The organism is Bacteroides sp. BFG-606 (assembly GCF_024788145.1).
Lineage (GTDB): Bacteria > Bacteroidota > Bacteroidia > Bacteroidales > Bacteroidaceae > Bacteroides > Bacteroides vicugnae.
The window spans coordinates 3,749,602-3,864,944 of record NZ_JANUIL010000001.1 but is presented as its reverse complement, the minus strand read 5'-3'; the positions used below and the strand labels follow the sequence as shown (position 1 = coordinate 3,864,944).

At 41.8% G+C, this 115,343-nt stretch carries 81 protein-coding genes and 7 pseudogenes (1 of these 88 running past the window's edge); 27 read left to right on the top strand and 61 right to left on the bottom strand.

Annotated features, from left to right (window positions below):
• Positions 1-5: 5 nt before the first annotated feature.
• The gene (locus NXV01_RS14375) at positions 6-1,760 is read right to left on the bottom strand and encodes a hypothetical protein (RefSeq protein WP_259022737.1); all 1,755 of its coding nucleotides are present in this window, start codon (positions 1,758-1,760) and stop codon (positions 6-8) included.
• 42 nt (positions 1,761-1,802) lie between these two features.
• Positions 1,803-2,537 carry a DUF4369 domain-containing protein gene (locus NXV01_RS14370; protein ID WP_074637391.1) on the bottom strand — a complete coding sequence of 245 codons (735 nt, stop codon included), beginning with the start codon at positions 2,535-2,537 and terminating at the stop codon, positions 1,803-1,805.
• Between the two features lie 157 nt (positions 2,538-2,694).
• Here NXV01_RS14370 and NXV01_RS14365 point away from each other — a divergent pair, with 157 nt between their 5' ends.
• From NXV01_RS14365 to NXV01_RS14355, 3 genes and pseudogenes are all read left to right on the top strand, one after another.
• Positions 2,695-3,939: an anaerobic sulfatase-maturation protein gene (locus NXV01_RS14365; protein WP_074637393.1), complete on the top strand. Its 1,245-nt coding sequence runs from the start codon at positions 2,695-2,697 to the stop codon at positions 3,937-3,939.
• Positions 3,940-3,971: 32 nt separating this feature from the next.
• Positions 3,972-6,130: pseudogene (locus tag NXV01_RS14360) on the top strand (S46 family peptidase).
• A complete protein-coding gene (locus NXV01_RS14355) occupies positions 6,131-8,290 on the top strand; it encodes a S46 family peptidase (RefSeq protein ID WP_259022736.1) in 2,160 nt (719 codons plus the stop codon).
• 86 nt (positions 8,291-8,376) lie between these two features.
• On the opposite strand, the gene NXV01_RS14350 is transcribed toward NXV01_RS14355, so the two are convergent.
• Complete coding sequence (locus NXV01_RS14350; protein WP_004297339.1) at positions 8,377-8,559, bottom strand: type II toxin-antitoxin system HicB family antitoxin; 183 nt, start codon at positions 8,557-8,559, stop codon at positions 8,377-8,379.
• Positions 8,556-9,683: a glycosyltransferase family protein gene (locus NXV01_RS14345; RefSeq protein ID WP_217721525.1), complete on the bottom strand. Its 1,128-nt coding sequence runs from the start codon at positions 9,681-9,683 to the stop codon at positions 8,556-8,558. Before NXV01_RS14345 ends, NXV01_RS14350 begins: the two co-directional genes overlap by 4 nt.
• 169 nt (positions 9,684-9,852) lie before the next feature.
• On the opposite strand from NXV01_RS14345, the gene trxA reads away from it, so the two are divergent.
• Together trxA and NXV01_RS14335 are read left to right on the top strand one after the other, a co-directional pair.
• Positions 9,853-10,152, top strand: coding sequence for a thioredoxin (trxA, locus tag NXV01_RS14340; RefSeq protein ID WP_004306008.1), 300 nt, complete (start codon positions 9,853-9,855; stop codon positions 10,150-10,152).
• Positions 10,153-10,169: 17 nt separating this feature from the next.
• Positions 10,170-10,634, top strand: a complete 465-nt coding sequence (locus tag NXV01_RS14335; RefSeq protein WP_259022735.1) for a thioredoxin domain-containing protein — start codon at positions 10,170-10,172, stop codon at positions 10,632-10,634.
• Between the two features lie 109 nt (positions 10,635-10,743).
• Here NXV01_RS14335 and NXV01_RS14330 read toward each other — a convergent pair whose 3' ends face one another.
• From NXV01_RS14330 to NXV01_RS14275, 12 genes and pseudogenes are all read right to left on the bottom strand, one after another.
• The gene (locus NXV01_RS14330; protein WP_004312035.1) at positions 10,744-11,379 is read right to left on the bottom strand and encodes a SagB/ThcOx family dehydrogenase; all 636 of its coding nucleotides are present in this window, start codon (positions 11,377-11,379) and stop codon (positions 10,744-10,746) included.
• Positions 11,380-11,473: 94 nt separating this feature from the next.
• A complete protein-coding gene (locus NXV01_RS14325; protein ID WP_004297333.1) occupies positions 11,474-12,034 on the bottom strand; it encodes an NADH peroxidase in 561 nt (186 codons plus the stop codon).
• A gap of 22 nt (positions 12,035-12,056) precedes the next feature.
• Positions 12,057-12,485, bottom strand: a complete 429-nt coding sequence (locus NXV01_RS14320; RefSeq protein WP_148366155.1) for a Fur family transcriptional regulator — start codon at positions 12,483-12,485, stop codon at positions 12,057-12,059.
• Positions 12,486-12,774: 289 nt separating this feature from the next.
• Positions 12,775-13,248, bottom strand: coding sequence for a lipocalin family protein (locus NXV01_RS14315; protein ID WP_259022734.1), 474 nt, complete (start codon positions 13,246-13,248; stop codon positions 12,775-12,777).
• A gap of 20 nt (positions 13,249-13,268) precedes the next feature.
• Positions 13,269-14,042, bottom strand: coding sequence for a DUF1573 domain-containing protein (locus NXV01_RS14310; RefSeq protein ID WP_259022733.1), 774 nt, complete (start codon positions 14,040-14,042; stop codon positions 13,269-13,271).
• Between the two features lie 12 nt (positions 14,043-14,054).
• Positions 14,055-16,148 (bottom strand): subtilase family N-terminal domain-containing protein, encoded by a 2,094-nt coding sequence (locus tag NXV01_RS14305; RefSeq protein ID WP_259022732.1) that lies wholly within the window; start codon positions 16,146-16,148, stop codon positions 14,055-14,057.
• Between the two features lie 33 nt (positions 16,149-16,181).
• Positions 16,182-18,167 carry a BACON domain-containing protein gene (locus NXV01_RS14300; RefSeq protein ID WP_148366148.1) on the bottom strand — a complete coding sequence of 662 codons (1,986 nt, stop codon included), beginning with the start codon at positions 18,165-18,167 and terminating at the stop codon, positions 16,182-16,184.
• Between the two features lie 17 nt (positions 18,168-18,184).
• The gene (locus tag NXV01_RS14295) at positions 18,185-20,902 is read right to left on the bottom strand and encodes a DUF4458 domain-containing protein (RefSeq protein ID WP_195649050.1); all 2,718 of its coding nucleotides are present in this window, start codon (positions 20,900-20,902) and stop codon (positions 18,185-18,187) included.
• A gap of 21 nt (positions 20,903-20,923) precedes the next feature.
• Complete coding sequence (locus NXV01_RS14290; protein WP_195649049.1) at positions 20,924-22,528, bottom strand: DUF5003 domain-containing protein; 1,605 nt, start codon at positions 22,526-22,528, stop codon at positions 20,924-20,926.
• A gap of 24 nt (positions 22,529-22,552) precedes the next feature.
• On the bottom strand, positions 22,553-23,458 hold the full coding sequence (locus NXV01_RS14285) for a DUF4984 domain-containing protein (protein ID WP_195649048.1): 906 nt from the start codon (positions 23,456-23,458) through the stop codon (positions 22,553-22,555).
• Between the two features lie 18 nt (positions 23,459-23,476).
• Positions 23,477-25,012, bottom strand: coding sequence for a RagB/SusD family nutrient uptake outer membrane protein (locus tag NXV01_RS14280; RefSeq protein ID WP_195649047.1), 1,536 nt, complete (start codon positions 25,010-25,012; stop codon positions 23,477-23,479).
• A gap of 18 nt (positions 25,013-25,030) precedes the next feature.
• A pseudogene (locus NXV01_RS14275) lies at positions 25,031-27,974 on the bottom strand (SusC/RagA family TonB-linked outer membrane protein).
• Positions 27,975-28,622: 648 nt separating this feature from the next.
• Here NXV01_RS14275 and NXV01_RS14270 point away from each other — a divergent pair.
• Positions 28,623-30,550: pseudogene (locus NXV01_RS14270) on the top strand (NAD(+) synthase).
• Between the two features lie 115 nt (positions 30,551-30,665).
• Here the strand turns inward: NXV01_RS14270 and NXV01_RS14265 are convergent.
• The 8 genes and pseudogenes from NXV01_RS14265 to NXV01_RS14230 form a co-directional block, all read right to left on the bottom strand.
• Entirely contained in the window at positions 30,666-31,229 is a 564-nt protein-coding gene (locus tag NXV01_RS14265; RefSeq protein WP_259022730.1) for a tyrosine-protein phosphatase, read from the bottom strand.
• A gap of 25 nt (positions 31,230-31,254) precedes the next feature.
• Entirely contained in the window at positions 31,255-32,379 is a 1,125-nt protein-coding gene (hisB, locus tag NXV01_RS14260; protein ID WP_195649043.1) for a bifunctional histidinol-phosphatase/imidazoleglycerol-phosphate dehydratase HisB, read from the bottom strand.
• Between the two features lie 3 nt (positions 32,380-32,382).
• Entirely contained in the window at positions 32,383-33,423 is a 1,041-nt protein-coding gene (gene hisC / locus NXV01_RS14255) for a histidinol-phosphate transaminase (RefSeq protein WP_148366130.1), read from the bottom strand.
• Between the two features lie 103 nt (positions 33,424-33,526).
• The gene (hisD, locus tag NXV01_RS14250; protein ID WP_259022729.1) at positions 33,527-34,810 is read right to left on the bottom strand and encodes a histidinol dehydrogenase; all 1,284 of its coding nucleotides are present in this window, start codon (positions 34,808-34,810) and stop codon (positions 33,527-33,529) included.
• 91 nt (positions 34,811-34,901) lie between these two features.
• A pseudogene (gene hisG / locus NXV01_RS14245) lies at positions 34,902-35,752 on the bottom strand (ATP phosphoribosyltransferase).
• A 259-nt stretch (positions 35,753-36,011) separates the two neighbouring features.
• Positions 36,012-36,503 (bottom strand): PaaI family thioesterase, encoded by a 492-nt coding sequence (locus NXV01_RS14240; protein ID WP_004296910.1) that lies wholly within the window; start codon positions 36,501-36,503, stop codon positions 36,012-36,014.
• A gap of 74 nt (positions 36,504-36,577) precedes the next feature.
• A complete protein-coding gene (locus NXV01_RS14235; RefSeq protein ID WP_259022728.1) occupies positions 36,578-38,482 on the bottom strand; it encodes a fimbrillin family protein in 1,905 nt (634 codons plus the stop codon).
• A gap of 306 nt (positions 38,483-38,788) precedes the next feature.
• Positions 38,789-39,445 carry a DUF2490 domain-containing protein gene (locus NXV01_RS14230; protein WP_148366123.1) on the bottom strand — a complete coding sequence of 219 codons (657 nt, stop codon included), beginning with the start codon at positions 39,443-39,445 and terminating at the stop codon, positions 38,789-38,791.
• Positions 39,446-39,599: 154 nt separating this feature from the next.
• On the opposite strand from NXV01_RS14230, the gene NXV01_RS14225 reads away from it, so the two are divergent.
• Entirely contained in the window at positions 39,600-41,165 is a 1,566-nt protein-coding gene (locus NXV01_RS14225; RefSeq protein WP_234132011.1) for an ATP-binding protein, read from the top strand.
• A 150-nt stretch (positions 41,166-41,315) separates the two neighbouring features.
• Here NXV01_RS14225 and NXV01_RS14220 read toward each other — a convergent pair whose 3' ends face one another.
• From NXV01_RS14220 to NXV01_RS14170, 11 genes are all read right to left on the bottom strand, one after another.
• Entirely contained in the window at positions 41,316-42,692 is a 1,377-nt protein-coding gene (locus NXV01_RS14220) for an MFS transporter (protein ID WP_259022727.1), read from the bottom strand.
• A 12-nt stretch (positions 42,693-42,704) separates the two neighbouring features.
• A complete protein-coding gene (locus NXV01_RS14215) occupies positions 42,705-43,604 on the bottom strand; it encodes a glycerophosphodiester phosphodiesterase family protein (RefSeq protein WP_217721512.1) in 900 nt (299 codons plus the stop codon).
• A 20-nt stretch (positions 43,605-43,624) separates the two neighbouring features.
• Positions 43,625-44,683 carry an MBL fold metallo-hydrolase gene (locus NXV01_RS14210; protein WP_258980106.1) on the bottom strand — a complete coding sequence of 353 codons (1,059 nt, stop codon included), beginning with the start codon at positions 44,681-44,683 and terminating at the stop codon, positions 43,625-43,627.
• A 1-nt stretch (position 44,684) separates the two neighbouring features.
• Positions 44,685-45,566, bottom strand: a complete 882-nt coding sequence (locus tag NXV01_RS14205) for a sugar phosphate isomerase/epimerase (protein ID WP_259011423.1) — start codon at positions 45,564-45,566, stop codon at positions 44,685-44,687.
• A gap of 6 nt (positions 45,567-45,572) precedes the next feature.
• Complete coding sequence (locus NXV01_RS14200; RefSeq protein WP_259022726.1) at positions 45,573-47,537, bottom strand: PQQ-binding-like beta-propeller repeat protein; 1,965 nt, start codon at positions 47,535-47,537, stop codon at positions 45,573-45,575.
• Between the two features lie 27 nt (positions 47,538-47,564).
• Positions 47,565-48,956 carry a RagB/SusD family nutrient uptake outer membrane protein gene (locus NXV01_RS14195; protein ID WP_258980102.1) on the bottom strand — a complete coding sequence of 464 codons (1,392 nt, stop codon included), beginning with the start codon at positions 48,954-48,956 and terminating at the stop codon, positions 47,565-47,567.
• Between the two features lie 22 nt (positions 48,957-48,978).
• Entirely contained in the window at positions 48,979-52,422 is a 3,444-nt protein-coding gene (locus tag NXV01_RS14190; RefSeq protein ID WP_259022725.1) for a TonB-dependent receptor, read from the bottom strand.
• 208 nt (positions 52,423-52,630) lie between these two features.
• On the bottom strand, positions 52,631-53,620 hold the full coding sequence (locus NXV01_RS14185; RefSeq protein WP_195649034.1) for a FecR family protein: 990 nt from the start codon (positions 53,618-53,620) through the stop codon (positions 52,631-52,633).
• Positions 53,621-53,706: 86 nt separating this feature from the next.
• Positions 53,707-54,309 carry an RNA polymerase sigma-70 factor gene (locus NXV01_RS14180; protein WP_099146403.1) on the bottom strand — a complete coding sequence of 201 codons (603 nt, stop codon included), beginning with the start codon at positions 54,307-54,309 and terminating at the stop codon, positions 53,707-53,709.
• Between the two features lie 150 nt (positions 54,310-54,459).
• Positions 54,460-56,517, bottom strand: coding sequence for a cytochrome c biogenesis protein CcdA (locus NXV01_RS14175; protein WP_259022724.1), 2,058 nt, complete (start codon positions 56,515-56,517; stop codon positions 54,460-54,462).
• Positions 56,518-56,531: 14 nt separating this feature from the next.
• Entirely contained in the window at positions 56,532-56,831 is a 300-nt protein-coding gene (locus NXV01_RS14170) for a Dabb family protein (protein ID WP_004296927.1), read from the bottom strand.
• 108 nt (positions 56,832-56,939) lie between these two features.
• Here NXV01_RS14170 and udk point away from each other — a divergent pair, with 108 nt between their 5' ends.
• Both udk and NXV01_RS14160 read left to right on the top strand, forming a co-directional pair.
• Positions 56,940-57,551 (top strand): uridine kinase, encoded by a 612-nt coding sequence (gene udk, locus NXV01_RS14165; RefSeq protein ID WP_148366109.1) that lies wholly within the window; start codon positions 56,940-56,942, stop codon positions 57,549-57,551.
• A gap of 17 nt (positions 57,552-57,568) precedes the next feature.
• Positions 57,569-58,960 (top strand): transglycosylase SLT domain-containing protein, encoded by a 1,392-nt coding sequence (locus tag NXV01_RS14160; protein ID WP_217721506.1) that lies wholly within the window; start codon positions 57,569-57,571, stop codon positions 58,958-58,960.
• Between the two features lie 64 nt (positions 58,961-59,024).
• Here NXV01_RS14160 and NXV01_RS14155 read toward each other — a convergent pair.
• From NXV01_RS14155 to NXV01_RS14115, 9 genes and pseudogenes are all read right to left on the bottom strand, one after another.
• A pseudogene (locus NXV01_RS14155) lies at positions 59,025-60,574 on the bottom strand (sodium:solute symporter).
• Positions 60,571-60,696, bottom strand: a complete 126-nt coding sequence (locus NXV01_RS26050; protein WP_004296931.1) for a symporter small accessory protein — start codon at positions 60,694-60,696, stop codon at positions 60,571-60,573. The pseudogene NXV01_RS14155 and the gene NXV01_RS26050 overlap by 4 nt, the downstream one beginning before the upstream one ends.
• Positions 60,697-60,767: 71 nt before the next feature.
• The gene (locus NXV01_RS14145) at positions 60,768-61,367 is read right to left on the bottom strand and encodes a nitroreductase family protein (RefSeq protein ID WP_195649031.1); all 600 of its coding nucleotides are present in this window, start codon (positions 61,365-61,367) and stop codon (positions 60,768-60,770) included.
• A gap of 11 nt (positions 61,368-61,378) precedes the next feature.
• Positions 61,379-64,126, bottom strand: coding sequence for a methionine synthase (gene metH, locus NXV01_RS14140; protein WP_259022723.1), 2,748 nt, complete (start codon positions 64,124-64,126; stop codon positions 61,379-61,381).
• Positions 64,127-64,215: 89 nt separating this feature from the next.
• Positions 64,216-64,668: an SsrA-binding protein gene (gene smpB, locus NXV01_RS14135; RefSeq protein ID WP_117937536.1), complete on the bottom strand. Its 453-nt coding sequence runs from the start codon at positions 64,666-64,668 to the stop codon at positions 64,216-64,218.
• A gap of 9 nt (positions 64,669-64,677) precedes the next feature.
• Positions 64,678-65,223 carry a Yip1 family protein gene (locus NXV01_RS14130; protein WP_148366102.1) on the bottom strand — a complete coding sequence of 182 codons (546 nt, stop codon included), beginning with the start codon at positions 65,221-65,223 and terminating at the stop codon, positions 64,678-64,680.
• Between the two features lie 32 nt (positions 65,224-65,255).
• Complete coding sequence (locus tag NXV01_RS14125; RefSeq protein WP_258977544.1) at positions 65,256-66,011, bottom strand: hypothetical protein; 756 nt, start codon at positions 66,009-66,011, stop codon at positions 65,256-65,258.
• Positions 66,012-66,093: 82 nt separating this feature from the next.
• Positions 66,094-66,594 (bottom strand): DMP19 family protein, encoded by a 501-nt coding sequence (locus NXV01_RS14120; protein ID WP_122137680.1) that lies wholly within the window; start codon positions 66,592-66,594, stop codon positions 66,094-66,096.
• Positions 66,595-66,979: 385 nt separating this feature from the next.
• Positions 66,980-67,384, bottom strand: a complete 405-nt coding sequence (locus tag NXV01_RS14115) for an HsmA family protein (protein WP_148366097.1) — start codon at positions 67,382-67,384, stop codon at positions 66,980-66,982.
• A gap of 238 nt (positions 67,385-67,622) precedes the next feature.
• Here NXV01_RS14115 and NXV01_RS14110 point away from each other — a divergent pair, with 238 nt between their 5' ends.
• The 6 genes and pseudogenes from NXV01_RS14110 (at position 67,623) to NXV01_RS14085 (ending at position 72,008) form a co-directional block, all read left to right on the top strand.
• Complete coding sequence (locus tag NXV01_RS14110; protein WP_004296942.1) at positions 67,623-68,324, top strand: iron-sulfur cluster assembly scaffold protein; 702 nt, start codon at positions 67,623-67,625, stop codon at positions 68,322-68,324.
• A gap of 19 nt (positions 68,325-68,343) precedes the next feature.
• Positions 68,344-69,354: a GGGtGRT protein gene (locus tag NXV01_RS14105; RefSeq protein WP_005677721.1), complete on the top strand. Its 1,011-nt coding sequence runs from the start codon at positions 68,344-68,346 to the stop codon at positions 69,352-69,354.
• A 111-nt stretch (positions 69,355-69,465) separates the two neighbouring features.
• Positions 69,466-69,669: pseudogene (locus NXV01_RS14100) on the top strand (hypothetical protein); the annotation flags it as partial.
• Between the two features lie 185 nt (positions 69,670-69,854).
• Entirely contained in the window at positions 69,855-70,208 is a 354-nt protein-coding gene (locus NXV01_RS14095) for a DUF1622 domain-containing protein (protein WP_099146399.1), read from the top strand.
• A 130-nt stretch (positions 70,209-70,338) separates the two neighbouring features.
• Positions 70,339-71,451: a helix-turn-helix domain-containing protein gene (locus NXV01_RS14090; RefSeq protein ID WP_148366095.1), complete on the top strand. Its 1,113-nt coding sequence runs from the start codon at positions 70,339-70,341 to the stop codon at positions 71,449-71,451.
• A 170-nt stretch (positions 71,452-71,621) separates the two neighbouring features.
• Entirely contained in the window at positions 71,622-72,008 is a 387-nt protein-coding gene (locus NXV01_RS14085; protein ID WP_148366370.1) for a LytTR family transcriptional regulator DNA-binding domain-containing protein, read from the top strand.
• Positions 72,009-72,032: 24 nt separating this feature from the next.
• On the opposite strand, the gene NXV01_RS14080 is transcribed toward NXV01_RS14085, so the two are convergent.
• Positions 72,033-72,434 carry an FKBP-type peptidyl-prolyl cis-trans isomerase gene (locus NXV01_RS14080; RefSeq protein WP_074556384.1) on the bottom strand — a complete coding sequence of 134 codons (402 nt, stop codon included), beginning with the start codon at positions 72,432-72,434 and terminating at the stop codon, positions 72,033-72,035.
• A gap of 100 nt (positions 72,435-72,534) precedes the next feature.
• Here NXV01_RS14080 and NXV01_RS14075 point away from each other — a divergent pair.
• The 7 genes and pseudogenes from NXV01_RS14075 (at position 72,535) to NXV01_RS14045 (ending at position 85,454) form a co-directional block, all read left to right on the top strand.
• Positions 72,535-78,166 (top strand): annotated as a pseudogene (locus NXV01_RS14075) (alpha-2-macroglobulin family protein).
• Between the two features lie 144 nt (positions 78,167-78,310).
• Positions 78,311-80,779: a penicillin-binding protein 1C gene (gene pbpC / locus NXV01_RS14070; RefSeq protein WP_234132021.1), complete on the top strand. Its 2,469-nt coding sequence runs from the start codon at positions 78,311-78,313 to the stop codon at positions 80,777-80,779.
• 26 nt (positions 80,780-80,805) lie between these two features.
• Positions 80,806-81,981 carry an MFS transporter gene (locus tag NXV01_RS14065; RefSeq protein ID WP_148366089.1) on the top strand — a complete coding sequence of 392 codons (1,176 nt, stop codon included), beginning with the start codon at positions 80,806-80,808 and terminating at the stop codon, positions 81,979-81,981.
• A gap of 47 nt (positions 81,982-82,028) precedes the next feature.
• On the top strand, positions 82,029-82,463 hold the full coding sequence (locus NXV01_RS14060; RefSeq protein WP_148366087.1) for a hypothetical protein: 435 nt from the start codon (positions 82,029-82,031) through the stop codon (positions 82,461-82,463).
• Between the two features lie 156 nt (positions 82,464-82,619).
• Positions 82,620-84,047 carry a Na+/H+ antiporter NhaC gene (gene nhaC / locus NXV01_RS14055; protein WP_148366085.1) on the top strand — a complete coding sequence of 476 codons (1,428 nt, stop codon included), beginning with the start codon at positions 82,620-82,622 and terminating at the stop codon, positions 84,045-84,047.
• A 67-nt stretch (positions 84,048-84,114) separates the two neighbouring features.
• Positions 84,115-84,705, top strand: a complete 591-nt coding sequence (locus tag NXV01_RS14050) for a DUF4251 domain-containing protein (protein ID WP_148366083.1) — start codon at positions 84,115-84,117, stop codon at positions 84,703-84,705.
• A gap of 89 nt (positions 84,706-84,794) precedes the next feature.
• Complete coding sequence (locus tag NXV01_RS14045; protein WP_148366081.1) at positions 84,795-85,454, top strand: response regulator transcription factor; 660 nt, start codon at positions 84,795-84,797, stop codon at positions 85,452-85,454.
• A 9-nt stretch (positions 85,455-85,463) separates the two neighbouring features.
• Here the strand turns inward: NXV01_RS14045 and NXV01_RS14040 are convergent, their stop codons facing one another.
• From NXV01_RS14040 to mnmA, 3 genes are all read right to left on the bottom strand, one after another.
• On the bottom strand, positions 85,464-85,805 hold the full coding sequence (locus NXV01_RS14040; RefSeq protein WP_099146391.1) for a type II toxin-antitoxin system RelE/ParE family toxin: 342 nt from the start codon (positions 85,803-85,805) through the stop codon (positions 85,464-85,466).
• The gene (locus tag NXV01_RS14035; protein ID WP_148366079.1) at positions 85,795-86,049 is read right to left on the bottom strand and encodes a hypothetical protein; all 255 of its coding nucleotides are present in this window, start codon (positions 86,047-86,049) and stop codon (positions 85,795-85,797) included. The genes NXV01_RS14040 and NXV01_RS14035 overlap by 11 nt, the downstream gene beginning before the upstream one ends.
• Before the next feature lie 89 nt (positions 86,050-86,138).
• A complete protein-coding gene (gene mnmA / locus NXV01_RS14030; protein WP_217721500.1) occupies positions 86,139-87,206 on the bottom strand; it encodes a tRNA 2-thiouridine(34) synthase MnmA in 1,068 nt (355 codons plus the stop codon).
• Positions 87,207-87,386: 180 nt separating this feature from the next.
• Here mnmA and NXV01_RS14025 point away from each other — a divergent pair, with 180 nt between their 5' ends.
• Complete coding sequence (locus NXV01_RS14025) at positions 87,387-88,835, top strand: S41 family peptidase (protein WP_148366075.1); 1,449 nt, start codon at positions 87,387-87,389, stop codon at positions 88,833-88,835.
• A 403-nt stretch (positions 88,836-89,238) separates the two neighbouring features.
• Here NXV01_RS14025 and NXV01_RS14020 read toward each other — a convergent pair whose 3' ends face one another.
• Together NXV01_RS14020 and NXV01_RS14015 are read right to left on the bottom strand one after the other, a co-directional pair.
• Positions 89,239-90,057: an alpha/beta hydrolase family protein gene (locus NXV01_RS14020; protein WP_148366073.1), complete on the bottom strand. Its 819-nt coding sequence runs from the start codon at positions 90,055-90,057 to the stop codon at positions 89,239-89,241.
• Positions 90,058-90,082: 25 nt separating this feature from the next.
• Positions 90,083-90,517, bottom strand: coding sequence for a DUF2007 domain-containing protein (locus NXV01_RS14015; RefSeq protein ID WP_148366071.1), 435 nt, complete (start codon positions 90,515-90,517; stop codon positions 90,083-90,085).
• Positions 90,518-90,696: 179 nt separating this feature from the next.
• On the opposite strand from NXV01_RS14015, the gene NXV01_RS14010 reads away from it, so the two are divergent.
• From NXV01_RS14010 to NXV01_RS13995, 4 genes are all read left to right on the top strand, one after another.
• On the top strand, positions 90,697-93,075 hold the full coding sequence (locus NXV01_RS14010) for a TonB-dependent receptor (protein WP_259022721.1): 2,379 nt from the start codon (positions 90,697-90,699) through the stop codon (positions 93,073-93,075).
• Between the two features lie 31 nt (positions 93,076-93,106).
• The gene (locus NXV01_RS14005; RefSeq protein ID WP_148366067.1) at positions 93,107-93,889 is read left to right on the top strand and encodes a M48 family metallopeptidase; all 783 of its coding nucleotides are present in this window, start codon (positions 93,107-93,109) and stop codon (positions 93,887-93,889) included.
• Positions 93,890-94,081: 192 nt separating this feature from the next.
• A complete protein-coding gene (locus tag NXV01_RS14000; protein WP_148366065.1) occupies positions 94,082-95,374 on the top strand; it encodes a hemolysin family protein in 1,293 nt (430 codons plus the stop codon).
• A gap of 56 nt (positions 95,375-95,430) precedes the next feature.
• Positions 95,431-95,907, top strand: a complete 477-nt coding sequence (locus NXV01_RS13995) for a copper resistance protein NlpE N-terminal domain-containing protein (protein ID WP_167511813.1) — start codon at positions 95,431-95,433, stop codon at positions 95,905-95,907.
• 150 nt (positions 95,908-96,057) lie between these two features.
• Here the strand turns inward: NXV01_RS13995 and NXV01_RS13990 are convergent, their stop codons facing one another.
• The 11 genes from NXV01_RS13990 to NXV01_RS13940 all read right to left on the bottom strand — a co-directional run.
• A complete protein-coding gene (locus NXV01_RS13990; RefSeq protein ID WP_409012933.1) occupies positions 96,058-98,505 on the bottom strand; it encodes a glycosyl hydrolase family 95 catalytic domain-containing protein in 2,448 nt (815 codons plus the stop codon).
• Positions 98,506-98,536: 31 nt separating this feature from the next.
• The gene (locus NXV01_RS13985; protein ID WP_259022715.1) at positions 98,537-100,852 is read right to left on the bottom strand and encodes a beta-galactosidase; all 2,316 of its coding nucleotides are present in this window, start codon (positions 100,850-100,852) and stop codon (positions 98,537-98,539) included.
• Between the two features lie 122 nt (positions 100,853-100,974).
• Positions 100,975-102,738: an IPT/TIG domain-containing protein gene (locus NXV01_RS13980; protein ID WP_259022711.1), complete on the bottom strand. Its 1,764-nt coding sequence runs from the start codon at positions 102,736-102,738 to the stop codon at positions 100,975-100,977.
• Positions 102,739-102,760: 22 nt separating this feature from the next.
• Positions 102,761-103,624 carry an IPT/TIG domain-containing protein gene (locus NXV01_RS13975; RefSeq protein WP_259022709.1) on the bottom strand — a complete coding sequence of 288 codons (864 nt, stop codon included), beginning with the start codon at positions 103,622-103,624 and terminating at the stop codon, positions 102,761-102,763.
• Between the two features lie 46 nt (positions 103,625-103,670).
• Positions 103,671-104,138: a DUF5018-related domain-containing protein gene (locus NXV01_RS13970; protein WP_259022707.1), complete on the bottom strand. Its 468-nt coding sequence runs from the start codon at positions 104,136-104,138 to the stop codon at positions 103,671-103,673.
• An 18-nt stretch (positions 104,139-104,156) separates the two neighbouring features.
• Positions 104,157-106,037, bottom strand: coding sequence for a RagB/SusD family nutrient uptake outer membrane protein (locus NXV01_RS13965; protein ID WP_259022706.1), 1,881 nt, complete (start codon positions 106,035-106,037; stop codon positions 104,157-104,159).
• Positions 106,038-106,049: 12 nt separating this feature from the next.
• Positions 106,050-109,160, bottom strand: coding sequence for a TonB-dependent receptor (locus NXV01_RS13960; RefSeq protein WP_259022705.1), 3,111 nt, complete (start codon positions 109,158-109,160; stop codon positions 106,050-106,052).
• 91 nt (positions 109,161-109,251) lie between these two features.
• Positions 109,252-109,767 carry a sigma-70 family RNA polymerase sigma factor gene (locus NXV01_RS13955; protein ID WP_259022704.1) on the bottom strand — a complete coding sequence of 172 codons (516 nt, stop codon included), beginning with the start codon at positions 109,765-109,767 and terminating at the stop codon, positions 109,252-109,254.
• A 162-nt stretch (positions 109,768-109,929) separates the two neighbouring features.
• Positions 109,930-112,713, bottom strand: a complete 2,784-nt coding sequence (locus NXV01_RS13950) for a two-component regulator propeller domain-containing protein (protein WP_259022701.1) — start codon at positions 112,711-112,713, stop codon at positions 109,930-109,932.
• A 242-nt stretch (positions 112,714-112,955) separates the two neighbouring features.
• Positions 112,956-114,599, bottom strand: a complete 1,644-nt coding sequence (locus tag NXV01_RS13945; protein WP_259022700.1) for a GH39 family glycosyl hydrolase — start codon at positions 114,597-114,599, stop codon at positions 112,956-112,958.
• 17 nt (positions 114,600-114,616) lie between these two features.
• Positions 114,617-115,343, bottom strand: the 3' end of a protein-coding gene (locus NXV01_RS13940; protein ID WP_259022699.1) for a hypothetical protein. The gene runs 1,919 nt beyond the window's last position; 727 of the gene's 2,646 nt are visible here — the last part of the coding sequence; the start codon falls outside the window, past its right edge; its stop codon occupies positions 114,617-114,619.

Here is a 115,343-nt window from a genome sequence, read left to right as displayed (position 1 = left end):
ATTTATCAAAAGTCCCTTAAAAACACATTCAAATCTTCTTGTGGAGAAATGCCTAATCGACCTTTCAGCCTCCCTTTTGCTTTAGTGACAGAATCGGAAGAGGTCTGAAAAATACGTGCCAGTTCTTCATTGGTCAGTCCAAATTTAAGAAAGCAACAGATCTCAAGATCATGTTTAGTCAATAAAGGAGTTTTGTCAAGCAACCGGGTAACGTAATTAGAATAGAGTAAATCAAACAGGCTAAACAATTTATAGCGTTCTCCATTAGACAATTTGCCTCTTAATGTTCCCTCTTTGATAGCAAGCAGCAGACGAAAAGCGGATATGTACTGTTCAGAAGAGGGTCCGACAGTTAATTCTCCTCCCAGTTCTTTCAACAGTCCCGATAAGGTTTTGTTCTGCATACTCAAAAGAACAATCTTTCCATTCAACTCGCCTACCTTCATTCGATTTTCTTCCAGTATGCGGTTCTCTTCCAGTACTTGATCTTTCAACTCCTGAATTTCTTCCATCTCCTGCTGGTATCGCTTTATCTCCTCTTCATTATCTCTAATCTGGGATTCGATTTCGGCAATCTTCTTCCTGTGATTCTTACTTTTGTAGTAGTAATAACACATATAGAAGGCCACAATCAGGAAAATAACCGTACCGCAAAATATAAAAACCGTACGGTCCACTTTCAGTTGTAAATTATCATTCCGGAGCTTCTCGTTCTCGTACTGCTTTTGCAGTTCTGTTATCAGCTCCTGCGAATCGACTTCATCCAATACATTCACGATAGAGTCCGCTTTTTCATGATAGATAATCGCTTCCTCAAAATTATCAATATCTTTTTCCAGAAAGTATAAATTGTTATATGCGTCAATACGGGTATATTCTTTAGAAGAATTGATACTCATCTTAAAATATTTCCGGGCGTTCTCTACATCGCCCATCTGTATATACAAATAACCGAGAGACATACACTCCACGTATTTCCTTTCTTCATCCGTTTCTTTTTCATAAGCAGCAAGAAAATAGCGTTCTGACTTTTTCAGTTCTCCCATAGAACGGCACAGTATCCCCAACTCATGTAAAATGGAAACTTCAGACGAATATTGCTTTTCCCTGGCTAGTGCTAAAGCATTAATATAATAGAAATAACAGCTATCCCATTTATTCTGAAACAAATAAGCCCGGCCTATATTTTGCCCGGCTCTGACAAGACTCAAAGAATCTTTCAACTCTTCATAGATTGTATATGACTCCCGAAAATTCTCCAACGACTCCTGATACAATTTCTTTTTCCGGTTAATCATCCCTATCTCATCAGTAGCCATTGCAAGCATCTTACAACATTGAATATTCCCGAACATTTCTTTTGCCGAAGACAGGAATGTCAAAGCCTCTTCATCTTTGCCCAGTTCACGCAACACTCTTCCATAATAATACTGTGCTTTAGCACGTGTTGCGGAGTCACCACGCTCTACAGTATAGTAATTCAGTGCCAGTGCAATCAATGAGTCAGAAGTAAACTTCACATAGTTCCGATCCATCGCCTGCGTCAATAAAAGTGCATAATCCGCCTGCAACTTTCCACGTAGTTTTTCAGTATGAGGTATTGACTTTAATAGATACAGAGCTGTATCCGGAAGAGATTCCATGCACATTTCGATCCTCCGGAATGCCACATCAGGGGCCTCCGAATCTCTATGACAAGAAACCGATAAGACTAAAATAAAAAAGAAAGCGGCGTATACCGGAACAGTAGTCGTTTTCACTTTACTTGAGTTTTGTACAAAAATACACAAAAAACTCAAGTATTACTTATTTGTTGAAGCATTTTGTTCCAATCGTTGATGTTCTTCTATCAACTTCATGTTTTCTCTTGCTTTAGACAGGAATTCTCTAACCAGCTTATTATCTTTAAAAGAATAAGGAGCATCCTTGATTATATCATCAATTTGCGGAGTCATAATCGGATAAGGCAAAGAGCTGCAGAGCATCATAAACACACTGGGTCCCAGCACATTTTCATAATTATCGGAGATGAACGTTTTTACATACTGATTCATCGCTTTCATCAGTGAGTCTCCTTCCACCACCAACTGACCGTGAATTTCATCCAGATCGCCTCCATCCAGTACCATACGGGTTTCCTTCTGCTCCAGTTCACCAATGCTTTCTTCCAATTGGTTTCTTTTGCTGATAAACTCATACAGGGCATTATTTAAAGATGTTCCGACTGCCTTGAGGTCCGTATTGCTAATGGTAACTGTTATCTTCCCACTTTCCAGCACAATCGGCATAATGCTTTCTTCATCCATGTAAAGTGTCACCATCTGTACGGAATCTATTTTCCCTTTCATTGAGAACAGACCATGCACTACTTCAGCTGAATCCAGCTTCACCCACTCTCCATCCCGAAGGGATTTAAGATACAGCATCTTTCCATCCAGACTATTCACTGAAGAGGTTCCTTCAATCTTGTACTTACTGGTGCAGGAAGCAAAAAACGGAAGCAAAAGTAAAAAAGGCAAAATTTTATTCACGTTCATCTATTCATTAAATTCTGGGTACAAAGGTACAACTGATTCAGAATTCAAAGAAACATTTTATCAATATTTAAATCTTGTAAGACTCTTTTCTTTAATAATCCTTATAAACATAGGTACAAGGCTCTTTTTTTCATTTAGTTTATCTAATTTTGCAGTCATGAAAACATCAACATTTGCCCCTTTTGCCAAACCGCTTTATGTAATGGTAAAGCCTGTAGGTGCCGTATGTAATCTAGCATGCGATTACTGCTATTATTTGGAAAAGGCCAACCTATACAAAGACAATCCGAAACACGTAATGAGCGATGAACTTCTGGAAAAGTTTATCGACGAGTACATTAACTCACAAACCATGCCACAGGTGCTTTTCACCTGGCACGGAGGAGAAACGCTGATGCGGCCGCTCTCCTTCTATAAAAAGGCAATGGAACTACAAAAGAAGTATGCCCGCGGACGAACGATCGACAACTGCATCCAAACCAACGGAACCATGCTCACCGACGAATGGTGTGAATTCTTCCGTGAAAACAATTGGCTGGTAGGAGTCTCTATCGATGGTCCCCAGGAGTTTCATGACGAGTATCGTAAAAACAAAATGGGAAAACCCTCTTTTGTGAAAGTGATGCAAGGCATCAATCTTTTGAAAAAACATGGGGTGGAATGGAATGCGATGGCAGTCATTAATGACTTCAATGCCGACTACCCACTAGACTTTTACCATTTCTTTAAAGAAATCGGTTGCCAGTATATCCAGTTCGCTCCTATCGTTGAACGTATTCTCTCACATGAAGACGGTCGTCACCTCGCTTCTCTTGCAGAAAATAAAGCCGGAACTCTTGCTGATTTTTCGATCACCCCGGAACAATGGGGTAACTTTCTTTGTACTCTTTTCGACGAATGGGTGAAAGAAGACGTAGGCAAATACTACGTACAAATATTCGATTCGACTTTGGCGAATTGGATGGGCGAACAACCCGGTATATGCACAATGGCAAAGACCTGTGGTCATGCCGGTGTGATGGAATTCAACGGAGATGTTTATTCTTGCGACCACTTTGTATTCCCCGAATATAAATTAGGTAACATTTACAGTAAAACTCTGGTGGAAATGATGCATAGCGAACGTCAGCACAATTTCGGGAACATGAAATATCAGTCTCTCCCTACTCAATGCAAGGAATGTGAGTTCCTATTTGCCTGCAACGGAGAATGCCCGAAAAATCGTTTCAGCCAAACGGCTGAAGGCGAACCTGGGTTAAATTACTTATGCAAAGGGTATTATCAGTTCTTTAAGCATGTAGCTCCTTACATGGACTTTATGAAAAACGAACTGATGAATCAACGCCCGCCTGCTAATATCATGGAAGCACTGAAAAACGGAGATTTAAAAATTGAATACTAACCAATCATATATTGTAATTTTATCATTTAATAATGAACAGATTAAAACTTTATCTATTAGCGCTGACCGCGCTTTTTGTATGTTCCGTTAGAGCGGATGAGGGTATGTGGCTATTGCAACTGATGCAACAGCAACACTCCATAGACATGATGAAAAAACAGGGATTAAAACTGGAAGCACAAGACCTATATAATCCGAATGGCATTTCTTTTAAAGATGCTGTAGGTATATTCGGAGGAGGGTGTACCGGAGAAATTATCTCACCCGAAGGTTTGATTCTAACCAATCACCACTGTGGCTACGCTTCCATCCAACAACATAGTAGTGTTGAACACGATTATCTGACTGACGGTTTCTGGGCTACTTCCAGAGACAAAGAGCTCCCTACTCCGGGACTGAAATTTACATTTATTGAACGTATCGAAGATATTACGGATATTGTCAATGCCAAGATTGCGGCGAAAGAAATCACCGAATCCGAATCATTCAGCAATATATTCCTTCAAAAGCTGGCTCATGATCTTTATTTTAAAAGTGACCTGGCAGACAAAAAAGGAATTGTTCCGCAAGCTCTTCCGTTCTATGCCGGAAATAAATTCTATCTTTTCTACAAGAAAATATATCCGGATGTACGTATGGTAGCCGCTCCCCCTCTTCTATCGGTAAGTTTGGCGGTGAAACAGACAACTGGATGTGGCCGCGTCATACCGGCGACTTTTCCATGTTCCGTATTTATGCAGATGCAAATGGTGAACCGGCAGAATACAGTGAGAGCAACGTCCCACTGAAAACCAAGAAACATTTGTCTATCTCTATCAAAGGATTGAAAGAAGGAGATTATGCAATGATTATGGGATTCCCCGGAAGTACGAGCCGCTACCTGACTGTATCAGAAGTAAAAGAACGTATGGAATCGGAGAACGATCCACGTATCCGTATTCGTGGTGCACGTTTGGCTGTCCTGAAGGAAGTAATGAATGCCAGTGACAAAATCCGTATTCAGTATGCTAACAAGTATGCAGGTTCCAGCAACTATTGGAAAAACTCCATCGGCATGAATAAAGCCATCATCGATAATGATGTATTGGGAACAAAAGCTGCACAAGAAGCCAAATTCGAAGAGTTTGCAAAAGCACAAAACAATGCTGAATATGCAGCAGTAGTGAAGAATATTGATGACCTGGTAGCTAAGACAACTCCTCTCAACTATCAGTACACCTGTTTGAGAGAGACTTTCTTCGGAGCTATCGAATTTGGCAATATTATGTTGGCTAAAACACGCGAAGCATTGCTTGAGAAAAACGATTCTGTAATCGAAGCACGCATGAAAGCCTTGGAAAGCACTTACGAAAGCATCCATAACAAAGATTACGATCATGAAGTAGACCGCAAGGTAGCGAAAGCCTTGTTCCCCTTATATGCTGAAATGATTCCGGCAAACCAACGTCCTTCTATTTATAAGGTTATTGAGCAGAAATATAAAGGCGATTATAACAAATTCGTTGATGATATGTATGACAACTCTATTTTTGCCAACCGGGCAAACTTCGAGAAGTTTACAAAGAAGCCTTCAGTGAAAGCGATTGACAATGATCTGGCACTGCAATACTGCCAGTCTAAATACGACTTGATGGATACACTGGCTTCCCAACTCAAGGATATGGATAAAGAATTGGCTTTGCTACACAAAACTTATATCCGTGGTCTGGGTGAAATGAAGTTGCCTGTACCTTCTTATCCGGATGCAAACTTTACCATTCGTCTGACCTATGGTAACGTGAAACCTTATGATCCGAAAGACGGCGTACACTACAACTACTATACGACCACTAAGGGAATTCTTGAAAAAGAAAATCCGGAAGACCGTGAATTCGTTGTACCTGCCAAACTGAAGGAACTGATTGAAAAGAAAGATTATGGCCGTTACGCTTTGCCGAATGGTGATATGCCAGTCTGCTTCCTGTCGACCAACGACATCACCGGTGGTAACTCCGGTAGCCCGGTACTGAATGAAAACGGAGAACTGATCGGTTGTGCTTTTGATGGCAACTGGGAATCATTAAGCGGTGACATCAACTTCGACAACAACCTGCAACGTTGTATTAATTTAGATATCCGTTACGTCCTGTTCATTCTGGAAAAATTAGGAAACTGCGGACACCTGATCAACGAAATGACAATCGTAGAATAAATGAGAAAACAAATCCTATTTGTCCTATTTTCACTGGCAACTCTTAGCATCCACGCCGACGAAGGCATGTGGATGCTAACCGATCTGAAAGCACAGAACGCTATTGCCATGCGCGAACTTGGTCTCGAAATTCCGATAGAGGAAGTATACAACGCAAATGGTCTTTCTCTAAAAGACGCTGTTGTACACTTCGGAGGAGGATGTACGGGAGAAGTTATCTCTTCCGAAGGACTGGTACTGACTAACCATCACTGTGGTTATGGAGCTATCCAGCAACATAGTAATGTAGAACATGACTATCTGACAGATGGTTTCTGGGCTATGAACCGTGATGCGGAACTTCCTACTCCGGGATTGACCGTCACTTTTATCGACCGTATTCTCGATGTGACCGACTACGTCACCGAGCAACTGAAAAAAGATCCGGACCCGGATGGTGTTAACTATCTATCACCAAGTTATCTTGGCAACGTAGCAGAACGTTTTGCCAAAGCCGAGAATATAGAAATAACTCCTGCAACAAAGTTGGAGCTCAAGGCTTTTTATGGAGGAAACAAATATTACCTGTTCATCAAAACTGTGTATAGTGATATTCGTATGGTAGGGGCTCCTCCTTCTTCCATCGGTAAATTCGGAGCTGATACCGACAACTGGATGTGGCCTCGTCACACAGGCGACTTTTCTCTCTTCCGTATTTACGCGGACAAGAATGGAAAACCGGCAGAATATTCTAAAGACAACGTTCCTCTGCAAGTGAAAAAACATCTGAAGATCAGCCTCGCCGGAGTTCAGGAAGGAGATTTCACCTTTGTCATGGGATTCCCCGGACGTAACTGGCGGTATATGATTGCCGACGAAGTGGAAGAACGGATGCAAACGACCAATTTCATGCGCCAGCATGTACGCGGAGCCCGTCAGAAAGTACTTATGGAGCAAATGCTGAAAGATCCGGCAGTGCGTATTCATTATGCAAGCAAATATGCTTCTTCGGCCAATTATTGGAAAAATGCCATCGGCATGAATGAAGGACTGATACGCCTCAATGTACTGGATACCAAACGTGCACAGCAAGAAGAACTGTTAGCCCGCGGCCGTGAAAAGGGAGATGATTCGTATCAGAAAGCCTTTGATGAGATTCGTTCTATTGTATCTCACCGACGCGATGCGCTATATCATCAGCAGGCTATCAATGAAGCATTAGTCACTGCCCTTGATTTTATGCGTATTCCTTCCACGACAGAATTGGTTACCGCTCTGAAATCGAAAGATAAAGAGCAGATAAAAGAAGCAAAACTAAAACTGAAGAAAGAAGGAGATAAGTATTTTGCTTCTGTCCCCTTTCCGGACGTAGAACGGATGGTAGCGAAAGAAATGCTGAAAACTTATGCCAACTACATTCCTGCAGAACAACGAATCAACATCTTCGAAATCATCAATTCCCGTTTCAAGGGAAGTATTGACGCCTTCGTTGATGCCTGTTTCGAACATTCCATTTTCGGCAATCCTAAAAACTTTGAGAAGTTTATCAAGAAACCAAGTTTGTATAAAATAGGATATGACTGGATGGTATTATTCAAATATTCTGTTACCGACGGAATTCTGAAAACAGCCATTGCCATGAAAGAAGCCAATCAGAACTATGACGCAGCTCATAAAATATGGGTGAAAGGCATGATGGACATGAGACAGGAAAAAGGAATGCCGATTTATCCGGATGCGAACTCTACTTTACGGTTGACATACGGCCAGGTGCTTTCTTATGAACCGGCTGACGGTGTGGTTTATGACGCTCATACCACCCTCAAAGGTGTGATGGAAAAAGAAGATCAGGGAAACTGGGAATTCGTAGTGCCTCAAAAACTAAAAGAACTATATAACTCCCAGGATTATGGACGTTATGGCAAAAACGGTGAAATGCCTGTCTGCTTTATCGTAAACACCGACAATACAGGAGGAAACTCCGGCAGCCCGGTATTTAACAGCAAAGGGCAGTTGGTAGGAACTGCTTTCGACCGCAACTTTGAAGGCTTAACAGGCGACATTGCTTTCCGTCCTTCATCGCAACGAGCCGCTTGCGTCGATATCCGCTATACCTTGTTTATCATCGATAAATATGCGGGAGCCTCTCATATCATCAATGAACTTAGCATTGTTGAGTAAATTGAGAGTTGAGAATTAAAAATTGAGAAATATGATGCCAGATGGCATAACTTTTATTTCTCAATTTTTAATTCTCAACTCTCAATTTATATAAATTCTTCCACCATATACATCTCGTCAATCATCTCATTCATTATATTCTGTAAATTCTGAACTGCTTCTTCAGGAGATTCCCCATAAGCATTACATTGCATATTTACAGTCAACCAGGCATAATAGCCACCATCTGATGCGCGTTCAAGCACATAATCCGTTCTGTTTAGCTTCATATTGGTAAATAATTAGTGAATGTTGGTATTGAAGTTATTTCTGAATGTGAAGCTGCCGGTTTCTCCAGTTCACGGATCATCCGACGTTCACAGCTGCGAACCCAATAAACGAAATGACGGTTCGGAGTATATTCTCCTGCAAAGCGAAGCAGCGGCTGCAAATCAAAGGAATCACTGATTATTCCTGCCCCCGCTTTCATTGCATCATAGGCATTGCAGTCTTGTTCAATATGTGCCGGAACCATTAATACAGGTTTTCCAAGATACATTGCTTCGCAAATGGACTCGAAGCCTGCCGTACTGGCATAAGCCTTGCAACCCGCCATCGCATTAAGAAACTTCACATCATCTATTTGATGGAAACTCAATGTTTCGTCAATCCGTGTCACCTCTTCGGCATCCGATCTATCCCAGAAAAAAGTTAAAGGAAGTCCCGGATGCTTTGCATGAAAGTTCTCTACGCTATCGGCAAACCCGGAATTAACCATATATCCATGAATATAATCACCCTCTTCCGGACGGATAGCTGTCACTTCCGGACGAATCAATGGAGGAACGGTCACTATTTGATTCATATCATCCTGTTCCATTTCCAGAAAAGACAAAGCCAGTTTCTTCGAAGATCTTAGAGCGGTCATCCGGGTAAAGAAACGCAGCATCCATAACTGGCACGAATTTTTATCCGGAAACTCGAAATCACGATGTAAAAACAAATACTGATGTCCAACACAAATATACGGAACGGAGGGACGGAAGAGTGCATAGGTAAGTCCGGTTAAAAGTTCGTAGAAGTTGATGACGACTTCCGCCCCTGTCTCCCTGATCCGCTGATTTATATAATACATGCTACGAAGATACTCCGGTAATCTTAATAAATTGTATGCAACGCTTTTCGTCAGGTTCGCCCGTTTATTGTCTGCTGCAGGCAGAAAGTTCGGACTAATGAATCGCTTCACCGGTGCATGAATACTCCGATTGAAAAATCCCGGCAAAGTACGTGTCGAACTTTTCCCGACCAAGACTTCCACTACTTCATGCCCATTGCGCAATAACATTTCTTCGAGGGTGATTGCTTGTGTAAAATGCCCTCTCCCCTCACCTTGAACAATAAATAAGAATTTCATAGTTCCATTATTTTTAGATACGCAAAGTTCCCTCTTTCACATTACAAGATGATGACTCCCTGATTACTATTTCATGAACAAAATCTGCTTTTTCTCGTTATATTAATAAAATAGAAAATCTATTTGCGGTCTTCAAAGACTGCTTTTTAACTCTAAGAAAGAAAAGATTATGGAAAAATTTGAAGATTTAATACAGTCACCAGTGCCCGTTTTAGTTGATTTCTTTGCAGAATGGTGTGGACCTTGCAAAGCAATGAAACCGGTTTTAGAAGAACTAAAACTTATTGTGGGAGATAAAGCACGTATTGCAAAGATAGACGTTGACCAGCATGAAGACCTGGCTACTAAATATCGCATACAAGCTGTACCGACCTTTATACTGTTTAAGAATGGAGAGGCTGTCTGGAGACATTCCGGTGTAATCCATAGTAGCGAACTACAAGGGGTTATCGAGAAGCATTATACATAAAAAGATAATAATAACGAATGAAGAAAGTATTAGTAATGGTAGCCCTCGTCATGATAAGCGTGATTGTATACGCATTCAACGACAGTAGGGAAACTAATCAAGGTGAAAAAGAGGTAACAGGTAACGGTGAAGTCGTCGTAATGGACAAAGAAATGTTTCTGAAAGACGTCTTCGATTATGAGAAATCAAAGAAGTGGAATTATAAAGGTAATAAACCCGCCATCATCGACCTATATGCAGATTGGTGCGGACCATGTCGCCAGACAGCTCCTATCATGAAAGAATTGGCAAAGGAATATGCCGGAAAAATTGTCATCTACAAAGTCAATGTAGATAAACAAAAAGAACTGGCAGCTTTATTTAATGCAACAAGTATTCCATTGTTTGTATTCATTCCCATGAAAGGAGATCCACAGCTTTTCCGTGGAGCTGCTGACAAGGCAACTTACAAAAAAGCGATTGATGAATTTCTCTTGAAGTAAAGAAGAAAATATAGTGACGCTATCCGGTCGGGATAGTAACGCTATACTAGGAAAAGAGTGACGGTATCCTTGCGGGATACCGTCACTCTTTTGTATATCTTGCCAATCCTTATTTGAAGTATCCCACAGGATGATTCATCATTGGCATTTGGCTATCTTTCAATTTCAAAACTTTCTTCAATTGTTCATTGTCCATCGAGGCGCGTGGCACTGTTGCTATGTTAGCAGCGGAACAGAATATTGAAATATTTTGAGAAACGATGCCGGAATCCATAGCGCCCATCAACTGGCTGCGTGCACTCTTCGCATCTCCAAATCTGGAAAGATCACTGATTAACACCAAAGACACCGGAGCTGTTTTCACAAATGCCTGTCCACCGGCTACTGCTCCACGATGATCTCCTTCAGCAACCAGAGTCAACTGGTGATTTTTAGCATCATACAGATAACTCCCTTCAGGTAATACTACATATACATCCACATCCTGCTTATTCAACGCTGACGGAGCTGTTCTCATTCCAGATTCCTTACGGTTTATCCCATTAGCAGCCCATAACAAATCAGACAGATCCGACAAACTCAATGATTTAGAAGCATACTCGCGAGTTGAATGTCGTTCAGACAATGCCTTCATCACCGCACCGGTACGGTTTAAATTAGGCTTCGGCAATTTAATCACTTTATCAGCAGCAAAAGCAGCAGCCGAAAGCATTAAACAAACTAACAATAGTTGTACTTTTCTCATAACTGTGGTATTTAAAAATTGATAGACAAATATAAATAAAAAAGGTCTGTATTCGTTGCAGAATACAGACCTTTTAAGAGTTTATTAGGCTTAATTATTTCTTATCACCGAAATAACGGTTGTACAATCCTTCAAAACCTTTACCATGACGAGCTTCGTCTTTGCACATTTCATGTACAGTGTCATGGATAGCATCCAGATTCAGAGCTTTAGCACGAGTTGCGATACGTTTTTTATCTTCGCATGCACCTTGTTCAGCATCTTTGCGCTTCTGCAGGTTTGTTTTAGTATCCCACACGCAGTCGCCCAACAATTCTGCAAACTTAGCAGCATGTTCAGCTTCTTCCCAAGCGTAACGTTTGAAAGCTTCAGCTACTTCAGGATAACCTTCACGGTCTGCCTGACGGCTCATAGCCAAATACATACCAACTTCAGTACATTCTCCCATGAAGTGATTGTTCAGGTCCTTAATCATTTCTTCGTCACAACCTTTTGCCACACCAATAACGTGTTCGTCAGCAAAAGACAATGCGCCACCTTCTACCTCAACCACTTCTACGAATTTGCTAGCAGGAGCTTTACACAAAGGACATTTTTCAGGAGCTGCGTCACCTTCATGAACGTAACCGCATACAGTACATCTAAATTTTTTCATTTTCTTCTCAATTTTAAATTAATTAGTCAATACGTGTTTCTTTATCTTTACTTAAGCAATTCTTGCAAATACCTTTATAATAATAATGAACTTCTGATACCTGATGACCATCCATGTCTACATTCTCCACTTGTTTTATGGCTTCCGGGCATTTCAAATCATAAATGTGTCCACAACGCCTGCACAAAAAATGAGAGTGTACGGAAGTGTCAGCATCAAAGTTTGTATTCTTCTCATCAATCGTAAGCATCAAGGCCGCTCCTTGTTCAGAAAACAATTTCAGAGTATTGTAAACCGTAGTTTTTGAAAGTGTCGGCATCGAAGGAGATAGTGCAGTATATATATCATCAGCTGATGGATGAATCGGATTATCCATCAGATATTCCATGATAGCGATACGCTGCATGGAAGGCTTGATATTATGCTCTAATAATCGTTCATATGGTTTCATTATCTCTTCCTTCTTTTCAAAGTTGTATTCATTACAATTATAAATTTAATGCAAAGATAACGAGTTATTTGGAATTATCAAATAAATTCCCATATTTTTGGCGTATTTTTTTAAGAATATTATTATTGAAAACCTATTTTCCTTTTACTTACCATCCATTTGCATGACAATAAAAGATCAGCAATTTTTTTGTTTAAAAATACCCCTCACAAAAGAGTTTTGTGAGGGGTATTTATATTTCGAAAAGTTTTATATACTCCTTTTCTTTTAAAGAAGCTAAAAATCAATTTTATTCGTCCACTTTTACTTCCGCTATAATTTCGTCCGGCACTTTGTTACAACGCACATATTTGCTCACGTCGCTATCATCATCTTTTGCCGTCCAGACCATAGAGCCAGATTCCTGCAAATCGGTTACGATATAATCGTGATTCCACTCTCCATTGCCGAAATCGTAGTCTCCGCTAAGCACGTAGCCCAGATAAGGGTCGTTCTTAATCTTGAAAGAACCGGTGATGCAACGTGCGTACATACTGTCGAACTTCTGGTACATTTCAAAAGTGAGTTCCTTGCGGTTAAACTCTATGTAGCAATAGGTACCTTCCGCCAAAGGCTGCCCGTTCCATTCGGCAAGTTGCCATACTCCGTTCAGATTGGCAGCAGTGACCGGCAATGTAGGAAGGGCTGTATCTTCATCGTCATCACAAGATGAGAAACAAAGCACGAAGGCGAATAAAGCCATTAATTTGAAAATATTCTTCATGTCTTCTTTTTATTTTATCGTTATTTAATACGGTTTACTTTAATATTCAATGTCCGTTCCGACGGTTGCCCCTCCACTCCTTCTATCACAAGCGGAAAGGTAAATGAACTGTCTTTATCCGCAGGAATCAATGAGGCATCTATCGTAACCACTATATCGGCTTCACTACCCGGAGTGATAACTTCCGGTTCCGTACGGAAAGCAGCGAATGCCGGAAGACGGGAAGCCGACAAGCGCAGCGGCTGGTCGCCACTGTTACCGCACAGAACCCGTTCCGAAGGACGCTTTCCAGCAGCCACTTCGCGAAATTCCATCCGATTTTGTTTCAGCCTCAACTTTCCCATTACATATGGATAGCGCGCCCATTCATCCGCTCCGGGAAGCACATTTCCTCTTAAGGTGAGGCGTGCCGCCGGCAGACTGTCCGAAGAAGCCAGATAGATGAAAGCATTCGTGTCGATCGTTCCCGGATGATTCTTCGGAGTGTAAGTCAATGCTATCACTCTTGTTTCGCCCGGAAGAATCTCTCCCATACGGACATCAGCCGCCGTACAACCGCAAGTTGTCTTCACACAGGTGAGCTTCACGGTTTTACCGCTTACGTTCGTGCAAGTGAAACGGTAGGTCTGCGGAGCATCGTCTTCGGTCAGTGTACCGACATCCAGTACCGTCCGGTCGAAACGCAGAATTTCTTCCTCCTGCAGAACGGAACGGACATTCCGGGCTTCTACCGCCCGGAACGGTCCGACAACCGCACAACATATAAATAACCGTATCCAAATAATGGGTTTCATTGAATATCAAAATTACATCCAACCGTTGTCATTGGCTTTTTTACGAACTGTGACGGTGATTGTTTGCTCCGTTCCATTGCTTACTTTCACCGTGATACGGGTCGCTCCGGTTTTTACACCGGATACCTCCATCAGCGTACCTGTTACCTTTACCGTAGCGATAGCTGTATCAGCAGACGTACAGGTATAAGTCAGGTTGTCACCATTTACAAAGTAGGAAGCAAGGTCTACCGTCGATGTTGCTGCTTCTGACACATATACATTAGGCACTACCATGTCCGAACCACTGCCGTCGATTTTGTTCAACAACTCTCCGGCGTTTGCCAGTCCCTCACCCATCTTGCCGACGTATCTCGACAACTCTACTTTCGTAGCGGAAGCTCCGTGAGTAAGATGGTTACGATAGAACCTTTTCACTGCTCCATTACTATAATAGGGATCCAGCGGCTTCGCTGATTTTTTCAGCAGTTCCACAAACTCGCTTGCCTTAAAGTGACGACGCAACTTAACGGCATACGACAATCCCAGTGCAGCTACTCCCGATACATGCGGGCAAGCCATAGACGTACCGTCCATATATCCATAGGCAGGCTGACCGTCCTTTATCAATGTGGAGAGAATAGAACCGGAATGAGCACCGTCTATTTCTTCCCATATTTCAGGATCATTCTCTCCCACCGGATTATAATATTCCGTATCACCGCCCGGAGCTGAGATCGTGACTTCCTTACCATAGTCGGTATAAGAAGCCGGAGTAAAGTCGGCAGCCACCGCACTTACTGATATGCATTTAGAGTAAGCAGCAGGGAAAGAAGGCATAGCCGCATATTCATTGCCGGAAGCGAAAATTGCCAGACCACCGTCGATCACCCCATTGGGAGAACCGGCATTGTTGATAAAGTAATCCAATGCTTCTTTTTCCAGCGGATAAAGTTCCGACCATTCTTCTTCCGAACCCGGACCCGGAGTATATCCGTCTACCAGACTTGCCAAAGCAGAGTTGTAACCCCAGCTACATTGCAGGATAACAGCGCCATTATCTGCCGCATATTTGATAGCCCGCGCCTCACCATCCAGACTCACACCATACTCACCGGAAAACACCTGACACGACATTATCTTCACGCCCGAATTAGGTGTACCGTCGCCACCGGCGATACCGCAGACGCCTTCGTGATTGCCGTTCATAGCAGCAATCGTACCGGCAACGTGTGTGCCATGTCCCGAATCGTTGATATCCTGCCATGTAATAACAGGCGAATTGCTTACGAAGTTGTAACCGTACTGATCATCCTCATAACCGTTACCGTCGGCATCTTTACCGGCATACAATTTTTCGCCTTCGTTAATCCAGATATTATTTATCAAGTCGGGATGAGTATTCATGACGCCTTCGTCCAGCACGGCAACAATAATAGACGGGTCACCCGTACATTTCTTCCATGCTTCCGCACAACCGACATCACATCCTGCTTTCGAACCATTCTGCAGTTCATTCTGATTATCAAATGCATTAACTCCGCTGTTGATATAATGCCATTGATACGACAGACCGGGATCATCGAATATGCTTTCTGTTTTCCCCGCACGCGTAGTTGCCTTTTGTTTCAAAGCGCTTTCGCTAATATAAGTGCGATAGGATTGTTTCTTGTAAGCACGTTGAATGCGGCTGTTTGCCTGTACTTTGGAAACTTCGCCCAACTGACTGAGCCGGCGGGCTGCTTCTTTCACATCCGTATTTTCATCAAACTTCACCCGATACCACAGATGCAATCCTGCGGTGCGGGTCCGTTCTTCATTTCTGGGATCTACCGGAAATATACGTTCAAAATGATAAGCCCCCAGAATAGCCAACACCTCGTCGGTAGAAGGAATCCCGGAACGGGTCATAGCTCCCCCGCTTCTGGTAGCAACCGCAAGAGTCCGGTCAAGGATCTCCGTCATTGCCGGGTCGAACTTTATCAGCAATTCACCGGAAGTGACATCCGTCGGAAGTTGGACTTCCGTCCCCCCTGTCGGGGTGGACGGTTGTTCAATCAGCTCTTGTTCCGAGCAGGCAGTCAGCGTCAAGGCAAACAGTGCTGTATATAAGAATTTATTCTTCATTGTTCCTTATTAAATTATTCTTGTTAATGATATTTATTCTACTGTATCCGATAATACAAATACTTTGTAATACAACGGATAAGCTACGCCGTCAACCTTTTGGTTTGTTCCAGGGTCTTCACTGCCGTAGTAGTAAGAATAATCGTAGTTCACGAGTTCCACATTGCTGAATCCAACTGTATCTCCTGAAGAATTCTTACCCCCTTCCTGCTGGTTAAATACCATCGTTTCCGGATTCCAGTATGCAAAGTACGGATGGAACAGCAACCAATTCGGTATTTTACCAGTCATGAAGTTCAGATTAAGATGTAACGTACGGGCAAACGGCAATACACGCAGAATATCCTGTCCTCTTAACGCATCCTGATCCTTATAAGTAACCCAATTGTCAGTGGATAACAACCATTGGCAAGTATCCTGAGATAACTTAGACTCATAGATAGCAGGAGTAGCATCCAGTTCATCTTTAGTAAAGAAATCTTCTTGCTGATAAGTAAGCGGTTTCTTCGCTGCTGTCAACGCATTCTTCACTTCTTCGTCCGTCGGGAATTCTCCTTCGAGGAAGTTATACGACATTTCTAATGAAATCAACTTATCCCATGTCAACAATTTCAAGAAGGCTTCTTTTTCCGTGTATTCTTTGGATACGTCTGCATGCAAGCCGACGTCTCTTCCATTATATTTGCCTCCACTAATAAGACTTAAATCACGCAATACATCCGTAGCACGGCATCCGGTCAATGTCAAAGCCTTCAACTTGCCGAAATTCTTCTGATTCACCACATTGGTAATCACAGACAATGACGGGAAATTGTTACTTCCCAAATACAATGTTTCCAGCTTATTCCCTAAGTTAATAAAATTATCGGGGAAAGCATTGATACCTACAGAATATACAGTCAAATGTTTCAAATATTGTAACTCACCGATTTCCTCTCCTAGAGAGATTGTACGGATCTGACTGTTTTCATTACTCTGAACTGCGAATGATTCTATATATTTCAAATGCCGAATCTCCTTGGGCAAGGCTTCACCATCTTGCAGGTTAATCATCGCAAAACTTACAGAACGCACACGGCCTACCGCTTCCTCAGGAAGTTCGTTGTTTTGTATTTCTTTATCCGTAGCTTCCCAAAGCGTCACATTCGCCCAGTTCATCATATTTTCACTGGCATCAATCTGCGTCATAGACTGAAGTTTATTATTGATAGTAATCACCGCCAGCGAGTCGCCCGAACGGTTATCTTCAATCTTCATAGCAGCTTCCTGTCTCACAGTCAGCACCACTGCATCTATCTTATTACCGTTTTCATCGACCAAATCCTTCAGGTCCTCGGGATCTTCCGGAATCAGACGAATTTTAGCTACACGGGTATAAGGAACCACATTCATTCCCCAACGGAAATCTACTTTTATGGTACGCGGACGCGCTCCACGGTCTAACTCCACATTCAAATCTTTCTCTTTCGGCAATGTCAACCAATCTGCGCGGTCACTCTCTGCATCCGCTTTTTGTTCCTCCGACATAGTTGCCTCTTCAGCGAAAGAATAATCTACTCCGTCTATTCTGAATTTGACATTTGTAGAGATAGTACTTTTGAAAACACGTTCGTCGTAACGATCCGAACTAGCTATTTTCACTTCCGACTCTTTTATCAAGATTTGCTTGCTAAAACCAAACTGTGTAACCGTTACCTTTTGAGGTGTTCTGCCGTTCATGGCGAAAAGTATCTCCGTTGTACGTGCAAGGTTTTGCAGTGTGGAGTCGATAGCTATCTCACATACCGCCGAACCGATACCGTTGGCAGGCGAAATGGCTAACCAAGGTTCCTTGGTGCTCGTCACCCATTGATCGCTGGACGATACGGCAATCTTTTCGACTCCACCTTCGGCACCCATCGTAATTTCGGTCTTATCCAATGCAAGCCCCTCGATTCCCGGTTCGTCATCATCCTTGCACGAGGTCACTAACGCCGTGCAAAGAATCAGTCCTAATGTTATTTTACTAATATACTTCATTAATAGAATCTTTTATATTATCGTTCAATACCCAAAGCATCACAACCACGAATATCCTGTGTCTTATCATAAAGCAATACATACATGCCTGCCTCGATATAAGGACATACACTGGTTACATCCAAAGAGATATTCGGATTGTCTGCAATCTCTAATATATAGAGCCGTGAAGTGAGTGTTTCGTTCACTTTACGAATATCATTCGAACCAATCTGCAATTGCAGCAAACTCGGACAAGTAGTGATACCCGTAGGCCATTCACGCAAAGTACGGTTACCATCCTTATCGCGCTGGTGGCGGATACCGAAAGCTTTCAACTGGCTACTGTTCAGCGGCTGCGTCGGGAACTTGGAGAAACAGTTGTAGCTGACATCCATATTTGTCAAATAAGGCAAAGTCGTTGCACGGAAGTCATCCGACAGGCTTGTCAACTTATTGAAGCGCAAATCTATCACCGTGAGCAGATGCGTATTCTTATAGTTTCCGTTCTTCGGTTTCAGTGAGTTTTCCGGAATAGAGGTCATCATGTTACCGCTCAAATCAATAGTTCCAATTGGAGAACCTGTTGCAAACAGTTCTGTAGGGAATTTACTGATTTGATTATTTGACAGACTGACTGTGCTGGCATTGATACCCTTATAATCCGCCATAGAACAATTAATATTCTTTCCATCCACCGAGCCGATCTCATTGTAAGAGAAATCCACTGATGCCATTACATATACTGATTTGGCATTGAAGATATTCGGGATATATTTCAACTTGTTATTAGAGAAGTTCAGTCCTTCTACCTGCTCGGTAAAAGCACAGAAGTTATCCGGAATTTCTTCAATTTGATTATTGCCCAACATCAGGGTGGTCAGTTTAACCTTCGTACCAAAAGCATGTACCGTATGTATATTATTATGCACGCAATCGAGCAAGCCAAGCTTAACCATCTTCCCTAAAGACTCAGACGGCGGAAATTCTTCCAGATTGTTATAACCCAGATAAAGTATCTGGATTTTAGGACCAGTCTTCTCCTCAGCAAGCTTTGTCCAGTCAGCTTTCAGTTGACCGGCACTAATGCCTTTGTTGCAGGCAAGGTTCAGAGACTGTATCTCGGGCAATTCATAGATAAAATCCGGAACCCTATCCATCTTAGGACAGTTATAAAGCTCTATATCTGTTAAATCTTTCAGATTGCTCCAACTCAAATCTTCATCAGCATACTGCTTAGCATATTCCGAGTTCTCATTCTCCCACTCCGTAGCAATAGCATCGGCGAGAATAGGTGAATTGGCGATATTAAGGTTCTGCAATTTTGTCAACCGCATGAGAGCTTTCGAGATAAATGTGATACGGTTGGTAAGCGTACCGATTTGCGTATCTTTCAGCGTGATGCGGTTATCCTTCTTTATCGGCTTCATATCCGGATCACGGTTGATGCTTTCTTGCAGCATTTCCGACATATGAGAGCGCGGGTCGTAATCAAGGAAAGTCCGCTTATAGTGCATGCGTATCCTCTCTTTCTTCGCATCGTCCATGTCTGGTGTCAATTCTTCGTCACCGAATAGTCTGCCGCTCAGCATTTCGCTGTGTGTACCGAAAGCAAGGGTTTTCAACTCCGTCAATTGTCCGATAGCATCAGGCACTCTTCCTTTAGCACCGAAGCCTGCGAGCGAAAGTCCGGTTATACGACCGTTTTCGTCCAGTTCGACGCCCGGCTGGTTCCCCCACATATCCAGTTCCTTATTGAAGTTCCAGTTTTTACTGTGAACTGTATTATCCACCGTACCGCCATTGTAGCTCCAATTCTTTCCGTCCAAAGCCTCCCAGATTTGTTTCAAGGCTTTATAGTCCTTGATATATTCTGCGGTTTCCTTTAACTGGATAGGTACGATCGCTTCGCTTGTCAGTTCGTTATCTTTCACAACAATAGGCTCGCTTCTTACAGCTTGCGTTTCCAGTTGGGGTTTCGTGATACCCTTTTGTGTGTAAGTGGTATAAGCTACTACCTGATAAGTACCGGAAGGAACCCATACGGCAGAGTCGCAGGTTGCTTCTTCTATATCCATGTACTTATCTTCCGGATTAGCAGGATTCACACTTTCCTTTGAACCTTCTTTATAAGTAACCTTCATGCCTTTCAACTCTGTAGTTTCACGGGTAAAGGTATTCATCAAGGTGACATCGATAAAGCGAATGCTGCTGAACAGATATTCACCTGTGGCACGTGTGTTAGCCCATTGTTTCGTCAACTTGAAAGTCAGCATACCACGAGATACGGCATCTACTGTCAATGCTTTCTCTTGAAGTCCTCCGGCTATAACGGTAAAATCTTCGTTATCTCCACCGGGACCTGCCATGATTTCCTTATCGAGTTTGTCATACAGCACGTAACCGATCACCTTATACGTACCGACTACTAACTTCAATTTATCACTGCGCACACCATATTCCGCATTGCCTGCATTATATGAGTTCAAGGGCAATGTTTGTGAAACGGTGGTACCGTTGTGCACCATCACCACCTTTATCTTCTGTGCCGTAGACAACGTTTCCAGTTTGTCCGTCACACGGGTGGTTCCTTCCTTTCCAAAAGAGGCGTCCTTGTAGAGTTTGAACTGCACATAGCCGTATTGGCTTTGCAGTATTTCCTCATCATCGTCGGAACAACCGCTTACTACCACTATTGTCAGTAGACTGACGATTAGCGGCAGGAAGAATATTGAGTATAATTTATGTAAATTCATTTACTAAGTTATCTAAGTTAATTAATTGGCAGGAGTAATTACCAGAGCTTTCTTAAAGATCCAATCAGTTCCTTTAAAAACAACTATTAAATCCTCTGTAAAAGGAGTAGGTATAGTGATTCCCAAATACATACCATCAGAATCCATTGAAGTTTCGAGACGTACTTCTACATCTTTATCCTCACGATTAATAACATAAGCCTCTCCCGTCCATTCACTGTCTGATAATAAGGGATAAATAGAGAAGTAATTTCCTGCATCAGCGGAGATTGAATAAACCTTAGCATTCTCTAGCTGATAGTTTCCTTGAAGAAGATTTAATATATCCTCATCAGTTGCTTGCGTTGCTGAAATTTCTTCATATCCAGATTTCTTTATCAAAAAGCTTTTCGGTCCCGTTTCTTCTTTCACTTCTTTTTGAGTAAAAGCCATGATAAGATTACTTTGTTCATATCTATACTCTATTTCTCCTTCTTCATCAAGAATAACTTCTTCTTCCTTATCTTTAATATCCCTTTCATATACTTCACGTGGAAATGCAAGAATATACCCGCTTCTTTCTTCTGGATCACCATTCCAAGAGTTAGGCTTATATTCATCAATAATGATACTTAAATTCCCCTTTTCCCCTTCGCAATGCATCCAGTCATAAGTAAAGAAGTCATACATTGAACCTACAAGGTGAATTTTATCGTCCCAACCCTTACTCATGAATACAATTACATAGTCATCTTCCAAAGTTTTAATAGTAAATGGCAGTCTCCTTTGTAGAGTTGTAGTTCCTGTACCACCTATACTTTGTTGAGTAAGTGTCTTTCCATCCATTGTAACAACCCAACCTGTAGCAAAAGTTGTTGGAGTAGTAAGTTTTATCTCCGTTGGATTCATTCCCTCATAATAAACAGGAAACTCATAGAATGCTTTTCCTTCTTCATCGGCAAACGTAATCACATTTTTCTCAATATTTGCTTCAACCGGATACTTCTCACGATTTTCATCTTGTATGATCTTCAAACCGCCTGTCACTTCTTTATCCACAGCGCCAACAAAAGAACCACCTTGCAGTTCTACCCAGCCCGGCAGATTAGTAGCAGCAAAACGGAAGTTAGCTTTTACTTTGAATTGAGCAAAGTTGTCATATCCTACCTTAAGTCCAATGGTTTTATCGATTTCATTTCCCTCAAGGTCGAATATCTTCAATTCCGTACCCACAGCCGAACGAGTAACTTCACCAATCACGATAGTCTCACCATCCATTGTCAATTCCAATTTAGCTACGCTCGCTTTCTCTATCTTTTGGTCGTCGTCCGTAGCCATAACGGTTACTGTATGCGTACCGGCAGTTCCGGATACCACATATTCTTCCGTAGTATCACTTTTGAACTTACACCAAATGGCAGAAGAAGCCAAGCTCCAGTTTGTATTCGCCGTAAAAGTAAAATCGGTTGTTTCACCAGCATTGCAGACGATATTCTGCTTTGCCGGAAATACAGGAGTCTCCGCCTTATCATCATCGTCCGAGCATGCCGCCAAACAGAAAGTTGCGAGCAAGCCAATGAAGAGCCAACTTTTGCAGAACATCTTCATGCAGGAACCTCCTTGTGGTTTTAAACTAAACTTTTTCATATCTATTTTCTATTACTTATTTTTTTAATATCCTTGTTCTTTTAATTTTTCCGCTTCCGCATCACTTATCCATTCGATGATATTGATAAACGTGCCCACTATGCCATAAAGCGAACCATCTTTGTTGTTCACACTCAATGTGACATACTGCATGATGAAAGTCTCATTCGTACTATAGAAAGAAGTATAAGCTGCCGGCTGGCTCATCAGCAACTTTCCGTCACCGTGAATGGTGTTGAAAGCCTCTGCCGTAGTGGCACACATATGTTCTTCCATTTCAACCAACGGCTCCAATACATCTTCCCGGTTGAAAGTGATTTCCGTATCATAACCGTCAAAGTAAAGACCATGAATGGCAATCGTATTCTCCTTGCCTTCCACTACATCCGACTTAACCAGACGAATGTCCGTCTTCTTCGGATAATAATCGGACGACAGATAACTGGAAGTGACCTTACACCATCCAGTAAACTCCTGAATGTCAAACGGAAGAATCTTCTGCATCACCACTTTCGCCCCTGTGCCGTATATATCCCAACGATCTTCTTCGGGCACGACGAGCCGTAGGGAGAAGCCCAGCGAGTCGGTAATCTCCATACTGTCATACATACCTTGCACCTGCAAGTTGGCAACTCTTTCGCCCGCTTTGATGGTGACGGTGTTCGACAATAACTTATAATGCTTGCCTTCTACGGCATTGCTCTCCCGGTCTATCACTTCCACAGCAAAGGTGCGGTCGTAGTTGGCTGCCACAGTAGCAGCGACGGGAACGTTGAATATCTCATTCGTTTCTTGCACGGCATAAGTATAAAGCGTGTCAGAAAACATAAGATAATTAGCTCCGCTGTATGTCACCTTGTCCTGCTCGCAGCCGGAAAAAACCGTCAGCGCAGCGACGGCTGCCATACATCCTATTAATAATTTCTTCATTATCGTATGCTTTTAATCTTATTTGTTACTTTCATTCGGTTGTACTTGTGAGCCGGGAGCATCCAGTTCATGCTGCGGTATCGGCCATACGAACAAAGGATCGTCGGCTTCTACTTTCAGTTTACTGCCGTTCTCCAATGACTGTGCCTGCGGCTTGCGTTCAAATCCGTCATGCCAACGTTTCAAGTCGTGAAGACGGAAACCTTCCATATAAAGTTCCTTCACACGCTCTTCTTTGATCACCTTCATCGCATTGGATGCGCTCAAGGCGGTAGAACCTCCGTAAGTAGCGTAGCGAGCCGTACGAAGCGCAGTAATATCTTTTCCGGCACGTCCATAATCGGGAGCCGACTGACTGACATATGCTTCGGCACGAATCAGGTACTGTTCCGACAAGCGGAGCACTTTCGGCATGCACACGTGAAGAATATTCTCGTTTACAAACGATTCATTGCCAAAATACTTTATCAGCAAAGGCCATGAAAGCCCGTGGCTGTAACCAGTCTGATAGGTCAGGAAGAAAGTGGATACGCGCAAGTCGTTGTTATCGTATAAGTTGATAACCCACTCTGCCGGCACGTAATCGGGACGGACTGTACTGAAATCGTAATTAAAGAAAATCGTTCCCAGCCTGCCGCCATAAGAGTCAATGGTAAAACCGACTTTGAAGATAATCTCCGTAGCGTTGTCGTTGGTCCACATATACTTATAATAACTGGCGGTAGAAGTATAGTTCTGCGTACAACTGGACAAAAGGTAGTAACCGCTGTCTATCACTTTGCTGGAATACTTGATAGCATCTTCCCAGTTCTTCATATAAAGAGCGACACGCGCACGCAGAGCGTAGACAGTGTATTCGTTGAAATAAATAGCATTGTTGAACAAAGCGCCGTCGGTAGCTGGATCATAATCTTTATCCAATGCCAACAGTTCGGCTGCACGGTCAAGATCGTCGAGGATAAACTGGTAAGAGTCCTTCAGCGAAGCACGCTTCATTTCCTCATTTCCCTGATAGTGCCGGGTCAGGATAACACCCAGTTCATTGGCTGCCTCCGCATCGCTTTCGTAAGCCTTGCAGAAACATTTCACCAACTCCGAATAAGCAAGCGCACGGGCAAAATAAGCTTCGCCGCAACACTGGTCGATCTGGTCGAGGTCATTGTCATCGGTTGTGTTCTTTCTCACCGCATCCACGCGGTCGAGCAGGAAGTTACACCGGTTGATTACACTATACAATCCGGCATATACAGCCTCAATGCTTGTATTGGTAGCCAGAATGTCTTTCCAGCGCCAGATGTCTCCGTAAGTATTCGTATTTCCGTTTATTCCGTACACGAAATCCGCCTGCAAGTCGGGCAGCAAAGTGAGGTTGCCGGAATAAAGGGCGCTGTTCTTAAAAGCATCGTAAATACCTACCACTGCCAGATTTACATCATCCACCGTCTTGATAGCGTCATCGAAAGGAATGGAATCCTCCGGCATCTTATCCAAACAGGAGATGGTGGAACATGCCACGGCAGCCAACAAGATATATAATTTAAATTTCTTAATCATGTTTCTTTAATGTACTAGTTAAAATGAAACTTCAACCCCCAGAGTAAACTGGCGCGAAGACGGATATTGTGCTCTGTAAACATTATCGGCCACTTCCGGGTCGAGTCCGGTGAAACCGGTCCATGTCAGCAGGTTCTGCCCTTGCAGATAGATGCGGGCGGAAGAGAAGAAATTGGTCTTCTTCAGCCACAACTGCGGAAGCGAATAAGCCAGCGTCAGATTCTTCAGACGAAGGAAAGAAGCATTCTCGAGAAAACGGTCATCCAACTGGGCTACCACGCCATAACGGGGGGATATCCGTTACGTCACCCGGCTTCTTCCAACGGTCATACAGCAGTCGTTTCGACTGGTTGTAGGAGCTGTACAGTCCGTTACTTTCTTCAAAGAAACGGTCGTTGTTCATCACATAGCGGTCTGCCATCCAACTGAATTGTGCCGACAGTGAAAGACCTTTCCATGTAAGGGTTGTCCCGAAACCGCCCGCCCACGGAGAGTCGAACGTCTTGCCGGTCATTACTTTGTCTTCTTCACGGAATTCGGTAGTCAGTTCTCCGTCAGCAGTATACCACAGAGCGTCTCCGTTGGCAGGATTTACGCCTGCATAGCGGTTCATGAAGTATTCATGTACGGGATGTCCCACTACATACTTCAATCCGGTGGTGGAGTTTACATATTCTTGCACGCCGTTGTAGAGTTCAAGCAACTTGTTCTTGTTGTAAGAAACGTTGGCGCTTAGGTTCCAAATGAAATCCTTCGTGCGGATCACATCACCGTCTACCGCTATTTCCACACCGCGGTTCATCATGGCACCGATGTTTTCCCAACGCCACCCTTCGCCGGTGCTAGCATACGAAGTAGGCACGTTCATCAGTATATTGGTGGTTTTCTTATGATAGAAGTCGATGTTCACGTTCGCACGGTTGAAAATACCGAAATTTATGCCGACGTTGTTTGCCCATGTCTGTTCCCAACCCAGATCTTCGTTTCCGCTCTGTGCAGGATACAGGCCTGCTTGGTTGAAGTAATTGGCGTTGCCGGAAACCAGTGCGAGATGCTGGTAGAAATTAATCTCCGAGTTACCCGATGTACCGGTGCTCAACTTGATTTGTGCGCTTGTCAGCCATTCCACGTCTTTCAGGAAAGCCTCGTTCTTGATGTTCCACATAAAACCGAGCGACCAGAAAGTACCCCAACGGTGGTCTTTACCGAAACGGGAAGAAGCATCGGTACGTACAGCACCTTCGGCATAATATAAATCTTTATAGTTGTATTCGCCACGGAAGAAGAACGACAAGTAAGCGTAAGAGCTAGTGGTATCCACCCATGAAGAGGCGCGCGTACCGGCAGTGACATTTGTCAGACGGTCGTTGTTCTGTCCTCTGGTGACTACTTGGAATCCGTTAGAACGATAGTCCACGCCTTCCTGTCCCAGCAGGAAATTGAAAGAATGGTCGTCGTTCAGCGCCCAACGGTAATTTGCCGTAACGGTTTCCGTCAGATTCAGGATATCCGATGAACTACGTCCGGCGCTACCTGAACTGTTATTGATAATGTAGCTCGGGAAAGACTGCATGAAAGCCGTAGAGTGCGCATAGTCCGCACCGAACTGTGCACGCACAGTGAGGTCTTTTACCGGAGTAAGCTCTGCAAAGACGGTAGACAACAATTTATACTTCTTGTGGTTCACCGGATTATTAGACATCCATTCGATAGGGTTCTGTCCGATTCCCGTCCAAGTTCCGTCGTTCTGCGAAGCCAGAGAACCGTCCTTATTATAAGGACTCCAATAAGGAAGCATGAAACGTGAACCGGAGATCGGAGTATAAAGTGCCATTTCTCCTTCTTCTGCCTGCGCCACTTCTTCATAAGCCATCATTGTGTTGGTTCCCATCTTCAACCAGTTGCTTGCTTTCACTTCTGCATTGGCACGCAAGTTGTAACGACGGAAAGTAGAGTTCTGCGCAATACCGTCCTGATCGTAAAAACCACCGGAAACGTAGTAGTTGAGGCGATCGGTAGCACGGTTGACCGACAATTCGTAGCTCTGCAACGGAGCGCGGTCGTTGAAAACTTCATCCAGCCAATTGACATCGGTACGCGAAAGCAAGGTGTAATCCTGACCGGAGTCCAGACCGATTTCTTTTTCAAACTGGATACGCTCGGGCGTATTCATCATCATCCAGTTGTCATCCGACGCCAGTTGTGAGAACCCCCACTGCGCACGCAACGATACCTTCGCCTTGTCCAGCGACAATCCGCGTTTGGAAGTGATTACCACCACGCCATTTGCCGCACGGGCTCCATAGATAGAAGTGGAAGAAGCATCCTTCAGCACAGATATGGATTCGATATCTGCCGGACTGATTGTATTAAAATCAGCGCTCGAAATAGGCACACCGTCCAGAATAAACAACGGAGACGTGCCCGAATTGATAGAATTCGTGCCTCGAATCTGGAAGACCGCCGATTTGCTGGGTTCTCCGGAATTGGAGATCACCGTCAGACCGGGCGTCTGTCCCTGCAACGACTGGTCGAAACCCGCTGCCGGTACATTTTCCATCTTTTCCGCTTTTACAGTGGACACGGCTCCGGCAATGGTTCCCTTTTTACGGGTTCCGTACGCCACCACCACAACTTCGTCTATTAATTCGGAATCCGAAACCAGCCGTACATTCAACGTCCCCGTATGCGGGTTGACTTCATGCTGCTGAGATTGCATACCGACATAAGAGAACAGCAAAGTAGCCTTCGCCGTACCCTTAATTTCAAGAATGTAGTTACCGTCTACATCGGTAATCACACCATTTGTTGTCCCTTTCTCCAGAATGGACACGCCAATCATCGGCTCATTATCTTCCGCTGAAACTACATGTCCTGTGACTTTATATCCTCCCTGTGCCAGAATCATGAGAGGGATATTCGTCAGAGCAAAGAGTACAAACAAGAGAATTGATTTTCTCATCTTTGATACTTGAATTAAAAATTAATATAATTGATTTATTTTTATAAAATTTCTATAATAAGGAATACACTTATCTTCGCGTATGAAATAATAATACGCTCCTTCCCCCAATCGGTTACAAACATATCTTGCATCGATTTGGGGTAGATTATATTTTCTATAAAATACAATAGGAGTTAGACTAACTTGGCAGATTTTTTATATTACGCCAAATATCCAAATAGATTTTTCGTGTTACTGCTGTGTGAATTAAATGTTTGACCATCTGCTCTCTTAAGTTATAAATTAAACACTAATATTACTTGTTCTGTTTTAGGTTTATGTACTTTCAATGTTGTTATATTTTGGTTACAAATATATATATTATAATTAAATAAAAAAAACAATATGTCGCATTTTTTATACCATATTTCCACTTCTATCTTTTTGCTACATATTTAAGTCTATATAATCCTTTTAAAAAACAAATTCAAAATATATTCCAGCATAAATTAGATATTCACATTCATTTTGATAGTTTAATTAATTGTTTAAACAACAAATACCATAACCCATAAAAATAGCTTATTGAGAGGATTCAATACAGAAAAGAAAAATATTCAAAACTATTTCCTATTTTTGCACCCATTATATATAAAAAGGTATAAGATGAACTACGGATTTGTGAAAAAGTAGCTGCAGCTGTGCCACACATAAAGGTGGCTGACTGCAAATTCAATGTAGAGAAGATAGAAAGCTTGATTGCAGTAGCCGAAGGCAAAGGAGTGCAAATGATCGTATTTCCGGAAATGAGTATTACCGGATATACTTGTGGCGACCTATTTGGACAGCAGCTTTTGCTTGAAGAGGCAGAAATGGGGCTGATGCAAATCCTTAATAATACTCGTCAATTAGACATTATTTCTATTGTTGGCATGCCTGTTATTGTCAATTCGACAGTAATCAATGCAGCCGTAGTGATCCAGAAAGGGAAAGTATTGGGGGTTGCCGCCAAGACTTATCTGCCGAATTATAAAGAATTCTATGAACAGCGCTGGTTCACTTCGGCACTTCAACTGACAACCAATAACGTACGGCTTTGCGGACAAGTAGTTCCGATAGGTGCCAATCTGCTTTTTGAAACTTCGGATACGACTTTTGGTATCGAAATATGCGAGGACCTTTGGTCTACCATACCTCCCAGCTCTTCATTGGCATTACAAGGCGCAGAAATTATTTTCAATATGTCTGCTGACAATGAAGGCATCGGAAAAAACAATTATCTCTGCTCTCTTATCAGCCAGCAATCTGCACGTTGTATTGCCGGATATGTATTCTCATCCTGCGGCTTCGGAGAGTCTACTACCGATGTCGTTTTTGCTGGTAACGGACTGATTTACGAAAACGGTTCGCTTCTTGCGCGCAGTGAACGTTTCAGTATGAAAGAACAACTTATTATTAGTGAAATAGATGTTGAACGTATCCGGACTGAACGTAGAATCAATACGACTTTTGCCGCCAATCAGGCAAATCTGGGAGATAAAAAAGCTGTTTCTATTGCAACAGAATTTGTTAATAGCAAAGAACTGGAATTAACCCGGAAATTCAACTCTCATCCTTTTGTACCACAGGGAGCAGAATTGAACGAGCATTGCGAAGAAGTATTCTCCATTCAGATAGCCGGACTGGCACAAAGATTGGTTCATACCAGAGCTAAAACTGCCGTAGTCGGCATTTCCGGTGGATTGGATTCAACACTGGCACTGCTTGTTTGCGTGAAGACTTTTGATAAGTTGGGATTGTCCCGGAAAGATATCCTTGGAATCACAATGCCGGGTTTCGGAACAACAGATCGTACTTATCACAATGCCATTGGTCTGATGAAATCGCTAGGTATTTCTATTCGTGAAATCAGTATAAAAGAAGCCTGTATCCAGCATTTTAAAGATATAGACCATGATATAAATGTACACGACGTTACATACGAGAATTCGCAGGCACGGGAACGTACACAAATATTAATGGACGTAGCCAATCAAACTTGGGGAATGGTGATCGGTACAGGAGATTTATCAGAACTTGCACTGGGATGGGCAACCTACAATGGCGACCATATGTCGATGTACGGAGTAAATGCAAGTGTACCGAAAACTCTGGTGAAGTACCTGGTACAATGGGTAGCGGAAAACGGCATAGATGAAAATTCAAAAGCGTTTTTACTTGACATAGTAGACACTCCTATTAGTCCGGAACTGATTCCTGCAGATGAAAACGGAGAAATTAAACAAAAAACAGAAGATTTGGTAGGTCCTTATGAGCTGCATGACTTCTTCCTTTATTATTTTTTACGTTGTGGTTTCCGCCCATCCAAGATATTCTATCTGGCCAATATTGCATTCAAAGATGTCTATGACGAAGAAACCATCAAGAAATGGCTCTCTACCTTCTTCCGTCGTTTCTTTAATCAACAATTCAAGCGTTCTTGCTTGCCGGATGGCCCCAAAGTAGGAAGTATTTCTATCAGTCCAAGAGGAGATTGGAGAATGCCAAGTGATGCTAGTTCAGCCATGTGGCTTAAAGAAATAGAGGCTCTATAAGGCAGCCTACCGATATGTTTGTGCCACCGCATTGGCACAACTGTGCCAACAGTATGGCATGGTTGTGCCAATGCGGTGGCACAGTTGTGACAGAGTGATGGCACAGACGGGAATATTAGAACTCTCCGCCTGCCATTACTTCTTCTCTTATTAGCTCCACATTGGCTTCTTTAATTCTTCTAATAATATTCTTATAGATTCGATGAAAGCCATATCCCCCTTTTGTCATCTCACGGATGGCATCTTCTTTCGAAGCATTTTGAAAAACGATACGATAAAAGGCACAAACAGCCCCTGTGCGATCAGAACCATGATGACAATGGAAAACAATAGGGGCCGTACGATTTTTAATAATGCGCAATGCTTGTATCAATTCCTTTTCACTAATCGAATGTGCTTTGGTTTTTACCCGGTGAAGTTTTAGACTTGTTCCTTTTGCTTCGTCATCATCGCTGTGTCTGTTCCGTAGATTAAGAACTTCCCCAATCCCATACTTTTCCAAAGCTTTAAAATCATCTTTAGAGGGTTGTTCCGAGCGGTATACCCCGGAATCAATCTTATACAGATTGGTCAACTCGCTATCGGGAAGAGTAATCTTCTCTACTTTCAAATTCTGACTAAAAACAGATATAGAGAAAATTACTCCCCAAAGTAGGCTTAACAAGATTCTTTTCTGCATAAGTCTATGTATCATCATTAGAAAATTAAAGAACCCCTTTACTGGATGGAAGTTCAAAATGATAGATATCACGTTTCAATGCCATCTTTAGTGCACGTGCAAGAGCTTTAAAAATTCCTTCTATTTTATGATGTTCATTCTGTCCTTCGGCTTTGATGTTCAAATTCATCTTCGCTGCATCGCTCAATGATTTAAAGAAATGAAGGAACATTTCTGTTGGCATCTCTCCTATTTTTTCACGCTTGAATTCAGCATCCCAAACCAGCCAAGGACGACCGCCGAAGTCCAGACAAACCTGACAAAGACAATCATCCATCGGCAAGGCATAGCCATAACGTTCAATCCCTCGTTTGCTACCTAAAGCCTGATAGATACATTCGCCCAATGCAATAGCGGTATCTTCGATCGTGTGATGTTCATCTACTTCCAAATCTCCTTTTACACGGATGGTCAAGTCCATGCCGGAGTGTTTTCCAATCTGCTCAAGCATGTGATCGAAAAAGCCAAGACCGGTAGAAATGTCACAAGTTCCATTTCCATCCAGATTCAAAGCAACATAAATATCTGTTTCTTTTGTAGTACGGCGTACTTCCGCCTTCCGTTCTCCGGCAAAAAGGAATTCAGTTATCCGGTCCCAGTCAGTAGTTGCAAGGGCACAGACTTCTTCTAATCCTTTTTCTTTCAGAGCTTCGGTTGAGTCTTGCAAATAAATTGCCCGGCAACCCAGATTTTTGGCAAGTTCCACATCCGTAGGACGATCACCTATCACAAAACTTCCGGCAAGATCATAATCGGGACTATTCAAATACTTCGTCAACATTCCCGTACGTGGCTTGCGGGTAGGCGCATTGTCTTCAGGGAAGCTACGGTCTATCAGAATTTCATCAAAAGTAATCCCCTCTCCTGCCAATGTTTTAAGCATCAGATTATGAGCAGGCCAAAATGTCTCTTCCGGAAAAGAGGATGTACCCAATCCATCCTGATTGGTGACCATCACAAATTCAAAGTCAAGTTTACTACGGATGAAACCCAAGTTACGGAATACCTTCGGATAAAATTCCAGTTTTTCCAATGAGTCGAGCTGATAATCAACGGGAGGTTCGATTACCAACGTACCATCTCTATCGATAAATAATACTTTCTTCTTCATAAATTATCCTTGATAGTTTTTAAGGGCAGCCAATAGGGTATTATTTTCTACACGGGTACCGACAGTCACACGCAAACAGTTGCAACAAAGTGAAATGTTATGACGATTACGCACAATGATTCCTTCACCGACCAAATAGTTGTAGATTTTCACAGCATCTGTCACTTTAGCCAAAAAGAAGTTGGCATCAGAAGGAAACAGTTTGATAGTACATGGGAGTTTTTCAAATTCCGCTTCCAGATAATCACGCTCTTCTTTCAACGTTTTCACCCAACGTTCTATCTCATAGTGCTTATGCAACATAGAAATAGCTTGTTGTTGAGTCAACTGATTGACATTATAAGGATATTTGATTTTGCTAAGGATATCTATAATTTCTTTGGAAGCAAAAGCCATTCCCAGACGGATAGCAGCACATCCCCAAGCCTTGGAGAATGTTTGGAATACGACAAGGTTGGGATATTTATCCAGCTCTTCGAGGAAAGACGGAGCTTGGGAAAAATCATTGTATGCCTCATCCAGCATCACTAATCCTTCGAACTGGCAAAGTACCTTTTCAATTTCGGAACGGAGCAAATCATTTCCTGTCGGGTTGTTAGGCGAGCAAAGGAAAATCAATTTGGTGTGTTCGTCGGTAGCCTCCAGCAGTTTATCGGCAGAGAACTGGAAGTTATCATCCAGCAATACTTTCCGATATTCCACATCGTTCACATCGGCACAAACCTGATACATACCATAAGTAGGATCGATGGCTACGACATTATCTTTTCCCGGTTCGCAGAATGCACGAAAAACCAAGTCGATGGCTTCATCGCTACCGTTTCCAAGAAAAATATGCTCGGGGGATACTTTTTTGATTTTCGACAACAGCGTCTTCAGTTCACACTGCATAGGATCCGGATAGCGGTTATGAGGTGTATTGTAGGGGTTCTCGTTCGCATCCAGGAAAACAGAGGCTGTAACTCCTTTATATTCATCTCGTGCCGAAGAATAGGGTTTTAATTTCCAGATATTCGGCCGGGTTAGTTCTTGTAACGTTTTCATCTTCACTTATTATTTATTGAAACGCAGATTAACGCAGACAGACGCAGATTAAATTTTCCTTTGCGAAAATTCGCGTAAATCTGCGTTTCATATTAATTAATTATTAAGCTAAGCTTTTCAGACGAACTGTGACAGCATTTTTATGTGCATCCAGCTGTTCATTAGCGGCCATTTCTTCTATAGCAGGGCCAATCGCTTTTATTCCTTCCGGGAGAATTTCCTGAAATGTAATCTTACGGATAAAACTATCCAGACTTACACCGCTATAGGCTTTGGCATAACCGTTGGTCGGCAGAGTGTGATTCGTTCCGGAAGCATAGTCGCCGGCACTCTCGGGAGTTAACGAACCTAAAAAGACAGAACCTGCATTTATCACACGTTCGGCCACTTCCATATAGTTTTCCGTTTCTATGATTAGATGTTCCGGAGCATACGCGTTAGTCAGTTCCAATGCTTCATCAAGATCCTTCACTAAAATCAATTTACTATTCTCCAGTGATTTCGCTGCAATTTCACGACGGGGAAGTTCTGCTAATTGACGCTCTACTTCTGCCATCACCTCTGTTTGAAGTTTCTCGGAAGTGGTAATCAATATAGCCTGGCTATCTATTCCGTGTTCTGCCTGTGACAAAAGATCTGCTGCCACAAAAACCGAATTGGCAGAGGCATCGGCCAGAACTTCCACTTCAGAAGGACCGGCAGGCATATCGATAGCTACATCACGCAGGCTCACCAATTGTTTGGCAGCTGTCACATATTGATTGCCGGGACCAAATATCTTATATACTTTAGGTACACTCTCCGTTCCATAAGCCATAGCAGCAATCGCTTGCACCCCACCAGCCTTGAATATTTTGCTGACACCTGCCAGTTGCGCGGCAAAAAGGATAGCCGGATGAATATCCCCATTTTTGTCGGGAGGAGTGCAAAGAACGATTTCCTTGCATCCTGCAATTTTAGCCGGAACAGCCAACATTAATACAGTCGAGAAAAGCGGTGCTGTTCCACCCGGAATATACAACCCGACCTTTTCGATTCCTACAGATTTTTGCCAGCAAGTTACCCCATTCATTGTCTCTACCTTCTTCCCGACAAAACGCTGGGAAGAGTGGAATGTTTCAATGTTTTGTTTAGCTAAAGAAATGGCAGCTTTCAGTTCATCGCTTACCAATGATTCGGCTACCTGTATTTCTTCAGGAGTGACAGCAAGTGCAGACAAGGTCACTTTATCAAAAACAGCCTCATATTCCAATACTGCTTTGTCGCCTTCTGTCTTTATCTTATTTATAATAGAACGAACAGTATCGAACAAACTTTCCGTATTTAGTGCCGGACGTTTCAAAAGTTCCGTCCATTGCTCTTTTGAGGGATATTTAATCAATTTCATGGTTCATATTTTATTAGGCACGGATTTCACGGATTATGCGGTATCTAAGATTAGTGACTACATTATCTGTGTAATCCGCGCCTATATCTATTTATACAATCATCTTTTCAATCGGCAGTACCAAAATACCTTCCGCTCCCAGTCCTTTCAGTTTTCCGATGATTTCCCAAAAACGTTTTTCATCAAGTACTGTATGAACAGAACACCAGCCTTCCTGTGCCAATGGCATCACTGTAGGACTCTTCATACCCGGCAATACAGCAATGATTTCTTCCAGTTTGTCTTTGGGAGCATTCATCAATACATATTTTTTATCTTCGGCTGTTTTTACTGCGTTCATACGGAACAACAGTTCTTCAAGCACTTCTTTTTCCTCGTCGCTCATGTTCTTGTTGCCAATCAACAATGCTTCCGACTTCATTACAACTTCCACTTCTTTCAAACGATTGCTGACCAAAGTAGAACCGGAACTTACAATATCAAAAATGGCATCAGCCAATCCAATACCCGGAGATACCTCCACCGAACCGGTTATCACATGTATTTCGGCATTTACATTATTTTTTTCAGGAAGTTACGAAGAATCACCGGATAAGAGGTAGCAATCTTCTTGCCTTCAAACCATGACAGACCGGGATATTCAATATCTTTCGGCATAGCCAGTGACAGACGGCATTTGCTGAATCCGAGACGTTTGACAATTTCAGCATCTTCCTCCTTTTCCATAAACTCATTCTCACCCACAATTCCCAAATCAGCTACCCCGGTAGCTACCGTTTGCGGAATATCATCATCACGAAGAAATAGAACTTCGATAGGAAAGTTAGAAGACTGTACCAACAAGGTACGTTTAGTAGTGCTTAACTTGATATCTGACTCTTCTAAAAGTGCCATTGTCTCTTCGAAGAGACGCCCTTTGGCTTGTACTGCGATTCTTAACATGACTTTATTTAATTACTAATTTATTAATTACAAATACAATCTGCGTTGAAAAACAAAAAAGGCTTACCGTATTCGGTAAGCCTTCGTTATCGTTTATATAGTTATACACAATATCATCCACGCCCACCGATTATTCGTTAGGAAAATGATGATGATGATGTGTAGCTGTATATTTCATATTTCTTCTATTAACTGCGACAAAAGTAAAGTATTTGTTTGATACTACCAAACATTTATCACAAAAACTTGAGTTTTTATTTCAAATTAATGGTAATATCTCCTCCGATTCTACATCGCATTTCGAAAAATGCATTTCATCTTTCGACTTTTCTTTCGAGAAAGTAAAGTAAGTACAAACTGATTCTGTACAGACTTCTCCATCCTTATTATATAACTTTGCTTCAACAATAACGATGTTCCGCTTTACCTCTTTAATAGACGCACGCAGTACTATATGAGAATCCTTAGTATCAATCGATTTCCGGTAACGAGTTTCCATCTTCGACGTCACTCCCGTGGTTTGTAGTTTACGAAGTATAACCCAGGCACAGATTTCATCCATCAAGACAGCTTGAATACCGCCATGCAAGGTATCAATCCAGCCTTGATATTCGGGACGTGGTTTCCAAATGCTGACCACTTCGTCACCATCTTCGTAAAATTCCATTTTTAATCCGGCTTCATTATTGGAAGCACAACCAAAGCAGTTGTACCCCTCCAAACCCTTCCAAGGGTTTATTATCTTCTTCATAATTCTCTCTTTTTAGTTAGTTTTACTTCCCAAATATAAGCAATTTATGGAAAAGAGAAACCTTTTTCGCCGATTTACTTTCTTATGCAACGAATGGCAAAGGCTTTTGTATCAACGCCTGCGTTAGATTCTTCAATAATATCCGTATCGCTTTTCAGATAGAAAACCTTGGTGTCGATAGCGGTATTTGCATTATCCAGTGTCCAATATGCCAGATGTTTTTTCTCGTAATCAGTTTGAAAAGCCCCCACATACATTCCTACAGGTATTCCATTAAAACCGGATAAATTAGTTGCAGGCTGTACCTGTTCTCCCGCTTTCAAAGGTAACCAAGTACCTGATTTCAGCAAAGAAGCCTCTCCATTCAGATAGTCTTTTAAAATGTTCCAGTCTTTCCAATCCGGTATACTCCAATGAATAGGTAGAATTTTATTAGAAAGTGCAACATTAGCTGTATAAAAATAGTGTTCCGTAGCAGATTGCAGATATCCGAGAACATTCGCTGTCACTGCATCCAGTCTGGGAAGTGCTTCACCGTCGACATACGAAGATACCTCCAGATTATCCCGCATCCAATATTGAGTTCCGATCTTCACTAACGGATAATTATGAATGATTCCTCCACGTACATCACGAGTGATATCTTCCAATGCCAAAACAGATAGTATGTCATCTGCCGTTGTAACGGATAAAGAAACGGTTCCGTCTGCCATCACATATACATTATTACGAATCGGCAAAGTTCCGTCAACATAGACCAACGAGTGATCTTCCATATTCCATGATACACTTCCTCCATTCACTTTTCCGGTTTTTCCTAGCAACTGTGCCACAACGCCTTGAGATAAGTCCACACTACCATTTTCTCCCATCGGATAGGCAACGATTGCCTGCGAAGAAAATTCCGGAGTAACAAGATACTCCTTACATATTTCGGCTACTTGCTTTCCCGAATGTAACACTTTATACACATTCGACTTTTGAAAAGTCAACTTCGAAACATCTATGTATTTATGAAGCGTGACCGATTCAGTATGATCTATTTCGGTTCCATCCCAATCCCCGATTTCCCCATTCACTTTGCTCATTAATACATCTTCGGCTGATACAAACTTTATTTCCAATTCGCGCTGCTTTCCACTTTTTAATTGTAGAGTAGATGGTAATAGACTTGTATATAACTTTCCTGCAGCTTCCAACGTTATGTATTGGTATCCCGGAGTCGCCTCCTGCGGTATCAGAATAAATTCCTTTCCTATCAGTCGACCGTCTTCTATCCCCCATTCTCCTGCAGGAATAATATCCTTCTCTTCGGAATAACCAGAGAAAGTTTTTTTCTGAAAATCATAACTTGTTTTAGTATAAAAGCCACTCACCGAAAGTGTAGGCTTAATGGATAACATATCTTCCAAATTCTCTTCCTCTCCAGGAACAAGAACAATTTTCAGACGAAAAAACTGATGATTATAGGTTAAAGCGACCGCCTCCTTACTGGCTGGTACATCTTCTTTAGAAGCAATCAGGAAATCAGAATGTGAATAATCATCAGAAATATTTTGAGTCGTTGAAACCGCTACCTGCATGATACTCTCCCCTATCCCCACTCCACTCTTTTGGTAAGGATAATAACTGATTAAATCCAATGTAACTCCATCATCCGGATAGTATACCGACTCGTTAGATTCAAACTCACCATTAGATGAACGTATGAAATGAAGATTATCCACATAACGTTCTTCTTGCATTGTAGTAGTTCCGGCAAGAGCGAACAGACCGACTTCATCCCCTTCGGCAAAGTTATTATTTGCCATACGGGTATCAACCGACTCACGAATATCAGCGATAAACTTCAATGGAATATCTCCATCATTAACAATATCCCCCTCTTCCTCCGAAATATGGTTCACACAAGCACCAAGCAAGATAGAACAAAAAACAAGTAAACCCACGCCCCTTTGTAGGTTATAAAATAGTTTCATCACATTTATTTTTTAATTTCCCAATAGAAACTTTTGATTGAACAGAAAGAATGGCATAAGAGGAAGTATTCGCTTTCAGTTATGGGATACTGAACAACACGTCTGTTGTACTGTGGAATCATCAATTTCAAGATATCATTTTGATGTCTTGAAAACAAAAGTATATAATTATATTAAACCGAAGTATAGTTTCTATAGGAAAATTTTACATTTCAAATTAAAACACAAATAACCAATAAGTTATAAATAACCAGTCAGAGATCAAGGATTAAGCTCTCACATTATTATATTAAGAGCCTACCAATTTCAGAAAGAGTACCCCACTTCTATTCCGGCAATGTGTCTGCCTTGTGAAGATGCATATTGATAACAATAGAATGCATCCAACGACCAACGCTTGGCTAAAGCTATTTCCACTCCGGGACGATAGCGCATACGATCGGCTCTCCAAAAAGAAGCATCATCCAGACTCTGATAGATTTCAACAGAGAAATAGGGAGAAACAATTCCTTTTGTAGGAGCATAAGACAATTTCAAGCGGGAACGCAAACGAGTTTCAGAATTTCCACGATCAAAAGTCTGCTGAAATCTTTCCCTTACAGCTACTTTCAGCCATTGATAGCGAAAACTGGCAGTGGTAGTTATATAATAACGATGTCTGAACTTCCAATCCGAATCACCCAGATTCAGAAGATGGGTTTCATAGCCAACACCCAGATTCAGAAACGAATAAGGCCGGTAACTTCCACCAACAATAAGCCCCCAACGATCCAACTTTCTCACATCATCTTTCATGCGCAATTCCAAATCACCTGAAACTGAAAACCGGGAATCTATCTTATGATTTACCTTGAATTTAGTCCATGTATTGAAATCGTCACTTTGTGCCCATGCAGAAAATGATATTCCAAACAACAGCACAAATAATAGCCAAGTCTTAGTATTTAATATTATTCTACTCATTGATTTTCGGGTTAAAGTAGCAAAGATAGTAAATTATTCTACGCAAAGAAAAATCATGATACTGAAAAGATTCTGAAAAGATTATATTCGTATTCTGTCTAAATTCTCATTTGCATATTGTATCTTTGCGTAAGAAACTCTAAAATCATCGGATATGGACAACTTGATGCGTAAACTTCCTATTGGAATACAGACATTCGAAGGGATACGGAAGGATAATTATCTTTATGTGGATAAAACAGCACTTGTATGGCGTATGGCTAACCTAGGAAAGCCATATTTTCTAAGCAGGCCACGTCGCTTTGGTAAAAGCTTATTAATTTCTACATTCGATGCTTATTTTCAAGGAAAAAAAGAACTATTCAATGGTTTGGCTATTGAACAACTGGAGACGAAATGGGAACAGCATCCGGTTTTACATCTTGATCTGAATGCCAAAAAATATGAAACGGCAGCAGATTTAATTGCAATGCTAAACCAATATTTAGAAAAATGGGAAGCTATTTATGGTGATGAGAAAAAAGACCGTAGCCCTGAGGAGCGCTTTAGTTATGTAATCGAACAAGCTTCCTTGAAAACAGGAAAAGGTGTCGTCGTATTGGTAGACGAATATGACAAACCTCTTTTGCAGGCTATTACCCGTCCGAAATTGTTCGAAGAATATCGTCAGACATTGAAAGCCTTTTATGGAGTATTGAAAAGTGCTGACGCATATCTCCGTTTTGTTTTCCTGACCGGAGTTACGAAGTTCTCACAAGTCAGCGTATTCAGTGACTTGAATCAGTTGAATGACATTAGTCTGGACTATTCTTACGCCACGCTTTGCGGTATCACCCGCGAAGAACTGAAAAGTACTTTCAAGCCCGAAATTGAAACTTTCGGCCGCAAAAATCATCAGACTTCAGAAGAGGTAGTTACAGCAATGGAATGCAACTATGACGGTTATCATTTTCATCCGGATGGTGCAGGAGTATTCAATCCGTTCAGTGTGTTGAATGCTTTCAGCAAATTGGAGTTGGGTAGCTATTGGTTCCAGACTGGCACACCGACATTTTTGGTTGAACTACTGCAAAAAAGTGAGTATGATTTACGTACTTTATTAAATGGCATAGAAGCACCTGCATCTTCTTTTGCTGAATACAGAATGGATGCAAATAATCCCGTACCGCTGATTTATCAAAGTGGATATCTGACTATTAAGGATTACGACAGACGGTTTAATAATTATTTACTTGACTTTCCTAACGATGAGGTACGTTACGGATTCATTAACTTTCTTGTGCCATTCTACACTCCGATGAAGAACAATGATCAGGGATTTTATATTGGAAAATTCATTGATGAATTGGAGAAAGGTGATTACGAATCTTTCCTCACTCGTCTGGAGGCTTTCTTTGCCGATATTCCGTATGAATTGAATGACCAGACTGAACGTCATTATCAGGTTATCTTCTATCTCGTATTCAAACTGATGGGACAATTCACGGAAGCAGAAGTACGCAGCGCCCGTGGACGTGCCGATGCTGTAGTTAAAACACCGAAATATGTCTATGTGTTTGAGTTCAAATTAAATGGAACCGCAGAAGAAGCAATGAAACAGATTGATGAGAAAGGATATCTGATTCCTTATCAGAAAGACCACCGGGAAATAGTGAAAATTGGTGTGGAATTTAGTGCGGAAACCCGTAATATCAATCGTTGGCTGGCAGAAACGACATAAATATGATAAAAACATTTCGGGAAGAATCGTAGTTACGAACTTCCCGAAATAAAAACCGATACCATTGAAAATAAACATTTGTCATCCTCTTTTGGAAACAAGTTTTTTCAATCTAACCTAATATACCTGATATATCTAACATACCTGAAACTAATCAGCCTCTTTTGATTTTGCATTCCAAACCAATAATGCAAAGAGTACTGACAGCAGAGCTGCACCAATCCAGAACCAATTGATGTATGTGAAATCATAAACATCGACTCCGTTCTGAACCGTCTTCTGACCATCTATCAGAATACCACTCATTACGTCCTGTAATCCGGCTCCAATATAACTGGCAATACCCACCACTCCCAATGCTGCACCAGAAGCATTACGGGGAGCAATATCAACAGCCATCAGGCCACCTAGAAAACAGATGAGAACTCCGATACCCAAACCGAAAAGAACCATGGCAAGTACATCTATCCAGAAGTGTACACCGGGAACCAACAAGAACAGGCTAAGTGCAAGAACATTCATCAATCCGAAAATCAGGGCAGGAACATTTCGGCGACCACCAAACAACTTGTCAGAAATGACTCCCGAAAACATAGTACCGATGATACCACAGACCGGACAGATGGAAATAATGAAACTGGCATCCAACGTGGAATATCCTTTTTGCGCTTCCAGATAAAAAACGCCCCAACTATTGATGGCATAACGACTAATATACATAAAAGCACTCGAAAGAGCCAGTATCCAGATAGCAGGCATCAACAAGACCTGCCGCTGCGCCTTATTGAAATCAGCCGCTTCCGTAACGCTCATCTCCTTTTTCTCCTTGGGAATATTCACTGGCAGAAAGCCCTGACTTTCAGGAGTGTCATGAAAGAACTTCCAGACGATCAATGTACCAATCAACCCCACGATACCTGCCCCAAAGAAACCGTAACGCCAACCCAATACACTAACGATAGACGCAATAATCAGAAAGGTCAACGCTTCACCGATATTGTGGCTGGCAGACCAGAATCCATAATAGGATCCCCGTTCTTTGTCCGTGAACCAACGGGAAAGTCCCACGACACAAGAGGCGGCTCCCATAGACTGAAACCATCCGCTAATTCCCCAAAGTATGGCAAACAGGAGGAACGAATTAGTAAAACCTAAACAAAGGTTGACCAAAGCCGTGACCAGTAAACCGGTAGTCATAAAGCGATTGATATTGCTACGGTCGGCAAGGAAACCATTCGTGAATTTCCCAATGGCATAAGTAAAGAACAATACCGAACCGATAATTCCCAGTTCCGTTTCGGAAAAGATCCCTTCATCTACTATGGGCTTCTTCACGACATTCAGGCTAAGGCGGCAAACATAGTACATGCCGTAACCGAAAGTGGCTGAAAGGAAAGTAGACCATTTCAGGTATTTCAGACGACGGGCCTCGGAATGAAGATGCTGTGAGTCGGATGAAGACAAAGCTTCCCCGTTACAAGGTCTCGGTGAAGAGACCTTGTAAAAGTTTATAAGTTGTTTCAACATGAGAAAGTCTATTTAGTCGTGAAGCTTCTTTTTGCGCAGATACTCCAATAAGAGGGCAGGACGGTCAGTTTGAATTAATTTGGCTCCCTGATTAATGATCCATCCCCAGCTTTCATCCGGTTGATGAAGTTCTACTGCACGGTCGTCATCATGACCACCGCATAATTCAGGCCAAAGAGAATTTATGAACAACTTAGAACCTGTATCACGCACTTCTTTTATCAGATTAAGCACCTCCGGACTATCATTATCAAACACTAACTCATAAGCAGCAGGCTTCATGTGAGTCTGATAACTGTCAATAATAGCTTCGGCTCCTTTTTTATGCAACTGTACAATAGGCATAAAAATCACTTTGTCCAATACAGCACCGTTTTCGGCTTTCACCTGTTCATAAGGAAGACCGGCTTTGATAACACATTGGTCAACCGTTCCCGTCTTTTCAAGTATGATATAAGCTTCCTGAAAATAGTCATACCCCTTATCAATATTTACCATAATCTTACCTTTGCAGAGCAACATCACTTCTTCCAATGTAGGAATCTGATGTCTTGTCTTACAAGCCACTCCATTTTTAAGACGCATTGCTTTCAATTCAGCCAATGTATAATCTTCCACCAGTCCTTTTCCGGACATGGTACGATTGATCGTTTTATCATGCATCACTACTAAATGTCCGTCTTTGGTTCTTTTCAAATCGATCTCCACCATATCGACACCCATATCAATGCAATTCTGTATACCTTGCAATGAGTTTTCCGGGGCATTACGCCAGTCAGCCCGGTGGGATACAACCAATATTTTATCCGGATGATTTCCCAGCAGATTTTCTCTGATTTCAGCTATTCTATTTTGGGCAACAGCCAGTTGCACCAAACACAGAAGAAGTATGAAGTTACATATCCGTTTCATAAGTTCAAACATTAAGTATTTTAATTCAGTTTATTGTTTTTCCAGACCAGTTTTTCTCCCCACATTGGTACATAAGTCTGTTCACAGTTAATCTTCGAAGCCCGTTCGAGTGCCATATCCAATGACCATCTCGATTCATCAACACCTGCATGAGCCAGTTCCAAGATATGTGATAACAAGACATAATCCGGTTCCACCTGTCCCGCACCTGAACCCAGAATATTATTTTCGGTCAGAGCATTGGGAGCATAACGCGGTATCAAGACATTCACATGAGAAGCCAAATTCGTATATTGTTCCGGTTTATAGTTGGAGTCTCCTACATGCATAAAGACGAAGTTACCAGTATCTTCCCCGCAATCAATCGAAAATACAGTCACAAAATTAGATAAGCCGGAATTGTTGTGATCGGTGATACAAGTTTTAATCTTGAATTTTCCAATTTCATAATCTTTATCCCCCTTTGCAGTATAAGGATATGTCGTGTCTTTCAGATAGTTGGACAACACCGGTTTACCTAAATCAAACATAGCCTGAATAAGATCATTATTATAATGATCGGAGTGTTTGTGGGTAACACAGAGAAAATCAATATAAGGTGCCAGTTCTTTCGCCCAACGATGAGAAATGTCAATAGCAAAACATCCTGACGGAGTTTTTACCACATATCCCATATTATAGAGTAACCAGATCGCTGCCGTACCATTTTCTACTTTTGAGTTTTTAATTCCATCCATCACACGATCAAATGCACTCCGATAAAAATAGATAATCGGATCACACTTTTCCATACTCGTACTCGCCTGATCGAAGCCATTCAGATAACTGACGAAATAATCATCTTTACATTGATCCGCATATCCCTGAATCTTGGTCAAAGTAGTGGTACGTCCGGCATTGACAATCAAAGGAGAAGAACTCCACAACTGTTCCGCAGTGGCATCTACTTCCTCTGCCAATTGCGTAAGAATTCCTTCATGACCAGTTTCGGTACTGTTGTTGTCATCATCATCACAAGCAACAAAACCTATTGCCAAAAGGCAAAACAGTAAATATTGTATTTTTCTTATTATATCCATCTTATTTCTGATTTTTATAGTCATTAATTATTTTATTGAAAGTCTCAACCACCCGTTCCGGTGTCGGACGCGTGTTGCCGTTTTCATGGTCTTTGGTAGCTTCATACATGAAAACCCCTTCATAGCCGATTCCTTCGAGTGCATGCATTAACTTTCCCCATTGAATGTCACCTTGTGTAGGAAGCCAGTGACACTCGTTGACAAAGTCAAAGTCCGAGGCATGTATAGTACCTATACGTTCACCAACAGTTTCTACAAAATGCTCTGTCGTCCCTTTAGTATAATGATTGGTATCAAAACAAACCTTCACACCCGGAATATCTTTGATTATCTCCAAAAGCTCTTCAGGAGTATTACCCAAACAAGTTCTCGGCAGATTTTCGATGCACAACTGTGCTCCTATTTGATCCGCATATTTTTTCAGATAAGCGATAGACCTGGAAGCGTTAGCTATTCTTTGTGCCCGAATACTGTCAGCGATAGGTTCGGAACTAGGATGCAACACTAAACACTTCGGCTGAAATTGAGCGCACTGTCCAATCATCTCCGCCATAAAATCTACATTTTCTTTCCTTTTCTTTTCATCCAGCACCGATATGTCCAACGTGCGTGAGAAAGGAAGATGTATAGACCAGACCTTGATACCGGCACTATCAATTTTTGCTTTCATATCCCGGATACGAGGGATGACTTCACCTGCCGGAACTCCTCTATAACACTGGTTAAATGCTACTTCCACATACTCCACCCCCACAGACCGGGCTTGAGAAAAGTCTGTGGAAGCAGGTACTTTCCACAAAGCTGTAGTCGTACCTACTTTATATTTCTGTGCATATAAACCCATTGTCATCGCCATAAATAAGATAAAAACAGAAACTCTCATTATCGCTTACTTTTGACGGTTTGTACCTTGAATATCACCACCACGAATACTCCATGAGTCTGTTGCTAATGTCTTATTGACAGCAAAAGCCTTTACTGAACCGATATTATTAGATCCGATTGTTCCGCAATAAAGCCGTTTGTCCGGACCGATGGTAACAGCTGCCATGACCTGTTGCCCCACAGTCTCTTCAAAAACAATGTTGCCATTAGTAATATCGAGTCCCAGCACTTTGTTATTCGATTGGGTACCTACATAAAGAATACCATCCGTACTCAAAGCACCTCCACTGTAATTCAAATTATTACCCACATTTTTCTCCCAGATTTTAGATCCGGCGGCATTTACTGCATGAACAGTCTGCGATCCTTTTTCCGTAAAATAGACATTGCCATTTTTATCAGCAATCGGGAAATAAGCATCCCCTTTCGTAGTCGGATACGTCCATTTCTTTGTCCCGTTTGTCATATCAACAGCAACAAGTCCGCCCCCTTTCAAAGTCGCATAAAGCACCTGCTCCTTCAAAGCAAACGTAGCCTGTTCCGTCACATTTACTTCTTCCAATTTCCATATCTGATCCTTATTCGGTTTAAAAGCATAAATAGCAGCACTTGTACCTGCATAAACATTTCCGGCTTTATCGATAGCCACAGCACTACCAGTTGCTCCGTCAAGTGATTGTTGCCATTTAATAGCACCACTGGATGCATCCAACGCATACAGCGTACTCTTATTGGTGAGACAGTAAAGAATACCATCGACCGACAATGCAGGAAAAGCTCCTATCGCAGCATCCAATTTTACTGCCCACTTTTGAGTTCCATTCGGATTAATAGCATATACATTATTAATAGCGGCATTTCTTACACACTGATAGATTGTACCATCAGGAGCCACCAACGCACCTCCACCATAGGTTATCTGACTGATAGCAAACACCCACTTGAATTCACCGCTCACTACATCAATAGCAAACAAATGACCTGCAGGAGTAGATGTCGGGATATACATTGTTTTTCCATCCGGAGAGAACACCGGATTGGAGGTCTTTACATATCCGGTAAGCCCACCGAAGTTCAAATCGACAGAATTCCATTTATAATTGCCGACCGTGACAGTCAGACTGCCCGACTCGGTGGTATTATTAACATAAGTCACCGTTACGGCCACTGTATAAGTACCGGTAGTAGCAAAAGCATGTACCGGATTGTTTTCTCCTGATGTCGTACCATCACCAAAATCCCAACTTACCGATTTCACTTCACCAGTCATGAAATACATATCGTTATAAGCAAAGGTAGAAGGTTCCCACACAACCAGTTCCGTACTAGCAAGAATAGGATAGATCAACCCAGGAGTAGCAGAAGTTTCCACCGCAATAGAATTGCCTGTAGGATAAACACAGACTACATTGAATGTATATTCCTGATCGTTAGTCAAACCATCAACGATGTATTCCTCCAATGAAGTATCATCCAGATTGATAATCTGATTACCGGGATTCACGGTAACCTGATAGCGAGTGAAACGTTCACTTGCAGGTTTCGTCCATCTCAAACGCACTCTTTCATTGCCGGCTGCTGCCGTCAGATCAGAAATCGGATATCTTGCATTCTTCGGTGTACAGGCAGCAGTAGTTTTGCTGGCCAATCCTCCTGCATAACGAGGTTGCACAGAAAAAGTGTAAGCAACATCATTCACCAGATTATTGATAGTGGCAGTCATTGTTTTTGCATCCACAGTCATCTCGCCTCCTTCCGCTTCTGATGATCCGGAAGTCCAAAGAATCAAATATTCATTCGGACGGGCATTCTCGTATGCTTCCCAGGAAAGAGTCACATTCATATCTCCGGCTGTTGCCGTTAGTGACTTCAGTTCATATAAATCGAAACTTGCCTTTGGCAGATCTTCTTCACAAGCAGTAAAGACTACCGTGAAAATAAACAACAAGCTATATAGTATTTTTTTCATCGTTTGATTTCTTTTAGTTTAATCCTATTAATATCCCGTATTCTGCCACAACAGTTCTGTGTTGTTTATTCTTTCCAACTCCGTTTTTGGAATAGGATACAGGAATTGATAGTCCTGAATAATATGTCCTTCTGCTTTCATAGCCTCCTTAGCACCTCCCATACGTACCAAATCGAACCAACGCTGTCCCTCATAAGGAAACTCCTGTTGACGTTCCAACATAATCGCTTTACGGAAACTATCCTGATCGGGAAGCTCTGTTATCTGAAGCGGAGACAATCCGGCACGGGTATGTACGGCATTCAAAGCAACCATAGCTTCTGAATTCTGCAAATTACTATAACTGATTTCATTCAAAGCTTCGGCGTACATCAACAACACATCGGCATAACGGAGAATAATCTGGTCATTACCGACCGTATTATAGGTCGCACTTTTGACATCTTTAAATTTATTCATCACGCATACTTTATCTTCCACCTTTACATAGGTAATCAGATCTTTGCGCTTATCTCCCTCTTTGTAGCACTCTTTCAGAGACTTTGTCTGATTGGTATCATCAGTCAGGTTAATAATAGAGAACCAATATCCATGTCCTTCTCCTTCGACATCTTTATTAAAGCGAACAGCAAAAATAATCTCATCATTCATTTTATTGTTCACGTCAAACACCTGTTCGGGGGTAGTCATTAAAGAATACCGACCCACTAGTTGGGATAGCACATTGCGGGCTTCCGTCCATTTATGGAAAGTCAGGTAAATCTTGCCGAGCAATGCCATTGCAGCACCGGAAGTCACACGTCCCATATCGGCACTTGTATAAGAAGACGGCAACATATTTTCATTAATAACCTGATTCAAATCACCGACAAGAAAATCATAAACCTGTTGATCGGAACTGCGCCCGATTTTAAGAGCTTCAGCCACTGTCACTACCTTATTAGTCATCGGTATCCCTCCCCACAAACGATACATATTAAAATAAGTAAGGGCACGGATGAAAAGAGCTTCGCCTTTATATTGTTTTTTCAGAGTCGCATCGAAGTTGGCCTCATCAATTCTATCTAATACAAGATTGCAACGATAGACTCCATTATTAAAGTTCGCCCAAGCATCTTCCAGAATTCCGTTAGAGGCTTTATCTGCAAACTGATCGATATCATAACGGTCTTGAGTTCCGGCGGTGGGCGCACTCAATGTCAGATTATCACTCCGATATTCACAACACTCTGTAAAATAGGAAACTTGTGTCTGCAATTTGGAATAACATCCTATCACGGCTACATTAAAATCTTCCGCTGTCTTATATACCTTGTCAGTAGGAACACTGCTACTCGGTTCCAAATCAAAGAAACTATCTGTACAAGCAACTGATAAAAAAGCAGTTGACAGGAATAGTATTAGTTTATATTTTTTCATATAACGTGTATTTAAAGGATGATTAAAGTGTTATATTCAGCCCAAACAAGAATGTTTTAGCCAATGGATAAGTTCCATAGTCCTCACCCGGTGAAAGAGAATTACTCGGACGTGCATTTACTTCCGGATTATATCCGCTATAATTAGTCGAAGTCCATAAATTTTGTCCAGAAACGTAAACTCTCAATTTTTCCACGAAAAAGCGTTGAGTCAGATTCTTCGGCAAGGTATATCCTAGCGTCACATTCTGCAATCGCAGATAAGAACCATCTTCCAGATGCCAAGTTGAAGTACGGCCATTATACCCCTTTGACTTACGATTGGCGCGGTTCACCTGACCGTTTCCCGGATCTTCCGGACTTTTCCAACGGTTCAAGGCTATAGTGGTGCCATTGGTATTACCTTCCAGATTATCAATGTAACGACGATTCAGATTCAGAATCTCATTACCATATACTCCTTGAAAATTAAAATCAAGGTCAAATCCCTTAAACCAGACTTTACCACCAAACCCATAAGTAAAATCGGGCATATAGTTACCTACGATCGTACGGTCTTTATCCAAGTCCATCACTCCATCCCCGTCGACATCCACAAAGCGGAAATCTCCCGGCTGGGTATTGCTGAAATGAGGATACTTTTTTAATTCTTCTTCATTGGAGAAAATTCCATCCTGCACCAACAGATAATAACATCCGATGGGTTCACCGACTTTCGTTATGTAATAAGCATGATCTACGCTACCGGTAGATATGATAGGAGCATTACCCGGACCGAGTGCCTTCACTTCGTTCGTATTAGTGGCATAATTGGCATTGAACGAATAACCGAAATCTTTAGTTATATTCTTCTGTGAGGTCAAGGCAACTTCCCATCCCCTATTATTCACTTTACCGATATTCATCAATGCAGTGCTATATCCGGTCAGGTGGGGAACCGGTACATTCAATAACATATTAGAGGTATTGGTATTATAATAATCCACAGTCAGTCCCAGCAATCCTTTGAACATCTGTAAATCGATGCCCACATTCACCATCGCATTCTTTTCCCAACTCAAATCTTCATTCTTTATGGTACTTGGCTTGTAACCATTCACTAATTGTCCGTTTCCTGTACCAAGCACATAATTATCCAAAGCCATCAGAGACAAATGATCATAATTGCCAATCTGGAAGTTACCGGTCACTCCATAACTCGCTCTTAACTTCAAATCATCAACAAACGACAGATACCTAGCCTTCGTAAAGAAGTCTTCTCCGCTTATTCTCCACGCCAAAGAAGCTGAAGGAAAATATCCCCACCGATTGTTCTTTCCAAAACGGGAAGAACCGTCTGCACGAATAGCTGCCGAAGCCATATATTTACCTTTATAACTGTACTGCATACGTGCCAGATAAGAAGCAATCGTCCATTGGGTTTTATCAGATGCACCTTTCGTCACCGTACCTCCGGAAATTGTTTGTATATAGTCGTTCGGGAAATCGGTTGCCGTCACATTATCTCCTTTATATGTCTCTTTTTGAGCCGACTGTACTAAGACCACATTGATAAAATGAGCATCCTTAATCGTTGTGTTATAATTGATTTTATTCTCCACCAACCAGTTGAAATAAAAACCTGATGAACTGTAGGCTGTCGGATTTGACTTTACATCATAATACTTCTGTCCCAATAAAGGAAGTTCCGAAGAACGATATTGGTCATTATGCGAACCGTAATAATCGCCACCAAAAGAAATGTTATAGGTAAGCCCTTTATACAATTCCAATTCAGCAAAAACTTTTCCGACAATCGCCATACGGTCTACGACATCCGATTGTAAGTTTGCCATAGCTACCGGGTTCAATACGGCATTATGCTGATAGTCATTTCCAATTCTCCAATAGCCGTTTCCCTGATAATTATAGCTGCCATCCGCATTATACACCGGCCATACCGGAGGCATCATCAATGCCGATTGCACAATACCATTAGATCCGGAAGCATCTACCCGATTGGAAGTAGAATAGGAAGGCGAGAAATTCAGACCGAATTTCAGTCTTTTATATTTCCCGTCCAAATTCATACGCATACTATATTTCTTAAAGTCGGAATTAATTATAATACCCTCTTTATCATAATAGTTGGCAGAAATGAAATAGCCGACTGTTTTTCCTCTGCCGGAAATAGAAACATTGTGGCTGGTAGTAGCAGCAGTACGAAAAATAGCATCTTGCCAATCCGTATCCGTCAACCCCTTATCACCATTCAGATAGGGAAAGAGTTCGGTAGGAATACGTTCCCATGAGTTCGGGCGCATTCCGTTCGGATCATCCGGTGACCCTCCGGGATTAGCATCCAGATAAGCGTTGTCATGACCATCCTTTGCAAATTCGGCAAACTGATATGCATTCATCATTGAAAGTTTCTTCGAAACACTCTGGATGCCATAATATCCATCATACTGCACTTTCATCTTTTCCGACTGTCCCTGCTTGGTCGTGATAATAATGACACCGTTGGAACCGCGACTACCATAAATAGCTGCCGACGAAGCATCTTTCAAAACTTCCACAGATTCGACATCATTATTATTCAGATTGGCAAATCCACGTTCTACCGGCACGCCATCAATAATATAAAGAGGATCACTACCGGCATTAACCGTACTGATACCACGAACACGGATACTTACACTTCCCTCCGGATCACCACTTGGCTGTGTAACCTGTACCCCCGGCATCTTACCCGCCAACGCCTGACGAAAGTCTGAAGCAGAAACGTCTGCAATTTGTTCAGCTTTCACGGAAGAAATAGAAGTAGAGACGTCTCTTTTCCTCTGCACTCCATATCCCACCACTACTACCTCATCAATCATCTTACTATCTTCTACCAACGTGATTTTCGCCGTATTTTTATCCTTTGCAGAGATATTTACCGTTTTATATCCAATATAAGAGATGGTCAATGTTGCAGACTCCGGTACATTCATGATTGAATAACGTCCGTCGATATCGGTAATCGTACCACTACCCTCTCCCTTAATCTGCACACTGGCACCAATCACCGGTTCTCCTTTATCATCTGCAACAATACCTTGTATAGTACGTGTACGTTGAGCAGTTTCTTCTTTCTTAAGCGGTTGTTTGCTGACAGCAATTGTATGATCGGTCCTGTTGAAATAAAGCTTGGCCTGGGAAGTAATTTCTCCCAGAATCTGTTTTAATGAAGCATTTTTAATGTCGAAAGAAACTCTCGGAGCCTTGTTCACCGTCTCCTGATCATAGAGAAACTTAAAATTAGTCTGTTTGCTGATTTTATTGAAAACACTCTCTACCGGCTCGTTTTGCACACGAAGCGTAATATCATGCTCTTTCAATGTCTGAGCAGCAGCCGGAGCTATTAAAATGAAGGTGAATAGTAAAAAAGCTAAAAACGAACAGCTATTTTTACTTATCCCTTTACAAATAAGAAGATTATTCATAAATTTGTGCGTTTTAGTAATTGACTAAAGTTATTAAAAACAAGCAATGCGCGATACGTTATTCATTTGGGTCGAAGCTTATGAATATCCGTCCGGATTGCGGATAGAGGCATTCCTTTGGAGTGCTTCTATCATTTTGGGGAGGTTCATGAAGGAGCTGTTTTCATCTATTATTTTTTAAAAGGTTAAACATTATCTATTATTCATCTCATTCTTTATAAAGAAGCACATGGATGCCCTCTTTCTTATATTTGATATCACCGCTGATAAATTCAATGGATTTAAGTACCGCTTCCAAACTCTTGTTATCATGTTCGCCGGTAATCAAGTTGTTGAAATCCTGACCGGAAGCAAAAGTAATCCGGCAATTATATACCCGTTCCAGTTCCTTTGCCACGTCGCGGATAGGTGTACTGTAAAAACGTAACCCGCCTTTCATCCAGACAGCCACTCCCCTATCCTCCGTTTTCTTACTATATTCTCCGGAAACAGTATTGATAAGCACCTGTTCTTTAGCAGTCAGCCTCATCATCGCTTCCGGTAAATCAACCTGTACCTTACCACTCTCCACACTCACAGACACTATTTCATCTGTTGAATAGGATTTTACATCAAATCGGGTACCTAACACCTGAACATCCAGCCGCTTCGTCCTCACAATAAATGGCATCTTTTCATTGCGGGCAACACGGAAATATCCCTCACCTTCAAGTTCCACTTCACGGAGATCTCCAACAAAACGATCCGGATAACGCACTTGCGAACAAGAGTTCAGAACCAAAAGAGTTCCGTCCGGCAAAGTCACTTGTCTTTTCTCACCAAAGGAAGTGGTGATTTCAGCCAGTGTGACCTGTTGTGCATTCATATACCGGAAAAAGTTGACACTCCCTATGATAATGGCTATTACAGCCGCTGTACTGACTGCCACCACAGAAGCCCGGCGGAACCATGTACGTTTTTTGTGTTCAATACGCTTCAGCAATTGGCGTGCTTCTCTCTTATATTTCTCCCGCTCCAAATCATTACCAGGTTGCAGATTCCCGGATTCTTCCCAAACCTCTGCTGCCAGTTCGTCCAATATATCTTGGTTTTCTGAATCCTTAATACTTTGCAATAACTGTGAAGCATCTTCCCGGGTATAAAGATCATCCAAGTAGCGATGCAATTTATCTTTTTCTGTCTTAGTATCTTTCATCATATATTCAAAATAAGGATATTAATTTCCTTCCCTTTGTATAAGTAATACACAAAAGTAAGAAAGAGCTAGGGTATGATTAACATTTATTATAAATTCAAGCACAATAGAATCAAAAGTACATCGGCTGATGTACTTGAATATTTAGTCAAATAGGAACGAATCACTTTTAGAGAAAGAGAAATATGTTCTTGCACCGTATGAACAGAAACACCCAATGCTTCGGCTATTTCTTTATGAGACATCTGAAGTTCACGGCTCATTTTGAATACCTCACGCTGGCGGGGCGTTAATTGCTCCAACGCACGGGCAATAATCTCTTTCAAATCATTGAGCAGAACATGATTATTCGTTTCGTTCGTTGAATCAATCGCTTGAGAAAGAATCTGTTCTTTCAGCTGATCTTCATTAGCCATGTCCCGCAATTGATTCAAAATACGATTACGCACAATAGTATAAAGATAGGAAGAGAAAGAGGCTTCGGGATTGATGAAACGACGGGTTTGCCAGACTACTGTAAATGCATCCTGGAAAATATCTTCCGCAAATTCACGCGACTTGACGAATTTCAGAGCAAAGTAGAGCAAACGATTCTTATAAGCGGCATAAAGTTCGCAAAAGGCCTCTTCATCTCCGTCTATCAGGCGAAGAACTAATTCCCGATCATCTATAAGAGTGTCTGTTGCGTACATATTTTCTTTATTTTGGGCACAAAGGTATTGTTATGATGTTACAAACGTATGTATTTTTTCTGAAATAAAAAAATAAAAGCGGTCTCACCGTTTCGATGAGACCGCTTTTATTTATCCATTATTCAAGACCAGACATTATCAGAGCAATCGTTATTTCCCTTTCTTATAATTCTCCAATCCGGTCTGTAAGAATTCAATATACTTAGGAATATCTTCGTTATAAGCATACGACTTATTCAACGGTTTACCCTGATTGTCCAGCAATACATAGAAAGGCTGGGCATTAGCTCCGAATTTCACACGTTGCAGATAGCTCCATTTATCGCCTACAGTACGCAAGGTACGTTCTGTACCGTTTTCGATAATCTTCACGGGTTCGGTCAACGGAGTTTTATTATCTACATAAAGTGTAATCAATACGTAGTCGTTATTAATCAAATCACTCACTTTCGGGTCAGTCCATACCGCTGCCTCCATCTTACGGCAGTTTACACAACCATATCCGGTAAAGTCGAGCATAACCGGTTTTCCATTCAGACGGGCATATTCCATTCCTAAATCATAGTCATCGAATTTCGCGTGTACATCATTCTTATGCAGATTGAAATCTTGCGTCTGCATAGGCGGAGCAAATGCAGATACGGCTTTCAATGGCGCTCCCCACAAACCGGGAACCATATATACGGCAAATGCTAAAGAGATTAACGCCATAAAGAAGCGGGTGACTCCCACCTTATTATCATCGTCATCGTGCGGGAATTTGATCTTGCCCAACAGGTAGAATCCAAGCAAAGCAAAGATGACAATCCATAAAGCCAGGAATGTTTCGCGGTCAAGCAATCTCCAACCATAAGCCAAATCAGCAACTGACAAGAATTTAAGTGCAAATGCCAATTCGAGGAAACCCAGCGTAACCTTGATAACATTCATCCATCCGCCGGACTTCGGCATCGATTTCAGCCAAGACGGGAACAGGGCGAAGAGTGTGAACGGCAACGCCAAAGCAATGGCAAATCCTAACATACCGATTGCCGGAGCAACTACGCTTCCTGTTGTAGATACCTGTACCAGCAGGAACCCGATAATCGGACCTGTACAAGAGAAAGATACCAACGAAAGCGTGAAAGCCATCAGGAAAATACTTAGCAATCCGGTCGTAGATTCAGCCTTGCTATCTACCGCATTTCCCCACTTCGACGGCAGCCTGATTTCAAACGCTCCAAAGAATGAAGCAGCAAAAATCACCAGCATCAGGAAGAAGAGAATGTTGAAAATAGCATTGGTAGATAAAGCGTTTAATGCACTGGCTCCGAAAATCAAAGTAATAGCCAAGCCCAATGCCACATAAATCACTATGATAGATGCACCGTATGTCCACGCATCACGAATTCCTTTCTTTTTGTCTTTACTACGTTTTAAGAAGAAACTGACTGTCATTGGAATAATCGGCCATACACAAGGGGTAAACAATGCCAATAATCCACCCAGAAAACCTGTTATGAATATATATATCCAGGACATGTCTTCCTGGCCATGCTCTTCTCCTAAGGCTTGTAAATCACTGATTACCGGTTTCCAAAGATCACCCGATGCTACAGCAGGCTGAATATCCGTAGCAGCTTCGGTTGTAGTTGCAGACACCAGCTCCATCATCGCAGAAGAATCCTTCGCAGCAGCAGGAACGGGTTCTTCTTTTTGCTTATCCGCTGCCTTTTGCTCCGGTTGCTCTGTTTTCGTTGCAGCGGCATTTCCGGCTTTTGCTACTCCGGAATACTTGAACGGCACTTGAGTAGGAGGCAGACAACTCTCGTCATCACAAGCTCCGTATTCCAGATAACCTTCGATTGCGTAAGCTCCACCCGTAAATTTTACTTTCTGCACAAACTTTGCTGTGTTCTCGAAATAGCGTACCTTCATTTCGAACAATTTATCGAAAGTAGATACTTCTTTGCCTACAGGCTTCAGCTTGCCAACAAGCTCGACACCCGACTTATTATCAACATTGAATGTTGCGGAAATAGGACCGCCATCTCCCAGATCAGTAGAATAAACATGCCAACCTTTATCTATGGTAGCTGTAAACACCACCTCTGCCTCCGTATCGGAGAGAGGTGTCAGCTCTGTTTTAAACTTTACCGGATCTTTGATCTGCGCTTGCAATGCATATACAGCAAAGCTTAAAAGCAGGAAAGAGATTATTTTTCTCATCTTTATCTTGGGGTTTATAATTCATAGTCTACGCACGCACGGCTTTCCTTCGTTTCAGCCAGAATCTTTCCGGCAGCCACGTGGTCGGGATGTGTTGCGTAGAATTTAACATCTTCTAGTGTATCAAACTCACTGTAAAGCGCAATATTCCATGTTTCACCAGGATTCATATTCAATCCGACCTCTACTTTGCGAATTACAGAAATTTTAGCAGGAAGAGCTTCTATCGCTTCCTTGAATTTAGTCATGACTTCCAGTTTCTCTTCAGCAGGAACTTCGTCTTTTAACTTAAATAATACAATGTGTTTTACCATTACGTTGTTATTTTAATGAATTGTTTCTATATTTGTCTTGTTAATGTGTTTACCACATTAATAGTAATGCAAAAATACTCTATTTGGTTCAAATATACACTTAAAGAGATGTTAATTATAGGAATAGCAGGCGGAACGGGTTCCGGAAAGACCACCGTCGTACGGAAAATTATAGAAAGCCTCCCCGCAGGAGAGGTAGTACTCTTACCACAGGATTCATACTACAAAGACAGTAGTCATGTCCCGGTTGAAGAACGCCAGAATATCAATTTTGACCATCCGGATGCTTTTGAATGGAGTCTGCTTTCCAAGCATGTCATGATGCTGAAAGAAGGAAAGAGTATTGAACAGCCCACTTATTCTTATCTCACATGTACGCGTCAGCCCGAAACGATTCATATCGAACCTCGTGAAGTGGTTATCATTGAAGGAATCCTTGCCTTATGTGATAAAAAGCTGCGCAATATGATGGACCTCAAAATATTTGTTGATGCCGATCCCGACGAACGCCTGATACGTGTCATCCAAAGAGATGTCATTGAGCGCGGACGTACTGCCGAAGCTGTAATGGAACGTTATACACGGGTTTTAAAACCTATGCACCTGCAATTTATCGAACCTTGCAAACGATATGCCGACCTTATTGTACCCGAAGGAGGCAGTAATAAGGTAGCTATTGATATACTGACCATGTACATCAAGAAGCACCTTAAGAATTAAAAATTAAAAATTAAGAAATGAATGTCAAGACACTGAGTATTCCTTTATTTCTTATTCTATTTTGTTGTATGCTCGGATGCCGGAATAAGCATCATAACAAGATGGATGAGACAGCGCGTGATCTTCCACAAATAAAAGATAGTGGCGAACTCGTTGTATTGACATTATATAGTTCTACTTCCTATTTCATTTACCGGGGACAAGAAATGGGGTTCCAGTATGAACTTAGTGAACAGTTTGCTAAAAGTCTGGGACTAAAACTTAGGATTGAAGTAGCCAACAGCGTCAACGAAATGATCCAAAAATTATTGGCAGGCGAAGGAGACATGATTGCCTATAATCTGCCAATCACCAAAGAATGGAAAGACAGTCTTCTTTATTGTGGCGAAGATGTAATTACTCACCAGGTAATTGTTCAGCAAGGGAGAGGAAAACAGAAGCCGTTGGAAGATGTAACCGAACTGGTCGGAAAAGATATATACGTAAAACCGGGGAAATATTATGACCGCCTCGTCAATCTGAACAGTGAATTAGGAGGAGGTATCCGGATTCATGAAGTCACCAATGACAGTATCACTATTGAGGACTTGATTACGCAAGTAGCGCAAGGAAAAATTCCATATACGGTGGCCGACAATGATTTAGCCAAACTTAACAAGACCTACTATCCCAATTTAAATATCGATCTGTCCATCAGTTTCGATCAACGGTCTTCATGGGCGGTACGAAAAGACAGTCCCGAACTGGCAGCCGCCGCTACCCAATGGCATCAGGAAAACATGACTTCTCCTGCTTACACAGCCAGTATGAAACGTTATTTTGAGAATAGTAAAATGATGCCGCACTCTCCTATCCTCTCCTTAAAAGAAGGAAAGATATCCCATTATGACCATTTATTCAAAAAGTATTCCAAAGATATCGGATGGGATTGGCGTATGCTTGCATCATTAGCGTATACAGAATCCAATTTCGATACCACAGCTGTATCTTGGGCAGGCGCCAAAGGACTCATGCAGTTGATGCCTGCCACTGCACGTGCAATGGGAGTACCTCCCGGCAAAGAGCAGAATCCGGAGGAAAGTGTGAAAGCAGCTATCAAATATATTACCGCCACCGACCGGAGTTTCAGCATGATTCCCGACAAACAGGAGCGGCTCAACTTTATCCTGGCATCTTATAATGCCGGTTTGGGACATATATATGATGCAATGGCACTAGCCGAAAAATACGGGAAGAACAAATTAGTATGGAAAGATAATGTAGAAAACTTCATCTTGCTTAAAAGCAATCAAGAATACTTCAACGATCCTGTCTGCAAAAACGGATATTTCCGTGGCATCGAGACTTACAATTTCGTTCGAGATATTATGTCGCGCTACGAATCCTACAAAAAGAAAATAAAAGCTTGAAATAAGTATTAGGTATTAAGCCATGCGGATAAACGTATCAGAAGCTACGGCTAATACTTAATACCTAATACTTATTTTTACTCATCAGACTGATTACGACAATAGCCAATACAGATAATGGTAAGGCAAATAATATCGGGTCAATCACAGGGAAAGGATAAGTGGTAATCAACACATCCCGTCCGAATAACGCTTTACAGATACCCAATGATGCAGATTCTTTCTGATGAAGAAACACAAGAGCAAACAGACTGCCGATTGTTCCCACCCAAAGACTTGCCATGACGCCTTGTTTAGTAGCTTTCTTCCAATATAAAGCACAGAAATAAGCCGGAAGAAAAGCGGCTGCACAAATTCCCATAAAGATAGAAGTTCCGCGGGCTATAATATCATGAGGCAACATATAACAAATAATATAGCTGACCAGGATAGAGAACAATACGCCCAGACGGATCACATTGGTAAGTTTATTCCGTGAACGGGGTTTATAAGTTCCGTAAATATCAGAACCTACCGAAGCCCCCATCGTATGGAACTGCGAACTTAGCGTAGACATACTGGCTGAAAGGATGCACAACATAAAGAGTGCGGCAAACCAGTCGGGCATCGCTTTATTAATAAAATATGGAATTATCTTATCAATATCCTGCACAACTTCGGTAGCAACCGCTCCTTCTGTTTTCAGGAAGAAAAGATTACTCAACGCTCCGGCATGATAGATAGCTCCTACTGTTATAATCAGAAAGAAACAACCGATAAATACACCACGGTTCAACTGCTTGCTACTCTCCACGGTCATAAAGCGAACCACCAACTGCGGCTGTGCAAGACAGCCGATTCCTACTCCTAAAATGAGAGAAGTTACCAGCGAATACCATTGTGAAGAACCTGTGATAGGCATTGTAGTCCATCCTTGATGTCCCAGCGCTTTAAACTTTTCCGGAACTAGCGGAGCAATGGCAGTCAATTCTTTATTAGCTTCGGTAAAGCCCATGCCGAGCACCTGATATAGAGAGAATAACAGAAACAGCATACAAGCAAACATAATAACGCCCTGCAAAGCATCCGTATACATTACCCCTTTCATTCCCCCGCTATAACATAAGCAGCAATGACCAATGTAAATATCAACAAAGAGATATTGAAATCAATCTGGAAAATCTGTTCGATGAATACGGCTCCACCTTTCATTACAACCGCTGCATAAAGCGGCATTCCGATGAAAATAACAGCAGCAATAAATACCTGTATATTACGGGAGCGGAAATGACGGCCTAGTAATTGAGGGAAAGTACTCACATTCAGCTTCACCCCCATACGCCGGGTGCGCAAACCGAAAAAGATAAAAGCTATAACCACCCCTACGAACATATTGAGGAAACAGAGCCACTGAATACCCATTCCAAAAGCAGCCGCCACTCCTCCAAAACCTACAATAGCAGATGCGGAAATAAACGTAGCACCATAAGAAAGTGCCATTACGATAGGATTCATCTGACGTCCGCCTACCAAATAGTCACTGCTATTCGTCGTTTTCTTATATCCCAAAAAGCCGAGGTAGGCCAGTGACAGCAGATAAGCTACCACAATTAGTCCAAGAGTAAATGTATTCATCGGGTTTCGTCTTTTTCGTCGTCCTTATTCCAATATTTCAGCCCAAACCAAGCAGCAAAAATCACACATACCACCGAAAGTAGGTAAGGCAGAATAATAAAAGGGTCGTCTATTCCAAACATTTGCGTATCAGATTTTAATCAATTTGGACGCAAATGTAAGGAAATTATTGAAAAGACAAAACTTTTGTTTACTAATACTGATTATAATGTATCTTTTTCTCGTCAAATTTCTGTTTCGGGTTCTCTTTTGTAGCCGGATAGCCAAAAGGGATGACACAAAGTGGAAGAATATTATCGGGCAGGTTAGTATATTTACGCACTACTTGCATACGGTCTTCGTAAGGATAGGCCGCTGTCCATACAGCACCCAATCCCAGACTTTCAGCAGCCAGCAAAATATTCTGTGCTGCTGCGGAGCAATCTAAATACCAATATGACGAGCGTACAGAATCTCCACAAACGATGATGGCGTTACGGGCTTGCGTCAGCATTTTGGCATAAGGAAGTGCTGCTGCCATTGAATCCAGTTTGGCACGATCGGATACTACTACGAACTCCCATGGACGGATATCCCTACCCGTAGGAGCAGCCATTCCGGCACGAAGCATCAAGTCGATTTTCTCTTTCTCTACTCCTTTATTCAGATAAGCACGCACACTTTTGCGCTCGAAAATATTATCCAAAACAGCATTTCCGGTTCCGGATGTTCCTTTTTCTTCTTTTGCAGAAGAACAGGAGGTCATAACAGTGATTACTACAATCAGATATAAGAAAGAGAAAATCTTTTTCATTGTGACAATGTTTAAAACAGGTTCAACTTATTTTTCTGTGCTTCTTCCAGCGAAACAGTTTCACGCTTCATCAGCCCACTCTTTTCACGAAGTGCTTGATATTCAGCCTCCAATTCATTCACCAGTTCGGCTTTTGCCTGCGGGTTGAGCAATTTGGAAGCAACGCCTGCATTTTGGGAAGCATCTTTCAGGTGTACTACCGGAGCATGATAGACAGGGGCAATCTTTAATGCAGTATGCATCTTCGATGTAGTGGCACCACCAATCAGAAGAGGAATATCCAACCCCGCTTTTTCGAGTTCAGCAGCTACGTGAGCCATTTCTTCCAGAGATGGAGTAATCAGTCCACTCAACCCGATCATATCGACCTTTTCTTCAATAGCCCGCTGGACAATGGTTTCTGCGGGAACCATTACTCCTAAATCCACAATATCATAACCATTGCAGGCCATCACTACAGCTACAATGTTTTTTCCGATATCGTGCACATCTCCTTTCACCGTTGCCAGTAACACTTTACCTGCCGAAGCACTTCCTGCTACTTTTTCCGATTCAATAATCGGCTGCAAGATAGCTACAGCTTTCTTCATGGTACGGGCAGTCTTTACAACTTGGGGAAGAAACATTTTGCCGGCACCAAACAGTTCACCAACATGGTTCATTCCATCCATCAGCGGTCCTTCAATTACATCGACTGCTTTATCGTAAAGAGGCAAAGCTTCTGCCAAGTCCTGTTCCAGAAAATCTCCGATTCCTTTCATCAAGGCATACTTCAAACGTTCCTGAACAGTTCCTTCTCTCCATGCGTCTTGCTTGACAGCCGGCTGTCCGGCAGTTTCGCTCATGTTTGCTTTCAGAGATTCTGCTAGTTCTATCAAACGTTCAGCTGCATCCGGACGACGGTTTAAAACAACATCTTCTATCTTTTCCAAGACATCAGCCGGAATATCAGTGTACAATACGGAAGTTCCCGGATTCACAATCCCCATGTCCATTCCTTGCTGGATGGCATGATAAAGGAACACTGCATGCATGGCCTCACGAATATAATTGTTACCACGGAAAGAGAAAGAAAGGTTGCTGACTCCTCCGCTGATATGTGCACCGGGGAGATTTTTCTTTATCCAAGCGGTAGCTTCAATAAAATCTACAGCATAGTTATTATGTTCTTCAATCCCCGTAGCTACGGCAAGCACATTGGGGTCAAAAATAATATCGTGAGGATTAAAACCGATTTTATCAACCAAAAGACGGTAAGCCCGTTGGCATACTTCGATTTTACGGGCGGCTGTATCTGCCTGTCCTTTCTCGTCGAACGCCATAACTACAGCAGCGGCTCCATATTGCCGGATGATTCGGGCATGTTCAAGGAAAACTTCCTCTCCCTCTTTCAAAGAAATAGAGTTGACGATTGACTTACCCTGAAGACACTTCAGTCCGGCTTCAATAACTTCCCATTTGGAAGAATCGATCATAATCGGAACACGGGCTATTTCGGGTTCGGACATGATAAGATTCAGGAAAGTAGTCATCTCTGTCTTTGCCTCCAACAATCCATCGTCCATATTGATGTCAATCACTAAAGCACCGTCCTCCACTTGTTGGCGGGCGATAGAAAGGGCTTCATCATATTTCTTTTCATTGATGAGACGAAGGAACTTGCGCGAACCGGCTACGTTGCAACGTTCGCCGACATTCACAAAGTTTATTTCCGGCTTCACTTCCAGCAGTTCAAGTCCGGAGAGCCACATACAATCCGGCGCAGAGGCAGGAACGTGTGGTTCAGCTCCTTCTATAAGGGCGGGATATTCAGCAATATAAGCATCTGTCGTACCACAACAGCCACCAATAATATTGACTAATCCTTCTTCAATATATTCTCTCACTTCGTGAGCCATATCCGCAGGTGTCTGGTCATACTTACCCAGACTATTCGGTAATCCGGCATTCGGATAGGCACTAATATAATAAGGTGCACGGGATGCCAGCTGTTCCAGGAATGGTTTTAGCTGCCGGGCACCGAATGAACAGTTCAAACCGACAGAAAAGATATTGGCATGTTGCACAGAAGCCAGAAGTGCATCCAATGTTTGTCCGGACAATGTTCGTCCGCCAATATCAGACACTGTTACAGATAACATGATCGGCACTTCCACACCTGTCACTTTCATGGCTTGTTCGGCAGCAAAAATTGCAGCTTTGGCATTTAGGGTATCAAAGATTGTCTCTATCAGAATGGCGTCTACCCCACCTTCGAGCATTGCTTCCATTTGTTGCTGATAGGATGCAGCCAGTTCGTCGTAACTCAAAGCACGATAAGCCGGGTTGTTTACGTCCGGGCTCATTGAGCAGGTTTTGTTGGTAGGTCCTACGGAACCGGCCACAAAACGTGGTTTATCGGGATTCTTGGCTGTATACTCGTCAGCAAGGTCACGTGCTAGTTTTACGGCTGCAAGATTCATCTCGCGCACGTATTCTTCTACGTGATAATCAGCCATAGAAACTGTGGTCGAACTAAATGTATTGGTCTCGATGATATCCGCACCCGCTTCCAGGTATTTACGATGAATATCCTGAATCACGTCGGGACGTGTCAGACACAATAAGTCATTATTCCCTTTCAGCTGTCCGGAAATATGCGCAAAGCGTTCACCACGAAAATCTTCTTCCTTGAGATTATATTGTTGAATCATTGTACCCATTGCCCCATCCAGAATAAGGATGCGCTCGGATACGATCTGAGAAATTGTCTTTTTCATTACCCTATCACATTAATACCTAATTACCACTCTGCCAACATCTGCCAGACTTCTCGTAGTCCGGCGTTTTATCTTATAGCGCTTTTTACTTACCGCTTAAACATTCTTGCCATATCTCTACGGTCGTCTTTCTCCTTAATAGATTCCCGTTTATCATACTCTTTCTTACCTTTCGCCAAAGCTATGACCAGTTTCGCCAAACCTTTCTCATTGATAAACAAGCGTACAGGGACAATCGTAAAACCGGGATTTTTCATCTCCCGCTGAAGTTTTTCCAATTCTTTTTTACTAAGCAACAACTTCCTCTCTCTACGTGCCGTATGATTATTGTACGATCCATAGAAATATTCGGCGATGTGCATATTCTTCACCCACAATTCGCCTTTCGTAAAATAGCAAAACGTATCTACCAGACTGGCTTTTCCCAAACGAATGGATTTTATTTCCGTACCGGTCAACACAATACCTGCTGTGTAGGTATCTATCAGCTCGTAATCAAACGTAGCCCGTTTATTCTTTATATTTACAGAAGGTTGTTTCATCTTCACTCATTAATTAAGTATGGCCGTCAGTCTATTAAATACAATCTGTATCACCGCCGGACATAGTATTAACAATACAGACGACAAAAGGGTGTATTTTAATCGTTGTTTTTCTTCTACTCCCATCAATACAGGAACTCCCTCCCATACCACATAGACGATGTAGAACTGCAGCAACCAAGCAATAATTCTAAAATCAGGTAATAGTCCGGTTACTATCTGAAGCAGGAAAGGCACAACTAATGCATATCCTGCAAACTGTTGTGTCAATGGCATATTGCTATGCATACCAAACATTCTTGTTCCCATTTCATTCATGGCATAAGCCGCCAGAAAATAGCCACCGAACAGGGCTACAGCTACAGCACAACAGTTAGTCATAGCTATCTGGAAACTTTGCGGGCCACCCCATCCATTCGTCAATAGTGAACCGACGAACACGGACAGACCGCATAAACCAATCATAGGATAGACAAAAGTCATATATACTTTTCGCCTATCCTCTTCCATAGAAATTTCCTCCCAGGCCTTGGCCGGAGAGGAAATCAATTTCATTGCGATGTTAAATAGTTCTTTGTAGTTCAATGTTATTGTACGATCTTTGAATAATCTATTTCAAATTTTTCTTCCCTTGTACTAGAATTATCCAATTTATTAGACGAAGTATTTACTTGAGCATGTACTATAATCTTTTTCAGATTTGTGAAGTGATACAATACCGATGATAAATCATAAGCCTGATAACTTACAGTATAAGATGTACGAGTTTCGTCTTTATCTTCAGTAATAATGTGGTTCACATATAAATCTAAAGTTTCACCACCTTCAGCAACTTTTTCCGCATCGTATGAGATAATAAATTTATGTTTCTTCAACTCTGCTTCTAACTCAGTTGATACTGATGAGTTTTTAAAATGAAACATTGCAGGAAGAATTAATGTATTCTTATCAAAAAAATAAGGATAATATGTATTCTCATAATTCAAAGCATACATTGTTGCATCAGCATCATCAGGTGTAGAAGTTACGCTCGGTCCATCAATATTGGTAGGAGTTGAAGTCAATGTAAAAGTTATAGAAGCAGCATTAACATTCACATCTTCTATATTATACTGACCATTAACAATATACATTCCTGAATTCAAAAGCATAATGCTAGTAGGGTCAGTAGGAACCAATTTAGTTCCATCTATCATTTTAAAATTACTACCATAAGAATCCAGTTTTGCAATGACACTCAAAGTCCGCGGTCCATTATTATCATCTCCATTCATACATGAAGTAACCGACACACCCATAACCACAGCCATCAAAGCCACCAAGAAAAATTTCATCTGTTTCATAAACATATTTTTTAGATTTTGCAAAGATATAAATTCTAATTCATAATTAATAAATGCAAGGACTTAAAAAATACTGCATCCATTACTTTATTATTTTTGCAAAAAGCTCTAAGTGATCATCCACATAACTCGCAATCAATGCTGTAACTTGTTCTTCCATTTCCAAATAAGTCTCTTCCAGTTCATCGAAAGCTTCATATTGCTCATACATAGCCATAAATTCATCATCTGTCCGTTCCTTCTCCAAGTCTTTCCGGTTGGCATCAAAGATTTTCTTAGCCTTATAGACTAATTTAGAGAATTCTTCTGCCCCCCATAAACGCATCACTTTCGCAAACGGATTATCAAAGATATATCCACCATAGCCGTTCTGAATTAATTGGCAAAAACCGCCAACCATTATTTCATCACGAAAAATCTGATATGCCAGCAAAGAATGTTGCTCGCCAGTGAGCAAAGGCATCGTATCAGCAGTCAATTCACCACCAATCACTTCCTTATATTTATCAGTAAACACTTGGATGAATTCATCCATTCCTTCACCCGCTGCCTTTTGCAATGCAGATTCTACAACTTCGATCATAATCTTTCTTATAAATTATGTGGCAAAGCTACGAATTTTATTCTACATCTGGTGATAATCCTTGCACAATCTTACCTATCTTAACTTCATTATCCACTCTTCACGTCTTTCACAAGACGCATATCAACTCATTTACAGGTGCTTCCGGTGAACTAATCAAATAAAATACGGTATTCACACCATTCACACCTTCACAATATATGCATTTCACAGTCTCATTATATAGCGAAAATGGCTATATAACATCGGCCGACTATAGTCGACCATATAGTCAATTCCAGTCATCCGATCAGACAACAGGAGTTGTCCAGCTAGCCAACAATAGACGGCCGACAGGGATATTGCTAGTTTATTTATGAATATATGCCCCTATTCAGGCAGCTTATCATGCATGTAAATGCATCCCCAGATACACACCTATTAAATAAGGTATGAGCCAAATGCACCAAACCACAATACTGAAACGATTAAAATGCTTTTTAGCTTTAGGTGATCCCTTTACATAAGTCCATATTGCCCACGAAGCATGCACAAACATTAGAAGAATAGCAATAGTTCCCGTCACCGTATGAATTTCGTCATGTAGATGAGTCAGTTCGGCGATGTGCTCCATCAGGCTTGTGCCAACCGTATCGGCAAGCAAACCGAGAAGGAAGAAAATGATATGCCAAAACTTCAATTTCTTTTGAATACGTTCGCCCCAAACACCTATCGTATAAAAAATAAGCGCAGATGAAATAACGCAAATTGCCCCTATTAAATAATGTATATCTACTTGATTCAGTTCCATAAATTTTCGTTTTCTAATAACAACAAAGCAAAGAATAGATAGTTCTCCCAGCTTCAATCTTTCACAAATGCAATCCCGACTTTACAAACGAAGAAAAAACGGAAACAGATTTGTCTCTTTTCACAAAAAAGTAATAAAAGGCGATTTGCAGAAACAAATAAATCGACTACCTTTGTGGGCGATTTAGAGAATCGTGACTACGTATTTTTAATTATATCACTTAAAAAAAGAGCTAATTATGACTTATTCACACGAAGTGGAACACATGTGTGTTGTAAAGAAGGGTCCTAACCATGGACCGGCTCCCATACCCGAAGAAGGCAAATGGGTAAAATCTAAAGAAATCGTTGATATTTCTGGTTTGACACACGGTATCGGTTGGTGCGCTCCTCAACAAGGTGCTTGTAAACTGACACTGAACGTTAAAGAAGGTATCATCCAGGAAGCCTTGATCGAGACAATCGGTTGCTCTGGTATGACTCACTCAGCTGCTATGGCTTCTGAAATCCTTCCGGGTAAAACAGTTCTTGAAGCATTAAACACTGACCTTGTTTGCGACGCTATCAATACTGCAATGCGCGAACTTTTCTTGCAAATCGTATACGGACGTACTCAATCAGCTTTCTCTGAAGGTGGTTTGATTATCGGTGCAGGTTTGGAAGACTTGGGTAAAGGTCTGCGTAGCCAGGTAGGTACTCTTTATGGTACTTTGGCTAAAGGTCCTCGTTACCTTGAAATGGCAGAAGGTTATATCAAACAAATCTTCTTGGACAAGAACGACGAAATCTGCGGATACGAATTCGTACACATGGGTAAGTTCATGGACGAAATCAAGAAAGGTACTGATGCTAACGAAGCTTTGAAGAAAGTTACAGGTACTTATGGACGCGTAACAGCAGAACAGGGAGCAGTTAAATCTATTGATCCACGTCACGAATAATATAAGGAGGAAAGAAACTATGATTAGAGAAGTAAAATTCGAAAGCCAAGACCGTCGTATCAAAGGTATCATTGAAGCCTTGAACGCTAACGGCATCAAAGACATCGAAGAAGCTAACGCTATCTGCGAAGCTGCCGGACTTGATCCTTATAAAACGTGTGAAGAAACTCAGCCTATCTGCTTTGAAAATGCAAAATGGGCTTATGTAGTAGGTACTGCTATCGCTCTTAAGAAGAACTGCACAAACGCTGCTGAAGCTGCTGAAGCTATCGGTATCGGTTTGCAAGCATTCTGTATCCCGGGTTCTGTAGCTGACGACCGTAAGGTTGGTATCGGTCATGGTAACCTGGCTGCTATGTTGCTGCGCGAAGAAACTAAATGTTTCGCTTTCCTGGCAGGTCACGAATCTTTCGCTGCTGCTGAAGGTGCTATCAAAATCGCTGCAAAAGCAGACAAAGTACGTAAAGAGCCGTTGCGTTGCATCCTGAACGGTCTTGGAAAAGACGCTGCTCAGATCATCTCTCGTATCAACGGCTTTACTTATGTTCAGACTCAATTCGATTACTTCACAGGTGAACTGAAAGTTGTTCGCGAAATCGCTTATTCTGACGGTCCTCGTGCAAAAGTAAAATGTTATGGTGCTGACGACGTTCGTGAAGGTGTAGCTATCATGTGGAAAGAAGGTGTAGACGTATCTATCACAGGTAACTCTACTAACCCGACCCGTTTCCAACACCCAGTTGCAGGAACTTACAAGAAAGAACGTGTTCTTGCTGGCAAACCTTATTTCTCAGTTGCTTCTGGTGGTGGTACAGGTCGTACTCTTCACCCGGATAACATGGCTGCCGGTCCTGCTTCTTATGGTATGACTGACACGATGGGTCGTATGCACAGTGACGCTCAATTCGCCGGTTCTTCATCAGTTCCTGCTCACGTAGAAATGATGGGATTCCTGGGAATTGGTAACAACCCGATGGTAGGTTGTACAGTAGCTTGTGCGGTTGATGTAGCTCAGGCTTTAAGCAAGTAATTCAGATTACTTTATATAGATAAACTCCTGTAGTCCTTGCGATTGCAGGAGTTTTTTTGTAGTAACTTGTAATAGATGGCAGTTACAAACACTTCATTCCAGACATTATTTAAGGCTACAGAAGATGAAATAGCTGAATATATGGAAGCACTTGGTTTTGAAATGGACTATATAGATGAATTCCATAATGAACAATACAAAATCTTTGACGCTGTCCCTAACAATGTATTATATGGTATTGATGGTGACTTATATTTCATTGATACGCAAATAAGATTAAGAACATTTAAGAAATCAGCACTATACCCATTATAAGAATTAAGATCAAAGGTAGCCTTTCCGTTATTTACAACCACATTCCCTTTTGAATAGGTATACATCTCCATTCATCAACAGATATAACTTAATATAAACCTGCAAGAGCAAATAATGTAGCTAATTCGAGAACTTTTGTACGACTTCGCCTGTTTACATAACAGATACTAAAACATTATACAACAATGCTACTCACATTCTTAAATACACTTGCCACTATTATCAGTGTTATTAGTCTGCTAATTGTCACTTACGGAGTATTAGTCTGCTTCATTGCCTTTTTACGCAATGAGATAAAACGATTCAACGGAACATATACGGTTAACAATATACGACAGTTGAGGGCGGATTTTGGTACTTACCTTTTGCTTGGATTGGAGTTTCTAATTGCTTCCGACATACTAAAAACAGTGGTTGATCCGACGTTGGACGAATTGGCAATCCTAGGTGGAGTAGTCATAGTGAGAACTGTGCTTTCTGTATTTTTGAATAAAGAGATCAAAGAATTGGCCGAAAATGATTCAGCGAAAGAAATATAGCATATTACCGCACAACTAAGTTTCTTCAAAGCCACGTCCTTTTTTATTGCCTGATATTTCTATTTTACCTACCTTTGTACGGGAAACATTTACACACTGACTGGCAAGGAATAGAAACACGTCAAAAAAAATGGGAATTACACATCTATCTATTGAGCTTACACTTGATCTGATTGCGTTAATTATAGGAATCATCCTTATCATACGCGCCAAAGATAATTATCCGAAATTATATTGGGGAATTATAGCTACCGGCATCGGTATTATGTTTTCATGGGAAAATATCGGATGGCTGACAATTGTCACAGACACTCCGGAATACAACTTCACAGAATTGCTCAACATTGAGAAAATGCTCAAATGGTATGCTTTAGCAAATATTGTAGCCCTGTTCCCTATCGCTTCTTTATCGCCGGGCTATCTGAACCATTTCAGAATATTTACTTTTCTATTATTACCCATTATTACGATAACCGTAGGAATCAGCTATTTAAGCTTCAATGGGAATATCACTCCCATCCACTCCATGGATGAAATTATTCCGAATATCCATCTAATAGATGTCAAGCTTAGGGTTTGCATATTCCTGTTATCCGTTTTTACCCCGCTCGTTCTTCTTATTTATCCTATGATGAATAACAAGACCTACCGCAGGATAAATAATAACATGTATCTATTCATCGGTTTTCTATTCGTATTTTTAGGGATATACATCTTGTTCACTCTAAATATCAATGAATTTGTTTTCAACCTGTTCGGCATTATGGCAATCGTTTTTACGGTCTTATTCTCCATACAATATTTACGTTACGAGAACCCGTTTTCGAACCATATAAACATGATTCATAACGCAAAGAATACGGAAAGCCCCATAATGCCACAAGCCGGAAAATCATCTCCTCCTCTCCCGCTCTTCTTAACGATTGAAACCTATCTTCAGGAACAGCATCCCTATACCGATCAACGGTATAATATAGAACTTTTAGCCAAAGCTCTGAATAAACAAGAACACGATATTTCAGCAGCAATCAAAAGTCGGGGTTTTACAGGTTTCCGGGAATACATTAATTATCTTCGACTGGAATATTTCAGACAGCTAGCCGCCGAAAATCCAAAGAGTAATGTAAAAGAACTGATGTTTGCATGCGGTTTCACCTCCCGGGCAACTTTCTATCGTAACTTTTCAGAAAAGTATGGTGTATCACCCAGCAAATTCATTGATAGTCAAAGAGTAAAGCAATAAATTCCTTTTTTTTAAAAGCATAATTCTTACTAGTAAAAGTGTCTCATTTCAGGAATGAGACACTTTTTATTTTTGTAGCTAAAAGCAATCCATTACTTTTGATGCAAAATAAAACTACGACGTTCACATCATCAACAGATTAATCAGATACCAAGATAAATAGAATGAATATGAATACTGATAATTGCAATCACACCAACACAGAGAAAAATCAAGAAGAAAAGATCTTTTTATATACTACTATAACTGGAAACTTGCAACTAATCCATTTAGAACAGATTGGCTATTTCCGGTATAACTCCAAGAGTAAACTATGGGAAGCTGTATTAAATAACAATCATATCCTGGCACTCAGAAGAAATACAAACTCACAAAAGATATTGAGTCTGCATCCCTATCTTATCCAGATTAGCCAGTCACACATTATCAATATAAGCTATCTGGTTTCGATTGAAGACAACAATTGCATATTGCTTCCTCCATTTAATGAAATGGAACTTTTACAAGTAAGCAAGTCTTTCATGAAGAAGCTAAAAGAAAAATATCCATGTATCTGATTCCCTATAGCTCATCTTTATGCTCTATGCAACACCCAGCAGTTCCACTTCGAAGATCAATGTCGAGTAGGCAGGAATAGAATCAAAAGATTTGATACCGTATCCCATTGCATAAGGAATATAAATAATCCATTTATCGCCAACATGCATTTTCTGAAGTGCCACCTGCCATCCTTCTATTACATCACTAAGACGTAGGGCATCGGGACAAGTACGCTCATAAGAATTATCAAACACCCGGCCATCAATCAGACTTCCTTTGTAATGCACGGTAACAATACTCCGTGCACCCGGAGAAATCGTACTTTCGCCAGTTTCCAAAACTTTGTAATAGATTCCACCCGGCAATGCGAAAACACCCTCCTGAAAAGACAGCTTTTTCAGAAATCGCCGATTGGCCTCTTTGTATTCTTTCTTTTTCCCCATAAATAAATTGATTAAGAACTTGCAAAAATAATCAGAATAACAAAGGATTTAGCATAAAAACTGTATATTTGTTCGTTGAACTATAAAAAGACTCCTCGCTATGGGACAAACAAAGACTACACGTAGCATCAGTGCTACCGGACTATTTTTGCTCATCATGATAACTGTGGGCCTATATTCATGCACACGCACTCAAAAAGACATCATTCCTTCTGCCGATTATGCACCGTATGTAAACGCGTATACGGGAGGAGTCATCTCGCAAAATTCGACCATACGTATAGAACTGACCCACGACCAACCCATGGTGGATCTGAACAATGAGTTAAAAAGCAACCCATTCAGTTTCTCACCTTCATTAAAGGGAAAAGCATATTGGGTAAGCAACAATACCATTGAATTTGTGCCTGAAGAAGGAGCGCTGAAACCGGGAACACTTTACGAAGGAACTTTCCGGCTCGGAGACTTTATCGAAGTAGAGAAAAAGCTGAAAGAGTTCAACTTCTCATTCCGCGTACAAGAACGTAACTTCACCCTGCAACTGGAATCATTACCGATTACAGCTACCCAACCGAATGAGATAAATATGAAAGGAGAGATACGTTTCAGCGATGTAGTGAAAAAGGAAGAGGTAGAAAAGATGCTGACTGCCAGTGACGGGAAAAAGAGTTATCCGGTGGAAGTCACCGCAACCGACAATCATACCCGGTATTTGTTTAGTATCAGACAAATCCCCAGAGAAGCTGATGATTACCCCTTGACTATCACAGCCAACGGCACCCCGGCCGGCATCGACCGTAAACAAAGCGAAGAAGTACTGATACCGGCGAAAGATTGTTTTCGTTTTATGTCTGCCGAACGCATCGACCAACCGGAAAACGGAATCGAGATTGTTTTCTCCGCTCCCCTATCCACTACTCAAGATTTAAAAGGACTGATTGAGATCCCGGAAATCTCCTCATCGATCTTCCAAATCAGCGAGAACAGAGTTTTTATCTATTTCGAAGCAAACACACAAAATAAACTGACGTTGAATATCCATGAAGGAGTCAAAGACAGTCAAGGTAAAGCGTTGGGAACTTCCCATACGATCTCATTCAGTGAAGTGAGCCTGAAACCACAAGTGGAAATGTCTACTACCGCCGCTATCCTGCCCGATTCGAAAAGTCTGATTATTCCTTTCAGGGCTGTCAACCTGTATGCTGTGGATTTGAGCGTGATCCGCATTTTTGAGAACAATGTATTGATGTTTATGCAAACCAATTCACTGGCCTCGGCCAATGAGCTGCGCCGTTCGGGCAGACTGGTTTACAAGAAAACGTTATGGCTTGCCAAAGATGCTTCCAAAGACATTCATCATTGGGGAGATTACTCGATAGACCTTGCCGGATTAATCCATCAGGAACCGGGTGCCATCTATCGTGTAATACTTTCATTCCGTCAGGAATACTCCGCTTATCCTTGTGGAGGAGTCGAGAATCAGGATATGAAATTCGCCGACAGCAGCACCTCCGACGGACTGACTAAAGTAAGTGGAAGTGTCTTGTCCGAAGAAGATGAAGCAATCTGGAATACCCCCGAAGCCTACTATTATTACAATGGCGGAACAATGGACTGGAGTGTGTACCGATGGACGGAACGCGACAATCCCTGTCATCCGTCTTATTACATGAATTCAGACCGGATAGCTGCCTGCAACGTTTTTGCTTCCAACCTGGGAATGATTGTAAAACGGAACTCACTGAATAAACTGTGGATTGCTGTCAGTAATATTTTGGATACAAAACCGATAGGGAAAGCACAGGTAACAGCGTATAACTTCCAGTTACAACCCATAGGGAAAGGAGAAACCAATGGGGAAGGATTCGTTGAAATCACTCCGAACGGTGTGCCTTTCATTATCGTGGCAGAATCGGAAAAGCAAAAGGCATACGTGCGCGTTGTAGACGGTGAAGAACAGTCCGTCAGCAGATTCGACGTGGGAGGTAAAGATATTCAAAAGGGACTGAAAGGATTTATATATGGCGAAAGAGGGGTATGGCGCCCGGGAGACACGTTGCACATTTCTTTTATATTGGAAGACCGCGAAAAGAGAATCCCCGACAAGCATCCCGTAGCACTAGAGATTTACAATCCGAGAGGACAGTTCTACACGAAAATGATTTCAACACAAGGAATGAACGGATTCTATACATTCGACGTTCCGACACAGGCAACAGACCCGACCGGGCTTTGGAATGCATATATTAAGGTGGGAGGAACCACCTTCCACAAAGGTCTGCGTATCGAAACCATAAAGCCCAACCGCCTGAAAATAAATCTGGCATTGCCGAAGGTTCTTCAAGCCACGGACAAGGATTTCTATGCCCCACTCACTTCAACTTGGCTGACAGGAGCAACTGCCTCCAAACTGAAAGCCAAAGTAGAAATGTCTTTATCGAAAGTGAATACACAGTTCAAGAATTACGGACAATATATCTTTAACAATCCGGCTACGGATTTCACGACTATCAAAACAGATATATTTGACGGCACACTGGATGCAGAAGGAAAAGCAAACGTCATGCTGAAAGTTCCGACCGCAACGGAAGCGCCGGGTATGCTGAACGCTACTTTCACCACCCGCGTGTTCGAACCGGGAGGAGATGCCAGCATCTACACTCAAACGATTCCATTCTCACCATTCACCTCTTATGTCGGTATCAATCTGAACCAGCCGAAAGGCAAATATATTGAAACTGACAAAGATCATGTATTCGATATTGTAACTGTAAACACGCAGGGACAGCTAGTGAACAGTTCTAATCTGGAATACAAAATATACCGCATCGGCTGGAGTTGGTGGTGGGAAAACAGTGGTGAATCTTTCGGAACGTATATCAACAATAGTTCCATCACTCCTGTTGCCAGCGGCAATTTACAGACAAAAGGCGGAAAAGCATCTTTCAAATTCCGTATCGATTATCCGTCATGGGGACGCTATCTGGTTTACGTGAAAGATAAAGAGAGTGGACATGCCACCGGAGGTACAGTTTATGTTGACTGGCCGGAATGGCGGGGACGTTCGAGCAAGACTGATCCCAGCGGTATCAAGATGCTTGCTTTCTCACTGAACAAAGACTCTTATGAAATAGGAGAAACAGCCACAGCAATCATTCCTGCAGCAGCGGGAGGACGTGCACTGGTATCCATAGAAAACGGTTCTACCGTATTACGGCAAGAATGGATAGAGGTTTCCAACGGAGGAGATACGAAATATACATTCAAGATTACACCGGAGATGACTCCGAATGTATATCTGCATATCAGTTTGTTACAGCCTCATGCGCAAACAGTCAATGACCTGCCCATCCGTATGTATGGCGTCGTTCCGGTATTCGTGACTAACAGTCAGACGGTGTTACAACCGCAGATACAGATGCCGGAAGTGTTACGCCCGGAAACCAACTTCAATGTGACCGTCAGCGAAAAGACCGGAAAACCGATGACTTATACATTAGCTATTGTAGACGACGGTTTGCTGGATCTTACCAATTTCAAGACCCCGGACCCATGGAATGATTTCTATTCACGCGAAGCACTCGGCATCCGGACATGGGATATGTATGATAATGTATTGGGAGCTTCCGCCGGAAGTTACAGTTCACTTTTCAGTACGGGTGGCGACGCGACATTGAAGCCTGCCGATGCAAAAGCAAACCGCTTCAAACCGGTAGTCAAGTTTGTAGGTCCTTTCTATCTGGGAAAAGGTAAAAGCCAGACGCATACACTGAAACTTCCGATGTATGTGGGTTCGGTACGTGCCATGGTGGTTGCCGGACAAGAGGGCGCGTACGGCAATGCGGAAAAAACGGCTTTTGTACGGACTCCGTTAATGATGTTGTCCACCTTGCCCCGTGTGCTTAGCATTCAGGAAGAAATCACCGTTCCGGTCAATATCTTTGCGATGGAAAATCAAGTGAAGAATGTAACCGTATCACTTCAGGCATCCGGTGGAGGAGTACAGATTGTAGGGGCCAACCAACAGTCGCTCAAATTTAGCCAACCGGGTGACCAGCTCGTGTTCTTTACCTTAAAAACAGGTAGCAAAACAGGAAAGGCTACCATCCATCTGACAGCCAATGGTGGCGGACAACAAACGAAAGAAACCATTGAAATAGAAGTACGCAACCCGAATCCGGTAGTAACCCTGCGCAACAGTCAATGGGTAGAAGCCGGACAAAGCAAAGAACTTTCATACAATCTAAGCAGTTCTTCTGCAAATAATCAGATAAAGCTGGAAGTATCACGCATACCTTCGGTTGACATCAGCCGCCGTTTCGACTTCTTATACAACTATCAGCACCATTGTACGGAACAGTTGACTTCCAAGGCTTTGCCTCTTCTGTTTATCGGTCAATTCAAAACAATAGATAAGATAGAAGCCGAAAAGATAAAGACAAATGTACAGGAAGCTATCCGGCAGATTTATGGTCGTCAACTTCCCAATGGCGGATTTGTATATTGGCCGGGAAATGCTGTTGCCGACGAATGGATCAGTTCTTATGCAGGAATGTTCCTGACACTGGCACAAGAAAAAGGATACGCCGTTCATTCGAACGTACTGAATAAGTGGAAGCGTTTCCAACGTGCTGCCGCACAAAACTGGCGGATGCCGCAGGATGCAAGCGGCTGGCAACAATGGCAGTCGGAATTGCAACAGGCTTTCCGTTTATATACGCTTGCATTGGCAGGAGCACCGGAATATGGTGCCATGAACCGGATGAAAGAACAGACAGGATTATCCATTCAAGCTAAATGGAGACTGGCAGCAACCTATGCACTGACCGGAAAGATGAAACCGGCTGAAGAACTGGTGTATAATGCGGAAACAACAGTAAGCCCCTACTCTTCCATGAATCAGATTTACGGTTCCTCCGACCGTGATGAAGCTATGATTCTGGAAACACTGATCCTGATGAACCGGGAACGGGATGCTTTGCAGCAGGCAAAAGTCGTTTCAAAGAATCTGTCACAAGAGGAGTGGTTCAGTACCCAATCCACCGCTTTTGCTCTTATGGCAATGGGACGTCTGGCCGAAAAGCTGTCAGGCACACTGGATTTCGTATGGACATGGAACGACAAACAACAACCTGCCGTGAAATCAGCTAAGGCTGTGTTTGAGAAGGAAATAGCCACCACTCCCAAATCCGGTATGATTGCTGTGAAAAATCAAGGAAAAGGAGCGCTTAGCGTAGACCTTATCACACGCACACAGTTGTTGAACGATACATTACCGGCCATCAGCGACAATCTTCGCATGGATATAAGATATGCCAACCTGAACGGTACACCGATCTCTGTCAATGATATTATACAGGGAACTGACTTTATGGCTATCACCTCCATATCCAATATTAGCGGAACTTCCGACTACACCAATCTGGCACTGACGCATATCATACCGTCCGGTTGGGAAATATACAACGAAAGAATGGTTGCCCCCCGAAACGGAAAGCGTAGCAACCGACGGTTCCGGTAAGTCCGTCAGCAAATATAATTATCTGGATATACGCGATGACAGGGTATTGACTTATTTCAATTTGCGTCGTGGTGAAACGAAAGTATTCACTGTCAGACTGCAAGCGACTTATGCAGGTAACTTTATTCTTCCTGCCGTTCAATGTGAAGCAATGTATGATGTAAACGTACAGGCACGCAGCAAAGCGGGAAGAACAACTGTCAGTCGATAAATTTTAGGCACGGATTACACGGATTACGCGGTTTTGGTTAACGAGTAGAACCGTGAAATCCGTGTAATCCGTGTAATCCGTGCCTAATTATTTCTTCCCTAATCATGTTTCAAAAAGATATGTCTCTTAGCTTTTAACATTTAAATGAACCCGATATATAAATTCTTCAAACGATTATCTGTCACTAAGAAAGTAATGACAATAAGCATTACCCTTTTGACGATAGGATACATCTTTTGCCTTCCCCGGCAACTATTTCATGTACCCTACTCCACCGTTGTGACTGATCGAAACGAAGAATTACTGGGAGCACGTATCGCTTCGGATGGTCAATGGCGGTTTCCTCCCCGAAAGACAACACCTGATAAAATCAAGCAATGCCTTATTACCTTTGAAGATAAACACTTTTACCACCATTGGGGAGTTAATCCGTTATCTACCGGAAGGGCACTCTATCAGAATTTAAAGAATAAACGTGTTGTAAGCGGAGGTAGTACCCTTACCATGCAGACCATCCGTCTCGCCCGGAACAAACCCAGAACTATCGGAGAGAAAGTCATTGAAATGATCTGGGCTACCCGTTTGGAGTTCCGGACTTCCAAAGAGGAAATCTTATCCATGTATGTCTCTCATGCACCATTCGGAGGAAATGTGGTAGGACTGGATGCTGCTGCCTGGCGTTACTTCGGTCATTCTGCCGAAGACTTATCATGGGCGGAATCAGCCATGCTGGCTGTCCTGCCCAATGCCCCCGCCATGATTCATCTATCCAAAGGACGAAAAACACTTCTTTCCAAACGCAACCGTCTATTGAAACAACTTTTTGAAGAAGAGATTATTGATGCGTCCACCTATGAACTGGCTATTAGCGAACCGTTACCCGACGAACCACATCCTCTTCCTCAAACAGCCCCACATCTGGTTACCCGCTTCTATCAGGAAAGAAACGGATTATATACCCGCTCAACCATTGATAAAGGAATACAAACCCATATAGAGAGTTTGGCGGAACGGTGGAGCAATGAATTTAATCGAAGTGATATCCGCAACCTAGCTATCCTAATTATAGACATTCCCGCCAATCAAGTGGTAGCATACTGCGGAAATGTACATTTCGACCGCAAACAAGGGGGGAATCAAGTAGACGTGATTCAAGCTCCCAGAAGTACAGGTAGTATTTTAAAACCCTTTCTCTATAGTGCCATGCTACAGGAAGGAAGTCTATTACCGCAAATGCTGTTACCGGACGTACCCGTCAACATCAACGGCTTTACTCCACAAAACTTCAGCATGCAGTTTGAAGGAGCCGTCCCCGCTTCCGAAGCTCTTGCCCGCTCATTGAATATCCCGGCTGTCACCATGTTACAAAGGTATGGAGTACCCAAATTTCATCACATGCTGCAACAAATGGGATTCAAGACTATCAACCGATCAGCTTCCCATTACGGATTATCACTCATTTTAGGAGGCGCTGAAGCTACTTTATGGGATGTAACGAATGCCTATGCACAAATGGGACGAAGCCTCTCCAACAATCATTCCAACAATCTTCCCCAAGAAAAGGAAGTACAGATACTACTGGGAACAGAAGAAAAGACTGTTTCGGGAAGAGATGATTCAAGAAAAGTTACTTCAGGAAAGACAATTTCAAGAAAGACAACTTCGGAAAAGGCTATATCAGAAAGAATAATAGCAGAAGGAGCTATTTCTGAAGAGGTTATTCCAGAAGGAGTTATTTCAGAAGAAGTTATTTCGGCAGGAGCAGCCTGGCTCACCCTTTCCGCCTTAACAGAAGTCAACCGGCCTGAAGAGATTGACTGGAAATCAATTCCTTCCATGCAGACTATCGCATGGAAGACCGGAACCAGTTACGGATTCCGTGACGCCTGGGCCGTTGGCGTGACTCCCCGCTATGCAGTAGGCGTATGGGTAGGAAATGCAACCGGAGAAGGAAAACCCGGATTGGTCGGTGCACAAACGGCCGGTCCCGTATTATTCGATATATTCAATTATCTCCCATCTTCACCCTGGTTCGAACGTCCCACAGGAGTTTTCGTTGATGCAGAAATATGCCGTCAATCCGGTCATCTGAAAGGACGTTTCTGTGAAGAAACCGACACCGTACTGATCCTTCCTGTCGGATTACGGACAGAGGCTTGTCCTTACCATCATCTCGTCACACTATCCGCCGACGAAAGCCACCGCATCTATGAAAACTGTGCAAATACGGAACCTACCATTCAGCAATCATGGTTTGCCCTGCCACCCGTATGGGAATGGTACTATAAACAGCATCATCCGGAATATAAACCGCTGCCACCTTTCAAAGCCGGCTGTGGAGAAGATTCTTTCCAACCCATGCAGTTCATCTACCCTCCGATGAACGCCCACATCAAGCTGCCCAAGCAACTGGACGGCAGCAAAGGCTTTATCACGGTGGAACTGGCACACAGCAATCCCAATGCCACTATCTTCTGGCATCTCGACGACACCTATCAGACACAGACACAGGATTTCCACAAAATTTCACTGCGACCTGCTCCCGGCAAACATTCCCTGACGGCAGTAGACGGAGAAGGTAACACAGTTTCCACCACTTTCTTCATCGAATAAACATCTTATTTTATTATCTTTGCCGCATGAAACAGCCATTAAAAGAAAACGGTGGACTACCGGCATCTATCCTCTGGACACTTGCTATTGTGGCCGGTGTCTCGGTAGCCAACATCTATTATATCCAACCCCTATTAAATATGATACGCCATGAACTTGGCATATCAGAGTTCAGAACTAACCTGATTGCCATGGTCACGCAAATAGGCTATGCGGCAGGATTATTGTTTATCACCCCTCTGGGAGATTTATATCAACGTAAGAAAATCATCCTGGTCAACTTCACCGTTCTGATATTCTCCCTATTGACCATCGCCCTGACGCACAATTTTCATTTGATACTTATCGCTTCATTCCTCACGGGAGTTTGTTCAATGATTCCACAAATATTCATTCCGATAGCCGCCCAGTTCTCCCGTCCGGAAAATAAAGGCAGGAATGTAGGAATTGTCTTATCTGGATTACTGACCGGTATTCTGGCTTCACGGGTTGTCAGCGGATTTATCGGTGAACTGATTGGCTGGCGGGAAATGTATCACATCGCTGCAGGCATGATGCTTATCTGTGCCATTGTTGTACTAAAAGTCCTTCCCGACATTCAGACCAACTTTCAGGGGAAATATAGCGGCCTGATGAAATCCCTGTTAGCCTTAGTGAAAGAATATCCGCAACTACGGATTTATTCCATCCGGGCGGCATTGAACTTCGGCTCCCTCCTCGCCATGTGGTCTTGTCTGGCTTTTAAAATGGGACAAGCTCCGTTCTTTGCCAACAGCGACGTCATTGGTATGCTGGGACTTTGCGGAGTGGCGGGGGCATTGACTGCCTCTTTTGTTGGAAAATATGTAAAACAAGTCGGTGTACGCCGCTTCAACTTTATCGGCTGCGGATTGATTCTCTTTGCCTGGTTACTGTTCTTCATCGGTGAAAACACCTTTATTGGTATCATTGCCGGAATCATCATCATTGACATAGGGATGCAATGTATCCAACTTAGCAACCAGACAAGTATCTTCGAACTGGACCCGCGCGCTTCGAACCGCATCAATACAGTTTTCATGACTACTTACTTTATTGGCGGTTCGATGGGAACATTTCTGGCGGGCAGCTTCTGGCAACTGTATGGTTGGCACGGAGTGATCGGTACCGGAGTCGTTTTAACAGGGATTTCTTTATTAATTACGACTTTCTACAAGAAGTAAATCAACAAAACAGACGGTCAAACCGTTTATTACAATAAAATAAGCCAATGAAATACGGAGTTAACAGACAAATCTTACTTATCACAGCCGGTGTCGTCTGGATTATAGCCGGTGCCAATATTCTGCGAATAGGAATTGTAACATGGTTAAACACCTCCCAAGATTGGATGTTCAAAATAGGAGAAGCTACCGTCGTTTTCTTGTTATTCTTCGTTCTGGTGTTCAGAAGACTTTATTATAAACATACCCAGCGAATCGAACAAAAGAAAGAACACAGAAATTGCCCGTTTTCATTTTTCGATGTAAAAAGCTGGATTACAATGATCTTCATGATTTCTCTGGGAATTACCATACGTAGCTTCCACCTTCTGCCCGAAACGTTCATTTCCGTTTTCTATACCGGATTATCCATTGCCCTCATCCTGACGGGAGGGCTTTTCATCCGCTACTGGTGGATAAGACGTAAGACTTTCGCCAATTGAGCCGGGCTTATACATATTCCGATCAAATACAAACTTATAATAATTTTTATTGCCTGACGTTTTGAAGCAAAAGATTTCATCCTTTTTTGTTGTATCTTTGCGCGGCTATAAACAAAACAGTAGCCGGAAAATAAATAAAAGGTTATAAGAATCAACATGAAGAAAGCTCCCTCGCCCCTCGTATCATTGATACCGATCATTGTACTGGTGTTATTATTGTTTGCCACTATCCGCACATTTGGCAGCGATGCCCTAAGCGGCGGAAGCCAAGTGTCACTGCTCACCACTACAGCTATTTGTATCCTTATCGGCATGGTGTTTTATAAAATTCCCTGGAAAGATTACGAGCTTGCCATAACCAACAATATTGCCGGAGTGGCGACAGCTATTATTATTCTATTAATCATCGGTGCGTTGAGTGGGATCTGGATGATTAGTGGAGTAGTGCCGACGCTAATCTACTACGGGATGCAAATTATCCATCCCAGTTTCTTCCTGGCATCTACCTGCATCATCTGCGCATTGATTTCCGTTATGACCGGGAGCTCATGGACTACCATTGCTACCATCGGTATCGCTCTGATGGGTATCGGAAAGGCGCAAGGTTTTGAAGACGGCTGGATTGCCGGAGCCATTATTTCGGGGGCATACTTCGGAGATAAAATATCTCCTTTATCCGAAACCACTATTCTGGCTTCTTCCATCACAGACACTCCCCTGTTCCGTCACATCCGTTACATGATGATTACTACGGTTCCATCTCTTGTCATTACACTGATTATTTTCACCGTAGCGGGATTCTCTCATGATGCCAACAATACACAGCACATCGCAGAAGTGGCAGCAGCTCTGAATGAAAAGTTTCATATCACTCCGTGGCTGTTGATAGTTCCCGTAGTAACCGGCATATTGATAGCGCGGAAAGTGCCGTCTATCGTTACGCTGTTCCTGTCCACCCTGTTGGCAGCTGTTTTTGCTTTGATCTTTCAGCCTGATTTAGTGGAGGAAATTTCAGGAGTCGCCGCTTCCGGATTCAATTCATTGTTCAAAGGACTAATGATGACTATCTACGGAGAGACAAATTTGCACACGGATAATGCCGTTCTGACAGATTTAATTGCCACACGTGGCATGTCAGGAATGCTGAATACGATTTGGCTGATACTATGTGCCATGTGTTTCGGCGGAGCAATGACAGCAAGCGGCATGGTGGGAAGTATCACTTCTATCTTTGTGCGCTTTATGAAGAAAACAGTCAGCGTGGTCAGTGCGACGGTCTGTTCCGGGCTGTTTCTTAATCTGACCACTGCCGATCAATATATCAGTATTATTCTGACGGGAAATATGTTTCGCGATATTTATGCCAAGAAAGGATATGAAAGTTGCTTACTAAGCCGCACGACGGAAGATGCAGTAACCGTTACATCCGTATTGATCCCGTGGAACAGCTGTGGAATGACCCAAGCCACTATCTTGAGTGTACCCACACTTGTGTATCTCCCTTATTGTTTTTTCAACATTATCAGCCCCTTAATGAGTATCACTGTGGCAGCCATCGGATATAAAATTGCACGACGCTCGTGAACAATCTGGCATACACATTGTTTTTGCAATAAACGAACAACGTATTAAACCTAAACAAAAAAAAGTTATGAAAAAGTTTATTGCATTATTAGCATTAGTATTAGTGAGTGCAAGCACAATGATGTATGCACAAGAAAGTAACGCAGCAGCACGCCGCGCAGAAAGAAAAGCAGAAAGAGATGCAGAGAGAGCAAAACTCCGTGCCGAAGAAGAGGTGCAGGACATGGCAGCCTATCAACAAGCTGTGCAGGCTTTGAAGAACAAGCAATTTGTACTGGAAGCCAATCAGGTTATTTTCCGTAACGGTATGAGTGCATTCGTTACTTCAAACACCAACTTCGTCTTGATGAACGGCAACAGAGCTACCGTACAGACTGCCTTCAATACTCCTTACCCGGGTCCTAACGGAATCGGTGGTGTGACAGTGGATGGTAATTCTTCGGATATGAAGATGAATATCGACAAAAAAGGAAATGTGAACTGCTCATTCAGTGTTCAGGGTATCGGCATCTCCGCTCAAGTATTTATTAATATGAGCAGCGGAAACAATACTGCTTCGGTTAGTATCAGCCCGAACTTCAACAACAATAACCTGACGTTGAACGGAAATATCGTTCCGCTTGACCAGTCAAATATCTTCAAAGGACGTTCCTGGTAATCCGGATCTTAAGAATCTTATCATAACTCCGCTGCAAATCGCGCAAAATGCGTACATTTGTAGCGGAGTTTTTTTATTCAGCATGGCTTATGAGAGAATTTATCATTGCAGACAATCAGGATATCAGTAAGGCGGGAATGATGTTCCTGTTAAGTAAACAAAAGGAGGTGTCCCTCCTTTTAGAAGCTGACAACAAGGCTGAACTGATTCAGCAGCTACGATTGTATCCGCAAGCAGTGATTATACTGGACTATACCTTGTTCAATTTTGCCGGGGCAGATGAATTGATTGTCTTGCAGGAAAGATTCAAGGAAGCCGACTGGATTCTATTCTCCGATGAACTGAGTCTGAACTTTCTCCGTCAGGTATTATTCAGCAGCATGGCTTTCGGGGTAGTGATGAAAGATAACTCAAAAGAAGAAATCATGACCGCCATTCAATGCGCCACCCGCAAACAACGGTATATTTGCAATCATGTCAGCAATCTGCTGCTTTCGGGAGCTTCTTCCCCGCTGGTAGCGTCAAACATGGACGACCATCTGCTGACGCAAACAGAAAAGAATATCCTAAAAGAAATCGCATTAGGAAAAACGACGAAAGAGATTGCTGCAGAGAAAAATCTTAGTTTCCATACGATCAACAGCCATCGTAAGAATATCTTTCGTAAATTGGGAGTGAATAATGTGCACGAGGCTACTAAATATGCGATGAGGGCAGGGATTGTGGATTTAGCCGAATACTATATCTGATTATACGCTTTACTTCAAGCCATTTTGTTTCAAAAGTTGTTCTATTTCCTTGTCTGATATAGAAGCCCTGTCTGCTTTATCATAAATATAGAGAAGATTCAAAATTGCATCTTGCTGGGAAACAACCAAAGTGAAAGTGATAACTCTTGCACCTCCGCTTTTTCCTTTCCCTTTCGCAGTAATTTTCATGCGGACTTTGCGCAAGCCATGACCTAAATCGGTACCTAATTGCGGATTCTGTTCCAACTCATCAATCAATGAAGCAAAATCTTCTTTAAAAGAAGAATAATGTTTTGCCAATCGTTTAGCTTCCCGCTGAAACGTTGGCTTAACTATTATTTCATAGTTCATTCAAAAACTCCCTTGCACTCTTTAATTCCAACTTGCCATCCATAGAAAGTTTTACCTCTTTCAGTCCTGCATCAATCCCTGCAAGAATCTCCTCTTTTGTGATTTCTTCCATTTCTTTTTCTGCTTCCATTTTCTTAAGTCGTTTCAAATAGTTCTTCACCCGATTGAGCATCTCTTTGTCATTCAAACTCAGGAGTTCCTCCACCAAGTCCATTTTCAGACTTTTCAATTCCATCGTTGTCATAAGCAATCCTCCTTTATTTATTATTCTACGAAACAAAAGTAGTGAAAATTATCCTGATTATCGAATCCTCACCTTTCAAAATAAACTATTTAACAGATGATTTCTCCGCTTCCCACGCAAACTTTCGCCTCTTCATCATAAATCACCCCAAACTGTCCCGGAGCAATGCCTTGCAGCTTTTCAGAGGACAAAATGTGGAATTGCGTCTCCCCTTCCTGTATCAGTTTTCCTTTGGTAAAGTCGGGAGTGTGACGAATCTTGAAAGTGATGTCTATCTCCTTCTCCTGTCCTTTCCAGGGATTATCAGTAATGAAATGGAAATCATGCATCCGGAATTCATTGCCATACTGTGTTTCCACACCATAACCGCGGGACACATAGATTGTATTTTCTTCCATATCCTTCTTGACTACGAACCAGGGACCACCACTCAATCCAAGCCCTTTGCGCTGGCCGATTGTGTGAAACCAATAGCCGCGATGTGTACCCAATTTCTTTCCGGTTTCCCATTCAATAATCGCCCCTTCCTTTTCTCCTAAAAACCGACGGACAAAATCATTGTAGTTTATCTTCCCGAGAAAACAGATGCCCTGACTATCTTTCCTTCTGGCACTCGGCAATCCGGCTTTATTGGCAATCTCACGCACTTCCTGTTTCATCAACCCTCCAATGGGAAACATGAGTTTGGAAACTTGCAGGTAATCAATCTGTGCGAGAAAGTCCGTCTGGTCTTTCACAGGGTCTTTCGCTGTGCCCAGCCAAGTTTTACCGTTACGTTGCAAGGTGGTGGCATAATGACCGGTTGCCGTAAAGTCGAAGTCTTTCCCGACACGCTGTTCAAAGCAGCCGAATTTGATAAGCTTATTACACATCACATCCGGATTCGGTGTCAGTCCCTGCCGGATTTTATCAATGGCATAGGCCGCTACATTCTCCCAATACTCCTGATGCAAATCCACTACCTCCAAAGACAAACCGTACTTACGTGCCGTAGCAGTAGATAATTCAATATCTTCCTCTGCCGAACAGTCCATATATTCCGCTCCGTCCATGCCTATCTTAATATAAAAAAGAGTGGGCTTATATCCTTGCTCACAAAGGAGATGCACAACAACTGAACTGTCGACACCTCCTGATAATAATGCAGCTATATCCATGAATAATGATTCGTCTATTAATAACGTTCTATATGTAAGCTAATACCTATTAAAAATTTCTATGCTACAAAGATAAGGCAAGAATCTCTAACAGCCAATCACATATTGAAGGCATTTTTATACCATAAATGTGGTAGATAAGCAAAGTATTTCCTACATTTGCACAGTAAAAAGCTTTTTATGATGACGAAATTAAGAAAGATAATCCTCATACCTGCCCTGAGCATCGTATTTATCAGTGGCTTTTTCTCCTGTGGTGTCGACCGCTGGCCGGAGTATGCCCACCAGACCGCACTGGATACATGGATGTACGACATCATGCAGCAGAACTATCTGTGGTATCAAGATCTACCTTCCTACAATGATGTGAATCTGTTTCTGGATCCTGCCTCATTCTTGTCTAAAGTGAAATCGAAAAGCGACAGTTATTCGTTTGTGGATTCTGTGATGGAAACTCCCCTGCCTACCTATGGATTTGATTATTCACTGGTTCGAAGTGCGGATATTGATACAGCTTATAATGCATTAATTACTTACGTCATTCCCGGTTCACCGGCAGAAGCGGCCGGATTGGTGCGCGGTGACTGGATTATGAAAGTCGATACTTCTTACATCAGCAAAAAATACGAGACTCAATTACTGCAAGGAACCAAAGCCCGGGATTTAGTGATGGGAGTATGGAAAGAAGTTCCTGTTGAGCCTGAAGAAGGGGAAGTAGACGAAGAAGAAACAACTGTATATAAGGTCGTTCCGAATGATAAAATACTAAAACTACCTGCTGCAAGAGTCGTTGAAGACAATCCGGTACATAAAACAGAAATACTTACGGTAAAAGAAAACAATAGCGACATCAAGGTCGGCTATCTCATGTACAACAGCTTCACCGCCGGGACAAAAGCTGATCCGGAAAAATACAATGACGAACTGCGTCAAATCTCGCAAGAATTCAAGACAGCAGGCGTGAAGTATGTCATACTTGACTTGCGCTACAATGCCGGAGGTTCATTAGATTGTGTGCAGTTATTAGGCACAATCTTAACATCAAATGCACGGTTAAACGAGCCAATGGCCTATCTGGAATACAACGACAAGAACAGGGATAAAGATGCTACCATCAACTTTGATCCTACCATATTAGGAAGCGGTACTAATTTAAACCTGCCCGGTCTGTTTGTTATCACCAGTGGAACTACAGCCGGAGCACCGGAAATGTTAATAGGGAGTCTCTTCTTGAAAGACAGCTATCCCGTTGTAAGCATAGGTAGTGCCACTAAAGGGCAAAATGTAGCAACAGAGCAGTTTGTCAACGAGGAATTCCTGTGGTCGGTGAATCCAGTGGTTTGTACAGTTTATAATTCTAAGCATGATGAAAACGGTTCCTTCGTACCTAACGCAGATCTTAAAATCAGTGAGACAACCATTGATGGAATTACCAATTACAGTGAATTCCTGCCATTCGGTGATCCCAATGAAAGACTTCTGAAAGTAGCCATCGGAGTTATAGAAGGCACTTATCCCCCGAAAAAAGAAGAAGATACAACTACAAAAGCACAATTCAAGATAGAGAAAAGTGTTATTAGTCCCGCAAGTAGGCGGTTTATCGGAGGCGGCGGTCTAAAGATTAAATAGAAGCAAAACAAGAATCAAATAGACTGAAGAGAGTGTATCAAAACGCAGATTTACGCATCATTAACAAAAGAGTCCCATTATTCCACCTTTTTCCGAACAGGCTGTCTGATTCTACTGAATAAAGCATCGGTTTACATCTAACAAAGCATCGGTTTATACTTAACAGAACGTATGATTTACCCTGATAAAACAGCTGATTTCCTGTCCCCCGGCAGCTAAAACCTCTTCATACACCGACTTACAACCGCTACAAGCCGGGGTGAGATTCTCCGTCACCGCAGCATACAACAAAAAAGGAGAAAGCTTTCGCCTCCTCCTTCTATCGTAGTTTAACCTCAATCTATTTTATGATTCTGTATCCAAAGATACGACATTGAAAAGCCAAAGTCAAGCATTCCCGGATTTATTTCTTGAAAAACTTATCGAAGAACAGAATCTGGTAATCAATGGAATTATTCCAGTACTTTCCTGTATGCCCACCCGGACGAGTGACAAAGTCGTGATTAATCTTTCGTGCCAACAGACGGTTGTGCAAATCCTTGTTCACGTTCAGGAAGAAGTCCGCTTCACCACAGTCGATGATAATTGCCAAATCCCCGTTTTCTATTTTATCAATCTGATTGATGACCGTATATTCATCCCATACCTTCTTGTTAGCGGCAAATTCTCCCAACTGCTTCGCCATCTCCCAGTTCTGCGGAAACGGGCGAATATCCATCCCGCCACTGGTAGTTCCGGCAGCACCAAATACATCTTTATGACGGATCGCATTCCACATCGCTCCATGTCCACCCATACTTAATCCGGTGATGGCACGCCCTTTCCTGTCGGCAATCGTCTTGTAATGTCCGTCGATATACTTCACCAATTCCGATGAAATAAAAGTTTCATAACGATAAGACGGATTAAGCGGACTATCCCAGTACCAGCTATTCTTTCCGTCCGGACAAACGAATATGATTCCTTTTTCGTCCGCAATTTGAGGAAGATCCGGTTTAATACCCATCCATGTTTTAGCGTTTCCACCGTAACCGTGCAACAAATAAATGGCGGGGCAAGCAACCGCTTTCTTCCCCAGCGCAGCATCCGGCGTTACCACCACCACTTGCACTTCCTTATTCATAGAAGGACTTTTAACTAATAAGGTATCTACTTTGGCAGCAAAAGAGGGAGCCACCAGAACTAAAAGAAGAACAATTAATAGAAGTTTTTTCTTTTTCATTATGTGTTATTATAGTTAGATATAGTTATTCCTCTGTCACTGCGGAAGGATCAAATTTAGAAACCGGCATTTCGAAGGTTTTATGACACTGCTTACAAGTGTAATTCCAGTGGTTGTCTCCCGGAGGAATAACCATCAATGCCGAAAGTATGGCAGCCCCCATCGCACGCCATCGCTTTCCTTTTCTCAAAACCAACCGGATATCCGATGAACCGCAGTACGGGCAAAGCGTCAACTCCTCCGGCCAACTATCGTTATCCCTCAACACTTGAACAGCCCTATCATAGTCTTCATCTGCCACCAATATATCCACCCCCGCGATGCTGCTCACACAGCTTTTATACAAAGTAGAGAAATTCTCATTGTGCAGAATAGACTCAATACCTTCGTTCTCCAATGCCCCTTGAAGGATATGCGCCTTCATCGCATCATTACAAGTTATCAATTTTACAGTCTTCATCAGGAATCTGTTTTAATTTCCCACAAAAATAAGATATAAAAATGAAATGTGAAACAAAATCCGGCTAACTTTATCAAGAAGTAAAACGAGCCAGATAAGAAGTGATTCTATTTTTATTCACGGAAGGTATCATTCTTTAATGCTTTTTTTGTACTTTCGCAGCAATAATTTGCAATCACATGAAAAAACTGTTGACACTGCTACTATTTTCCAACCTTCTGTTTTCCCTGCTACAGGCACAACCTGTACACCAAATTAAGGGAACGGTTATTGAAAAAAACAGCCGTCAACCATTAGAGTTCATTAACGTAATGGTTCTCGGGCTGAACAAAGGTGGCGTCACCAATGCGGAAGGCCATTTCACTATCGAACAAGTGCCTCCCGGCATCTACCGCCTGCAAGCGACAGCCATCGGCTACAAGAGTGTCACTACTCCCGAATATATTTTATCGACCAAAGATCTGAACATCTCAATAGAGATGGAAGAGAACCTGACCGAACTGGCAGGAGTAACCGTCACCGCTTCTCCTTTCCGGCGTGATCTGGAAAGTCCCGTCAGTCTTCGCATTATCGGATTGCAGGAAATAGAAAAGAGTCCGGGAGCCAACCGGGACATTTCACGCATCGTACAATCTTATCCGGGAGTTGCCTTCTCACCAATAGGTTACCGCAACGACCTGATCGTGCGCGGTGGTTCTCCTTCAGAAAACCGTTTCTATCTGGACGGAGTGGAAATTCCCAATATCAATCATTTCAGTACACAAGGAGCATCGGGCGGCCCCGTAGGAATCCTCAATGCCGACCTGATACGTGAAGTCAATTTCTACACCGGTGCTTTTCCCACTGATAGAGGAAATGCACTTAGTTCCGTTCTTGATTTCAAGTTGCGCGACGGAGATATGGAGCATAACTCAATAAAGGCTACCCTCGGAGCATCCGAAGTCTCGCTCGCCTCCAACGGACATATCGGGAAAAAGACCTCTTATCTGGTATCCGTGCGCCAATCCTATCTGCAGTTCCTGTTTGACATGCTCGACCTCCCTTTCCTGCCGACTTTCACTGATGCGCAGTTCAAATTGAAAACCCGGTTTAACGAACAGAACGAGTTGACAGTGTTGGGACTCGGAGGAATCGACAATATGCGGTTGAACACGAAAGCGGATAGCGAAGACAATGAATACATCCTTAGTTACCTGCCGAAAATCAAGCAGGAGACATTTACATTAGGGGCCGTTTATCGTCATTATGCAGGCGCACATGTGCAGTCGGTGGTAGTCAGTCACAGCTATCTGAACAATCGCAACACCAAATACCGCCAGAATGATGAAAGCATTCCGGAGAATTTGATGCTCCGTCTCCGCTCTACCGAACAGGAAACAAAATTCCGCTTCGAAAACACTTCCTCTCTCCGAAACTGGAAGGTCAACCTCGGAGTGAATCTGGATTATAGCCAATATACCAATACCACCTTTCAAAAGGCATATACCAATCAGGCACAAACGTTTGATTACCATACCTATTTGGGAATGATGCGCTGGGGACTTTTCGGCACTATCAGCTACTCTTCAATGGATGAACGCTTCACAGCTTCTCTGGGATTGAGAGCGGATGCCAACAATTATTCATCGGCGATGAAATCACTCTCCGACCAGCTTTCACCGCGCATATCGCTTTCCTATCAGCTTGCCGATCACTGGTTTCTAAGTGGAAATGCAGGACTTTATTACCAGTTGCCTCCTTACACAGCTCTCGGTTTTAAGGATAATAACGGAACGTATGTCAACAAATACAATCTCCGCTATATGAAAGTCAGCCAGGAAAGCTTGGGCATCAGTTGGCGCAAAGGAGATACTTTCGAAGTGTCCGTGGAAGGATTCTACAAAGATTATGATAAAATCCCACTCTCCGTTGTAGATGGCATCCCTCTTACTTGCAAAGGGAATGACTATGGGGTAATTGGCAATGAATTGCTGACCTCTACCGCCCAGGGACGCTCGTATGGTGCGGAGATTCTGGCGAAATGGCTGATCGCCAAGAAACTGAATCTGGCTTCTTCCTTTACCTTATTTAAAAGCGAATACCGCAACGACAAAGAGAGTGAATACATTGCATCTGCATGGGACAACCGATATATCTTCAACTTACGGGGAACCTACAATCTACCGCGCCAATGGAGCATCGGAATGAAAGTCAGTTGCATCGGCGGTGCTCCTTATACGCCTTATGATGAAGATAAATCATCCTTGGTATCTGCCTGGGATGCACAAGGCAAAGCCTATTACGACTATTCGAGATACAATAAGGAACGGCTTCCGGCCTTTGCACAGGTAGACCTCCGTATCGACAAGACATTTTATCTGAAACATTGTATGCTGGGATTCTATCTTGACTTGCAAAATATCACGGCAAGCAAACTGAAACAGCAGGACGTACTGATGAGTACGGGCATTATTGAGAATCCGGAAGCTCCCGCTGATAGCCAACACTATAAAATGAAACGCATCAAACAATCGAGCGGAACATTACTCCCTACATTAGGAATAACATTTGAATATTAACTATACATAAAACATCAAACTAGAAAAAAGTATGAAAAGAGAAATTGCTATGATTGCCTTCGTATTGTTAGGCATGGGTATGACAGCTTCTGCACAATTCGGCAAGAAGATTAATCTGGGAAAAGCGTTACAAGCCGGTAAAGACGTAGTATCAGCCGTTACTTTATCCGATGCGGACATTGCTAACATGAGCAAGGAATATATGGTATGGATGGATGCTCATAATCCTTTAACTAAACCTGATTCCGAATACGGCAAACGTCTGGAGAGACTGACCGGACATATCAAAGAAGTGGACGGACTGAAACTTAACTTCGGTGTATACGAAGTGATAGACGTAAACGCCTTTGCCTGCGGTGACGGTAGTGTACGTATTTGTGCCGGTCTGATGGATGTTATGACAGATGAAGAAGTAATGGCTGTGGTAGGACATGAAATCGGTCACGTTATTCACACAGACTCAAAAGATGCCATGAAGAATGCTTATCTCCGTTCAGCTGTAAAGAATGCAGCAGGCGCCACCAACGATAAAGTAGCCAAGTTGACTGACTCTGAACTGGGAGCCATGGCGGAAGCTTTGGCAGGCGCGCAATACTCGCAGAAACAGGAAAGTGAAGCAGATGATTACGGTGTAGAGTTCTGTGTAAAGAATGGTATCGATCCGTATGCGATGGCTAACTCACTGACCAAACTGTCCGAACTGTCAAAAGATGCTCCACAGGCTTCTTATCTGCAGAAGATGTTCTCGTCACACCCGGATACAATGAAACGTATCGAGCGTGCCAAAGCAAAAGCAGCAACCTACGCTAAATAACAAGTAAGAAAACTCTTCAAATACGGATGACGCGGAAAACACGGATCTATCATTTTATTAGATCTGTGTTATCCGCGTCATTTGCATCTAAAAAGACAACACGATTATTAAATATTCATTAATCTGTCACACATATTTGCATCGTGTCTTGATTTCTTGTAATTTCGACCCTATAACCATTTTAATCCATTTATGGAATTTCTTATCATACTTCTCTTACTTGTACTGAATGGCATTTTTGCCATGTATGAAATTGCGCTGGTATCATCCAGCAAAGCACGTCTTGAAACACTTGTCGCCAAAGGCAACAAATCAGCCCGCGGAGTTTTGAAACAATTGGAAGAACCGGAAAAGTTCTTATCTACCATTCAGATTGGTATCACTCTGATCGGTATCGTATCCGGTGCCTATGGTGGTGTGGCTATTGCCGACGACCTTGTTCCTTTCTTTTCCCTTATCCCGGGAGCGGAAACCTATGCACGCAATCTGGCAATGGTTACTACCGTAGCAATCATCACCTATCTTTCTCTGATTATCGGAGAGCTAGTACCCAAATCTATCGCTCTTAGTAATCCGGAGCGTTATGCGATATTATTCAGTCCTATCATGATCCTGCTGACAAAGGTTTCCTACCCTTTCGTATGGTTGCTAAGTGTCTCTACCCGGCTACTGAATAAACTGATCGGCCTGAAAAGCGAAGAACGCCCTATGACACAAGAAGAAATCAAAATGATTCTCCATCAAAGTTCGGAACAGGGTGTGATTGACAAAGAGGAAACAGAAATGATACGTGACGTGTTCCGCTTCTCCGACAAACGGGCTAACGAACTGATGACGCATCGCAGAGATCTCATTATCCTTCACCCTGATGATACGCAGGAAAAGGTGATGAAGACGATCGAAGAAGAACATTACAGTAAATATCTGTTGGTGGACGAACGGAAAGACGAAATTCTCGGTGTTGTTTCCGTAAAGGATATTATCCTGATGGTAGGCAGTAAAAAGCTGTTTAACTTACGCGAGATAGCCCGTCCTCCCCTCTTTATTCCGGAAAGTTTGTATGCAAATAAAGTTTTAGAGCTATTTAAGAAGAACAAAAACAAGTTCGGAGTTGTTGTTAACGAGTATGGCAGCACAGAGGGTATCATCACCCTGCACGACCTGACTGAAAGTATCTTCGGAGACATCCTTGAAGAGGATGAAACGGAAGAAGAAGAAATCGTCACCAGACAGGATGGTTCGATGCTGGTGGAAGCTTCGATGAATATCGACGACTTCATGGAGGAAATGGGTATTTTATCCTATGAAGATCTGGAATCGGAAGACTTCACCACTCTGGGGGGATTAGCCATGTTCCTGATTGGCCGTATCCCGAAAGCGGGAGACATCTTCACCTACAAGAATTTACAATTCGAAGTAGTGGATATGGACCGCGGACGAGTAGACAAACTGCTTGTCATCAAACGGGACGAGGAACAGGAATAGAATAGCAAAAACGAGCAATAGCTCACTATATTTATATTAACTTAAAGCACTTAACGATGAAAAAAGTAATTATGTTAGCAGCAGTCGTAGCTGCTTTGGCATCATGCCAATCAAAAGCAAACAAAGCCGCAGAGGCTCAAGCAGACAGTCTAGCTCTTGCTATGACTCCGATTACCGAATTGACTGAAGTTTATGAAGGTACTCTTCCTGCTGCCGACGGTCCGGGTATTGATTATGTACTGACCCTGAACGCTGCAACTGACGGTATGGACACTGTGTATACATTGGATATGACTTACCTCGACGCTGAAGGTCAAGGACAAAACAAGACTTTCACTTCAAAAGGAAAACAAGAAACTGTACACAAGGTAGTGAACAAAAAACCTGTGACTGCTGTTAAGTTAACTCCGAAGGATGGCGAAGCTCCGATGTATTTCGTGATTGTGAATGACACCACTCTTCGTCTGGTGAACGATAGCTTGCAAGAAGCTGTCAGTGATCTGAATTATGACATCATCAAGGTAAAACAATAAAATAAACCTAACCCTAACCAGTAAAAAAGCTCTGCACAGAACGAAGGTTCTGTGCAGAGCTTTTCGTTTTTATTTTCCGGTTTAAAGAAAAGTTGTATTATATCAATCACTATCCAATAATAGAATCATCATAAATTGCCCGGCTATGTCTTACTGCCTTTCAAATGAATATGTCTTTCCCGGTTCAGTCATTATATCATACTCATAGACCTTATATAACATAGGAAATTGCGGATGAATATCTTTAGCAACAAGCGGTTCTTTTATTCCGGCACGCTGAAAGACTAAATTCGTATTTTCACCTTTTGCTTCACACAGTCCTTCACCTTTCAAAGGAACATACGAACGTAACCGGAGATTTCCTCCTAAACGAGAATGTATAATCGCTTGGGATAGTTGTACACCATCCCACTCCATATCTACCACGAAACCTCCCCGTGCAACTAACCCGCTTACAGTACCTTTCCGCCAAGCATCAGGTAATGCAGGAAGTAAATGAACAGCACCATCATGGCTTTGCAAAAGCATCTCGGCTACTCCTGCCGTATATCCGAAATTCCCGTCAATCTGAAAAGGAGGATGAGCGTCGAAAAGATTAGGATAAGTACGTCCATTTCCATTCTCCGGTTCTACCAACACTAACATATTATTGATAATCTTAAAAGCATGATTTCCATCCAAAAGTCTTGCCCATAGATTTATTTTCCAGCCAATAGACCACCCTGTCGCCTGATCTCCCCGATGAACCAGTGAATTTCTGGCAGCTTGAAAGAGATGGGGATGTGTATAGGGAGAGATCTGATTGCCCGGATATAATCCGAAGAGATGAGACACGTGACGATGTTCACTTGCCGGGTCATCTACATCCTCCAGCCATTCTTGTAGTTGATTATACTTACCAATCTGCATCGGAGGCAAACGATTTATCATCTGCTGCAGGCGATCTGCATAAATTACATCTTCCCCCAATATCCGGCAAGCCCGCAAAGTATTGGAAAATAACTCAAAGACTATTTGATTATCCATCGTACAGCCGGCTATTGTTGAGGGAGCATCTTTTTTCTCGTCTCCCTCCGGACCATGTTCCGGAGAATTGGACGGACAAGTCACCACCCATCCATATTTAGGATGTTCAACTAAAAAATGCAGGAAAAAATCAGAAGCTCCTTTCAGAATCGGATAAGCTTCTTTCAAGAAAGCCTCATCACCAGTATAAAGAAAATGCTGCCACAAATGTTGGCATAACCAAGCACCTCCATTAGGCCACATCCCCCAAAAAGCTTTATCGACCATACCTGTACAACGCCAAATATCAGTATTATGATGCAACACCCAACCATCACAACCATACATCGTACGAGCCGTTTCTTTTCCTGATTCCGAAAGTTCTTTTAGCATTTGCATTAATGGCAGGTGAGTTTCACTTAGATTGGTTATTTCTGCCGGCCAATAATTCATCTCTAAATTAATATTTACTGTATACTTCCCATCCCAAGGAGCCAACAGGCTATTATTCCAAATTCCCTGCAGATTAGCCGGTTGTCCCCCTGGTTGGGAAGAGGAAATAAGCAGATAGCGTCCATATTGAAAAAGCAAAGTAGCCAATGAGATATCTTTCCCTTCATTGAAATGTTTCACACGCAAATGGGTTTCCTGTTTCGCTTCCTCCGATGTTCCAAGATCCAGTTTTACCCGGTTAAATTGTTCCTGATAATAGGCTATATGTTCTTTATATGCTTGTTCATAAGGTTTCTTGTGGGCGTTATTCAAATAAGCAGTAGCTCTTTTATGGGCATTTCCACTTACGTCTTTATAATTCACGAAATTAGTTGCAGCAGAAATATAAAGAATAACAGCATCCGCCCCTTCTACTCTAATTTCGTCATCGCTCACTGTCACTTGCCCTCCTTCATTTTTCACTTCAGTCTGTGTTTCCATACGAACCACACCGGACACACCTTCATGATCCGCCCCTTTTCCTTTCAATAACAATCTTTTTCCTGATTTACTTACTTCGTGTTCTAAAGGAGATTTATAGGAAACTGTAAAAGACAATGCTTTCGGCTTATCCGCAGTCAACCGAACTACAATCACATTATCTACAAAAGAGGTGAAAATCTCACGATTATAATTCACTCCCCTCACTCTGTAACTTGTAGTCGCTATTGCTTTCTCTATATCAAGATCACGATAATAATCAGTTGCTGACTCATGACCGGGGAAATGAAGCATCAAACTACCGATTGTTTGATAAGGCATTCCATTGCGCGGAGTCTCAAAATTTTGAGCTACCATTGCCTGCGCCTCCCGATAACGTCTCTCAAACACAAGTTGTCTGATTTGAGGTAAAGCTTTTAATGCTTTAGGATTATCATTGCGATAAGGACCACCACCCCACATCGTCTCCTCATTCAACTGAAGTTCTTCGTCATCCGTGCCGCCATAAACCATCACTCCCAACCGGGAATTCCCTAGAGGCAACGCCTCAGTCCAAACTGTTGCAGGACGACTATACCACAATTTCAACTCATCGGCAGATACGGTCAATGAACATACCATATATACTAACGCCATCAAAAACTTTTTTAATCTTACCATAGAAATATCCTTGTTTGTCAATTATTAAACTTTACCATGAATCCCTTCTTTCCGCCATCCATGTGACAGGTATGATTTCCGCTTTTCGTATATCCGCGCCATCTATCGTTGGGCGTAAGCTGACAACCAAATGATTTTCACCTCCCAGATTCAACCAACACTCTGGAATATAATACTCACGCTGGGGTCCTTTATGCCAGCAACGTCCGATACAATGTCCATTCAGATAGATAAAACCGTTTCCTGAATGCTCCAAACGAAGATGATAAGGAAACCATATTCTATGAGGATATTCTGGCAAAATGAAAGAATATACATGCCATAATAATAGAGGTTCATACGGCTTTCCAACTCCTGTCTGCATTTCTTGCGACACAATCCCCTTAGACAAGTTAAGACCACGTTCATTTTCCGTATATGCATATTCCAAAGCAAGCTCCTCACCATTACATCTTACATAGTTTACCCCAATCCCCCAATAATCTTCCACAATCTTTTTGGTGTGATAATGCAGTCCCTTACTTTCAAATAGCATAATTACCTCCACCTGCCCGGTAATAGTAGAATCGCCCGGTAATTGATAATATGCACTATACGCATCTTCTTTCCATATATGCAGCCTTTTTCCGTGAACAGAAACTAATACTTCATCTGCATCCGTACCATTTATCAATTTATGTCCTATACGACCCACCTCAAGAATTTTTCCTTGCGGAGCATAAGTCCGATAATAAACAAAATGCCGTCCATAGATGCCATCATTATCCAAATATTCTCTTTCTTTCCGTTTATTCCAACGTATGGGAAGCAAGTCGGGGATCTGTTTATCAAGTTCCAACTTTATAGTATCAACTTTGACCACCGGGCGTGTCTCCAGTTCGGGAAGCTTAGGCCACCAATCTCCTTTACTCTCACCGACGGGTAAATAATAGACCATAGAACCGAATGGCTCTAATGCAAAATTGAAAGTAAATTCAGAAGTCTGTATACTACCAAAATGATGACGGGTATGTTCCTCTGTTCTCACAAAATAATATCGGTCACCATTGGAAGCCTGACGCAGTGCCAGTTTCACATCAGGATCGGTGGAAATATACTCCACAGGAAACACATTGGCACGAGCTATTTGGGTACCATGTTCCTTCAGCAAATGCGCCAACCCCTGAAAACGACGATATCGCTCATTGGTAGAGCCATTTTCAGCAATGCCAGCAGCATAATCATAGGTAGCAGTCATTTGTCTGGCCCCCCAATCATCAAAGTTTGTCCCGCCTACAGTCATGTAATAATTGATTCCACAAAAGCCACGTTGTAGAGCATATAATGTTATATTCTGTGTTTGTCCAGGCGATAAACCATCTTGTTCCCAACTCAACTTACCTCCCACTTCACTCATCCATCCACCTTGCAGTTCTCCCGAAATAAGTGGTTTACCGGGTTGTGTCTGCAACTGCTGATTAATTAAACGTCCAAAATTCTTCTCTATCTCCCAACGTGGATAACTATTGACCATATCTACCACGCCGTTAAGAACTCCGTTCTCTACGTTACGGGCTTCATTGGTCCAGCAAGTTATGATAGGAACATCTATTCCATATTTGCGAACGATTTGCGAAAGCTGAACCAAATACTCCTTCTTCGCCTCTTTAGGAAACCATTTTATCCGATTAAACTCATTTTCTACCTGGAACAGGATAACACCTGTACGTCCTCTTTCTTTCCGGGTCAACTGATGAGGTGCCACTACACGACATACAGCTTTGTACCAATGCTCATTCCAACGCATAAATTCAGGGTCGTTACTTTGCAGCCAAGTATCAAAAGTAGTCTTTGCAGGTTTCTTTTGCATTATCCATTGCGGAAAACCACCTCCGCTCCATTCTGCACAAATATAAGGTCCGGGACGAACAATCACATAAAGCCCGAAATCCTCTGCCATTTTCAGAAAGTCATCCAGTTCTTTCATATCCAAACAAGACTCGTCTTGTGGCGAATGGGGCATTTTTCGTTCATGCCAATTCCACGGTATATATGTTTCCACACAATTGAATCCGCCTTCTTTCAACTTTTTGAAACGATCCACCCACAAAGGTTGCGGTACACGGAAATAATGGAATGCACCGCTGAACACGAATACATCTTTACCATCAATTTGTATGCAACGCTGGTCATAGCGGATTCTGTCCGGATGAATAAACACAGAGTCGTCTATGGACGATACCTGCGAATCGTTCTCAATCAAAATATCTGCCGATTTGTCCTTCATCACCGCTATATCCGTGATATTTTGAGCTGACAAAGAAAACAGTCCCGAAAAAAACACCGCAAATAAAAACATCGTTTTCATGGTTGTGATAATTAATCAGTTCTCTAAAAATTCAAAGAGGGTACATTAATGTCAATTAATTCTCAATGTACCCTCACATATATATTTATATATTGAACTAAATACTTAAACAGGAAATCTTATTAATTTCCGGGCTTTACAATGTCAAACGCTCCTTCCGGGTTACCTTCCAATGCCTTTAAATCATCAAAACGAATGGTGCGCTCATGCTCATCAGCCACGTAAAGACCGAATTTACAACTAAGATAACTATCATCTAATGTATTGGAGTCCGTCCATGAACCAAATCCCAAATTAATATTTTCAAGATTTAATGTAGGTTGATCTTCACTAATTTCTTCACCCACCCAAATACGAATGTGCCCCTTATTGCCAGTTCCTGCCTGAAAATTGATAACTAGCTTTATCCATTTGCCCCACTCTAACGAACTGACCTCTGCATCAATTTGCGCAGTGCTCGCCGAAGAGCCACGATAAGCAATAATCAGTTTTTCGCCATCGATGTGCAAATGACCTGCCCACGTATTACCATAGCCATTATTAAAGATTTGTGTGATGATAGTACCTGTGGCATTTTTCGGAAACTTCTCCTCTGGAAGATAAAGTCGGTAACCATACCACCCTTCACTCTTGGTAGAATATTCGTCACAAGATACCTCTGCTCCTTTATAAGCACGCTCTCCCGGATGCTCAACCATCATTTGCGGATCATAGTAAAATTCGGCACACTGATCTACGACCTTTACATAGTTGGTTCCCACAGCACGTGCCAGAAAAGGAAGGAGAAGAGTTCCTTCATCGAAATTATTGGCATAGAGGTTATAGCCTGGTCCCGATTCATTATCCACCTCTATTCCGCTAGTCTCCTGATCGTCAGCATAATGAAGAATGAGATTCGTAAGGTTACAAACCCACGAAGTACCATCGGCTAAATAAGAGATACGAAGATAATAAGTATTACCACCTTTAAGTTTGAACGGTCCATAGGAATAATCCCCCATGGCAGCCCATCCACCCAAGTTTTGTATTTGCTTGGTAAGTGACTGATCAATAGCTTTAGCATTCAGAACATCCAGATCCGTGCCCATGTCAATATTGACATAACAGTTGTAGCCTTGATTTGTTGACATTTGGGCCTTGATATCGTAAAGACCATCAGCTTCGGGTACAACCTTATAAATCAAGTAAGCACCGTTTTTGGTTCCATCAATATAGTTGTCAGACACAACGAATGTTCCTCCACCCGCCTCATAATTTTTGGTATCCACCAAATAATCAGATACGATAATCACAACCTTTCCTACGGTGAAAAGTGGCCCTTCCACAGTCTGAATGTCTCCAAATTGCACGGTAATATTACCTGTTTCTGCTCCTTCAGGAATTACGACCGTAATAGCACTGGAAGTGACAGAAATAACAGAAGCCACGGCATTACCGAATTTCACAATGACATCTTCAATATCTATTTCAAAGAAATTACGACCGTTAATGATTAACGTTTCTCCTACAGGAGCTGTATTTTGAGAATAACCTTGAATGACAGCACTCGGGATAAACGTAAATTCTTCTATAGAAAAGCCGAAAGCATCACCATTCAATACACCGATTCTACCCGAACTAGCATTATCGGGCACTCTTACTACGACGGCATCACTTGAACGAGATACATATTCAGTAACCTCTGTTTCATTAAAAAACACTCTTGCCTGATCTCCAAGACCAGAAGCAGTGATAAGCACCTCCGTTCCGGGCAACCCTTCCATCGGTGTAAAACCGTTAATATCGATAGACGCTGAACCTAACTTTCCATCGTCGCTACAACCGGCAAACACACCATGCGTTAATATACCGGCTATAATAAACATATATCGCAAAATATTCTTCATAATATTATCCGTTATTTATCTGTTAATTGAATATTTCTATAAACTTGAGACATGCCGTGCCACCACTACCTGCTTCATTGAGCATCACGACTCTGACATAATAAGTGCCAGGTACAATCAATGAATATCCACCAAATTCCAGTTTATTAGAAAAATCATTCCACTTACCATTGTTGACGATACCCATCGTATGGCTACCATTCAAAGATGAAACATCTTTCAATGTTTCCAAGTCGTTGCTAACCTCTACATTCGCAGAAATACCATTAGCATTTGTCGCCGAAGCGCAAGATAGGTAATATCGGCCTATATCCGTGATCTCTACTTTGAAAATAACCATATCACCCGAAGTAGAATCCCACAGTGCAAAACTCTTTGCATCACTGCTACCTTTGTAATCCGCATTTTTCCCCATTTCGCCAATGCAACCGCTCGTGGCATCTTCACTGGTATAGTCGCAAGGATTAGCTTTACCTGTAAAATATACTACATCTTTACAGATCACAGTTGTACGGAATGTACCCATTACATAATTATCTTCTGGATTGCTGCTTTTAAATTTAAAATATTCTTCTGTCCTTGTCACCGTATTTCCCCTTTTAATGGTAATTGGACCACTAACATAGCCATTGGGAACGACAGCTACAATTTCTTTGTCTGTATAGCTGACATATTCCGCCGCTTCTATACCATTGAAATAAACATTGCCTTCGAAAGAAGAACCTAAATATTCTCCGCTAATAGTCACTTGCGTACCAGCATCCCCCTCCTTTGGAAAGAAGCCCGTTACAATGGGAGGTGTACTGGAACTATCCGAACCGTCATTGCTACAACCTATACATAAACAGGTACAAAGCAATAATATTCCCCATAATAAATTATTCATTTTATTCATTGTCTTTCTTTGCTATTATATTATACCCATTAAAAAATTATTTAATAAAATCTTCTATTATTATACGATATACTGCTTTTTTCCCATTGGCTGCCGTCACTTCATAACGGTAGTCCTTACCTATTTCAAAAGTTTCCGGAACGCCTAAGCTTGGCGCACCCTCCAAAGGTATAATCTTGGCAGCAGAACTGATAACCGCAATCAAATACAAGCCGTCCAGCGAAACATGCTGTCTCACTTCCTTAGGGAAAGATGAACTTGCAGAAGGTACAGTAACCGTAATATGGATCTCATTGTTTTCGTTTGGAGTAGTACCAGAAAGTGTCATCTGCTGGCGCGACAACTGATCATAGCCATTTGCATTTTGGGTGATCCAACGATATTCCATTGTAAGAGAAGATATGGAACATTGGTCAGAATCCTCAATGTCATCAAGGCCTGATTTCAAACAGGATGTAAACAAAACTATACATCCGAGCAAAAGGAAAAATATATTTTTCTTCATCAGTTTCAATCTTTAAAGTTAATATCTGGGATTTTGCTTATAATTGGAATTGGCATCAATGTATTCCTTAGCCACAGGGTATAAATAACGATATCTGTTAAATACAAGTCTATTGGCTTCAGCTTCAAACGGTAGGCCTATATATTGATAAGAGCTTCCGTCAGATGCAATATCCAGTTTCTGCATATATCCACGATTCAGTTGATCTATCACTTCTGCATTCAACTTATTAATGCCATATCGCAATAAAGTAAAGTAGCGGTCATTCTCAAGCATCAACTCGGCGTTACGTTCATCCAAATAAATTTTCCACAATTCATTATCAGATTCAGAAGTCAATGCCGGTAATCCGCCATGGGTGATACGTGTCTTATTAATATAAAACCGGGCATTTTCCCAATCATCTTTCAATAGATAGGCTTCTGCTGCATTCAGATAAGCTTTGGACAAACGAAGACAAGTACGGTGGAATCCAGACAAATCGGCAGAAGTCCAACTTTGAGTCTGCGGCACAGATTTGACAAATAAATAACCAGTTACCGAACCATAAGCATTATTACTTGCCTTAAAGGATTCCGGGTGCATATTCCCACCCCTTCGGGAATCAAATTTATTCCCAAAATAAGTTCCTCCGTCATAAGCAACTGTCTCATAGAAACGCTTGTCACGATTCTCATACATCAAAGCAGAAATATCAGTAAGTCGGTTCGAGCTAGCTTGGGCATTCAATGCACGAGTACCGTCAGCCTGCACTTCCACATATTTTTGAAACTTCTGCGATTCTTCCCAACGACGTGCCTTGCCATCTAAATCAACTATATAAAAAGTCTCTTCCACCACAGTCGGATTGGGAGCTATTGTCTGCCACCCACTGTTTGGTGTAAATCCCGGATAAGGATTACCATCATATTTGTTAATAACATCCAACTTCAAATTATCCGCCACCATTGTAGGCAAGTAGCAGTTAATCTCCACCATTTTGTCATTTGAGAGCGGATAAAGCCCAGGAGGAGTGAACTGTGCCAAAATGATTTCCTGTGGTAAACCAGAGGCGTATGACAAATCATTAAACTGCTTTCCCCAATCGCTTCCGGCTATTTCTAACTGATATTTTCCCAAACTTTCCAATCTGTTGACACTGCTTATCACTCCATCTAAATAAGGAGTTAAATCCACTGTTGATTGTTCATTATTAATTATTGCATACTTGATGTAGGCTGCCGCATTCAGATAAGCTTCAGACAACAAAGCATAAGCAGCTCCCTTGTTCGGACGCCCTGACGGAGAAGTGGCATTCAAAAGCTCGGCAGCTTTTTCCAATAGTCCGATACCATAATCAAAAGTTTCTTTGATAGAAGCGCGAGGCAAGCTTAACTCGTCATCTACCGTTAAAGTCCGGTCTATGATTGGATAACCTCCAAATGACTTGGCACGTGTAACATATATCAACCCCTTGCCAAAGTAAGCCTGTCCCAACATATCATCCTCTATTTCTTTTTTGAATCCACATCCTTTCGTCAACTTATCAATGGCAATATTTGCCCGACGAATATCTATAAAGTTATCAAATAAGCCGTTATTGGTATTTTCTGTCCAACCGGCATCATTACGAACAACCGAACCATTTCTATTCCAACGACAATAAGGATTGTCCGACACGATGTCCGTACCCGGTGTCAGAGGACCTGCATACAACGAGAACCACGTTTCGTTCTGATAATCATGACGACCTGTCGCATACCAGATTCTATTCAGATAAGCTTGAGCCATACCAGCATCACTCCAAACCATATCTTCTGTTGTCAAATCCAAAGGAGCCTTATCCAAAACATCGTTACATGAAGAAAATGTAAATATGGACATGGCGGCTAAAATTCCTATTATATATATCTTTCTCATATTTTTATCATTTTAAAAGCCTAAATTAACCATTACAGAAAAAGTTCTCGTTGTGGGATAAGCTGCAGTTTGCACTGTTGAGGTATCGTTGATGGGACCAGTTTCAGGATCACCATACTTCAATGACGGACAAATAGTAAACAAGTTTGTTCCAGTTAAGCTGACGGAAGCCGCACTCAACCAATTGACATGCTTCAGCAACTTATATTTCAAATTATAAGTGACACTTAAATTCTTGAGACGAGCATAAGTTTTATTCACACGCCACAAAGCAGAAGAAGCCCGGTTATATTCACCATTCCATACGCCATAGTCATTATCAGCACGAGGATATCGAGCTGTCTCATTTCCTGGGTAATAAATATCCAACTGGTCTTTATAATAAATTTTATTCCAACCGGTTCCCTTGATATTATTATGTAAGATTCCATATTGGCGTCCCGAACCTTGCAACAACCCTTCTAACGACCATGCTTTCCATTGCAGACTGAAAGGAATCCCCCACTGCATAATAGCAGAACGCGGTTTGTTGTCATAAATCATATCTTCTTCAGTGATAGCACCATCTCCATTGACATCTACATAACGAACGTCCCCCGCCATCATACTTGTTCCGGCAGATTGTATGGGAGAATTCAAAAGTTCATTAGCATCTCTGAATAAACCGTCATAGATATATATCAGATCTCCCTGCCCAATCGTCTTATAAGTAGTACGTTTATTAGGATTAGCCAAGGTTACAGCATCATCTCCCTGCGCATATTTTTCCCATAACTGGTCATAAAAAGTCAAGTTTGCGCCAATACTATAAGATACATCTCCGATTTTATCTTTCCAATTCAAAGAGAATTCAGCACCTGCACGACGAAAAGCGTCATCGGATTTCACTTTAGGAAGACCGTATGTATATGTATTGCCATTCCGTCCTGTCTGGTTTCCCAATGTCGAATTATACCTATCAATCGGGTTAATCAGATAACCAACAGTGCGACGAAAGAAATAATCAGCAGTACCGGTTAAACGATTATTCAAGAAACCGAAATCCAAGCCCACATTCCATGTAGTGGTAGTATACCATGTCAAATCATTACTTGTCAGCGACGCGGGAGATATAGTGGGAACAAGCACTCCACCTATATATCCTCCATTTTGATTGACATCCCAATTCGACAAATAACCAAAACGAGATGATGTTTCTCCAATTTGCCCTATAGATCCTCGCAATTTCAACATGTCCATTGAAATAGCTGACTTCAGCTTTTTCATAAAAGATTCTTCCGAAATCATATATCCCAATGCCGCAGACGGGAAGAATCCCCAACGGGAACCTTTTGCAAATCCATCGTTTCCATCATATCGAAAACTGGCAGATAAAAGATACTTGCCTGCATAGTCATAGTTTAAGGTTCCGACATATCCCAAACGTCCTCCCTCACCAGCAGTTCCGCTGTTGGTCTGTCCATCCGTTGGTCCGGCAAATATCTGGTCAATGTTAGTATAGTAATCAATACGTGTACCCGTAAGTGTCTCGTAATAATTCTCACGCTGATTATAGAACAAGCCTAACGACAAGCTATGCTTGTCAAAAGTAGTGTCATACTTCAATCCGGTATTAAACTCATATACCCAACTGTATCCCTGCGTTTCAGACAATTTCGGTTTGGATGCCGTCACTTCCGAACCGTCTTCATTATAAGTAGTGACATAGCGAGTCCATGTTTTATCACGCGAACTGCCTAAGCGATAATTTCCCCAAAATACAGCTTTCAAACCTTTCACCCAACGTATATCCCAATCAAGATTCAGATTGATATCCGTACCGAAATTGAACTTCTTCGCATAAGATCCATCCGTATCGCCATACAAGGACATAGGACTGTTAGGTGAGTAAGAACCATCAGAGTTATAAACCTTGTCTAACGGACTAAGCTGTTGAACACCAGTCGTATTATTCCAAACAGAACCATTTCCGTAGGATTTGTTATCCACCAAATAAGGGCGAATATCCAAACCCAGTTTGATTCCTGCCTCACGAAAATTGTGCGTCAGGTTTAAGTCCATACTATATGTTTTATAATCCAGCGGTGAATTCTTTCCAGAAACATGTTTTTGAAGAGAACCTTGATCATATAACATAAAGGACATTCTATACTGCGTATTCTCCGAGCCACCATCCAATGTCAATGTATGGCGTTGGGAAAAAGAGCCATTCTTTATTAAAGTGTCCCACCAATCGGTATTCGGATAATCAGAAAATTCACCACTTTGGATTTTAGCAAGCACAATGTCCGAATAAGGTTTACTTTCTCCCATATAATCACTGATTGCATTATGAAGTTGCGCATACTCCAAAGAATTAAGCTTATCTCTTTTCACAATAGGTGAATCATATTGCCCATCAAAAGTATAATTAATCCTCATTTTTCCGACAGACCCTTTCTTAGTAGTCACAACAACAATCCCGTTTGCTGCAGATGCGCCATAAACTGCACTGGAAGCTGCATCTTTCATCACAGACAAAGATTCAATGTCCTGGGAAGCCAAACGCATAAAAGCACTCTTGTCCTGCACGATGCCATCAATCACATACATAGGGTCGCCTCCACCGCGAATAGAAATTGTAGGAGAAGAGTCAGGGCCACCTTGGTTATTGGTAATAATAACACCTGCAACTCGACCTTGCAAAGCATTACCCATATCTTTATATCCACTCATTTTTTCGACCTGTTTCATATCCACATTAGTCACAGATGCCACAACTTTCCGTTTTACTGTAGAATTATAAGCCATAACGACCACTTCATCTAACAACTCTGCATCTTCTTTCAGCGTAATATTCAAGATACTTTTACCACTTACCGGCACTTCCAAAGTCTGATAACCAACGAACGAAATAACTAATGTCGCATTAGATGCTACTTTTATCGAGAAGTCACCATCCAAGCCTGAAATAACCCCGTTAGTAGTCCCTTTTACAGAAATACTGGCACCAATAACCGGTTCACCATTAATATCCACAATCTTCCCTTTTACCGTGCTGCTCTGCGTCACAGCCTGGACTTCACCGGTATCGGCAAAAGCTATTTGAGGACTTCCTGCCCATAGAGCGGATACTATTACCATAGAGCACATAACTCTTTTTGGTAAGAACCTAAGAAATTCATTTTCCATAAATTATATATTAAAATTAACACAATAATTGGTTATATCTCTTTTAAATACACTGTTTCAAAAACATACGCATTTCTCTCCTAGCTATATACAAGTGACACTCAACTGTACGTCTTTCCAAACTCATCTGTGAAGCAATATCATCTATTGAGAAAGCTTCAAAGCGAGATAAATAATAGATTTGTTTTCGTTGTTTCGGAAAAGTCGATAATTTACCTTTCTCCAATCGGGAAATATCAGCAGCCAAAATATTCTCTTCTACATCATTGGTAGAAGAAGCTATTTCATCATAGAGGTAACTACCAATCTCCTTCATCTTATAATAACGACGTAGATAATCAGTAATAATATTACGCGAAATAGTATAAATGAAATGTTTTACAGTTTGCTTACATAGTATTTGCCTATATTCTAATAAGCGTACAAACACATCTTGTGCCAGATCTTCCGCCTCACAACGATTATTAATTCGATATGTTATGAAATCTACTACACGAGAATAATATTCAACGTATGAATCTACAATAATACTTTGGGATCTATCAGTTGCATTCTCCATAATATAAACTTTGGGTTATGATTACGAATGCAAATATAAACCGTTAGTTCCATTTAAATGCATAAATCAGAAAGCAGCAGGTATCAATGCAAAGAAGAAAGACAAGAAATAGATAACACATTAATTATCAACAATATAATCAACACAAATCAGAGTATCAAATCATTGTTTTGATACTCTATTATGTTCTTGTTTCTGAATATATTCCAACGGGGTACAGCCCATTTGCTTTTTAAACAGACGAAAGAAAGAAGACTTTGAATTAAACCCGCAGGATTCTGCAATAGACATCAACGTGTACAAAGATATATCCTCTTCTTTTTGCTTTTGCACAAAAGCTTCCACCCGATAATGAGCTACGAAATCCGAGAAATTTGTATTCAATTTAAAAGACAAGCACTCCGATAAAGAAAAAATAGAGCAGGACAATGCCGCAGCAACATCCGCACTTTTCAACTGCTTGTTCAGATAGGGTTTCTCTGTGTCAAAATAATGAATGAGCCGCTCATATAAACGATCCAACTTCTCCTGACTAGATCTGGGAGTCTTTGGTTTATCCGCTTCTACCTCATTCATCACTTCCATATCCGCATCATGTCTTTTTCCAGCAACCGAATTTCGCACTTTCTTCCGCCAATATACCCAAATAATGCCAGACAAAACAAGTAGAACAACTCCGGCAACAATACCATACGTCACATACCACGGATATTCGACAGTAATTTCGAGTTGAGTTTCATAATCCGAATTCCCCTGTCCACGAACTCTCAACATATATTTTCCGGCAGGTAAATCAGTATATGTCAAACAATTATTCTCCAAATTATATTTCCATCTTTCATCCAATCCTTCCAAAATATATTGATAAGAATCCAATGCCCCCAAATATGTATGCATAGAAAAACACAATTCCAGATTATTCTGGAATGCAGGCAGCACCATTGATTTCGCGTATGCCGGAGTTACCGTTCCCAGATTCAAATCTTCCAGCAGCAATTGCTGTTTTCCCGCAACTTTGACTGAACTAATTCGCGGTATGTTACACAACACAGCACGTGACAACTGATTCGGATCACACACAACCAGCCCCATTTCATTAGCCCACCAATAATTGCCTTTATCATCTTTATAGAACGAACGACATACACCTCCCGGTATTCCGGCGGACAAATCATATAATTGCTTCTTATCCGTCACGCGATTATATCGTAGGATTCCTTTCATTGTGGCAATCCACCACACGTCCTGATCATCCTCATAAACACTATACACCGTATTATGAGGTAATATATTATCTTCTGAATAAATATCAACTTCCGATCCCCGCTCATTCAAAACAATCAATCCCAATCGGTCTGTACAGATAAACATTTTACCATTCTTACTCCTGGATATACTATTTATCTGTGCTTTAGAGATATTTTGCAATTTACTCTTTCCTTCAAAAGTATCTGTTATCTTTCGAGTGGCCTTATCCAATAAGAAGATTCCATCCGATGTTCCTATCCACAAACGATTACGAGAGTCAAAACATAAAGATAATGCGGAACAACCCGGATATTTCTCCGTATCCAACGAATACTGTTCTGTCAAACGGGTATGTTTATTATAATATAACACTTTTTCAGACGCAGCTAACCATATTCCATCTTCATCAGGCAAACAAGAGTAGAACTGACTACCTTTATAAATATTATCTTCCGAAAATGTTCTAAAAGAAGCATCCTTCAAAGAGAAAAGGACAAGTCCTTTTGTAGTACCAATCAAATAATCATCTCCTTTGAAAGGCTGGATAAATAATATAGAATTAGAGAGTAAAGCCGGATAATCCTTAGTCGTAAAAGTATGGACACGATTTTCTTTTTCTGAAACCATCAACAATCCGCTTCTCGTGCCTATTAGTTTTATACCATCCGGAATGATACTAAATGAGCGCACCTGACGATTGAAAGTGGTGAATTCCGTACCGGGAAGCTGATAAACTTTAAACGCGTCATTTTCAACTTGTGAGTAAGCTATTCCACCTGAAAAAATGCCCAGCCACAAAGTTGTTCCTTTCTTATACATAGAATAAAACTGATTGGAACGAAGGCCATTTTTCATATCTTCGTCTGTGGCAATCGTATATAATAACTGATTAGTAGAACACGAAAGCACTTCTACTCCCCATGTTGTATTAACAAACAATAGCCCTCCATCTATTACAAGCGGATAAGTCCGCTTTCTATCCTCCGACGCAAATTCAGTCATAAACCTATGGTTCTTCAAATCAAACCGTAACATCGAATTATATTCCGCCGAAATATAAAGTGTATTTTTATAAATATTTAGAGAAGCCAGGAAGAACGGATTAAATTTCAATGGCCAGACGTATTTGATAACTTCTCCCGTTTTAGTATCCAAATTCAACAGTGCTTTTTCTGTGAGCAGCCAATAATCAGTAAGCGTGTTCTCTACTATCGAAAAGACCTGTCCTTCATTAACTATCGTATGTTTCAAGACTCCCTTATCATAAACAAAAAGACCGTCAATAGCCGCTACATAGACCTTTTCATCTTTTCCCCAATGAATGGCACTCACTCTTTGCAGTTCCTTTTTTCCGTCACAAAGAATAGGTTCCATCTTACGGGTTTTCAGATTAATGCGGGCAAGTCCATTCTCCATGCCTACCCATAGCCAGTCTCCATCCGTCTCGGCCAAAGTCCGCACCTGCTTATTTTCGAATTCTGAATAAATTTCTGTATTAATTCCATCATAGCGGCACAATCCTGTATGAGTGCCAATCCATAAAAAACCGTTATCATCCTGAAGCATTACATTAGCCGTACTATATGGCAGTCCGTTCTCTGCTGTCAATCGATTAAATTTCAATTCCTTTGATAACAGATATTGCGAATTAATACTATTTAATAGTATAATTAATAATACAATGAGTATGTTTTTCATCCTTTTTCACATTCTGTTCTATGCAAATATACACTATTATTTCTTTCAATAAGTACATAACATTGAAAAAATCAATAGCAATATTCTATAAAAAACGGGAGTCCACTGCTCAAACAATCTATCTGATTGCCTCGCAGTACAACTCCCATCTCATTTTTCTATATATTACTGAATGAATAGTTAAAAAGACGACTTAATACAAATTGATATTTTTATCTTTAAAGCACTTATCATTCATATCATTACAGTTCACGAATCAGCACGCAACTCCATGGGGTCAACTCACTATTCCAAGTCAATGTCCCATCCGAAGCCACTTTCACAATCTGTTTTACTGTATTCCACGCGGCTTGTTTCAGATAGTTTATTTCTTTATGAGTCGGAGAATGCGGAGCACCTATCCTGACATAATCATCATATATATTACCATGCGCCTTATCCAAAGTCTCAATTTCAAAAACCGCACCGGGTTTTAAATCTTTCAATACCAAATTTACCTTTTTAGATGACGCTTGCATATAATTATTAAAATTCTTTGCCGAAGGTACAGCTTCTTCATATTCTGAAGGATAATTGAAAGCGATAGCAGAGATCTTTCCAGTCCGGGAGGAACGGCTCACAAATAGCGGGTCGTTATAATAAAGCTTCTCATCCCCTAACTGGTGCAGCATACGATAAGCATGAAAAGAGGGTTTCACCAATCCCTGAAAATTTATCATTCCAAAGCCACCGTGAAATATCTCCTCACCGCCTCCTTTTTCTTCAAATACATCCGTGAATGTCCAATACATTAATGAATTTGCCAAACCCAGACAATCCAGATTCACCTTTATTATATAAGCGGCCGGAGGCAGAATATCATGCATACGGTCACGGCTATTCGGACTGGTGCTCCACTCTGTCAAATGGATTTCCACATTGGGATATTTACTCTTTGCTATTTGCTGACGCAGCCAGGTAATATCATCATGAAGTGAATGTACATAACGAATAGCATCCTTACTGTTCCCCGTCTCCGGATCCAAAGCATAATCGGTCGGATAAGGGTGAGTAGAGATAAAATCAATCGGCAACTTCTCTTTTTCACAGTAACGGAGAAAATCTTCAATCCAAACCCCTTTCCATTGTTTGGTGTTAATCACATCCTGTGAATAGAACACTGATTTCTTGTGATCCATAATCTCACCATCATGACGTTCATCGGCTATGAAATTACTGGTTGCAGGTCCGCCCACTTTCAGCCTGTTATCTACTGATTTAATAGCATTAACAGATTCTTTATACAGGCGGAAATAATCACTTTTCGTTCCGTCAAAGAAACCCGCTTTAGGATTCAGATTCAGATTGGGTTCGTTCCAGACCTCAAAATACCATGTTAATACTTCATCAATACCGTATCGATCAACAACATGTTGTGTAAACTCCTTCACCAAATCATGCCATTTTACAAAATTATTGCGATCTACAGACACATTATTCCGATACCACATTTGTATCTTACTATTTTTCGCCGCCATATCTTTCGGAAAAAATGATAATTCTACAAATGGTTTGACTCCCAAAGCCAGCATCCGGTCATAAACTTCATCTACATATTGCCAATTATACACTACCTTTCCATCAGGTTTCTCAAAATAGACAAACATATCATCGCAGAATAAACCATGCATACGCACATATTGAAACCCGCAATGCTCTTTCACCAACTTCAAATGTTCCAACCATCCCGTACGCAAACCTTCATTTGCACGGCCTGCTCCTACTCCTACACTCCATAAATGTTCATAAGCCTGTCCTTGTGAGGTGGCATTGACTGTTTGAGCAGATGCAGGTATAGTAGACAAAACTACTGCTGCAAGCGCCACTAGAAATTTTCTCCTGTTCATTACTATTTAATAATTTATTATTTAATATTCAGTCGTTTATCGTATCCTTCATTCAATGTTTTATGCATTTTCCCTATCTTTATATTAACAGGTCCCGTAGCAGAATAAAACCATTCTCCATTTTTCTGGTAAATCGTGGCATATACCTCCCGTTCTGCTTTAATAGAATAATTCCCCCTTTTGATAAGGCGTCCTTTTCCCAAATACATAGATTGCACTTTTCCCTCCTGCTCACTTATCAGACCTAAAGTTCCACAGAAAGAAGAACGGGAAACGGGTGTATATACTTGCGAATCCGTCGCACTAAACAAATAATCGTCTCTGTTATTGCCCACCCGTATTCTCACACCGGTACAGTTTCCCTTAACAGGCACAGCCGCTACCTGATCCACTTGTGGGGTATTATTTTTAAAAGCCTCATAAACAGCGATAAAAGGTTCCGTCTTTGCATTATTTCCTTCCTGACGGACTATCAAGGTAGGCGTAAAGGAAGGTGGAGTAGATACATTTCCCGGAGTTAATCCCCTATTCAATGTTGTAGCAGGAGCGTCTGCCTGATAAATTTCACGCCCGTCAGCACCAGTCATCCAAAGACGTGTCGTTATATTTTCAGGCATTGTCCATGTAGCGATAAAATCTTGATTATAATCTACTTTACGCAAATTAGTAAACCAAGCATACCCCGGATGGTATGTTTTATCAAATTTATCAGATGGAATAACTGGAAGTTGATAACCTTTCACA

Coding starts and splice junctions, on each gene's coding strand:
- NXV01_RS14370 (WP_074637391.1), bottom strand. CDS start 2,537: ATGAACGTGAATAAAATTTTGCCTTTTTTACTTTTGCTTCCGTTTTTT.
- NXV01_RS14365 (WP_074637393.1), top strand. CDS start 2,695: ATGAAAACATCAACATTTGCCCCTTTTGCCAAACCGCTTTATGTAATG.
- NXV01_RS14355 (WP_259022736.1), top strand. CDS start 6,131: ATGAGAAAACAAATCCTATTTGTCCTATTTTCACTGGCAACTCTTAGC.
- NXV01_RS14350 (WP_004297339.1), bottom strand. CDS start 8,559: ATGAAGCTAAACAGAACGGATTATGTGCTTGAACGCGCATCAGATGGT.
- NXV01_RS14345 (WP_217721525.1), bottom strand. CDS start 9,683: ATGAAATTCTTATTTATTGTTCAAGGTGAGGGGAGAGGGCATTTTACA.
- trxA (WP_004306008.1), top strand. CDS start 9,853: ATGGAAAAATTTGAAGATTTAATACAGTCACCAGTGCCCGTTTTAGTT.
- NXV01_RS14335 (WP_259022735.1), top strand. CDS start 10,170: ATGAAGAAAGTATTAGTAATGGTAGCCCTCGTCATGATAAGCGTGATT.
- NXV01_RS14330 (WP_004312035.1), bottom strand. CDS start 11,379: ATGAGAAAAGTACAACTATTGTTAGTTTGTTTAATGCTTTCGGCTGCT.
- NXV01_RS14325 (WP_004297333.1), bottom strand. CDS start 12,034: ATGAAAAAATTTAGATGTACTGTATGCGGTTACGTTCATGAAGGTGAC.
- NXV01_RS14320 (WP_148366155.1), bottom strand. CDS start 12,485: ATGAAACCATATGAACGATTATTAGAGCATAATATCAAGCCTTCCATG.
- NXV01_RS14315 (WP_259022734.1), bottom strand. CDS start 13,248: ATGAAGAATATTTTCAAATTAATGGCTTTATTCGCCTTCGTGCTTTGT.
- NXV01_RS14310 (WP_259022733.1), bottom strand. CDS start 14,042: ATGAAACCCATTATTTGGATACGGTTATTTATATGTTGTGCGGTTGTC.
- NXV01_RS14305 (WP_259022732.1), bottom strand. CDS start 16,148: ATGAAGAATAAATTCTTATATACAGCACTGTTTGCCTTGACGCTGACT.
- NXV01_RS14300 (WP_148366148.1), bottom strand. CDS start 18,167: ATGAAGTATATTAGTAAAATAACATTAGGACTGATTCTTTGCACGGCG.
- NXV01_RS14295 (WP_195649050.1), bottom strand. CDS start 20,902: ATGAATTTACATAAATTATACTCAATATTCTTCCTGCCGCTAATCGTC.
- NXV01_RS14290 (WP_195649049.1), bottom strand. CDS start 22,528: ATGAAAAAGTTTAGTTTAAAACCACAAGGAGGTTCCTGCATGAAGATG.
- NXV01_RS14285 (WP_195649048.1), bottom strand. CDS start 23,458: ATGAAGAAATTATTAATAGGATGTATGGCAGCCGTCGCTGCGCTGACG.
- NXV01_RS14280 (WP_195649047.1), bottom strand. CDS start 25,012: ATGATTAAGAAATTTAAATTATATATCTTGTTGGCTGCCGTGGCATGT.
- NXV01_RS14265 (WP_259022730.1), bottom strand. CDS start 31,229: ATGCAGAAAAGAATCTTGTTAAGCCTACTTTGGGGAGTAATTTTCTCT.
- hisB (WP_195649043.1), bottom strand. CDS start 32,379: ATGAAGAAGAAAGTATTATTTATCGATAGAGATGGTACGTTGGTAATC.
- hisC (WP_148366130.1), bottom strand. CDS start 33,423: ATGAAAACGTTACAAGAACTAACCCGGCCGAATATCTGGAAATTAAAA.
- hisD (WP_259022729.1), bottom strand. CDS start 34,810: ATGAAATTGATTAAATATCCCTCAAAAGAGCAATGGACGGAACTTTTG.
- NXV01_RS14240 (WP_004296910.1), bottom strand. CDS start 36,503: ATGAAGAAGATAATAAACCCTTGGAAGGGTTTGGAGGGGTACAACTGC.
- NXV01_RS14235 (WP_259022728.1), bottom strand. CDS start 38,482: ATGAAACTATTTTATAACCTACAAAGGGGCGTGGGTTTACTTGTTTTT.
- NXV01_RS14230 (WP_148366123.1), bottom strand. CDS start 39,445: ATGAGTAGAATAATATTAAATACTAAGACTTGGCTATTATTTGTGCTG.
- NXV01_RS14225 (WP_234132011.1), top strand. CDS start 39,600: ATGGACAACTTGATGCGTAAACTTCCTATTGGAATACAGACATTCGAA.
- NXV01_RS14220 (WP_259022727.1), bottom strand. CDS start 42,692: ATGTTGAAACAACTTATAAACTTTTACAAGGTCTCTTCACCGAGACCT.
- NXV01_RS14215 (WP_217721512.1), bottom strand. CDS start 43,604: ATGAAACGGATATGTAACTTCATACTTCTTCTGTGTTTGGTGCAACTG.
- NXV01_RS14210 (WP_258980106.1), bottom strand. CDS start 44,683: ATGGATATAATAAGAAAAATACAATATTTACTGTTTTGCCTTTTGGCA.
- NXV01_RS14205 (WP_259011423.1), bottom strand. CDS start 45,566: ATGAGAGTTTCTGTTTTTATCTTATTTATGGCGATGACAATGGGTTTA.
- NXV01_RS14200 (WP_259022726.1), bottom strand. CDS start 47,537: ATGAAAAAAATACTATATAGCTTGTTGTTTATTTTCACGGTAGTCTTT.
- NXV01_RS14195 (WP_258980102.1), bottom strand. CDS start 48,956: ATGAAAAAATATAAACTAATACTATTCCTGTCAACTGCTTTTTTATCA.
- NXV01_RS14190 (WP_259022725.1), bottom strand. CDS start 52,422: ATGAATAATCTTCTTATTTGTAAAGGGATAAGTAAAAATAGCTGTTCG.
- NXV01_RS14185 (WP_195649034.1), bottom strand. CDS start 53,620: ATGATGAAAGATACTAAGACAGAAAAAGATAAATTGCATCGCTACTTG.
- NXV01_RS14180 (WP_099146403.1), bottom strand. CDS start 54,309: ATGTACGCAACAGACACTCTTATAGATGATCGGGAATTAGTTCTTCGC.
- NXV01_RS14175 (WP_259022724.1), bottom strand. CDS start 56,517: ATGAGAAAAATAATCTCTTTCCTGCTTTTAAGCTTTGCTGTATATGCA.
- NXV01_RS14170 (WP_004296927.1), bottom strand. CDS start 56,831: ATGGTAAAACACATTGTATTATTTAAGTTAAAAGACGAAGTTCCTGCT.
- udk (WP_148366109.1), top strand. CDS start 56,940: ATGTTAATTATAGGAATAGCAGGCGGAACGGGTTCCGGAAAGACCACC.
- NXV01_RS14160 (WP_217721506.1), top strand. CDS start 57,569: ATGAATGTCAAGACACTGAGTATTCCTTTATTTCTTATTCTATTTTGT.
- NXV01_RS26050 (WP_004296931.1), bottom strand. CDS start 60,696: ATGTTTGGAATAGACGACCCTTTTATTATTCTGCCTTACCTACTTTCG.
- NXV01_RS14145 (WP_195649031.1), bottom strand. CDS start 61,367: ATGAAAAAGATTTTCTCTTTCTTATATCTGATTGTAGTAATCACTGTT.
- metH (WP_259022723.1), bottom strand. CDS start 64,126: ATGAAAAAGACAATTTCTCAGATCGTATCCGAGCGCATCCTTATTCTG.
- smpB (WP_117937536.1), bottom strand. CDS start 64,668: ATGAAACAACCTTCTGTAAATATAAAGAATAAACGGGCTACGTTTGAT.
- NXV01_RS14130 (WP_148366102.1), bottom strand. CDS start 65,223: ATGAAATTGATTTCCTCTCCGGCCAAGGCCTGGGAGGAAATTTCTATG.
- NXV01_RS14125 (WP_258977544.1), bottom strand. CDS start 66,011: ATGAAACAGATGAAATTTTTCTTGGTGGCTTTGATGGCTGTGGTTATG.
- NXV01_RS14120 (WP_122137680.1), bottom strand. CDS start 66,594: ATGATCGAAGTTGTAGAATCTGCATTGCAAAAGGCAGCGGGTGAAGGA.
- NXV01_RS14115 (WP_148366097.1), bottom strand. CDS start 67,384: ATGGAACTGAATCAAGTAGATATACATTATTTAATAGGGGCAATTTGC.
- NXV01_RS14110 (WP_004296942.1), top strand. CDS start 67,623: ATGACTTATTCACACGAAGTGGAACACATGTGTGTTGTAAAGAAGGGT.
- NXV01_RS14105 (WP_005677721.1), top strand. CDS start 68,344: ATGATTAGAGAAGTAAAATTCGAAAGCCAAGACCGTCGTATCAAAGGT.
- NXV01_RS14095 (WP_099146399.1), top strand. CDS start 69,855: ATGCTACTCACATTCTTAAATACACTTGCCACTATTATCAGTGTTATT.
- NXV01_RS14090 (WP_148366095.1), top strand. CDS start 70,339: ATGGGAATTACACATCTATCTATTGAGCTTACACTTGATCTGATTGCG.
- NXV01_RS14085 (WP_148366370.1), top strand. CDS start 71,622: ATGAATACTGATAATTGCAATCACACCAACACAGAGAAAAATCAAGAA.
- NXV01_RS14080 (WP_074556384.1), bottom strand. CDS start 72,434: ATGGGGAAAAAGAAAGAATACAAAGAGGCCAATCGGCGATTTCTGAAA.
- pbpC (WP_234132021.1), top strand. CDS start 78,311: ATGAACCCGATATATAAATTCTTCAAACGATTATCTGTCACTAAGAAA.
- NXV01_RS14065 (WP_148366089.1), top strand. CDS start 80,806: ATGAAACAGCCATTAAAAGAAAACGGTGGACTACCGGCATCTATCCTC.
- NXV01_RS14060 (WP_148366087.1), top strand. CDS start 82,029: ATGAAATACGGAGTTAACAGACAAATCTTACTTATCACAGCCGGTGTC.
- nhaC (WP_148366085.1), top strand. CDS start 82,620: ATGAAGAAAGCTCCCTCGCCCCTCGTATCATTGATACCGATCATTGTA.
- NXV01_RS14050 (WP_148366083.1), top strand. CDS start 84,115: ATGAAAAAGTTTATTGCATTATTAGCATTAGTATTAGTGAGTGCAAGC.
- NXV01_RS14045 (WP_148366081.1), top strand. CDS start 84,795: ATGAGAGAATTTATCATTGCAGACAATCAGGATATCAGTAAGGCGGGA.
- NXV01_RS14040 (WP_099146391.1), bottom strand. CDS start 85,805: ATGAACTATGAAATAATAGTTAAGCCAACGTTTCAGCGGGAAGCTAAA.
- NXV01_RS14035 (WP_148366079.1), bottom strand. CDS start 86,049: ATGACAACGATGGAATTGAAAAGTCTGAAAATGGACTTGGTGGAGGAA.
- mnmA (WP_217721500.1), bottom strand. CDS start 87,206: ATGGATATAGCTGCATTATTATCAGGAGGTGTCGACAGTTCAGTTGTT.
- NXV01_RS14025 (WP_148366075.1), top strand. CDS start 87,387: ATGATGACGAAATTAAGAAAGATAATCCTCATACCTGCCCTGAGCATC.
- NXV01_RS14020 (WP_148366073.1), bottom strand. CDS start 90,057: ATGAAAAAGAAAAAACTTCTATTAATTGTTCTTCTTTTAGTTCTGGTG.
- NXV01_RS14015 (WP_148366071.1), bottom strand. CDS start 90,517: ATGAAGACTGTAAAATTGATAACTTGTAATGATGCGATGAAGGCGCAT.
- NXV01_RS14010 (WP_259022721.1), top strand. CDS start 90,697: ATGAAAAAACTGTTGACACTGCTACTATTTTCCAACCTTCTGTTTTCC.
- NXV01_RS14005 (WP_148366067.1), top strand. CDS start 93,107: ATGAAAAGAGAAATTGCTATGATTGCCTTCGTATTGTTAGGCATGGGT.
- NXV01_RS14000 (WP_148366065.1), top strand. CDS start 94,082: ATGGAATTTCTTATCATACTTCTCTTACTTGTACTGAATGGCATTTTT.
- NXV01_RS13995 (WP_167511813.1), top strand. CDS start 95,431: ATGAAAAAAGTAATTATGTTAGCAGCAGTCGTAGCTGCTTTGGCATCA.
- NXV01_RS13990 (WP_409012933.1), bottom strand. CDS start 98,505: ATGGTAAGATTAAAAAAGTTTTTGATGGCGTTAGTATATATGGTATGT.
- NXV01_RS13985 (WP_259022715.1), bottom strand. CDS start 100,852: ATGAAAACGATGTTTTTATTTGCGGTGTTTTTTTCGGGACTGTTTTCT.
- NXV01_RS13980 (WP_259022711.1), bottom strand. CDS start 102,738: ATGAAGAATATTTTGCGATATATGTTTATTATAGCCGGTATATTAACG.
- NXV01_RS13975 (WP_259022709.1), bottom strand. CDS start 103,624: ATGAATAATTTATTATGGGGAATATTATTGCTTTGTACCTGTTTATGT.
- NXV01_RS13970 (WP_259022707.1), bottom strand. CDS start 104,138: ATGAAGAAAAATATATTTTTCCTTTTGCTCGGATGTATAGTTTTGTTT.
- NXV01_RS13965 (WP_259022706.1), bottom strand. CDS start 106,037: ATGAGAAAGATATATATAATAGGAATTTTAGCCGCCATGTCCATATTT.
- NXV01_RS13960 (WP_259022705.1), bottom strand. CDS start 109,160: ATGGTAATAGTATCCGCTCTATGGGCAGGAAGTCCTCAAATAGCTTTT.
- NXV01_RS13955 (WP_259022704.1), bottom strand. CDS start 109,767: ATGGAGAATGCAACTGATAGATCCCAAAGTATTATTGTAGATTCATAC.
- NXV01_RS13950 (WP_259022701.1), bottom strand. CDS start 112,713: ATGAAAAACATACTCATTGTATTATTAATTATACTATTAAATAGTATT.
- NXV01_RS13945 (WP_259022700.1), bottom strand. CDS start 114,599: ATGAACAGGAGAAAATTTCTAGTGGCGCTTGCAGCAGTAGTTTTGTCT.